The organism is Edaphobacter sp., assembly GCF_028283685.1.
In the GTDB taxonomy this organism is placed as follows: Bacteria; Acidobacteriota; Terriglobia; order Terriglobales; family Acidobacteriaceae; genus Edaphobacter.
This window is the reverse complement of the sequence record NZ_JAPWKF010000006.1, coordinates 402084-517426: the sequence shown is the minus strand read 5'-3', so window position 1 is coordinate 517426 and position 115343 is coordinate 402084. Positions and strand designations below refer to the sequence as shown.

92 protein-coding genes, 1 tRNA gene and 4 pseudogenes (1 of these 97 only partly in view) are annotated in these 115343 nt (G+C 62.2%); 40 read left to right on the top strand and 57 right to left on the bottom strand.

What is annotated here, in order from left to right; translation table 11 throughout:
• On the top strand, positions 1-1038 hold the 3' portion of the coding sequence (locus PW789_RS10760) for a metallopeptidase TldD-related protein (RefSeq protein WP_299375630.1). Its footprint begins 618 nt before the window's first position; 1038 of the gene's 1656 nt are visible here — the last part of the coding sequence; its start codon lies off the left edge, out of view; the stop codon is at positions 1036-1038.
• A 15-nt stretch (positions 1039-1053) separates the two neighbouring features.
• Entirely contained in the window at positions 1054-1551 is a 498-nt protein-coding gene (locus PW789_RS10755; protein WP_299375628.1) for a hypothetical protein, read from the top strand.
• 21 nt (positions 1552-1572) lie between these two features.
• On the opposite strand, the gene PW789_RS10750 is transcribed toward PW789_RS10755, so the two are convergent.
• Positions 1573-2358, bottom strand: a complete 786-nt coding sequence (locus tag PW789_RS10750; RefSeq protein WP_299375626.1) for a septal ring lytic transglycosylase RlpA family protein — start codon at positions 2356-2358, stop codon at positions 1573-1575.
• Positions 2355-2597, bottom strand: coding sequence for a hypothetical protein (locus PW789_RS10745; RefSeq protein WP_299375624.1), 243 nt, complete (start codon positions 2595-2597; stop codon positions 2355-2357). The genes PW789_RS10750 and PW789_RS10745 overlap by 4 nt, the downstream gene beginning before the upstream one ends.
• 356 nt (positions 2598-2953) lie before the next feature.
• On the opposite strand from PW789_RS10745, the gene PW789_RS10740 reads away from it, so the two are divergent.
• The 3 genes from PW789_RS10740 to PW789_RS10730 all read left to right on the top strand — a co-directional run bounded on the left by PW789_RS10740 (position 2954) and on the right by PW789_RS10730 (position 7153).
• On the top strand, positions 2954-3727 hold the full coding sequence (locus PW789_RS10740) for a hypothetical protein (protein WP_299375622.1): 774 nt from the start codon (positions 2954-2956) through the stop codon (positions 3725-3727).
• 39 nt (positions 3728-3766) lie between these two features.
• On the top strand, positions 3767-4735 hold the full coding sequence (locus tag PW789_RS10735) for a hypothetical protein (protein WP_299375620.1): 969 nt from the start codon (positions 3767-3769) through the stop codon (positions 4733-4735).
• 315 nt (positions 4736-5050) lie between these two features.
• Positions 5051-7153: a radical SAM protein gene (locus tag PW789_RS10730; protein WP_299375618.1), complete on the top strand. Its 2103-nt coding sequence runs from the start codon at positions 5051-5053 to the stop codon at positions 7151-7153.
• Positions 7154-7242: 89 nt separating this feature from the next.
• On the opposite strand, the gene PW789_RS10725 is transcribed toward PW789_RS10730, so the two are convergent.
• On the bottom strand, positions 7243-8028 hold the full coding sequence (locus PW789_RS10725; protein ID WP_299375616.1) for a hypothetical protein: 786 nt from the start codon (positions 8026-8028) through the stop codon (positions 7243-7245).
• A 313-nt stretch (positions 8029-8341) separates the two neighbouring features.
• Here PW789_RS10725 and PW789_RS10720 point away from each other — a divergent pair, with 313 nt between their 5' ends.
• Entirely contained in the window at positions 8342-8914 is a 573-nt protein-coding gene (locus PW789_RS10720) for a hypothetical protein (protein WP_299375612.1), read from the top strand.
• Here PW789_RS10720 and PW789_RS10715 read toward each other — a convergent pair.
• The 3 genes from PW789_RS10715 to PW789_RS10705 all read right to left on the bottom strand — a co-directional run bounded on the left by PW789_RS10715 (position 8911) and on the right by PW789_RS10705 (position 11333).
• Positions 8911-10167 (bottom strand): aminotransferase class V-fold PLP-dependent enzyme, encoded by a 1257-nt coding sequence (locus PW789_RS10715; RefSeq protein ID WP_299375610.1) that lies wholly within the window; start codon positions 10165-10167, stop codon positions 8911-8913. The genes PW789_RS10720 and PW789_RS10715 overlap by 4 nt on opposite strands.
• A gap of 27 nt (positions 10168-10194) precedes the next feature.
• Positions 10195-10566: a RidA family protein gene (locus PW789_RS10710; protein WP_299375608.1), complete on the bottom strand. Its 372-nt coding sequence runs from the start codon at positions 10564-10566 to the stop codon at positions 10195-10197.
• A 119-nt stretch (positions 10567-10685) separates the two neighbouring features.
• Entirely contained in the window at positions 10686-11333 is a 648-nt protein-coding gene (locus PW789_RS10705; RefSeq protein WP_299375606.1) for a DUF882 domain-containing protein, read from the bottom strand.
• Between the two features lie 196 nt (positions 11334-11529).
• On the opposite strand from PW789_RS10705, the gene PW789_RS10700 reads away from it, so the two are divergent.
• The gene (locus PW789_RS10700) at positions 11530-12228 is read left to right on the top strand and encodes a YceH family protein (protein WP_367182533.1); all 699 of its coding nucleotides are present in this window, start codon (positions 11530-11532) and stop codon (positions 12226-12228) included.
• 45 nt (positions 12229-12273) lie between these two features.
• Positions 12274-14985 carry a PAS domain-containing protein gene (locus PW789_RS10695; protein ID WP_299375604.1) on the top strand — a complete coding sequence of 904 codons (2712 nt, stop codon included), beginning with the start codon at positions 12274-12276 and terminating at the stop codon, positions 14983-14985.
• Between the two features lie 37 nt (positions 14986-15022).
• Here the strand turns inward: PW789_RS10695 and PW789_RS10690 are convergent, their stop codons facing one another.
• The 4 genes from PW789_RS10690 to PW789_RS10675 all read right to left on the bottom strand — a co-directional run bounded on the left by PW789_RS10690 (position 15023) and on the right by PW789_RS10675 (position 23049).
• Complete coding sequence (locus tag PW789_RS10690) at positions 15023-15703, bottom strand: Fe2+-dependent dioxygenase (protein ID WP_299375602.1); 681 nt, start codon at positions 15701-15703, stop codon at positions 15023-15025.
• 34 nt (positions 15704-15737) lie between these two features.
• Positions 15738-16475, bottom strand: coding sequence for a tetratricopeptide repeat protein (locus PW789_RS10685; protein ID WP_299375600.1), 738 nt, complete (start codon positions 16473-16475; stop codon positions 15738-15740).
• Positions 16476-16478: 3 nt separating this feature from the next.
• Complete coding sequence (locus PW789_RS10680; RefSeq protein ID WP_299375598.1) at positions 16479-19136, bottom strand: TonB-dependent siderophore receptor; 2658 nt, start codon at positions 19134-19136, stop codon at positions 16479-16481.
• 562 nt (positions 19137-19698) lie between these two features.
• The gene (locus tag PW789_RS10675; RefSeq protein WP_299375596.1) at positions 19699-23049 is read right to left on the bottom strand and encodes a carboxypeptidase regulatory-like domain-containing protein; all 3351 of its coding nucleotides are present in this window, start codon (positions 23047-23049) and stop codon (positions 19699-19701) included.
• A gap of 567 nt (positions 23050-23616) precedes the next feature.
• Here PW789_RS10675 and gyrA point away from each other — a divergent pair.
• From gyrA to PW789_RS10660, 3 genes and pseudogenes are all read left to right on the top strand, one after another.
• Positions 23617-26512: pseudogene (gene gyrA, locus PW789_RS10670) on the top strand (DNA gyrase subunit A).
• Positions 26513-27168: 656 nt separating this feature from the next.
• Complete coding sequence (locus PW789_RS10665) at positions 27169-27636, top strand: transposase (protein WP_299375594.1); 468 nt, start codon at positions 27169-27171, stop codon at positions 27634-27636.
• 88 nt (positions 27637-27724) lie between these two features.
• Entirely contained in the window at positions 27725-28261 is a 537-nt protein-coding gene (locus PW789_RS10660) for a hypothetical protein (protein ID WP_299375592.1), read from the top strand.
• A 385-nt stretch (positions 28262-28646) separates the two neighbouring features.
• Here PW789_RS10660 and PW789_RS10655 read toward each other — a convergent pair whose 3' ends face one another.
• Positions 28647-28970, bottom strand: a complete 324-nt coding sequence (locus PW789_RS10655) for a CsbD family protein (RefSeq protein WP_299375590.1) — start codon at positions 28968-28970, stop codon at positions 28647-28649.
• 197 nt (positions 28971-29167) lie between these two features.
• On the opposite strand from PW789_RS10655, the gene PW789_RS10650 reads away from it, so the two are divergent.
• Complete coding sequence (locus PW789_RS10650; protein WP_299375588.1) at positions 29168-29509, top strand: hypothetical protein; 342 nt, start codon at positions 29168-29170, stop codon at positions 29507-29509.
• A gap of 47 nt (positions 29510-29556) precedes the next feature.
• On the top strand, positions 29557-30054 hold the full coding sequence (locus PW789_RS10645) for a hypothetical protein (protein WP_299375586.1): 498 nt from the start codon (positions 29557-29559) through the stop codon (positions 30052-30054).
• Positions 30055-30078: 24 nt separating this feature from the next.
• Here the strand turns inward: PW789_RS10645 and PW789_RS10640 are convergent, their stop codons facing one another.
• From PW789_RS10640 to PW789_RS10630, 3 genes are read right to left on the bottom strand one after another with little or no spacing between them, the layout of a single operon-like run.
• Entirely contained in the window at positions 30079-30741 is a 663-nt protein-coding gene (locus PW789_RS10640; protein ID WP_299375584.1) for a hypothetical protein, read from the bottom strand.
• Positions 30742-30797: 56 nt separating this feature from the next.
• Entirely contained in the window at positions 30798-30923 is a 126-nt protein-coding gene (locus PW789_RS10635) for a hypothetical protein (RefSeq protein WP_299375582.1), read from the bottom strand.
• A gap of 19 nt (positions 30924-30942) precedes the next feature.
• Positions 30943-32784, bottom strand: coding sequence for an amidohydrolase family protein (locus PW789_RS10630; protein WP_299375580.1), 1842 nt, complete (start codon positions 32782-32784; stop codon positions 30943-30945).
• Positions 32785-33011: 227 nt separating this feature from the next.
• Here PW789_RS10630 and PW789_RS10625 point away from each other — a divergent pair, with 227 nt between their 5' ends.
• Together PW789_RS10625 and PW789_RS10620 are read left to right on the top strand one after the other, a co-directional pair.
• The gene (locus PW789_RS10625; protein ID WP_299375578.1) at positions 33012-33719 is read left to right on the top strand and encodes a PEP-CTERM sorting domain-containing protein; all 708 of its coding nucleotides are present in this window, start codon (positions 33012-33014) and stop codon (positions 33717-33719) included.
• A gap of 100 nt (positions 33720-33819) precedes the next feature.
• Positions 33820-34638 (top strand): CHAD domain-containing protein, encoded by an 819-nt coding sequence (locus tag PW789_RS10620; RefSeq protein WP_299375575.1) that lies wholly within the window; start codon positions 33820-33822, stop codon positions 34636-34638.
• Between the two features lie 19 nt (positions 34639-34657).
• On the opposite strand, the gene PW789_RS10615 is transcribed toward PW789_RS10620, so the two are convergent.
• A complete protein-coding gene (locus PW789_RS10615; protein WP_299375573.1) occupies positions 34658-34948 on the bottom strand; it encodes a PGPGW domain-containing protein in 291 nt (96 codons plus the stop codon).
• A gap of 90 nt (positions 34949-35038) precedes the next feature.
• The gene (locus tag PW789_RS10610) at positions 35039-35473 is read right to left on the bottom strand and encodes a c-type cytochrome domain-containing protein (protein WP_299375571.1); all 435 of its coding nucleotides are present in this window, start codon (positions 35471-35473) and stop codon (positions 35039-35041) included.
• A 118-nt stretch (positions 35474-35591) separates the two neighbouring features.
• Between PW789_RS10610 and PW789_RS10605 the strand changes: the two genes are divergently transcribed.
• Entirely contained in the window at positions 35592-36752 is a 1161-nt protein-coding gene (locus PW789_RS10605) for a DUF5715 family protein (RefSeq protein WP_299375569.1), read from the top strand.
• A gap of 57 nt (positions 36753-36809) precedes the next feature.
• Here the strand turns inward: PW789_RS10605 and PW789_RS10600 are convergent, their stop codons facing one another.
• The 4 genes from PW789_RS10600 to PW789_RS10585 form a co-directional block, all read right to left on the bottom strand.
• Positions 36810-37811, bottom strand: a complete 1002-nt coding sequence (locus PW789_RS10600; protein ID WP_299375567.1) for a Gfo/Idh/MocA family oxidoreductase — start codon at positions 37809-37811, stop codon at positions 36810-36812.
• A 126-nt stretch (positions 37812-37937) separates the two neighbouring features.
• Entirely contained in the window at positions 37938-39032 is a 1095-nt protein-coding gene (locus PW789_RS10595) for a SurA N-terminal domain-containing protein (RefSeq protein ID WP_299375564.1), read from the bottom strand.
• 21 nt (positions 39033-39053) lie between these two features.
• Positions 39054-40052 (bottom strand): thioredoxin domain-containing protein, encoded by a 999-nt coding sequence (locus tag PW789_RS10590; RefSeq protein ID WP_299375561.1) that lies wholly within the window; start codon positions 40050-40052, stop codon positions 39054-39056.
• A 49-nt stretch (positions 40053-40101) separates the two neighbouring features.
• A complete protein-coding gene (locus PW789_RS10585) occupies positions 40102-42561 on the bottom strand; it encodes an LPS assembly protein LptD (protein ID WP_299375558.1) in 2460 nt (819 codons plus the stop codon).
• Positions 42562-42743: 182 nt separating this feature from the next.
• On the opposite strand from PW789_RS10585, the gene PW789_RS10580 reads away from it, so the two are divergent.
• Positions 42744-44213, top strand: a complete 1470-nt coding sequence (locus tag PW789_RS10580; protein WP_299375555.1) for an RDD family protein — start codon at positions 42744-42746, stop codon at positions 44211-44213.
• A 57-nt stretch (positions 44214-44270) separates the two neighbouring features.
• Here PW789_RS10580 and PW789_RS10575 read toward each other — a convergent pair whose 3' ends face one another.
• The 4 genes and pseudogenes from PW789_RS10575 to PW789_RS10560 form a co-directional block, all read right to left on the bottom strand.
• On the bottom strand, positions 44271-44672 hold the full coding sequence (locus tag PW789_RS10575) for a VOC family protein (RefSeq protein ID WP_299375552.1): 402 nt from the start codon (positions 44670-44672) through the stop codon (positions 44271-44273).
• A 103-nt stretch (positions 44673-44775) separates the two neighbouring features.
• Positions 44776-47712 carry an outer membrane protein assembly factor BamA gene (gene bamA / locus PW789_RS10570; RefSeq protein ID WP_299375549.1) on the bottom strand — a complete coding sequence of 979 codons (2937 nt, stop codon included), beginning with the start codon at positions 47710-47712 and terminating at the stop codon, positions 44776-44778.
• A 189-nt stretch (positions 47713-47901) separates the two neighbouring features.
• Positions 47902-48809 (bottom strand): annotated as a pseudogene (locus PW789_RS10565) (threonine dehydratase).
• Between the two features lie 155 nt (positions 48810-48964).
• On the bottom strand, positions 48965-51094 hold the full coding sequence (locus PW789_RS10560; RefSeq protein ID WP_299375547.1) for a molybdopterin-dependent oxidoreductase: 2130 nt from the start codon (positions 51092-51094) through the stop codon (positions 48965-48967).
• A gap of 53 nt (positions 51095-51147) precedes the next feature.
• Between PW789_RS10560 and PW789_RS10555 the strand changes: the two genes are divergently transcribed.
• Positions 51148-51753 carry a TMEM175 family protein gene (locus tag PW789_RS10555; protein WP_299375544.1) on the top strand — a complete coding sequence of 202 codons (606 nt, stop codon included), beginning with the start codon at positions 51148-51150 and terminating at the stop codon, positions 51751-51753.
• A gap of 48 nt (positions 51754-51801) precedes the next feature.
• Entirely contained in the window at positions 51802-52272 is a 471-nt protein-coding gene (locus tag PW789_RS10550; protein WP_299375541.1) for a nuclear transport factor 2 family protein, read from the top strand.
• Positions 52273-52383: 111 nt separating this feature from the next.
• Here the strand turns inward: PW789_RS10550 and frr are convergent, their stop codons facing one another.
• The 4 genes from frr to PW789_RS10530 all read right to left on the bottom strand — a co-directional run bounded on the left by frr (position 52384) and on the right by PW789_RS10530 (position 59317).
• The gene (frr, locus tag PW789_RS10545) at positions 52384-52968 is read right to left on the bottom strand and encodes a ribosome recycling factor (protein ID WP_299375785.1); all 585 of its coding nucleotides are present in this window, start codon (positions 52966-52968) and stop codon (positions 52384-52386) included.
• A gap of 216 nt (positions 52969-53184) precedes the next feature.
• The gene (locus tag PW789_RS10540) at positions 53185-54246 is read right to left on the bottom strand and encodes a hypothetical protein (protein WP_299375538.1); all 1062 of its coding nucleotides are present in this window, start codon (positions 54244-54246) and stop codon (positions 53185-53187) included.
• Between the two features lie 56 nt (positions 54247-54302).
• A complete protein-coding gene (locus PW789_RS10535) occupies positions 54303-55940 on the bottom strand; it encodes a M20/M25/M40 family metallo-hydrolase (RefSeq protein ID WP_299375534.1) in 1638 nt (545 codons plus the stop codon).
• Between the two features lie 107 nt (positions 55941-56047).
• Positions 56048-59317, bottom strand: coding sequence for a TonB-dependent receptor (locus tag PW789_RS10530; protein ID WP_299375531.1), 3270 nt, complete (start codon positions 59315-59317; stop codon positions 56048-56050).
• Between the two features lie 434 nt (positions 59318-59751).
• Here PW789_RS10530 and PW789_RS10525 point away from each other — a divergent pair, with 434 nt between their 5' ends.
• Positions 59752-61011 (top strand): alpha-amylase family glycosyl hydrolase, encoded by a 1260-nt coding sequence (locus PW789_RS10525; RefSeq protein WP_299375528.1) that lies wholly within the window; start codon positions 59752-59754, stop codon positions 61009-61011.
• A gap of 42 nt (positions 61012-61053) precedes the next feature.
• Here PW789_RS10525 and PW789_RS10520 read toward each other — a convergent pair whose 3' ends face one another.
• The 5 genes from PW789_RS10520 to PW789_RS10500 form a co-directional block, all read right to left on the bottom strand.
• Positions 61054-64005, bottom strand: a complete 2952-nt coding sequence (locus PW789_RS10520; RefSeq protein WP_299375525.1) for an FAD-binding and (Fe-S)-binding domain-containing protein — start codon at positions 64003-64005, stop codon at positions 61054-61056.
• Positions 64006-64104: 99 nt separating this feature from the next.
• Positions 64105-65181 (bottom strand): DUF1338 domain-containing protein, encoded by a 1077-nt coding sequence (locus tag PW789_RS10515; protein ID WP_299375522.1) that lies wholly within the window; start codon positions 65179-65181, stop codon positions 64105-64107.
• Between the two features lie 105 nt (positions 65182-65286).
• Complete coding sequence (gene pabB / locus PW789_RS10510) at positions 65287-67254, bottom strand: aminodeoxychorismate synthase component I (RefSeq protein WP_299375520.1); 1968 nt, start codon at positions 67252-67254, stop codon at positions 65287-65289.
• A 65-nt stretch (positions 67255-67319) separates the two neighbouring features.
• Positions 67320-67982 carry an HNH endonuclease gene (locus tag PW789_RS10505; RefSeq protein WP_299375518.1) on the bottom strand — a complete coding sequence of 221 codons (663 nt, stop codon included), beginning with the start codon at positions 67980-67982 and terminating at the stop codon, positions 67320-67322.
• A gap of 73 nt (positions 67983-68055) precedes the next feature.
• Positions 68056-68781: a ComF family protein gene (locus PW789_RS10500; protein WP_299375515.1), complete on the bottom strand. Its 726-nt coding sequence runs from the start codon at positions 68779-68781 to the stop codon at positions 68056-68058.
• 380 nt (positions 68782-69161) lie between these two features.
• Here PW789_RS10500 and PW789_RS10495 point away from each other — a divergent pair, with 380 nt between their 5' ends.
• Both PW789_RS10495 and PW789_RS10490 read left to right on the top strand, forming a co-directional pair.
• Positions 69162-69731, top strand: coding sequence for a hypothetical protein (locus PW789_RS10495; RefSeq protein WP_299375512.1), 570 nt, complete (start codon positions 69162-69164; stop codon positions 69729-69731).
• An 84-nt stretch (positions 69732-69815) separates the two neighbouring features.
• A complete protein-coding gene (locus PW789_RS10490) occupies positions 69816-72140 on the top strand; it encodes an OPT family oligopeptide transporter (protein ID WP_299375781.1) in 2325 nt (774 codons plus the stop codon).
• Here PW789_RS10490 and PW789_RS10485 read toward each other — a convergent pair whose 3' ends face one another.
• On the bottom strand, positions 72141-72473 hold the full coding sequence (locus PW789_RS10485; RefSeq protein WP_299375509.1) for a TfoX/Sxy family protein: 333 nt from the start codon (positions 72471-72473) through the stop codon (positions 72141-72143).
• Positions 72474-72500: 27 nt separating this feature from the next.
• The gene (locus PW789_RS10480) at positions 72501-72902 is read right to left on the bottom strand and encodes a response regulator (protein ID WP_299375778.1); all 402 of its coding nucleotides are present in this window, start codon (positions 72900-72902) and stop codon (positions 72501-72503) included.
• 130 nt (positions 72903-73032) lie between these two features.
• Between PW789_RS10480 and PW789_RS10475 the strand changes: the two genes are divergently transcribed.
• Positions 73033-74787, top strand: coding sequence for a glycoside hydrolase family 28 protein (locus PW789_RS10475; RefSeq protein WP_299375505.1), 1755 nt, complete (start codon positions 73033-73035; stop codon positions 74785-74787).
• Positions 74788-74944: 157 nt separating this feature from the next.
• On the opposite strand, the gene PW789_RS10470 is transcribed toward PW789_RS10475, so the two are convergent.
• Positions 74945-77140 (bottom strand): glycosyl hydrolase, encoded by a 2196-nt coding sequence (locus PW789_RS10470; RefSeq protein ID WP_299375502.1) that lies wholly within the window; start codon positions 77138-77140, stop codon positions 74945-74947.
• A gap of 143 nt (positions 77141-77283) precedes the next feature.
• On the opposite strand from PW789_RS10470, the gene PW789_RS10465 reads away from it, so the two are divergent.
• Together PW789_RS10465 and PW789_RS10460 are read left to right on the top strand one after the other, a co-directional pair.
• The gene (locus PW789_RS10465) at positions 77284-77985 is read left to right on the top strand and encodes a DUF4339 domain-containing protein (RefSeq protein ID WP_299375499.1); all 702 of its coding nucleotides are present in this window, start codon (positions 77284-77286) and stop codon (positions 77983-77985) included.
• Between the two features lie 2 nt (positions 77986-77987).
• Complete coding sequence (locus PW789_RS10460; protein ID WP_299375496.1) at positions 77988-78380, top strand: DUF2752 domain-containing protein; 393 nt, start codon at positions 77988-77990, stop codon at positions 78378-78380.
• Positions 78381-78556: 176 nt separating this feature from the next.
• Here the strand turns inward: PW789_RS10460 and PW789_RS10455 are convergent, their stop codons facing one another.
• On the bottom strand, positions 78557-79066 hold the full coding sequence (locus PW789_RS10455; protein ID WP_299375493.1) for a polymer-forming cytoskeletal protein: 510 nt from the start codon (positions 79064-79066) through the stop codon (positions 78557-78559).
• A gap of 418 nt (positions 79067-79484) precedes the next feature.
• Here PW789_RS10455 and PW789_RS10450 point away from each other — a divergent pair, with 418 nt between their 5' ends.
• Positions 79485-80192 carry a hypothetical protein gene (locus tag PW789_RS10450; protein WP_299375490.1) on the top strand — a complete coding sequence of 236 codons (708 nt, stop codon included), beginning with the start codon at positions 79485-79487 and terminating at the stop codon, positions 80190-80192.
• 413 nt (positions 80193-80605) lie between these two features.
• On the top strand, positions 80606-81631 hold the full coding sequence (locus PW789_RS10445; protein WP_299375487.1) for an NADP-dependent oxidoreductase: 1026 nt from the start codon (positions 80606-80608) through the stop codon (positions 81629-81631).
• A gap of 24 nt (positions 81632-81655) precedes the next feature.
• Here PW789_RS10445 and PW789_RS10440 read toward each other — a convergent pair whose 3' ends face one another.
• On the bottom strand, positions 81656-81901 hold the full coding sequence (locus PW789_RS10440; RefSeq protein WP_299375775.1) for a MarC family protein: 246 nt from the start codon (positions 81899-81901) through the stop codon (positions 81656-81658).
• Positions 81902-82016: 115 nt separating this feature from the next.
• Positions 82017-82343, bottom strand: a pseudogene (locus tag PW789_RS10435) (MarC family protein); the annotation flags it as partial.
• Between PW789_RS10435 and PW789_RS10430 the strand changes: the two are divergent.
• Positions 82336-83118, top strand: a complete 783-nt coding sequence (locus PW789_RS10430; RefSeq protein ID WP_299375483.1) for an FmdE family protein — start codon at positions 82336-82338, stop codon at positions 83116-83118. The pseudogene PW789_RS10435 and the gene PW789_RS10430 sit on opposite strands and share 8 nt — an antisense overlap.
• 217 nt (positions 83119-83335) lie before the next feature.
• Here PW789_RS10430 and PW789_RS10425 read toward each other — a convergent pair whose 3' ends face one another.
• The gene (locus PW789_RS10425) at positions 83336-83707 is read right to left on the bottom strand and encodes a hypothetical protein (protein WP_299375480.1); all 372 of its coding nucleotides are present in this window, start codon (positions 83705-83707) and stop codon (positions 83336-83338) included.
• Positions 83708-83937: 230 nt separating this feature from the next.
• Here PW789_RS10425 and PW789_RS10420 point away from each other — a divergent pair, with 230 nt between their 5' ends.
• Positions 83938-85005, top strand: a complete 1068-nt coding sequence (locus tag PW789_RS10420) for a glycoside hydrolase family 43 protein (protein WP_299375477.1) — start codon at positions 83938-83940, stop codon at positions 85003-85005.
• Positions 85006-85104: 99 nt separating this feature from the next.
• Here the strand turns inward: PW789_RS10420 and PW789_RS10415 are convergent, their stop codons facing one another.
• Positions 85105-86214: a Gfo/Idh/MocA family oxidoreductase gene (locus tag PW789_RS10415; RefSeq protein WP_299375473.1), complete on the bottom strand. Its 1110-nt coding sequence runs from the start codon at positions 86212-86214 to the stop codon at positions 85105-85107.
• A gap of 169 nt (positions 86215-86383) precedes the next feature.
• Between PW789_RS10415 and PW789_RS10410 the strand changes: the two genes are divergently transcribed.
• Positions 86384-87097, top strand: coding sequence for a DUF899 family protein (locus PW789_RS10410; protein WP_299375470.1), 714 nt, complete (start codon positions 86384-86386; stop codon positions 87095-87097).
• Positions 87098-87431: 334 nt separating this feature from the next.
• Here the strand turns inward: PW789_RS10410 and PW789_RS10405 are convergent, their stop codons facing one another.
• Positions 87432-88646 carry an alpha/beta fold hydrolase gene (locus tag PW789_RS10405; protein WP_299375467.1) on the bottom strand — a complete coding sequence of 405 codons (1215 nt, stop codon included), beginning with the start codon at positions 88644-88646 and terminating at the stop codon, positions 87432-87434.
• 174 nt (positions 88647-88820) lie between these two features.
• On the opposite strand from PW789_RS10405, the gene PW789_RS10400 reads away from it, so the two are divergent.
• On the top strand, positions 88821-89468 hold the full coding sequence (locus PW789_RS10400; RefSeq protein ID WP_299375464.1) for a TetR/AcrR family transcriptional regulator: 648 nt from the start codon (positions 88821-88823) through the stop codon (positions 89466-89468).
• Between the two features lie 192 nt (positions 89469-89660).
• On the opposite strand, the gene PW789_RS10395 is transcribed toward PW789_RS10400, so the two are convergent.
• The gene (locus PW789_RS10395) at positions 89661-90008 is read right to left on the bottom strand and encodes a hypothetical protein (protein ID WP_299375461.1); all 348 of its coding nucleotides are present in this window, start codon (positions 90006-90008) and stop codon (positions 89661-89663) included.
• Positions 90009-90392: 384 nt separating this feature from the next.
• Between PW789_RS10395 and PW789_RS20095 the strand changes: the two are divergent.
• Positions 90393-91214 (top strand): annotated as a pseudogene (locus PW789_RS20095) (phosphatase PAP2 family protein); the annotation flags it as partial.
• A 775-nt stretch (positions 91215-91989) separates the two neighbouring features.
• Positions 91990-93006: a capsule assembly Wzi family protein gene (locus PW789_RS10385; RefSeq protein WP_299375459.1), complete on the top strand. Its 1017-nt coding sequence runs from the start codon at positions 91990-91992 to the stop codon at positions 93004-93006.
• A gap of 48 nt (positions 93007-93054) precedes the next feature.
• Here PW789_RS10385 and PW789_RS10380 read toward each other — a convergent pair whose 3' ends face one another.
• From PW789_RS10380 to PW789_RS10355, 6 genes are all read right to left on the bottom strand, one after another.
• Positions 93055-93960 carry a glycosyltransferase family 2 protein gene (locus PW789_RS10380; RefSeq protein ID WP_299375456.1) on the bottom strand — a complete coding sequence of 302 codons (906 nt, stop codon included), beginning with the start codon at positions 93958-93960 and terminating at the stop codon, positions 93055-93057.
• A 34-nt stretch (positions 93961-93994) separates the two neighbouring features.
• Positions 93995-96775: an SLBB domain-containing protein gene (locus PW789_RS10375; protein WP_299375453.1), complete on the bottom strand. Its 2781-nt coding sequence runs from the start codon at positions 96773-96775 to the stop codon at positions 93995-93997.
• A gap of 221 nt (positions 96776-96996) precedes the next feature.
• Positions 96997-98463: an Asp-tRNA(Asn)/Glu-tRNA(Gln) amidotransferase subunit GatA gene (gene gatA, locus PW789_RS10370; protein WP_299375450.1), complete on the bottom strand. Its 1467-nt coding sequence runs from the start codon at positions 98461-98463 to the stop codon at positions 96997-96999.
• A gap of 62 nt (positions 98464-98525) precedes the next feature.
• Complete coding sequence (gatC, locus tag PW789_RS10365; RefSeq protein ID WP_299375447.1) at positions 98526-98846, bottom strand: Asp-tRNA(Asn)/Glu-tRNA(Gln) amidotransferase subunit GatC; 321 nt, start codon at positions 98844-98846, stop codon at positions 98526-98528.
• A 12-nt stretch (positions 98847-98858) separates the two neighbouring features.
• Positions 98859-99137 carry a DciA family protein gene (locus PW789_RS10360; RefSeq protein WP_299375443.1) on the bottom strand — a complete coding sequence of 93 codons (279 nt, stop codon included), beginning with the start codon at positions 99135-99137 and terminating at the stop codon, positions 98859-98861.
• 66 nt (positions 99138-99203) lie between these two features.
• Entirely contained in the window at positions 99204-99806 is a 603-nt protein-coding gene (locus tag PW789_RS10355; RefSeq protein WP_299375440.1) for a sugar transferase, read from the bottom strand.
• Between the two features lie 497 nt (positions 99807-100303).
• Here PW789_RS10355 and rfbC point away from each other — a divergent pair, with 497 nt between their 5' ends.
• Positions 100304-100867, top strand: a complete 564-nt coding sequence (rfbC, locus tag PW789_RS10350) for a dTDP-4-dehydrorhamnose 3,5-epimerase (RefSeq protein WP_299375437.1) — start codon at positions 100304-100306, stop codon at positions 100865-100867.
• A gap of 5 nt (positions 100868-100872) precedes the next feature.
• Here rfbC and PW789_RS10345 read toward each other — a convergent pair whose 3' ends face one another.
• The 5 genes from PW789_RS10345 to rfbB are packed head-to-tail and all read right to left on the bottom strand — an operon-like array spanning position 100873 to position 104800.
• Positions 100873-101442, bottom strand: coding sequence for an HAD family hydrolase (locus tag PW789_RS10345; RefSeq protein ID WP_299375434.1), 570 nt, complete (start codon positions 101440-101442; stop codon positions 100873-100875).
• Positions 101442-101867 (bottom strand): VOC family protein, encoded by a 426-nt coding sequence (locus PW789_RS10340; protein ID WP_299375431.1) that lies wholly within the window; start codon positions 101865-101867, stop codon positions 101442-101444. Before PW789_RS10340 ends, PW789_RS10345 begins: the two co-directional genes overlap by 1 nt.
• A gap of 22 nt (positions 101868-101889) precedes the next feature.
• Positions 101890-102792 (bottom strand): dTDP-4-dehydrorhamnose reductase, encoded by a 903-nt coding sequence (gene rfbD, locus PW789_RS10335; protein ID WP_299375429.1) that lies wholly within the window; start codon positions 102790-102792, stop codon positions 101890-101892.
• Between the two features lie 2 nt (positions 102793-102794).
• On the bottom strand, positions 102795-103670 hold the full coding sequence (gene rfbA, locus PW789_RS10330) for a glucose-1-phosphate thymidylyltransferase RfbA (protein ID WP_299375427.1): 876 nt from the start codon (positions 103668-103670) through the stop codon (positions 102795-102797).
• Complete coding sequence (rfbB, locus tag PW789_RS10325; RefSeq protein WP_299375425.1) at positions 103667-104800, bottom strand: dTDP-glucose 4,6-dehydratase; 1134 nt, start codon at positions 104798-104800, stop codon at positions 103667-103669. The genes rfbA and rfbB overlap by 4 nt, the downstream gene beginning before the upstream one ends.
• Before the next feature lie 188 nt (positions 104801-104988).
• Between rfbB and PW789_RS10320 the strand changes: the two genes are divergently transcribed.
• From PW789_RS10320 to PW789_RS10310, 3 genes are all read left to right on the top strand, one after another.
• On the top strand, positions 104989-105210 hold the full coding sequence (locus PW789_RS10320; protein WP_299375422.1) for a hypothetical protein: 222 nt from the start codon (positions 104989-104991) through the stop codon (positions 105208-105210).
• Positions 105211-105321: 111 nt separating this feature from the next.
• The gene (locus tag PW789_RS10315) at positions 105322-106365 is read left to right on the top strand and encodes a galactitol-1-phosphate 5-dehydrogenase (RefSeq protein ID WP_299375419.1); all 1044 of its coding nucleotides are present in this window, start codon (positions 105322-105324) and stop codon (positions 106363-106365) included.
• A gap of 154 nt (positions 106366-106519) precedes the next feature.
• A complete protein-coding gene (locus tag PW789_RS10310) occupies positions 106520-107311 on the top strand; it encodes an SDR family oxidoreductase (RefSeq protein WP_299375416.1) in 792 nt (263 codons plus the stop codon).
• A 149-nt stretch (positions 107312-107460) separates the two neighbouring features.
• Here PW789_RS10310 and PW789_RS10305 read toward each other — a convergent pair whose 3' ends face one another.
• The 3 genes from PW789_RS10305 to PW789_RS10295 form a co-directional block, all read right to left on the bottom strand.
• Positions 107461-108789, bottom strand: a complete 1329-nt coding sequence (locus PW789_RS10305) for an MFS transporter (protein ID WP_299375413.1) — start codon at positions 108787-108789, stop codon at positions 107461-107463.
• A gap of 90 nt (positions 108790-108879) precedes the next feature.
• Positions 108880-109554, bottom strand: a complete 675-nt coding sequence (locus tag PW789_RS10300; RefSeq protein WP_299375410.1) for a response regulator transcription factor — start codon at positions 109552-109554, stop codon at positions 108880-108882.
• A gap of 77 nt (positions 109555-109631) precedes the next feature.
• Positions 109632-112676, bottom strand: a complete 3045-nt coding sequence (locus PW789_RS10295; RefSeq protein ID WP_299375407.1) for a sensor histidine kinase — start codon at positions 112674-112676, stop codon at positions 109632-109634.
• Positions 112677-112961: 285 nt separating this feature from the next.
• Here PW789_RS10295 and PW789_RS10290 point away from each other — a divergent pair.
• From PW789_RS10290 to PW789_RS10280, 3 genes are all read left to right on the top strand, one after another.
• Positions 112962-113037 (top strand) — tRNA-Ile (locus PW789_RS10290).
• Between the two features lie 294 nt (positions 113038-113331).
• Complete coding sequence (locus PW789_RS10285; RefSeq protein ID WP_299375404.1) at positions 113332-114522, top strand: oligosaccharide flippase family protein; 1191 nt, start codon at positions 113332-113334, stop codon at positions 114520-114522.
• 26 nt (positions 114523-114548) lie between these two features.
• Positions 114549-115310: a hypothetical protein gene (locus PW789_RS10280; protein ID WP_299375401.1), complete on the top strand. Its 762-nt coding sequence runs from the start codon at positions 114549-114551 to the stop codon at positions 115308-115310.
• Positions 115311-115343 lie beyond the last annotated feature (33 nt).

The following is a 115343-nucleotide window of genomic DNA, read 5'->3' as shown; positions in this document are numbered from 1 at the left end:
CTGGTGCAGTATTCCACCGCCAACATCCGTGCCATGGTGCTCAATCGTTACCTCGTCAACACCGAGGGCACCGCCGTGCGCTACAGCACCAGCGGCTATAACAACGCCATCAGCGTCGGCACGCAGGCCGGCGACGGCATGCGTCTGAGCCGCGACAACGGTTCGGTCGCCGTCAGCGCATCGGAACTCGAAAGCTGGCCGGCCTTCCGCAAGCGCGTCATCGACGACATCAAGACCCTCGAAGACCTGCGCAATGCCCCGCTCGTCGATTCCGAGGACTATCACGGCCCCGTGCTCTTCTCCGGTGACGCCGCCTCCGACGTCATGAACCGCCTCTTCGTCGATAACGTCGAGGCCGACCGGCCCGACATGGGCACCGCCGCGCGCACCACCGGCGCCTATGCCTCGAGCTATCGCGCACGCGTGCTGCCCGAGTTCATGAACGTCGTCGACAATCCCCTGGAGACGACGTTTGCCGGACGCTCCGTCATCGGTGCCTACACCATCGACGACGAGGGTGTCCCCGCCCAGTCGGTCGACGTGGTCACGGCAGGCAAGCTCCAGAACTATCTCATCGGCCGCACGCCGGTGCGTGACTTCCCCATTTCCAACGGCCACGGCCGCGCCGCGCCGGGTGCGGCAGCGCACTCCAGCTCCAGCGTGATGATCTTCACCGCCACCAATCCGCTGCCGCCCGCCGCGATGAACCAGAAGCTTCTATCGATGGCGAAAGACCAGAAGCGCGACGTCTACGCCGTGGAGACCATGGGCGGCGAGGCGCCGCGGCTGCTCTACCTCGTGCATCCCGACGGCAGCCGCCAGCTGGTGCGCGGCGCCAGCTTCGACGAGCTCGACAACCGCAGCCTGCGCTCCGAGATCATCGCCGCCGGCAATGATCCCTACGTCAACGACATGCTCGCCGCGCTGCCGCAGACCACCATCGTGCCCAGCCTGCTCTTCGGCGACATCGGCGTCAAGCGTGCCAACGAGGAGCAGCAGAAGCTGCCCTACTATCCTCCACCGCCGCCTGAAAAGTAAGATCGGGAGATCGATATGGTCACCTTCAAGACACTTCAATTCGCGACACTGGCTGCGCTCTTCGTACTGCTCTACGCCGGACGCATGATCAAGGGCAAGCCGCGCGAGACCACCGAAGGCCTCGCCTTCCCGCTCAAGCCCATCGTCATCTGGGGACGCGCTCTGGTGCTCCCGCTCTACTTCATCTTCTTCGCGCTGCCGGTCTGGAAGGCGACGCACCATCTGCCCATGTGGCTGCCGTTATTGATCGTCGCCATCGCCCTTTTGGTGCTCTCGCAGATGCCCGGCACCATCGTGATGACGCCCTCCGCGCTGGTACAGCACTTCTGGCTGCGCGGCGATAAGCGCATCAGTTATCACGAGGTCATGAGCGCCCAGGCGATCGGCGGAGGACGCATGACCCGCATCATGGGCGACAACCGCGTCACCATCACCCACACCTGGAACCACAGCGGCGCAGCAGAGTTTGCCAGAGAGATCGAACGCCGCACCAACCGCCGCGTCATCCGCTAAATCACCCCGCAGGGATTCCCTCTAGTCGGTGCGAATCAGGTAAGGCTCAGCCCCGCCCCCGACGCGGATGCTGTCTGCTGCCTCCGTCGCGGAGTCCTTATCCGGCCGTGAAGGATTGATGCGAACCCAGTAGCCCGTAGGGCCGGGGAACTCGATCACCTTGGCCTTCGAGTAGCGCCGCAGCAGCTGCTCCTTCAGCTTGATCGCATCCTTCTCATTCTGGAAGGCACCCACCTGCACGCACCAGCGTCCGCCGGGAATCGCACTGGCGCTGGTGCTCGGCGCCGGCGTCCACGCCTCGACGCGTACCTTCGCGATGCCCGCGCGATACACTCCCGTCGCCTTGGCCGCAGCCAGCGAGAGATCGATGATGCGCCCATGCACAAACGGCCCGCGGTCGGTGATCTTCACCACCGCCGACTGGTTGGTCGTCAGATTGGTCACCCGCACGATCGATCCCATCGGCAGCGTCAGATGCGCCGCCGTCATCGCGTTCTGGTCGTAGACCGTACCGTCGGCCCCTTTGCGACCGGCATACGGCGGGCCATACCAGCTTGCCAGTCCCGTCTCTACCACAGAGGGCCGCTGGCTCAGGTTCGGCGGTAGCGACGCAGGCGGCGACAGTGGAACACTCGCGCTCGGCGGCGCAGTCGTGCGATTCCTCGCTGTCGTGCTTCCGCCGTGGCTGCTCGAGCGAATCGGAGGAGGCGGCGGATGGTAGGCGTGCTTATGCTTCTTGTGGCAACCGCTCACCGCCAGCATCAACACCAGTGCGGGAACGGCAACAGCGATGCGAGAGCGATTCACGGCCGGGGTGTTCCCTCAGGGCGGCGTGGCGGTGTGCGGCCCGCTCGCTCATCCATGCGCTCCGCGATGGAATTCAGATGCTTCGCCGCCGCGCGCAGAGCTTCGGAGCCGCTCTTACGGACCTCGGGCACCACTTCGTCGTTGAAGTAGCGAACCAGCTCACGCAGATCGTCCTCCACGCGCGCACCGGTCTCGTGCAACCGTTGCTCCCAGGCAGACTTCCCCGACTCGGTCGACATATAGAGCTCTCCACTATTGATTATCAGAATGAGGAAAAAGCAGGGTCAACCACTACGGAAGGGTATTCCGCCCGCAGTGCCGAGGTGGTAACGTCAACGCTTTAGCGCCAACTGCAGCCGCAGATACAACGTAGCGCGATGCGGATGCGTCCTTTCAAGCAGGGCGTGCACATCTGTTACCGCGTAAAACGCCATAATTAATGTTCAAAGCACGTCGGTCCTGTTCCAGACTGGAGCAACGAGATCGTCAGTATCGTAAGTGAGGGTTTTTGTTGCCAGCAAAAAACGTATGCTCTATCCGTCACTGGAGAACAAGTCCGGGCCCTGTTGGATTTGGACTTCTCGCGTTCGCTCTTGTGACAGCTCCATGCTTAGCCGCTAATCCAGCGAATCCATCCGATCCCGCCCCCAGGGCGACGTCCACAGCCACAGAGACAGCCACGTCCGATCTGCCCGACGCGCCCAGCGCCACCCTCGCCGGCGAGAGCAGCTCCCTGCACGACGGCACCTCCGGCAACTGGTACGGCGGACAGATCACCGGAACAAACACCCAGCCCGTGGCCCTGGCTCGCGTGAAATTTATCTCCGCCGGACAGTCGGTCCGGAAGCAGCGCCCCAAAGACAAGATACTGCTGGGTCTGCGCGAGTCCGTGACGCCCTACGCCATGGCGGGATGGCTCCTCTCCGCAGGCTGGTCGCAGCTCCTCGATCTCAGTCCCAACTATGGCGTCAACAGTGAAGCCTTCGGACAACGCCTCGGAGCCGCCGCCGCGCTGAACTCCTCCAAAGAGGTCTTCTCCGACTCCGTGCTGGCCACGGCCTTTCACCAGGATCCCCGCTACTATCAGCTGGGTCCCGACCACAAGTTCTTCAATCGCGCCCTCTATGCGGTGACGCGGCCCGTCATCGGCCGTACCGACAGCGGAAAGACCATTCCCAACTACGCCTTTATCCTCGGCACCGGCGCCGCGGTCTCACTGGCCCAAACGTACTATCCTGAACGCAACATGGGCGTAACACCGGTGATGCGAGGCTGGGGAACCTCCCTCGCAGGCACCGCAGGCGGTTATCTCGTCTCCGAGTTCGCAGACGATTTCATCAACTGGCTGCACATCAGAAAGCATGAGTAGACGCGCACCGAACCCGTTACACAGCAAGGACGCAACACGATGATGGTCCGCGCATGGGTGCTCAGCGTGTTGATTCTCGCAGCAAGTGCCGCCGCACAGACGGCGCCGCCCCCCGCTCCCCCGCCGCAGGAGACGCCGGCCCCGGCGGCGCAGGAGTCCACCCCGATCGCGCCCCTGGCTCCCCTCAAGCCGAGGATCACGCCCAGCGACTCCCCCCAGGAACAACTGCCCGACGCCCCCAGCGCCTCCCTCCAGGAAGATGCCGTCCTCGTCGCCCGCCGGTCCCAGCATGCCAGCGGCAAAGATCAGGAGCCCTGCAACTTTATCAGCGCCCTCGGCATGATCTACTTCGACCCCAAAAAGGTCGATGCCCCACGCCCGCGCTGCAGCGAGCTGGTCTATCCCTACCAGCGCTTCCTCAGCACCAACATCGCGATCCCGCTCACCTGGCAGGAGAAGGGCTACCTCGCCGCGCACTACACCACCGATCCCTCCAGCCTGGGCACCATCGTCGGCATCTCGGCCATCAACATCGCGATCGACTCGCACACCGCCTACGGCCCCGGCTTCGCGGGCTTCGGCAAGCTCGCAGGCATCAGCGTGCTGCAGAACGCCACCGCCGAGTTCTTCGGTACCTTCGCCGTACCCGCGATCGCCCACCAGGACCCGCGCTACTACCGCCGCCCGGACAAGCCCTTCGGCAAGCGCATCCTCTACTCCGTCTCCCGCACCTTCGTCTCGCGCAGCGACGACGGCCACGCCATCCCCAACTACGGCACGCTCGCCGCCTACCCCATCGTCGCCGAGCTCAGCAATCTCTACGTCCCCGGCATCCAGAGCGACGGCGCCTCCACCGCCGAACGCATCCTCACCGGCTACGCCCTCGACCCCGTCAACAACCTGGTCAACGAGTTCCTCCCCGACCTCGCCAGCCACGTCCACGTGCGCATCATCTTCGTGCAGCAGATTCTCAACAACATCGCCTACACCAACCCCGGAAGCATGTAGAACGGGCCTCCACCAGCCATCCGCCACGGCCTTTAATTTTCTGCACCCTTTTCAGGGCTCCCATTCGCTGCTCCCCAATTACCGTTTAATGCAGAAAACAGCTGTTCGCTTGGTTAAACTTCAATCAGCACCCCGCGGTGGCTACGCTTAAGGAGGTTCAAACCCTTGTCCCTCATTCATTTAACCGAATGAGCCTCATGAGGGGTTGAATCAGGGTGCGTACTACCGCAGGCGCCCTTGGCCGAATACGCTCAAGGAGTAGCTGTTCAGGCTTCACCGATTTTTGAAGGAACTCATCAGGAGACAGAAACACTTATGGCAAAGTCCGCGAAGTTAGCCGAAAAGGCTCTTACGTACGGTGCAAAGGCCGCATGGGCCGTGTTCGACAAGCTGAACTCGATCTCGCCCAACCCCAGCTTTACCCCCAAGTGGAGCGACAAGCCGCTTCTGAAGAGCTATCAGAAAGAGAAGCCCCCGCTTGGCTGGCCGCGTACCACCGACTCGCTCTGCCCCCGCTGCATCCCTGAGATCCGCCAGCAGATCGTCGACGGCAAGCTGCCCCACGAGATCCTGCTCAACGAGAAGGTCGGCGAGATCAAGGCCCAGATCATCGAGCGCGATGGCCAGATCCTGATGGTGAAGGACTGTCCCATCCACGGCCACTTCGAGGACGTCATGTCCATCGATCCGCCGATGATGAAGCACCTCGAAGACGTCTTCCCCGGCCGCGACATCCGCGCCCACAACGACGAGAAGCTCCACAACCACGGCACCTCCACCGTGACGCACGGCCGCGGTTCGGTTCTGACCATCGACCTGACCAACCGTTGCAACATGATGTGCGATCCCTGCTTCATGGACGCCAACCAGGTCGGCTTCGTGCACGAACTCACCTGGGACGAGATCAAGACCATGCTCGACAACGCGATCACCATCAAGCCGCGTCGTCAGATGTCGGTCCAGTTCTCCGGTGGCGAGCCCACGCTGAGCCCCTACTTCCTCGACGCCGTCGCCTATGCCCGCAAGGTTGGTTACAACTCCGTGCAGGCCGCGACCAACGGCATCGAGTTCGCGAAGTCCAAGGAGTTCGCCAAGGCTGCCGCTGAGGCCGGTCTGCGCTACGCCTACCTGCAGTTCGACGGTATCGGCAACGCTGCCAACTCGCACCGCAAGGTCGGTAACTCGTTCGACGTCAAGCTCCAGGCCATCCACAACCTGCACGCAGCCGGCGTGGACATCGTCCCCGTCACCTGCATCATCAACGGCATCAACAACGAGCAGGTTGGCCGCATCATCGAGTTCGCCCTCGATAACCCGAAGAAGATCAACTTCCTCTCCTTCCAGCCTGTGTCCTTCACCGGCCGCGACGAGGAAGTCTCGGACGAGCGCCGCATGGCGCAGCGTTACACGCTGTCGCACCTCGCGCACGACGTCCGCAATCAGACCGGACTCGGCGAATCGACCCGCGACTGGTTCCCCATCTCCTTCATGTCCACCTTCTCCGACTGGGCCGACCTGGTTCACGGACCGGATCATGACTGGGGCCAGCTCTCCTGCGGTTGCCACCCGAACTGCGGTATCGGCATGGCGCTGATGATCGACAAGGAGACCAAGGAAGCTGTTCCGGTCACCGCGTTCCTCGATGCCGTGCAGCTCGCCAAGGACGTCGCCCGCATCAACGACGCCGCCCGCGGCAAGTTCCTCTCCATCGTCGGTGTGTCGCTCGCGCTGCTGCGCAACTACAACCCCTCGAACGCTCCGACCCACTTCAAGATCGTTGACCTTCTCCAGAAGTTCGACAAGTGCTTCGGCGCCACCGGCCGCAACTACGGCAAGGTGACCGGCGACCGCACCATGGCCGACATCGAGAAGCGCCGCGCCGATCGCTGGAACTTCCTCTTCATCGCCGGCATGTGGTTCCAGGACCTGTTCAACTACGACTTCCGCCGTACCGAGCAGTGCATCATCCCCTACGCCACGCAGGAAGGCGAGATCAGCTTCTGCGCCTACAACACAGGCGTTGGCTGGAGAAACATCATCGAGAAGATGCACATGACCGCGACCCTCACCAAGTGGTACGAGGAGCACGGCCGTCATGAGATCTTCGCCGGCGGCAAGAAGGTCGGCCTCGAGAAGCAGGAGAAGTACGACCTGGTTCTCAACGATGCTCACGTCAACTCGGCCGCCAACGACACGTTCGAGAAGTCCGGTATCGCCAAGAACGCCCGCGAAGAGAAGATCCGGGCGCGCGACGCGAAGATCAAGCAGGACGCTGAGAACGCCAAGATGGCCAAGCTCTACCGCAAGGAGATCCTCAAGGAGCAGGAGCAGCCCGGCTTCATCTCCCTCGGCGAGATCAAGGCAGCTCCCACGGCTCCCGCCAAGACCGAGGACAAGGACCTCGTCGCAGGCGACTAACCATTGCATGGAGCAGACGCGCTCCGCGCAAAAACAAACTACAAAGGCCGCCAGCAATGGCGGCCTTTCTTTTTGCCTCGACGACATCCCTAGGGAAGAGGCGTTTCTCTCTCTTGCAGCGCAGCAAGCATAAACGCCATCCCACTGAACGCCAGCGCCTCAAACACGCTTGCCCACTCGTTGCCGACATGGGTGTATGGATCGGCGATTGCCCTTGGGATATGCAGCATCAGCACCCACAGCAAGAGCATCGCTCCCACCAGCAGCGATGCGAGGCTTGCGACGCGTCTCACCAGCATCCCTGCCCCTCCTGCGATCAGCGCGACGCCTGCAAAGTATGTCCAGAAGATCTGGTTTCCGATCCAGGCAGGCACCAGCGACGCGACGAATCCCGGGTAAAGGAAGTGCTCGACGCCGAAGAGGATCAGCAGGGCCGCGAAGAAGTAGCGGCCCAGCGGAAGCGATCTCTCCAGCCAGCCGGGAATGTCGCCCCTCCCTCTTCCCAGCGACAGCGCGCAGATCCACGCTCCTCCCGCGAGTGCCAGCTCCTTGATGGCATTCGTCCACGCGCCCAGGACGGCGACGTAGGCTCCCGTAAGCTGGTAGGGCAGGTGCACGATGACGACAAGCGCCAGCAGGCCAAGTCCCGTCCATGCCGCGACCTTCCTGCCCCTGCGGTTGAACAGGATCGCCGCTCCCGCAGCGGTCAGCGCGGCTCCCAGCACGAAGATCCATAGCAACCGCAGGGGAATCCACGCCGGGAACTCCGGAACCACCACCCAGGGAAAGTTCATGAAGAAGAAGTGCATCAGGCCGAGAGAGGCGAGCCCGACGGCATACAACGCGCGACCCAATGGGAGGAGCCACTTTGGCATGGCGGAAGTCTAGACCATGCCTCGCGCCAAGGAGAACGCCTTTCGTCCCGAAACCTCTGTTTCTTCGAACTTCAACCGCCACGGCTTCAACGAAGCCTTCCCTGGCAACAGAGTCTGCGGCCCGGGGCTCTTTACCCTCCCGCCAGGTCAGGACCACAAGCCACTATGCAAAATATTGCGCGCTAAGTCATGTAAAAAGAACCACATATGGCAACAACAGACTTTTACGCTAACGATAGAATCGTCCTAAGTTCCCCCATTCCTTTTGCACGAGAAAATGATGAGACCCTCTGCGCGGTTTCGCAGGCAAGCCTTGTTCGTATTGGCCTCCGGATTCTGGGCCTGTGTCTTCCCCGGCAGCGCTCTTCTGGCTGCGCAAAGCTACGAGCACACGCCGCTCTACCAGAAGGTCGCCTCGCCGGCCACTGATGCCGTCATGATCCGCCACGCCTCCGCCAACGGCGTCACCATGGACATCTCCGTCGCCAGCGACGAGGCCGGATGGAGCGAAGGCCTGCGCACCGACGGCTCGCCGCAGCACCAGACACTTCATCTCTACATCGAGGCCACCGAAAGCGACGCCACCTTCGCCTACGACCTTGACGTCGAGCCGGTCGAGGGAACCCGCAAGATCCGCTGCACCTTCAAGCGGCAGAACGCCGACCAGTTCTCCGAGTTCAAGCACGCCTCGCAGACCGTTCCACTCAACGGCGATCTCGCGCCCGTCCTCGTCGACGACGGCAGCACCCTCGCCATCAGCATGTTCGCCGACCGCGACAAGAAACAAAAGATTGTGCAGTACCTGCACATCCGCCTCTCGTCCGCGAAGGAGACTGCCTGGACCACGGTCCCCGTCATGGGCCAGAGCTGCGTCCGCGTCCGTTAGCTCAGCGCACGCAGCAAGGCGTCGACGTCGTCCATCGTGTTGTAGATCGACGGTGAGATCCGCATCCGCCCCGGGTTCAGTCCCGCGTCCACCTTCTTCGCCTTCAGCTTCGCGGCTGTCGCTGCATTGTCCTTCACGGCGAAGGCGATGATGGTTCCCTTCGCCTCCTCCGGCGTAATGCAGGCGTAGCCCAGCTTCGGCATCTCGCGGCGCAGCTTTCCGTTCAGCTCCAGCGCGTGCGCCTGGATCTTCTCCACGCCGATCCGCTGAATCCACGGCAGCGAGTAACTGAGCGCGGCCAGAACGCTGTTGGCGTAGGTTCCCAGCTCGAAGTATCCCGCCGCCGTCTGCAACTGCTCGTAGCTTGCCGGATACTGCCCCACGGGATCGCCGGGAAAGGCGTGATAGTCGTAGCTCGCCGTCTGGCGGAAGCTCCACTGCGTCCGCTCGAGCCTCGGCAGCACATCCTTGCGCACGTACAGGAAGCCAAGGCCGAAGTCGCCCTGCAGCCACTTGTAGCTGGCCGATCCCAGAAAATCGACGCCGCTCTCGCGCACGTCGACCGGGATACATCCCGCCGCCTGCACCGCATCGGCGTACACCAGCGCGCCACGCGCATGCGCGACGTCGCAGATGGACTTCAGGTCGTGCTCAAAGCCGTTGATAAACGAGATCTTTGAGATGGCCACCAGCTTCGTCTTCCCGTCGATAGCCTGCTCCAGGTCCTTCGGCTCAATCTGCCATCCGCGCGGCTTCACGATGCGCACATCGACGCCGCGCTTCATCAGCTCCTGGTAGAGATAGAGCGATCCCTCAAAGTGCAGCGCATCCGTAACGATGTTTCCGTTGCCCGGCTGGTGCAGTCCAAGCGCGGCGACCACCATGTTCTCGCCTGCCGTCGTGCTGTTGACGAACGCGATCTCGTCCGGCTTCGCGCCAATCAACTCAGCGAAGCCCTCCCGCACCGCGATCGACGCCGGAGAGGTCAGCCCCTGCTGCATCACCACGCCGTGCGCCTTGTAGTCGAGATAGTCGATCACCGCCTGCCGTGCGCCGCGGCTCATCGGGTGCCAGCGCGCATTGTTCAGGCACACCTCGTAGTCGCGGACGACAAACTCTTCCTTGACGGGAAGAGCCGTGGAGACAGGCTTCAACGGCGGCACAGCGACCTGCGCCTCGCCCAGCGAGTGCATCGCCTCCAACATCACCGACGCCATACCACCCACCAGCAGAGACCTCCGCGGAAGCTTCAATGATGACTCCTTCTTTTGTAAGAAGAACTACCCCTTGACGGCGACGCCCTGCAGCTCGAACCGTGCGCCAAACAGCAGCGTGCCCGAACCAAGAAACGCCCGCGCCGGAAGCCTGCCGGTGAAGTACGTGCGGTAGACCGCATTGAAGCGCTCCCACAGCGACACATCGCTGCAGAAGATCTGCAGCTGCACAATGTCGTCCATCGTCATCCCGGCCAGCGCCAGCACCCGCTGAATCTCCTTCAGCACCAGGTGTGCCTCTTCTTCAGCGGTCTCCGGCACCGTCGTCGTGCCCTCAATCAGGCCAATGCGGCCAGAGAGATACAGTGTCTTGCCGTCGATCAGCACAGCATCGGCAAACGGCATATCGGGATTACTCGACAGGTATTCGCGGCTCATGGTTCCAGCGCCTCAGTTCGTGGGAATTTTCTCTGAGTGTATCGCGTAGCCCCCAAAGCCCCGGAGCAAAAGAAAACCCCGGCACGCAGCCGGGGCTCTCTTTGAAAACGATCTGCGGCTTACAGGCCAGCCGCCGTCGCCGCAGCGCGATGCGGACGGCGATGGGTCGCCCTGGCGATGGTGCGGGTATGCGCCCGCGAGCCGCCATACTGCCACTGCCGCTCCGGGCCCACGTCGACGTGGACAAACTGGTTGATCGGGTAGTAGCCCACGCCGCCAGCGTGCAGACTGAGCGCGGCATCACGCAAATGTGCCGTCGAAACCCCGGGAACGCGAATGTCGATCGCCTTGGCCAGCATGTGCTGGCTATGCTCCGCCACGCCCGAGTTCGACGAACGCGAACGCAGCAGGCCATTGCTCCACGGCGTGCGATAGCCGCAGACGATGTCGATCACGCCGTTCGGCTTGCCCAGCTTCGCCATCAGGGCGTGCAGCGTGTCGAACTCCTTGGGGTCGTACTCGCTCACGTCCTGCGTACGATGGTCGCGGAGAAAATGGTTCAGCTGCGCGAGGCCGTCCGGAACGTAGGTGTCTCCCACGCGATAGACGACGTCGATGCTCTCCCCCGTGTGAGTGTGAAACATGTGAAGCCGATAGACCTGCTCCGTACTCCCATCCGCATCCTTCGCCCTCGCGACGCCGCTGATACCGAAGATGACAGCTGCCGCCAGAACAACTGCTAGACCAAGCTTGATGGATGAACGCATGAAAGACTTCCCCAGGGAGATTGAACCACTAATATGCAGATCGCAAAATGCGATTTAGAAAACTGCATTTACCTTGACACTATCCAGTCTACCGAATCACCTGCAGGAGTCAGCCCATGAGCCCGCTTTCTCTGTAACTTTTGTGTAATAGCCCCCCTTTCGCCCTGTCATCGCCATCGATGCACGGGATCTGCAAGTGACCGAGGATAAACTGGTAATCATGGTGCTCGACCCGGTCCAGACGCGCGTCCTCGGCTCTCTGATTGAAAAAGAGATCACGACACCGGAGAACTATCCTCTGTCGCTCAACACCCTGGTCAATGCGTGTAACCAGAAGTCGAGCCGCGACCCGGTGATGGAGTTGAGCGAAGACGAGGTTCGCCGGGCGTTGCGTACGCTCGAAGACGACGAATTGGTCTCCACCCTGCACGATGCCCGGGTTCCCAAGTTCGAGCACCGTATCCGCACCGTGCTGAATCTGCGCCGCGACGAGACGGCGGTGCTCTGCCTGCTGATGCTGCGCGGCCCCCAGACGGCCGGCGAACTGCGCGGCCGCTCCGAACGCCTCCATACCTTCGATGACATCGCCGGCGTCCAGACTACGCTCGAACGACTGGCGGGCCGGGAGGCAGCCAGCGAATCGGCTCCCGGCGCAACCGGCCCGCTCACCGTACTGCTGCCGCGCCTGCCAGGTTCCCGCGAGGCGCGTTACGCTCACCTGCTGTCGGGAGCGCCCGAGGTTTCCATCCCTTCCACGCCACCGGTAACCGCACGCACCTCGGCCGATGCCGAGCGTATCGCACTGCTGGAGCAGAAGATTGAGACGCTCTCCTCTGCTCTCGAAGCACTGCAGGCACGCGTCGAAGACCTGGAGACTTCCGGCAACGCTGGCTGAACGGCAGCATGACGGCTGTAAGATGATCGGAGTTCCACTCCCCTGATGCCCCATCCTGAGTCCAATCCGCCCGCCGGATCGCCGACGGATTCATCCACCCACCCGAGATCCGGGCGGCGAGTAGACGATCTGCGCAACGAGCGCCTGGTGGGGGTCCTTGCGCTCATCCCCGATGGGGTAATCTGCCTGGACCGTGAGTGGCGGCTGACCTACGCCAACGCCGCAGGCCGCAGGCTCTCCCAGATTGAGTCTCATCACCTGGAGGGCCTCCCCATCTGGGATATCTTCCCGGAGAACGTAGGCACGCCGCTCCATCGCGCCTACTGCGAGGTTATGGAGACGCGCGTCCTCACGCGGCTCGAGCACTACAGCAAGCGCTTCGACATCTGGCTGGACATCCAGGTGATGCCCGTCGAAGACGGCATCTGCGTCGTCTACCGCGATATCACCGACCGCAAGGGAGCAGAGCTGCTGCGCGACGCTGCCACCTGGCAGCTCCGGCAGGTGCTCGACACCACCACCGATGCCGTCGTCAGCCTCAACCGCGAGTACCGCTTTACCTACCTGAATCGCCGCGCCCGTGAGCTGCTCTCCATCAAGGGCGACCTCATCGGAAAGAACCTCTGGGACGAGTTTCCCTTTGCGCGCGAGCATGGCCTCTACCGCTATCACTATGCACGCGCCATGGACGAGGGCATCCCCGGGGAGTTCGAAGACTTCTACCCCGAGCCGCTGAACATCTACCTCTCCATCCAGGTGCTCCCCTTCGAAGAGGGCGTCGTCATCTTCTTCCGCGATATCACCGCACGCCGCCAGTCCGACCATGTCCTTCACCTGCAGCAGCAGGTGTTGTCGGCAGTGCAGCAGCTGGCCCACGTGGCCACCTGGGAGGCCGACCTCGCCACCCGGCAGATCATCTTCGGTGCCGACTCCTATCCCGTCTTCGGCCATCCCTTCAAAGAGCTCAGGACCATCGACGATCTGCGTCGGTACACTCCCGCGGAGTATCTTCCCGCCATCATCGAACGTATCCGCTCCAGCAAAGATACCGGGGAGATGGTCGTCGTCGACGCCCCCATCCTCGCCGCCGATGGTGGCCTGATCTGGATCGAATCCCGCATCCAGGTCACCTACGCCGAAGGAATTCCCCGCCGGCTGCGCGGACTCTCCATCGACGTCACCGATCGCAAGCGGCAGGAGCAGGCTCTCTCCGCCAGCGAGGCACGCTATCGCACCCTGGCCGAACTCAATCCGCAGGCCATCTGGTCCTCCGACGCCGACGGCCAGCCCACCTACGCCAACCAGGGCCTGCTCGACTATCTCGGCATCACCGAAGACGAGCTGCTCCGCGCCGACTGGTCGCAGATGTTCCACGCCGAAGACCGCGACCGCGTCCGCGAGGCCTGGTCGCGCAGCGTCTCCATGGGCCAGGATCTCGACATCGAAGCCCGCATGATCCGCGCCACCGACGGCAGGAGCCGCTGGTGGTGGATTCGCGCCCAGCCCGTCCTCGATGACAACGGCACCATCCTGAGCTGGCTCGGCGTCAACACCGACATCAACGACCGAAAGACCTTCGCCGAGATGCTCCAGCAGCGCCAGGAAGAGACCGAGCAGCAGAGAGCCGAGCTGGAGACCATCTATCGCACCGCGCCCATCGGCCTCGCGCTCTTCGATCCCGTCGAGTTCCGCTACCTCCGCGTCAACGATCGCCAGGTCGAGATCATCGGCCTGCCGCGGGAGCAGATCCTCGGACGGCGCATCACCGAGATCGCTCCGCTCAAAGACATCGAAGAGCTCTTCCGTCAGGTCGCCCACGGCAACACCATCCGCAACCATATCTTTGAAGGCGAGCTGACCACGCGCCCCGGCGACCGACGTTACTGGAACACCAACTACTCTCCGCTGCACGGCAGCGACGGCCAGGTCGAGGCCATCGCCGCCGTCATCCAGGAGATCACGCATCAGAAGAAGGCCGAGCAGGCTCTCGTGCAGAGCGAGAAGCTCGCCGCCGTCGGACGGCTTGCCAGCTCCATCTCACACGAGATTAATAACCCTCTCGAAGCGATCACCAACCTGCTGTATCTCATCAAGGGATCCGCCGAGCTGCCGCCCAGCCTTGCCGACTACGTCAACACCGCGCAGAGCGAACTGGCGCGTGTCTGCCAGATCGCCACGCAGACCCTGCGCTTCCATCGTCAGGCCGTCAACCCGACCTACGTCACGGCATTCGATCTCGTCGAAGCCGTGCTGAATCTCTACCAGGGACGACTCGCCAACTCCGGCATCCGCGTCGAATCCGGCTACTTCACCTCGACACCCATCCTCTGCCTCGAAAACGATATCCGCCAGGTCCTCAACAACCTCATCGCCAACGCCATCGACGCCATGCGGCACAGCGGCCGGCTCGTGGTCCGCGCTCACGACTCCACCGACATGGTCCCCGGAGGCACCGGCGCGCGCAAGGGGATACGCATCACCATCGCCGACACCGGCCACGGCATGTCCTCCGATGTGCGCGAGCGCGTCTTCGAGCCGTTCTACACCACCAAAGAACTCAATGGAAACGGTCTCGGCCTATGGATCTCGCATGGCATCGTCGAACGCCATCACGGCCACCTGAGCGTGCGCAGCAGCCAGCATGCCATCCACCACGGCACCGTCTTCTCGCTGTTCCTGCCCTGCCTGGAGGCCGTCGCCGTCGAACAGGAAGAGCAACATCTCGAAGTCTGCAACAACGAAGCGGCCCAGGACTGATACACCCCGGGCCGCTTCGTTTGCTTTTTTCTCTCTCTTAAACCTCTGCCCAGAGCCTGAGCAGGTTGTGATACACGCCCGTCAGCTCCACCAGCGACGGATGATCCGGCACATCGCCGCCCAGTCGCTGAATCGACACATCGAGATTCAGCAGCAGGCTGCGGTGCGCATCGCTCCGGATCATGCTCTGCAGCCAGAAGAACGAGCACACGCGGCTGCCGCTCGTCACCGGGCGCACATGATGCAGGCTCGTCGACGGATACAGCACCAGGTGCCCCGCAGGCAGCTTCACCGAATGCATGCCATAGGTGTCTTCCACCATCAGCTCGCCGCCCTCATACTCTTCGGGACTGCTCAGAAACAGCGTCACCGACAGGTCGGTGCGAACATACTCGCCCGTCGCCTGAACCCGGCGGATGGAGTTGTCGACATGACTGCCGAACGACTGCCCGCCCTCGTAGCGGTTGAACAGCGGAGGAAAGATCTTCGCAGGCAGCGCAGCTGCAATAAACAGCGGGCTCCTCTCCAGAGCCTGCAGCACCTTCTGCCCCAGCTCGATCGCTACGGGATTACTCTCCGGCAGCTGCAGGTTGTCCTTCACACGAGCCGACTGGTAGCCAGCCGTTACCTTGCCGTCGACCCAGTCCGTATTGTCCAGCTTGTTGCGAAACTGAACCACCTCGTCCTGGCTCAGCACATCGGGAACTTGAATCAGCATGTCGTCCTCAAATCTTCTCTCTGAATTGGCTGCGTCAAAACGCAGCGCCTGCCGCAGTGGGTTCGCTTACAACCGACATCACCGTCTCTTCACTGCTCTCAGCGATGGTTGCGGCATAGTCGCGCAGTGCTTGCATCGGCGAGTCCATCAGGAACCGCCGCATCTTGCTCATGAACGCCGGCGTCGCTGTCTCCGGCACCTTCTTCAGCCAGAAGAGCGCGCCAACCACATCGCCCCCGTCTGCCAGCATGCGGGCATAGTTGAACTGCCCGCGAAAATCCCCTCCACGTGCAGCTTTCTGGTAAAGCTCACGCGCCTGGCCGAGATCTTTTTCAACGACCCAGCCGTCCTCATAAAACCCGCCGACAATATTCATCGACTTCACATGCCCAAGCTCAATCGCCTTGCGCAGCCAGTACAGCGCCAGCACACGGTCTTCCGGAACGTCGCCTTCACCCAGCACCAGCAGCGTGGCCAGGTTGTACATCCCCCAGTCGAGCCCCATCTCCGCCGCCTTGCGAAACCACTTCATCGCCATGCGCGGACTGCGCGCCACGCCCCACCCCTGGTCGAGACAGCGCCCCACCATGTTGATGGCCATCACATTGCCGCCCTTGGCCGCCCGCTCAAACCAGTGCAGAGCGTCAGAGGGCGCACGCTGCACCAGCCGTCCCTCCAGCAGCATCTGCCCATAAAGCAGCTGAGCCTCGGCAACACCGCGTTCAGCTGCGGCGCGCACGAGGCTCAGCGAGTTTGTATCTGTTTCGTTCATTGGTTAGAAGCTGAAGTTGAGAGCCGCCGTCCCTGCACGTCCCGGTGCCAGCGTCGCAAAGTGCGTCGTGTACGCCTGGCTGTAGTACGTCACATTGCCGGCGTTCTGCAGGTTCGCCTGCAGGTTCAGATGCTTATTGATCTTGTAGGCGCCGACGAGATCAACGCGGCCATAACCAGGAACCCACTTGTTGGTCGACTGGTTGCCCCAGACCTTCGACATCGCATACACTCCGCCACCCACCATAAACCTCGAGGTAATGCTGTAGTACATGGTGACCGCTACGCTGTTCTTTGGCGTATTGGGGAAGGAAGTGCCGTTCTGCAGACCTGCCGCCGCACCCGCGCCACCGACGCTGACGAGGACCGCATTCATGTACGTGTAGCCGGCGAAGGCCTGCAACTTCCGCGTGACCTGGCCAGTCACTGAGAACTGGACGCCACGGACACGCTTCTCACCGGCCGATGCGACGGAGCCATCCGTCAGCGTGATGCGGGCATTGTCCACATTGCTCTGGAACCACGCCGCTTCAAACAGCGCCTTGGTATGCGGCACATCCATCTTTGTACCGACCTGAATCGTGCGATTCTTCTCAGGTGCCAGATTGGCGTTGACCGTGCTGCTGAGCGCGCTGGAATCAACACCCTGCGCCAGTGCGTTTCCGGTCGGCGTCGCCGACGTGCTGATCGAGCCGTAGAGGCTGCTCCACAACGTCGGCTTATAGACAAGCCCCGCCTGATAGTTCAGCAGATTATCCGTACGCGAGTATGGAGTGCGGACATTCGTTCCGGCCGCTCGCGTCGAGATGAACGTCGAGTTGTAGTTGTCGTACCGTACGCCAATCGTCGTCTGCAGGTGCGGAATCAGTTGAATCGTATCGAAGCCATAGACCGACTTGGACGTGATCTTCGAGTTCGACGGGTTGTAGCTGCGCACAATGGAACCATTCCACGGATCGTGCGCATTCGGGTTGAAGATACTGGTGCAGTTGTAGTTTGATACCGCGCCAGCGCCAAGCGTACAGTTCTCCGATGCGGTCGCACTACCCGGCGTGGCATTCGTATTGATCGTGTAGTTGTCGTTGTTGCCGCGCTCGCTGGAGAACTCCATGCCCGTGGCATACGTGTGGCTCATCGAGCCCGTCTTGAACTGACCGGACAGATCCGTCTGATTGATCGCCGCATGAACACCCGTAACGCGATTGTTCTGACGACGGAAGATCATGCCGTAATAAAGGTTGCCCTTGCTGTCATCAGGCATCGACGTAATGTAGTTCTGCCCGTTGATGCTGTAGCGGAAGGTATTGCGGATAACGTGCCGCTCGCCCCACAGGTCGCGCTCGATACGGCCCGTCGCCGCCTTCGCCGATTCCTGCCGATAGTCGCGGCCCAGCAGGCCGTAGAAGGTCGACCGGCTCATGATATTCAGCGGCTGGCCGTCACCCGGCTGCAGGACCTGCGGTACGTTGTATTGGACCGTGGGCAGAGCTGGATTGTTGTATGGCATTCCAGGGTCCGGCATGCCGTTCGAGATCATGTGGTAGTAGTTCAGGTAAAGACGCGTCGGACCACCCAGTCCGATCGTCACCGACGGCGCCACGCCCCAGCGGCCATAATTCACATAGTTACGGCCATTGACGTTGTAGTTGGTCCACATGCCGTTCAAACGGCCATCCAGCCAGTTATTGACCTTCGTGTTGCCGTCCACCGTGCCACGCAGCATCTGCGCGCTGCCAGGCATAAACGTGCCCGCAATAAAGTTCTTGCGCTGGGCCATCTTGCTGTCCATGTTGATGCTGCCGCCCGCCGTGCCGCGACCGCCGTTCACACCGCTGGCGCCCTGCGACACCGCGATCGATTCCACATCGAAGACCTCTCGCGACTGCGCCGCCACATCGCGCATGCCGTCGATATAAGTGCTCGACTGTGTATCCACACCACGAATGAACGGGCGATCGCCCAGCGGATTGCCGCCCTCACCCGCTCCAAACGTAATGCCGGGAACCGTACGCAGCGCATCCGCCAGCGTGGTCGATGCCGAGTACTGAACCACGTCCTGCGGAATGATGGTCAGCGTCTGCGGAAGGTCCAGCAGAGGAGCCGTGTACTTGGGCGAGGGCAGAACATCCGTCGTGACCGTCATGTTCTCTTCGTTGCCGCGAAGATCCAGCACCACGCGATCGCTGGCGACGAATTTGGCGGCGATGCCCGTGTTCTTCAATGCCACCTGAAGCGCATCTTCCAGGGTCATCACACCCTTGACCCCCGGCGACGGCACGCTGCCCACCGTGTCCGCCGGAGCAACGATGACGACGCCCGTCTCCTTCTGCAGCGCCGCGGCGATATCGCCAAGCGATCCCGCAGGAATGTTGAAGTTGTGCACCGTCTGGCTGGATGCCTGCTGACCGGGCTCCGGAGCCGCCTCGCGGGTGTTCGGCGTACCAGCGTCCTTCGGCGTCTCCAGCGCGTGCGCCGACTCGGAACCACCCGAGACCAGAGCAGCAACCGCAACCGCAGTCGTTGCGAACCAGGGCGTCAGCTTACGCGAGACCGAAGCGGAGGTAAGACCGAAACGGCTCCTCATCCCCATCACCGGCGTCGGCGACCCCACCGTCACAACCGCTGTCTTTCCAGGAACCTTACTGCGCGCATCTCCACTCATCGTCTATCTCCATTCCCAAAGCGCTGACTGCCTACCGCAGACGCAACCAGCGGAAACCCATGCGCCATCTTTCTCAGTGCTGCGCAGGGGACACCAATCTCAATCAATCGAAATGGAGGAGGTAAGAGAGGAGCGCCGGTTGAAGATGGTCAACCGCGCTCCTATAATCACAACAATCTACGGCCTTCGAATCGATTCGAATAACCTGTAGACCCCGATCCTCGCGGTCTCCGCCAAGAGATAACCCGCGAGGATCTTTCTTTCCGCTCCACTTCACAACACAGCCCGCACAATGGTCTAAACCCGTTTGCCAGCTGAAAAAATAACGATAAATCGAATATAAGACAATGTTGGTCCTACATCAATAAAAATATGCGACACAATCAGTCGCACATTCGATACCCGCACAGATTCTCATCCCCACACCCACCCTCTTGCAAACCAATCTGCCCAAGCACCGCACAGCCGCGGGCGGAAAGAACCCTGATTTCCCGTCTCCCACAAAAAACAAAACGGCGGAGAGCATAAGCTCTCCGCCGTCCCTCATAACGAGGAGGTTGAGTTAGAAGTTGATCTTTCCAACCAGCTGAATCAGACGGGGCGAAGCATCGCCACCCAGGAACGATCCAAGGATCGAGGTAGGCGTGCTCACCGTGCTCTGAATCAGACCCGTCGTTCCGGCTCCGGCGGCAACGTCGTTCGAAGGAATCGCGAAGTTGGGGTGGTTGAGGATGTTGAAGAACTGAGCTCCAACCTTCAGCTTCGCCTCGTGCAGAGGAATATCGAAGCTCTTGGTCAGGGTCAGGTCGGTATCGGTGTAGCCCGGGCCAACAAGCGTATTACGCCCCTGCGTGCCAAAGCTCGTTGCATTATCGAAGCTCGCAAAACCGGCGCTGCTGCTTCCTGCAGCACCGAAGTCACAGGGTGTACCGTTGGCTCCTGCGTGCGTCGATCCTCCGCAGTTATGCGAGAAGTTGTTGTTCAGCTGGTCTGCGAACAGCGTGCCACTATAACCCGACGGCACCGTGTTCCCATCAACCACTGAGAATGGAAGACCGGAGCTGTGGAAGACTGTTCCGGCAACCTGCCAGCCCTTCACCAGCACCCTCGGTCCACGCGAAGCGGGGATGTCGATGATGTAGTTCGCGCTGATGTAATTCTTCACGTTGTAATCCGCATTGCCGTAGTTCTGGCTCAGGTTGTACGGGTTCAGCTGCCCGATGGGGTTGTTACCAAAGGCGTTGAAGCCACCGTTCGAGACCAGGTCAAGCGCATGGCTCCAGGTATAGTTGAAGCCCAGCGTCAGCCAGTTCTGATGACGGTTCGCCGTAATAACAACACCGTTATAGTTCGCCTGGTTCGCGCTGTTGTAGATTGAAACAACGTTCAACGAACTGTTCGGTCGGGAAGTCGGCAGACCGCTGACGTCGCCGAAGGCATTGAGACCGGCATTCAAGACTGCACCGTGGTAGGTGTGGTTTCCAACATACGTCGCAGAGACCACCGTCTTCGAATCAAGCTGACGCTCTACCGCAAGGCTCCAGATCTCCGTTGTGGGCATGAAGACCTTGGGCTGTGTCGCAATGAACGAAGGACGGGCAAACTTGCCTCCGGTCGCGTTATAGATCGAGGTGTAGCTTCCACCAGCAGCATACGCACTCTGGAAGGCTGTTGCCGAGTTCGCAGCAACGACTCCCGCACTGCTGTCGAGTGCTGGATCAAGAGCGTAGTTATTACCATAAGCAGCGCCCTGAATGCTGAAGCGTGCAACGTTCGGAGCATTCGAATCCAGATCGCTGGCGATCTGAGCCGGGAAGGTATCCGTGAAAAGACCGAAGCCGCCACGGATCGTCGTCTTGGAGTTCGGCAGGTAAGCGAACCCGATACGCGGGTTGATACCCACCGCCTGCTGATTCAGGAACGCTTGTTTGCGTCCACTGGAGAACAGCTGGTTGTAAGGCGTCGTGCTTGTGGTCGGCAAGCCCGAGAACTGTCCCGACAGATTTGAGAAGCAGGACTTGGCGCAGGTGGGGTTCGCATTGTGTTCGAAACGGATACCTGCAGTCAACGTCAGGTTCGGGGCAACCTTCCACTGATCCTGGAAGTAGGCGCCCATGTTGTAGACAGCAAGCGGCTCCGTCAGGCTGGTCGGAAAGCGCTGCACCCACAAATCAGAGTAACCGGCAGCAAAATCAGAGCTGTCCAGAGACTCTTCACGAGGCGTGGTGTACTCCGACAGGCCGTAGTCCGTAACCAAGTTGCGACGAAGACTGTAACCCATCGTAAAGGTATGCTTGCCCTTGTTGATGGTCAGGTCATCCACCGCCTGATAGCCCGTGACAAGACGACCTTGGGGGAAGGCGTAATTTGCGCCGCCGATGTTCGATGTGCCAAGCACATTATTGGCCCAATCGCCATCGTAGTTGGTTAGCACGAACGGAACGCTCGCATTTGCCTCGGCAGCATTGGTGTTGCTGAAGATTGCACGGTAGTAGCTGCCCGTAAGCACGAACTGGTTCGTAATGTTCGGCGAGATGCTGCGCGTCCAGTTCAGCTGGCCCTCGTAGCTGGGCTGTGGGCTGTTTGCGTTGAACAGCGGGCTCAGCACGTTGGTCTGCGTCGGCTGAATACCTTTGTCCTGCTTATAGTGGACGAACAACTTGTCCTTGCTCGACAGGTTGATGTCGAAGCGGCCCGTGATGATCCATTCCTGGGCAAAGTTCGTCGTCTGTGCGTTGTACTGCACGAAGCGAGGATCACCCGACGTTGACGGAATCTGATTCTGCGCGCCCGGAGCATTGTTGTAGTAGTCGAACATGGTCTGATAAAGCGGAGCCTCAGCTGAGTTTCCGTTCGCAGCCAAGTTACCGTAGGGCACTAGGGCGGTCGTTTTTGCTGTCGGATACAAGATGTCGCTCTGCCAAGCAGAACTCGGAGCATAAACCGTTGTACGAACCGGAATCACAACGCGCAGGCCTTCGGTGTTGATAAAGAAGAACGCCTTGTCCTTCTTGATCGGTCCACCGATAGCAGCCGCCCACTGGTTGGAGTTGCTGCGGCCCTTGGGATCGCCTGCGTTGTTGTTGAACCAGCTGTTCGCATTCAGCGCGCTGCCGTTCCACTGGTAGGTCAGGTTTCCGTGGACGGAGTTCGCGCCGGAGCGCGAAATCTCGGAGATCTGAGCGCCTGCGAGGCCGCCGTACGCCGCGCCGTATGCCGGCGAAACCACGGTGACCGTATCAATATCGTTGTTGCCCAGCAGCAGATTGGTCGCGCCGGAGTTCGTCAGGTTCAGGAACGGGTCGTTGTCATAGCCACCGTTCGTCGTCACCGTGTTCGAGGTCGCCGGAAGACCGAAGCTGGAGAAGTTACCGTAACCGCCCTGCGTGTTCATCACCGAACCAGGAGCCGTCTGAGCGATAAAGGTCAGGTCGTTGCCGGGGTTCGGGAGGCTCTGCACCTGCGCATAGGAGTAGGTGGTCGAGATCTGAGCGTCGTCGGTGTGCAGAAGCTGCGCATCCGAGCTGACCTCGATGGTCGTCGACTGGCTGCCGATCGAAAGCTTGAAGTTCTTCGACGTGATCACGCCCTGCGAGATCGTGAGCTTCTCTTCGGACGAGCTGAAGTTCGGAGACGTGACGCTCATCGTATAAGCGCCCGGCGTCAGCAGCGGAATGCGGTACTGACCGGAGGAGTTTGTCTTGGTGGTCTTCGTCGTGCCCTGGGCGACGTTCTTTACCTCGACGTCTGCTCCAGAGATCACTGCACCCGAGGTATCCGTAACGGTTCCCGTCACGTCACCAGAAATATTCGTCTGCGCCCAGACCGGAGTAGTCGCCACAAACGTGGTCGCCCCGGCAAGCAGGCTCAGTGAAAGAATAGCTCGCGAAAGTTGTTGAAGCCCTTTGTTCACAAAATCTCCCTTTACAGAATTGGCAGAACTGTTCCTTCGAATCGGTATTCGCCAACTGCCACGAACCTGTCCCCAACAGCAGGGAAACAAGCTTTGAATATTTCCGTGGCTTTCATCACTAGATAAGGCAATTCACGTGCCAAAAACTGCAGGTTGTCACTTTTTAGGGAGTCCTTCATTCCGTTATGGTTACGCCCCGGCATCAAAGTAGCCTCGTGCCGAGGTTATGTTTTTTTATATTTATTCGCGTTTTTATATTCCATAAATATGAGAGGGGTCCATAAGCCGATATATAGCAACAATTAGGCGGCCTTAGACACAGTGAGTGGAAATTAGTTGCGGACGAGCAACGTCATCTTTTCTGGCCCCATGAAATTCTGGAAAGAGCTATGGTCTTTTAGAGATTCGGTTTTTTGTAGCGCCCGTTAGCCGGCTGCCCGTCGTGCGGAACCGGGCCATCGCACTTTTCCCGGTTTTCCGCGGAGAAGGAGACTCAAACGAAGCACTCGCCGCCCCCGTCAAGCCGGACATCGTCTCCTGCGGCCATCTATAATAAGAGAGACAATCATGGCAGACGATCAGAATCCCCAGCTCCCCCTTGGCGGGAATCCCGACAACCCCGACAGCACGATTAAAGGTCCCGGCGCAGCGCTCCTGCTCCCCATCAACATTGAAGACGAGATGCGCCGGTCGTATCTCGACTACTCCATGTCGGTCATCATCGGGCGCGCTCTACCCGACGTCCGCGACGGCCTCAAGCCCGTACATCGCCGCATCCTCTACGGCATGCAGGAGATGGGTCTCCAGCACAATAAGAAGTACACCAAGTCGGCCAAGGTCGTTGGCCACGTCATGGGCAACTATCACCCCCACGGCGACTCTGCCATCTACGACACCATGGTCCGCCTGGCCCAGCCCTTCTCCCTGCGCTATCCGCTGGTCGACGGCCAGGGTAACTTCGGCTCCATCGACGGCGACCCTCCGGCCGCCATGCGTTATACCGAGTCCCGCCTCACCCGTATCGCGGGTGAGATGCTCGCCGACATCGACTCCGACACCGTCGACTTCGCCTTCAACTACGACGAGTCCACGCAGGAGCCCACCGTTCTCCCGGCGCGCATCCCCAACCTTATTGTTAATGGTGGCGGCGGTATCGCCGTCGGCATGGCGACCAACATCCCGCCACACAACCTCACCGAGGTCGTGAACGCCTGCATCGCTCTGATTAGTAAAGAGAAGACCGACATCCGCCCCGACATCCAGATCGTTCTGGAGCACGTCAAGGGACCCGACTTCCCCACTGGCGGCTATCTTTACGGCCGCGCCGGCATCGCCCAGACCTACAACACCGGCCGCGGACGCTTCATCATGCGCGCCAAGGTCGGCACCGAGAACATCTCCGGCGGAACGCCAGTCCATCGTCGTCACCGAGATCCCCTACCAGGTCAACAAGTCCAACCTCATCAAGCGGATCGCCGAGCTCGCCAACGAGAAGATCATCGACGACATCTCCGACGTCCGCGACGAGTCCGACCGCGACGGCATGCGCATCGTCATCGAGCTCAAGCGCGGCGCCGAGCACCAGATCGTCCTCAATCAGCTCTTCAAGCACACCCCCATGCAGGAGAGCTTCTCCATGATCTTCCTCGCCGTGCACAACGGCCAGCCGAAGGTCCTCCCGCTCGATCACGCCATCCGCGCCTTCATCGATCACCGCATCGAAGTCGTCCGCCGGCGCACCGCCTTCCTCCTCGGCAAGGCCCGCGACCGCGAGCACCTCCTGCTCGGCTACCAGATCGCGCTCGACCACCTCGACAACGTCATCAAGATCATCCGTCAGTCGAGCTCCCGCGCCGATGCCCGCGAGAACCTCTTCAGCTACTTCTCCAGCAAGCGCATCAACCTGCGCGGCACGGAGCTGGCCGGCGTCACCCTCGATCCGACCAAGTACAACGTCGACATGACCTTCTCGCAGACCGGCACGCTGATCCTCAGCTACCGTCAGGTCGACGCCATCCTCGAACTGCAGCTCTATCGCCTCACCCAGCTCTCGATCGACGAGCTGCTGAAGGAACTCTCCGAGGTCCGCAACACCATCGCCGAGCTCGAATCCATCCTCGCCAGCGAGAAAAAGCTTCGCCGCGTCATCGTCAAGGAGCTCGAAGAAGTCCGCGACCGGTACGGCGATGAGCGCCGCACCCAGATCGTCGACGAGACCAGCGAGATCCAGCTCGAAGACCTCATCGCCGACGAGCAGGTCGCCGTCACCATCTCCAACACCGGCTATCTCAAGCGCACGCCCATCTCCACCTACCGCCAGCAGCGCCGCGGCGGCACCGGACGTCTGGGCATGAAGACCCGCGAAGAAGACTTCGTCGCGCAGCTCATCGTCGAGTCGACGCACGCCTTCCTGCTCTGCTTCACCAACACCGGCCGCGTCTACTGGCTCAAGGTGTACGAGATCCCCGACATCAGCGCCGCAGGCAAGGGCAAGGCCATGGCCTCGCTCATCGCCCTGCAGCCCGGCGAAAAAGTCGTCACCATCCTCGGCATCCGCGACCTCAATGAAGAGGGCAAGTACATCCTCTTCGGCACGCGCAACGGTACGGTCAAGAAGACCCCGCTCCCCGACTTCTCCAACGTCATGGCGCGCGGCATCATCGCGATCAACATCGACAAGGAAGATGAGCTCATCGCCTGCCGCGTCACCGGCGGCTCCGACGTCGTCTTCCTCGCCACCCACGACGGCATGGCCCTCCGCTTCTCCGAGTTCTACGACAAGGACTCCGAAAAGTCCGGCGGTCTCCGCCCCATGGGCCGCAACGCCGCCGGGAACAAGGGCATCACCCTCCGCAAGGGCGACTACGTGATCGGCCTCGCCGTCACACCGTCCTCCGAGCAGCGTGCCACCCGACGCGACGAGCTTGCCATCGAGACGAACCTCGTCAAGGAGCTCACCGCCATCCGCGCCAGCATCGATTCCGCCAGCGACGCCCTGCAGAAGGCGCGCGAGGCCGCAGGCGGCACCGAGGACGACAAGGTCAAGGCAGCCAAGAAGGCCCGCGACAACGCCTACGCCAGGCGCGACGATCTCGACGAAAAGCTCGGGCTCAGCCCCTGCCTCATGCTCTCCGTCACCGAGAACGGCTTCGGCAAGCGCACCAACGTCGAGGAGTACCGCCTCACCAACCGCGGCGGCTCTGGCGTCATCAACATGAAGGCCACCGCCAAGACCGGCAAGGTCTCCTCCGTCCAGCTGGTCAACGACGCCAGCGAGCTGATGGCGATCTCGCAGTTCGGCAAGATCATCCGCATCGACACCAGCTCCATCCGCGCCGCCGGACGCTCCACCCAGGGCGTCAAGCTCCTCAACCTCGAATCCGACGACAAGGTGGCCGCAGCCGTGGTCATCCCACCCGAGGAAGCAAAGACCGAGCCGGAGACAGGAACGCTGCTCCAGTAACCGCATCACTACAAGAACAAAGGCGCGAGCAATCAGCTCGCGCCTTTTGTTCTGCAGTGACATCTACCCACCTCTGACCGAACCACCACAAACCCCATCTGACCAAACCACCACAACTCGGGTGCCCCATCTTCGACGCGAAGCGGCTAAGGTGGGCAATTTTCGCGGAAGCGAAAATCCGATACTCTCCACACCCTTTAAATAAGATGGCGCACCGGCGTCACTTCTTCTCTATAGCTTCTTTCAAATGCTTGGCGCAAGCCTCCGCAGTGCTCTGATTTGCTCGCGCTGCGTTTGATTTATCGACGTTATATGCGAAAACCAGATTGCCGCTGCGAGCATCCTTGATAGCGACACTCGCCTCCACATGAGGAAGCGGAGAGACAAATATCGTCTTCCCCCATCCAGCCTTGTCAACACGGGAGACGGCGGCTGACCACCTCTGACCGAACCACCACAATCGGGTGCCCCATCTTCGACGCGAAGCGGCTAAGGTGGGCAAATTTTCGCGGAAGCGAAAATCACGACACTCTCCACACCCTCAAACACGGATCGCATAATATCCCCACCTTTAGTCGCGATAAAGCCGCTCAGAACATGGCGCACCCGGCCTTAACCAAATATTCCGACCCCTCCGGCACAGTAAAATCCTTCCCATGCCGCTGGGTCTCAAGCGATATCAGGATGAAGGCGACGACCACTTCATCACCTTCAGTTGTTACAACCGGGAACCCTATCTCAAAACACCCTCCGCAAGAGACACCTTCCTGCACTCGCTCGAACTCACCCGCACTCGTTACAACTTCGAGGTCCTCGGTTACGTCGTCATGCCCGAACACGTCCACCTGCTGATCGGCGAACCGCCCGATGTCCCACTCTCAAAGGCCCTGCAGGCTCTCAAACTCTCCGCGTCAAAGCGTCTCACCCAACGTCCCTTCTGGCAGACCCGTTACTACGACTTCAACGTCTTCACCCGCGACAAACGAGTCGAAAAGCTCAAGTACATGCACCACAACCCGGTCGCCCGCAAACTCGTCGTAAAGCCCGAAGACTGGCCGTGGTCCACCTGCCGGCACTATCACCTGAACGAACCAGCTTCTGTGAAAGTCACCAAACCCGTATAGGTCAATCCTGCCGTAGAATCATCCCCGCACCGGGCCTCGCACCTTGCACAGCGACGGCGCTCCTCGTCGTCGAGAAGGAAGGCCTCCCATGACGACGGACCTGAACCCGGCTTCCCCCAATCCGCCAGCCGCGCCCGGCTTCAAACAGCGGGCCGCGCGTGAACTGAAGAACTACGCCGCCGTCTCCGCCTACCTCGCCATCCTCTTCTGCGCCGTCACCACCTACACCGCGCTGCTGCTGCGCCGATACGACGAGTCCGACACCCTCACCTACACCTTCGCTCTCCTCAACGCGCTCGTCATCGGCAAGGTCATCCTCCTCGGGGAGATGCTGCACCTCGGCCGCCGCGTCGAATCCAGACCGCTCTACCAGTCTGTCCTGCTGAAGTCCCTGCTCTTCGCCCTGCTCGTCTTCCTCTTTCACCTGCTGGAGGAGTTCATCAAGCGCCTCGTCCACGGCAAGCCCGCCGGAACCGTCCTCGAAGAGCTGGAGCTGGAACGCCTCATCGCCCGCTCCATCATCATCTTCTGCGCCTTCGTCCCGCTCTTCGCCTTCCGCGAGCTCCATCGCGTCCTCGGCGAAGAAAAGCTCCACTCCATCTTCTTCCTCGCAAGAAACCCCTGAAAGAAAGACGACAAACGGCCCGCCCGGCAACGAATCGCCCGGCAAAGCTGTCAAGCCCACAACCGCTGCAAACTTCATAAGATCAGCAAGATAAAGGCTGCCGATTCACCCTGGCCACGCCGCTACAATGGAAATGGGACTCCACACGCCAGAAAACCGGCGGGCCCGAACGCCGCCACCCCGCGCCGCAGACAGTGCGTAGGCCGTCCCGTAAACCATTTATTTTGAATATTTTGCATGTAAGTCGTTTCGATGGAAGAATTTACGCCTTACCACCGGAATAAGCCACGCAAAATGAATATTTTGCGCAAAAACCGGTGGGGGGAGGGGACCTGTCGATCCCGCTCCCCACACAACGTTGACGCACCTCAGCAACGTTGACGCATCAACGATTCAGATCATGAATCGTCTGCGCCGCAGCCGTGCCCACTTCACCTGCAATATCCTTGACCTTGCCCGCGACGCGATCCACGGTGCCTTCTGCCTCAAGATCCTCATCGCCCGTAGCGCGACCGAACCCTTCCTTCACCGCTCCCACAACGCCGCCAACCTTGCCCGCGGCGCGTTGCTTCACACCCCAGCCAAAGGTCTTCCTCGCCGCGCGATCCACGCTGTCATAGCCGCCCGCGTACTCCGGCTCACTCTCGCTGTTCAAGACCAGCACAGTAACCGCCGCTCCAATCGCTCCACCTGCCAGCAACCAAGCCAATCCACCTCGCATGCTGCACCTCCAGCACCATAGGATGCAATCGCACGAAAAGTGTCATCCGCCCATGCAAAGCGATCTTTACCGGCATAGGAATACAACGCTTTGCCGGGAATTTTCATCCGCACCTGATCCAAAATCAGCACAGAGATTTCGCCTGGCACTGCATCTAATTCCGTATGAAGATCATACGAAACAGCTTGCTCCTCATCCCAATGCTGTTTGCAACCATGCTGCCACTACAGGCCCAGCGCAACGGCAACAACTTCAATCGCGGCGTGCGCGATGGCGGCCGCGGCGGCAACTACTACTATGACGATCACCGCGACTATTACCACGACGATCATCGCCATGACAGTGGCGGCATCGGTCCAGGCAAGGGCGCAGCCATCGGCGGCGCAGGCGGGGCCGCTCTCGGAGCGGTCTTCGGCGGCGGCCTGAAGGGCGCACTCATCGGTGGCGCGGCCGGTGCCGGTATCGGAGCCATTGCAGGGCAGGCCAACCAGAACAGCAAGCGGAACAATTACCGTCACCACCGCTAATGGAAACAATGCAAACCAGATCTCTCCTCTCTTCGAAAGGGACACCCATGACTCTTGCCTCTATTTCTTCGCGAACGCTTCTGCTCACTCTCGCTGCAGGCTCCCTGCTCGCCACCGGCTGCAACCAGGCGCAGACGCCTGAGACGAAACCGGCCGCAGCCACCGCCCAGCCCGCAACGCCCAAACCCGACTCCTCGGTCTCGCTGACGCCAACCGGCAACGAGGAACACCACAAGTGGAGCAAGGAGCAGATCCTCACCTGCACCTTCCATCAGTGCTGGGAGCTGGCGGGCAAGAATGAGGATGCATTCTTCGATATCGTCCAGGAGCTGGCCGTCGTATCGGCGAAGGACCGCGGCATACAACTGCCGACGACCGAAGAAGCGGGCCGCACGGCGGGTGAATACATCCGCTCGCAGGCCAGGGCCGACAACCAGCAGCTCCTGTACGCCGTCGTCGACGCCGCCGTCCGCAAGGTCGGCGTGGCATCAGACGCTACCGGTACCGCAGCTACCGATACCACTGCAGCAAAGCCCGCAAAATAACCGAAGCCGGCGAGCGGTCCGCGATCAGCGCGGGCCGTTCCTGACCGCCTGCAGATCCTGATCGAGCATACCGGCCAGATCGCGGGCGAGGTCTGCTCCCTTGGGATCGGTGTAGGTGCCGAGCTGGCCTTTGATCTCGGCATCGGCCTTGCGCGTGTCATCGTGGCAGGGCGTCGAGGTCGTGTACGACGCGGTATAGCCGATGATGCGCTTGCCCAGCGTCTGCTCCTGTATGACGATGTGCAGCGCACGGTCGGCGTTGGCGGCAGCATCGACGACGTCCACGCCGCTCAGTCCGCGAATCGCCTGGCGAATCTCCGCCAGCCGCAGGCCCTGCGCATCGTCACCCGAGACCGTCACCCACACGCGCACCACACCGGGCTGGCTGGGTGTCGTGGGGCCGCAGGTCAGCAGATGCTTCTTCGGATCGCCCGCAGTGGCGTTCTTCGCAGTGCTGATCAGCGCTTCGAGCTGCGCCTTCGACAGCCTGTTAAGGCCCACCATCGTAAAGCTGCCCTGCGAGACGCCGAGATACTGCTGCACATCAGGCGTCCACGCCGACGCAGCGGTAGGCGTCCTGGCGGACGACTTCTTCTTCGCCGTGGCAGGGGCCGTCTGCGCCAGGGTGAGATGCGATGACAGAACGATGCTGGTAAGTACCGTGACAAGCAAACCGCGATTGATCAAACTTCCGACTCCGGGTGTGGTTTTCAGGACTCCTCGGGCAGTGAAAACAGGAGATCTCAGGGCTTGAAGCCGACAGACTCCCAAAGCGGTGCCGGGTCGTAGACCGCACCGGACGATATCGTCTTCACGATCCGCCGCGTGTTGTGGATGTCCGCCAGGGGGTCGGCTTCCAGCAACACCATATCGGCTCTCTTACCACGCTCAATCGTTCCCACCGGACTTGTCAAGGCCCATCACCCGGGCCGGAACGCTGGTCGCGGCCTGGAGCGCCTCCATCGGCGTGAACCCCGCCTCGATATACAGCTCCAGCTCGCGGTGCAACGAATAGCCTGGGATGTTCTGGTCGGTGCCGGCCACGATCGCCAGGCCATCCTTGTGCAGCTCGCGCACCGTGGCCATCATGTCGTGAAACATCGCCATCGACATGACCGCGCGGTCGGCGGGAACGCCGGGAGAGGCCAGGGCCTCGGCCAGCTGCGGCGCCACCTTCAGCACGCCCGGCTCCAGCGTGGCGTAGGCAACGCTGGAAGGGTGGTAGAAGTTTTCGTACAGCGAGATGGTGTCATCGAAGACGGTGTGGTGCTGCTTATACAGCGCGATCTGCCGCTGCGCATCGGGCGTCGAGAAGTCCGCCGGAGGAATCTCCTTGCCGCGCTCAAGATGCAGCAGGTCACGCACCGGGTACTGGATGTGGTTGATCTGATCGTAGCCGCCCATCACGGCCTGCTCGGTGGTCATGCCATTGGGCACGTGGCCCGTGACCGTCATACCCAGCTTGTGCGCCTCCTCGGCGATCACCGGCACCAGGTCCGGCTTCAGGCTGGAGTAGATCTTGATCTGCATCGCGCCAGCCGCCTTGTAGCGCCGCACCACCTCGCGCGCCTGCTCCGGCGTATCGGCCGTTACTGCGCCCAGCGACATGGGGCCGTTGCCGTCGACCACCCCGGCGATGAGGATCTCCGGACCGATGCCCTTGCCCGCAGCCAGCGTGTTGCGCACCGTGGTGATGAAGTCGAACTCGTTGCCGCAGTCGCGCGCCGTGGTCACGCCAGCGGCAAGATAGATCGGTCCCCACTCCACCTGCTCGTAGTGCGCGTGCATATCCCAAAGGCCGGGGATCAGATACTTGCCGGTGCCATCGATCACCGTCGCACCTGCCGGAATCTCGGGCTTCGGCGCGGTGACGATCGAGGCGATCTTGCCGTCTTCCACGAAGACCGTCGCATCCTTCACCGGCGCCGCGCCCGTGCCGTCGATCAGCGTGACATTCTGGATGACGAGATTGCGCGCCACCGGCTGCTTCGCGCTGGCAGCGAGCTTCGCCAGTGCGGCGAGATTGTCGTTGGCCGCGTTCTGGATGAAGGTGCCCAGAGCCCCTTCGTACTCATCGCGAATCGCCTCGAAGTGATCGAACTCCGCATCGGTCGAGATCAGCGCCACCAGATCCTGGCGCTCATCCATCCACAACGTCTCACCGCCCCAGATGAGGCCGTTGATGACGTATCCCTGCAGCGCATGCTGCTGCCCGTTCGCCGCAACGCTCAGTGTTCCCGCAGGTGTGATGGTGACGCTGCCCGCGGGCGTGGGAATCGATGCAGGCTTACCGTGGCGCAGCCAGTAGCGCATCAACATCTGCTGCATCGTGACAGGCGAGTAGCCGTCGATCAGAAACGTACCCTTTGGTGCGGGAAGCTGCTGTGTCTTACCGTCGCGCACCAGCGTGATGCTCTGTGCGTCGGCGTGATACTCCATCGAATCCTTGAGCCCCGACATGCGCGAGGACTGGCCGTCGAGCGACAACGTCAGCGGCTCCAGCTCGCCCGTCGCGGTGAAGACCGTCTTGAGCGGCACCTTGGTTCCACGATCGGTGAAGAGGAAGTCGGAGGTCAGCTTGAAGCCATTGCCGCTGCGTGTGATCGAGTAGGTCTCTTCACCATTGGTGCGTGCAAACTTGTGCAGGATGAACCTTCCCTGCTCCGACGTCTGGGCAGATGCGCCTGCGACAGCGCACGAAACTGCAAGCATGGCCAAGGATGCGCGCAAGACACTTTTATTCATAGAGCAACAGTATGCCAGCCTGTTAGCTGGCTTCGATAGGACGATTCCCTTATCCCAGCGCTGCAAAATCATGCACATTTTCTGTTTTAGTCAGTGATGGCTTGCTTCTAAATGCAACGCCTGACTATTCCCACCATTTGGAACGCAACGTGCTTACCAGTCATCACACTAGGCCTAATTTAAAAATTTTGTTTCTTTCCGGGAGCACATCTATGCGTCTTCACCATTCTCTTCTTGGACTCTCTCTTCTTGTGGGTTCCGCGCTCTCCGCTTCGGCCGATACCGTAGTGCTGAAGTTTGAGAACATCCTTACCGCCGGTCAGCAATCCGCTCCCATCGGCGACTATTACAACGGAACTGGTGGTCCCTCCAACAACTATGGCATCTCGTTTTCAGACAATGCCCTGGCGCTCTGCCTGAATACGCCCGGCAACTCCTGCTCCAACACCTCACGCGGCGGTCTCGGCGATCCCACCTCCCAGGGAGGCGGACTCTTCTTCCTCTCTGGCAGCGAGACCTACATGAATAACGAAGCTGGCTTCACGGATGGCTTTTCTCTGTTCTACTCGGCCATCAACCAGCCGGGCAGCCTGAGCGTCTACTCCGGCCTGAATGGAACCGGAACTCTGCTGGCGACGCTCGACCTGTCGCTCACGTCGAGCGGATGCTCAGGAATCTACGACGCAGGCTTCTGCCCCTTCGTTCCTGTAGGCGTCAGCTTCTCCGGAACGGCAGAGTCGATCTCGTTCGCCGGCGCGGCAAACCAGATCGTCTTCGACGATGTGACCTTCGGCAGCGCCATTCCGAATCCTCCCGATACCTCTGCGGTTCCCGAGCCTTCGACGCTGCTGATGATGTTCACCGGTGCAGGCGCTGCAATCGGCGGCGTGCGTCGGCGCATCGCCATGGCACGTAGCTAACGCAGGACAATTCTCTGGCTGTCGACGGCATCCAGTGGCGCTCACGTTCCTCGTGAGCGCCGTTTGTCTTAAGCACGACGCTCTGCCATGCTGTTTGGGCATGAGACCGACTTCCTCCGCGGCCTGGCCGATACGCACGCTTGACGAACACATCGCCGTAATCACGCAGGCCATCGAGGAGTGCCGCAAAGACCCCACAGAGCACGCCGTGCATCGCCTGCGCACCACGAGCCGCAGGATCGAGGCGCAGCTCGCCCTGCTGAGGCTGTGCGCCGAGGTCCCCCGTCTTCGCCACACGGGACGGCTGCGGCGACTGCTTAAGCTGCTGCGTCAGAGAGCTGGTAAAGTACGTGACTTCGACGTGCAGATGGAGAGCCTGGAATCACTCCGCCCACCGCGTCGAGGCGCGCAGTGGAAGCACGACCAGCAGCTGCTGATCGACCGCTTGAAGACGAAGCGGAAGAAGGCTGTGGTCAGGCTGACCCGCGACCTGCATCAGCATGACGATGACCTCACGACGCGGCTCGCGGAGCTGACCGCGCAGCTCAAGTCGCAGGAGGCCTTCTCACTCGAACCGCAACTCCTGATGCGGTCGGCGACGACATGGTTTCAGGATCAGGCTTTCATCCGGCAAGGCGGCTTCGACGATCCCGCTCGCCTGCACGCCATTCGCAAGGCGGCCAAGCTGGCCCGCTACATGGGAGAGAACGCGGCGAAGACTCGCAACGCCGCACGCCGGTTCGCCGAGGACATGGAGACGCTGCAGGAGGCAGGCGGCGCATGGCACGACTGCCTGGCGCTGGCCGGCGTCGCTGCGAAGTACGCCGGAACCAAATCCTCTCTCACACTGAATCTTCAATCCCGCTGCACGCGCCTGCTGAAGGCCTACCAGCGCCTGTTGCGCCAGGCAGCGGCCTAAATATCTGGTCTGGATGTCTCTAGACCTCTTCGGCCTTGTCCCTGCCGGCTACTCTTCTCTGCGAGACAGCGTTATTGCTGCGCCGGGAGCGTGCCTTGCGGCGTAGCCTGACTGCCCAGCGCTTCACACGGCCCACCGCCCGCTGCGCCCACACATAGTCACGCGAAAGAATCAGCAGGCCAGCGAGGATCAGCGGCACACCCGGAAGAATCGGCAGGATGCAGCCCGCGATCCCCGCAGCGAGAAGGCCCCACCCCGCGACCTCGCGCAACCATCGGCTGCTCTCACGGCGTGGCTGCTGCTGCGTCATAGCGCATTAGACGCGGACTCAGGACAGAACAGAGCAGAAATAAATCCAGCCGCCACCGATCCATTACGGATGCAGAGAGATACGAGAGATCTAGGGCCGCGGCGGATCGCCCGGCATTAGCGCACCGGCGCGAATCCACCGCTCCACCGTCGCGATGTCGGCATCGGCCAGCTTCGCCGACTTCGACGGCATGTTCTCCGGGTCATGCGCCGTGCCCTCATGGCGGATCAGCTTCATCATCATGCTGGATTCAGGATGGCCGGGAACAATATCGATGCCGCTTTTGCCGCCCTTCCTCATGCTGGCGCTTGTGGCCATGCTGAGGCCGCCGCGGTGATTCATGCCCGCGTGACAGCGAAAGCAGTACTTCTCGAAGATGGGACGGACGTGGCCGGTGTAGAACTCCGGGCTAGCGGCATCGCTGGTGCTTCCGGGAACCGGGGGCGTCGGCTGGTTGACCGTATTGCAGCCTGTGATCGTCATGGCCAGGATGGCAAGCCCGAGGCCGCCCCAAAGACTTCGCATTGCTTTCCATATTAACGGATCAGTACACGGAATCCGATTCGTCACTTACTCACTCAAGGCAACGGGTTTAGGGTAGAAAGTGCTCTGGCGGTTCCCGCGCCCTCTTTGTTTTACAAGGATGCGTCGGAACGCCTTCATCACGGCCGTATTGGCTCTTGCACTGCTGTCCCCAGGACATGTGTCGCTGGCAGCCTCGCACAAAACGCACCGCTCTGCGGCGCGCAAGGCGACTGTTGCTCCAGCAAAACACGAAGCGGCAAAGACCACCCCGACAAAACGCGTCTCGACGCGCAAGGCCAAGTCTGCGCCCGCAACCGCTCCCGCCAAGGCCGTTCCGGTCAGCGCCCGTTCACCCCACTCCAGGCAGAAAACAGCCGCGGCTCCCGCGGTCGAACGCACCTCGACGCGCTCCGGCAGACGTCGCAAGGCGACCCGCTCCGACTTCCTGCAGGCAGCCGGCGTCTCCGATAGAAGCGAAAAACTCCACCAAGCCACGCAGCATGGGACGAAGCTCGCAGCAGCCCGCGCCTCGGATCTCGCCGGAGCCGCAAAGCCGGGCATCACCGCACCGGCCAGCGTGACGCAGGCCGCCAATGTCACTCCCAGGCTGGGTACGATCGAGGACGAGGCATCGATGCCGGTGATCCTGCCGACGCTGTACAACAAGCGCGGCCGCCTGATCGTGCCGCCGCCGATGCGCGGATCGCACGAGATCCTGGTTCGCCAGAACGTCGTCGCCGACCGTGACGGCCTCGACCGCATCCAGGACGACAACGACCTCGAGCGCATGCGCACGGCGCGCCTTCTGGTCGGCATCCCCGTCTCAAGTGCTCTCACCGTCGACGATCGCCTGCCGGTCAATCGCCGTTACGCCCGTCCGTGGACGGCTCAGTTCCTGGTCACGCTCTCACGCGCGCACTACGCCCGCTTCCACACACCGCTGCAGGTCAACTCCGCAGTGCGTACGGTCGAGTTTCAGCAGCACCTGCAGCACATCAACGGCAATGCCGCTCCCGCCGAGGGCGAGACCGCCTCGCCGCATCTGACCGGGCAGGCCGTCGACCTGGCCAAGCACGGCCTCTCCATCACAGAGATCGCCTGGCTGCGCGGCTACCTGCTGCCGCTCTCGCAGGAGGGCCGCATCGACGTGGAGGAGGAGTTCCAGCAGAGCTGCTTCCACATCAGCGTCTACAAGAAGTACATGCACAACGGCACCAAGCGCGAGATCGCCGCAGGCCGCCACGGCGGCGCCTCCGCACTGGCCACCGGCCTCAACTAAATCTGACTGCCTGCGTGGTGCGCGGCTGACAGCTTTGCGCGGGACGCGAGTGACGGCCTAAACCGTCTTCTCGCGTGCTCCCGTCTTCCAGCTGCGGAAGGCTGCATCCAGCGCTGCCATATTGTGAACGGCGTCATCGCCGGTTGCGGCAAACGACTCGCCGCCCGTGAACGCCCGTGCGAAGGCATCCAGCATCCGCACATAGCCGTCGCTGTTGTCGATGGTGACCGTCTCCAGCGTCTCCCCCGCCTTGCGCACCGCGACCTCCACCGGCCGGTCGACCGAGAAGCCGCTCTCCGCCACCAGCACGCCGTCGCTGCCGGTAAACGAGAGCAGCGTGCGATACGGCGCGCGCGCATTGCAGTTCACGTTGGCCAGCACACCGCCGGACATCTCCATCTGCAGCGAGGCGATGGCCTCAACGCGATCCTCTGGCTTCGTCTTGATGGCGACCGTGCTCACGCTGGCGACCTCTTCGCCCAGAATGTAGCGCAGGGCGTCGATGCAATGAACGCCTACATCGGCGATGGGACCGCCCGCGGCCAGCGTCGGGTCCATGATCCACTTACGCGGTGCGCGGTCGGCGGGATAAGCGTACTCGGCCTGCGCCAGCTGAGGCGTGCCGATACGTCCTGCGGCGATCTGCTCGCGCATCCAGTCGATGCTCCGGTTGTAGCGGAAGTTCTGCGCCACTCCGTAGAGCACGCCCTTCGCCTTCGCCGCGGCAGCCATCTCGCTGGCCTCGGCGGCGTTCATCGAGACCGGCTTCTCGCACAACACAGCCTTACCCGCGTTGATCGCCATCAACGTATCGTCGCGGTGCATGGCGTCGGGCGAGGTGATGAAGACGACATCGACCTCGGGCGAGTTGACCAGTTCCTCCGGCGTAGCGAAGCAGTGCGCGATGCCGTGCTCGGCGCAGTTCTTCTTCGCGGCCTCCTGGTCGCGGCGCCACATGCCGGTGAGGGCCACTTTTTCACTGCGCGAGAAGGCAGGCAGCAGGCGGCGGACAGCATGGTTGCCGAAGCCAAGGATTGCAAAGCGTACAGGCGCAGTCATCAGACAGTTCTCCTGAGATCGTGTGGCGTAAATAGAATCGGCGGCCATTGCAGGCCGCCGATCCATCTTATCCGTTTCCGTTAACAGCCCGTCGCGGAGCTGCAGGTGCTTAGTGCTTCGTTCTCTTTAGTGTGCTTCGTTCTTGAAGACCTGCTCGGCGAAGAAGTTCTCCACCTTCGACTGGTCACGCAGCATCTCGAAGTAGGCGCTGCGCAGCAGCTGCGAGCGGCCGTTCTGCAGCTGCTGGCGGATCGCCTGCTGCACGCTGGGGTCGCTCAGCTCGCGCTGACCGGCAGGCTCACGCGAGATCACCTTGTAGATGGCATAGCCCGCGGGCTTCTTGGTCTGCCCATCCAGCAGCGGCAGAATCTCCGTGATCTGGCCGTTCTTCAGCTTGGTGACCGCATTGTAGACAGAAGGATCAGCCTTCATCTGCGACTCCGGCACAAAGCCGAGATCGCCGCCGCTCGAAGCCGTCTCCGGCTGCTCGGAGAAGTTCATCGCCAGCGCCGCGAAGTCCTCGCCGCTATCGAGACGGTTCTTCAGAGCCTGGATCTTCTTCTTGGCCTCGGTGTCGTTGGTCGCCTTGCTGTTCTGCAGGTTGCCGGGCTGGTTCGAGGGCACGCTGGTCACGCGAATCACCGCGAGGTGATACTGCGTCTCCACCAGGTTGTACTCCGACTTGTGCGCGTTGTAGTACTTGGACACATCCGCATCCGTCACATTGATCTTGGAGTCGATCTCCTTGGACAGCAGCTTGTTCATCGTCAGGCTGCGGCGGATGTCGTGCTTCAGATCGTCCAGCGTGCGGTTGCTGGCCTTGAGCTTCTCGTCGAACTGCTCCTGGCTGTAAGGAGCCTTCATCTCGTTGACCTTGGCATCCACCTCTTCATTCGAGGCCGTGAGATTCATCTTGGCAGCACGCTGCTCGACGATCTCCTCGTTGATGAGGGAGTTCAGCACGTTCAGCTTCAGCGATTCGGCCTGCTCCTGCGTCAGCTGCTGCTGTTGCTGCTGGGCCTCGCCGAGCTGGTTCTGGTACTGCTTGTCCATCTCGGTCTTCATGATGGGCTTGCCGTTCACCGTCGCAACCACATCGGCGTTATGCGCATGATTGCAGCCGGCCAGCGCCGTTACCACCAGCAGCAGGGCCGGGCGAGAGGCGCGGCCAAAGCGGCGCACCGAAGACGAACTCATTCTCGCAGTCAATACATTGGTCACTTGTTGCTCTCCTCGATGCTTTTACTTCTGGCTGCCTGCATGGTTCGCAGGCTGAGTCGCATTTCCTGCAGCAGGCGCACTCGGCGCTGCAACCGGGGCGGGCGGGGGAGGAGGAGGCGTCTTGCCCTCGGCGATCAGCGCTTTATCGATCATACGGTAGACGTACTCGATGGGAAACGCCCCCTCGAGCTTCTCGCCGTTGATATACAACACCGGAGTCGCCTCGAGGCCAAGATCCATGCCTTCCTTCACCGACGCCTTGATCGCCGTATCTTCCTGCTTCTCGATACAGGCGTTCAGCGTCACCTCGTTGACCTTCTGACGCTTGCCCTCGTCTTTGGCGAGCGTATCCAGATTCTCGTTCGCCTTGGCCAGCGTCTTCTCTGTCCCGCCGATCTCGCCCACGTGTCCGTGCACGTAGTCCACGTAGTTCCAGTAACCGGTAGCGCTCTGCGCTGCCAGGCAGTTGGCGTCGATCGCCCCGCGCACCGCCCAGGGATGGATCTGCTCGAGCGGAAAGTCCTTGTAGACGATGCGAACCTGGTCTTTGTAGCGCTCCTGCAGCGCAGGGAACAACGCGCTGTGCATCTTGGCGCAGAACGGGCATTCCAGATCGTCGAAGCCAACGATGGTCACCGGCGCGCTGGCCGGGCCGCCGCGCGAAGGACGTCCGCTGTCCGTCACCAGCGCCTTGGGATCCTTGCTGATGTCGAACTTCGAGAACTGGGCCACGGTCTTGCCGTCGGTCGACAGCAGGAAGGTCATCGGCTTGGTCGTCTTGCCCTCGGAGGTAAAGATCACCGAGATCTCGTCGTAGCCGGGAACATCACTATGGGTGCGCGGGCCGATCATGACGTCGTAGGTCGGCGGCAGATTGGTCTTGGCACGCAGCAGGATCTCCACACGCCGTTCGAGCTCGGGAGACAGCTTGCCTCCGGTGGGACTCTGGGCGTGGCAGCCGGCAGGAACCAGCATCAGCGCAAGAAGGGAAAGATGAGACAGCCGGGCCACGTTCAACACAATACTCCATTATCTCACGCTGGCGTGGAGGCCGCGACCGGGCGAGCCACTAGAACAGGCGCTGGGCGCGGCTCAGATTGCCCGCCGACCCGATGTTGGCCAGCGTCAGGTTGAAGCGGTACGAGTTCTCGTTACGCACCGACCCCAGCTCGTACTTGCGGTACTCCACGGAAAAGCCGCAGCAATCCCAGTTGTACTGCACCTGCAGCGCACCATACTGCAGCTCGGAGAGATGGAGATCGTAGCCGGCGTTGGCCGCCATTCCGAAGCCCTTGTGCGTGGGGCCGCCATAACCCAGCAGCAGGCGCAGTTGCGTAAAGTCCGAGATCGCCGACGAGAAACCGGCGACGTTGAACCGGCCCGGGGCGTTCAGGCGGGCATAACCGAGACCGGAGAAGATGTTCCCCTCGTGGATATTGACCAGCACGTTGTTCGAGGTGAACTTCTTCGCCCCCGTATCCACGTCGAAGTCCCACTCGACATCCACGTTGTCCGAGGTCCTCACCCGCAGCCGCGAGATCAACGGCGAGATGGCGCGCGGCTCCGTGAGGAAGGCGACGCCCGAGATCGCCAGCGTGGAATCGAAGATATTTCTGCGGCCGGTCACGACCGCACCACCGAAGTTCTGGTCGAAGAAATGCACCTGCGCCAGCTTCCAGCTGATCAGCTCGCGATTGCCGCAGCTCTCCGGCGAGGCCGTATAACCAGGGTCGGAGGTCGTCGCCCCCGGGGTCGATCCCGAGTTGTTCGGGGAGGCCGTGGACATCCATGTCTGCCCGGCATAGGGGATAACCACCGCGGGACATGGCTTGTTGCTCTTGCGATGCACGAAGATCCGCTGCGTCAGGCCGTACTGAAACTGGTTGGTATTGCTGACGACGTCGGTATCGTCGAAACGCAGGACACGATGGAAGTTGTCGACACCGCGCACCAGCCGGTAGTCGACCTCCGGCTCGATCGTGTGACGGATGTCGTCGCCAAACAGCTTGTGTACGAACGGCGAGGAGAAGGTCCTCTCCAGCACCGGCAGCCGTCCCTCGACATCGAACTCCACGTCGGCGCGGTTGATGCCCTCGCCGCTCTCCACCGGAGGCACCGTTGTGCGGTTCTCCTTGCTGCGGGTGTACAGCGTGTCCCGTACCCCGACCGAGGGCCGCACGCTCCACCCACCCGCCTTCAGCGGAAAGGCGATCTGTGGATGCAGGTCGAAGCGATGCGTCAGGCCAGTGGTGGAGAAGTTCGGCTGCACCCGCTTGAGCGACGTCGCCTCGCTCTCCACGCTCCACTCCAGCCCGGTCTGCCCCAGCCGGTGCTCCGTTGAGAAGAGATCGAAGGCCGGGGTATGGAAGATGCGGATCTGCTGCTCGGTCTGCGTCGCCGTCGCCGTCTGCTTAAGACCCTGGTAGCGGTCGGCGCGGATCGACCAGCTATAGCCGTCAGCCTGGTGCGTCAGGTAACCGACGGAGAGGATGTCGCTCGAAACCGCCTGATTGAAGTTATCGTCGAACGCCGTGCGATACGCGTAGGAGCTGAGATACTCGGCATTGCCCACCATGCGCGTATGCGCGCTGAGGTCGTAGCGGCCGGAGAAGAGGATGTCCTCGCCTCCCTGGTTGATGTACTGGCCGTCCGAGATATAGCCGCGGTCCAGCAGGCCGCTGTAGTGCGCCATCACGAAGTTGTTGCCCAGCCCGCGATAGCGGAAGGTGCCCGTCTGCGACCAGCCGCGCTTGGAGTAGTACTCCAGGCCCACCGTCAGGTCGGCGCTGCGGCTGAGCACCAGGTAAAACTGCTCGCCCAGCACAAAACCGCGCGTCGACGACTGCCCGATGACCGGAATCATGAAGCCGCTCTGCCGCTGCTCTCCCTCCGAGGGATGCGTGATATAGGGCAGAAATACCAGGGGCATGCCCATCACGCGGAAGGTGCTGTTGTGTGCCGAGGCCTTGCCGTCCTTGACGCTGAACCGGCCGGCGAAGAGCTGCCAGTCCGGGTGCGGCAGCTCGCACGAGGTCACCGACCCGTCGTAGATGTCGTAGTTCTTCGGCCCCGTCTTGACGACGACCTTCCCCTCAAAGAGAAACGGGTGACCGTTGCTGTAGATATTCTTGCTGGTCTTGCTCCCATGCAGCCCGACCGAGCCGTTCACGTCGAAGAACCGACCCGTCTGGGTCTTCAGATTCATCGATCCGCGGCTGGCGTTGATGACTTCGTCGTTCTCTCCGCCGGTGACCTTCAGGTGTCCGGCGGCATTCATCTCGCCGGTGTCGCTGTCATAGTCGATATGGTCGGCCTCGACCTTGCGATCCTTGTACGTAATCACCACATCGCGATCCAGCGTATAGCGGCTGCCGGTCTTGGTCTGCGGCCCTGCACTCTCGATCGTTACCGTCGATCCATCGTCGGGCAGAGGCACGATGACGGCCTCGGGGTAGCCCTTCTCCCGGCCATCGTCCGGTGCATCCGGAAGCGTCTCCGCCGCAACGGGCCGAGGTGCCTCACTCGACACCTCTTGCGCACGTAACTGTGGATGAATTACCGGCGCCAGCGTGATAGTTATCAAGAGATAAATACCGCGCAGCAACCGTCTACGGGCCCTGTCGGCTAAATCGAATCGTGTCAGACAAACTACCACTCTTTGAGGCTAACCGAATTTCTCCTCAAACGGGTTCGAGGTTTTAGACAGAAGCCATGAGCGCAGAGAGAAAACTACAATCCGGCATCGATCTGGCGAGCCCCGACGAAGCGCAGGAGACCTTCGCCCTGAAGGAGCAGGTCGCCGCACGCCTGGCCGCGCACCGCAGCCGCCGCGGAACCACCTCCGCCGAGACATCGCAGCCTCGGCCCGCAGCTCCCCCCCGCGACCGCGCCTCACGCATCGCTGCCGCCGTCGCCGAGCGTTACGCACACTCCCAGAGCTATCGCGCCTTCCTCGCCGAAGAGGCCGAGCGAGCCATCCGCCAGGCAGAGGCCGCCGCCGAGATCGCGCGTCTGAATGCTGCCGCCGTCGCGCAGGCGCAATACGACCTGCTGGAGAAGCTGGACGAGTACGCCGCCGAACCGGCAGCGCCGCAGCTCGTCATTCCTCCCGGCGCCGAATCCTCCTTCCCTGCTGTCATCGAGCGGGAACCGCTGCCGCACGCGCCGGAGCTGGACCTCTTCACCCCTCCTGCTCCACAGGTTCCATTGACCGTCCGGCTTCCCGAAGATCTTCGCCTGCGCAATGAAGCTGCGCGGCACCAGCAGATCCGCGAGCAGATCGAAGCGCTCAATGCAGGATTCGATCCCGAAGAGACCTACTCGCTGGACGAAGAGATCGCCTTCCGCCAGGCCCCCGTCTTCGAGCCGGTCGAGCCGACGATCGACATTCCCGCCAACCTGATCGAGTTTCCGCGCCAGCTGGTAGCCCCGCGTCGCGCACGGCCCCGCCTGGCCGAGGGTCCGCTGATCGATGACATGGAGACCGGGGCGCACCAGATGCGCATCTTCGAGGTGGAGAGCGAGCAGATCTCGTCCTCCCCCGACTTCGACGCCACTGCACCGGAGTGGAGCTCGATCCTGCTCGACGCCCAGCCGCGCGGCTCGATGGCCGCCACCGTCAACGGCGCCGTGCACGCCTCCTACGCCGCGTACGACTATTCGCCGAACCTGCCGGTGGAGTATGCAACCGCGGGCGACCGCCCGGCCCAGCACCTGGAGCCGACGGCCGAGACCCGACATCTCTACGCCATGCCCTTTCAGGCAGCGCCGCTGAGCCTGCGCGTGATGTCCGCCACGGTCGATCTCTCGATGGTGCTGATGGGCTTTCTGCTCTTCATCGCCGCAGCATCGCTCACCATCACCCACTTCACCCCCGGCGGTCTGCAGCTCTCGGTGCAGCAGACGGTCCTGTCGGGTCTGTTTGCCCTGTTGGCGCTCAGCTTCGGCTACCAGTACCTCTTCTTTACCTTCTCCGACGCGACGCCCGGCATGCGCTACGCGCGCATCGGCCTGTGCAGCTTCTCCGACGACAACCCCAGCCGCGCCGCGATACGCCGCCGGATCCTCGCCACCGCGCTCGCCACGGCTCCGCTTGGACTTGGACTGCTGTGGGCGCTGCTCGACGAAGACCGTCTCGGCTGGCACGACCGCATCTCGCGCATGTATCAGCGCAGCTACTAGCTGCCTTACCCCGTCCGGACGGCCTTCAGCCCGGATGGGGCCTCACTCCCGCCAGACTCAATCGAGATTCAGCTGCCAGCTCACACCGAAGCGGTCGCTCACCCAGGCAAAGCTGCGGCTGAAGCCGTAGTTGCCCAGAGGCATCAGCACGCTGCCACCCTCGCTCAATGAACTGGCCAGCCGCTGAATCTGCTGCTCGTCGCTGCAGGGAACGAACAGCGAGATCGCCGGCGTAAAGCTGAAGCCGTGCTCGATCGGGCTGTCGATACACATCAGCCGCATCCCGGCGACGGAGAAGGCCGCGCGCTTGATCGTACCCTCCCTGCCCGGCTCGCCTGCGCCGTAGCGCAGCACCTCCAGGACCTCGCCATCTTCGAAGAGCGAGACGTACAGCGTCATCGCCTCTTCGGCCTGCCCCTGGAACATCAAAAACGGACTTGCGCTCAATACGGTGGCCATCGGCCTCCTCCCGGGTTCGTCCCCGTCAGATGTCTTCTCTAAGAGCAACGGCCCGGGCGACAGAAGCCGACCGGGCCGTTGCAAGGTGTTTCGAGTATGCAGACTAGAACGTTGTCGAAACCGTCAGACGAAGCGTCTTACGCGGCTCGCGCAGCGTATAGTCCGATCCGTAGAGCTGGAGCGCCTGCTGGTAGGTGTACTCGCCTGCGCCGGAGTTCGGGAAGAAGCCGCGGTAGGTTGCAGCATCCGTCGCCAGCCTCTGCGGAACGTCCTTGTAGAGGCGGAGCGAGTTGTACGCGTAGAAGATACGGAACGGAGCGTTGACGATCGGCAGAATAACCTGGATCTCGGCGCCGTTCGACATGCGCGGAACCCAGTTGGTGGAGCCGACGGTCTGCAGCGGGTTCGGGAAGGCAACCTGCTGGCCGCCGTAGCAGGCGCCGTTGATGATCGTGGGGCAGCCGTACAGCGGGCTGGAGATCTCCTGTTGACCGGAGACGCTCTGGCGCAGCTGGCTCTTGTACACGTCGAAGGTCATGTTGAAGTCGGTGAAGAACGCGAACGTGACCTGGTTGATGATCGGGATACGGTACTCGAGGTTACCCGTGAAGCTGGTATCGCCGCCGATGGAGACGAGGCGATAGATCGGCAGAGGAATCTGCACGTTACCCAGCGTCGGGTTGGTCGGATCGCGCGGTACCACCGTTCCATCCGGATTGGTCAGGTTGAACATCGTCCGGACCGGGATGAAGGTGTAGGGCGATGCCGAACGCACGTCGAAGCCGCGGATTTCGGATTCGCCACCGGAGTAGATACGGTTGGTCGGCGGTGCCACCTCGCCGTCGAATCCGGTGATGTGGGCCAGCTGCATACGGTAGGCCAGCACGTTATGGCCTTCCTTATTAAGCTTCAGTCCCTTGATCGGATGGTACTGGCGGTACGTGACCACCGGCTGGACATACTTAATGTTGCCGCCCACACCCGCGACCTGCAGCGCAATGTTCAAATCGCGGCCAGAGTGCGGTCCGACCGAACGATCGAGGCTGGAGTAACTGAAGCTCGGCGTAATCGTCGAGGAGATGATGCCGGTCAGCTGGTTCTGACCCTGCACACCGGAGCGGAAGGCCAGCGTCTGGAAGACGTTACGCGTATTGTCGTTGAACGTCGTCACCGACGAGCGCGACAGGGCGTACGAGACACCGACGCGGGTCACGCCGCTGTGCGCGAACAGGTGACGCAGCGGCGAGCTGACCGAAAGCGTGAAGCCGCTCGATGACTGGTTGTAGTTCGTCAGCTGCGACTGCTGTGCCGTGGTCAGGTTCTGGCTGGCGCTAGCGGAGGCGGCGTAGCTCTTACCCGGGTTGAAGTCGTACTTGCTGGTCGAAACCTGCAGGCCCAGCGAGATCGGCTTGTTGCGGAAGTAAGGCTCGGTGAAGCCGAAGGTCAGGTTACGCGACAGGTTGCCGATGTTCGCCTGTACCGAGAGGGTCTCTCCCAGGCCGAGGAAGTTATTGGTCTCGTAGTTCAGGCCGACAAACGATCCTGACAGGCCGCTGATACCGCCGTTGAGGCCGATCGAGTTCTTGCCCTTCTCCTTCAGCTTCAGCAACAGGTCGACGGTATGGTCTTCTGCGTTCTGGCGGCTCTCGGAGTCCTGCTCCGCCTTCAGCGGCTCGAAGTAGTTCAGCTGGTTCAGGCGCATGATCGACAGATCCCAGAGCTGGGAGTTGTAGACCTGGCCTTCGTCGAGCATCAGTTCGCGGCGGATGACCTTATCGCGCGTAATGCTGTTGCCCGAGAACTCGATCCGCGATACGTAGAAGGCCTCGCCCTCATCGATATCGATATCGAGATAGATCAGCTTCTTCGCCTCGTCGACACGCGGGTTCGGCGATCCGACGAAGTTGATGTAACCGCCCTGGCCGTAGGCCTTGCGCAGAGCTTCAAGTCCCTTGCCGAAGAGCGTGGCGTTGAAGTACTCGCCGTCCTTCTGCGCGAACTGGGCACGCAGCGCCTTGGTGTTGGGGTAATGCTTGTTGCCCGTAAAGGTGATGCCGCCCAGGCGATAGCGCTCGCCCTCTTCGACCGGCATCAGGATGTCGATACGCTTGCCCTTGGAGGGACGCAGCGTGAAGGGGTTCAGGCCGCCGGCATCGCGGATGTGCGTGGCCGGTTCGCTGGTGATCGCCTTGAAGTAGCCGCGGTCGCGGTACGCCTGGCGCACGCGCTCGGTGTCCTCATCCAGCTTGGAGGCGTCGAAGGTACGCGCCAGCAGGTTCTCGAGGATGATGGAGTGCGGGACGCCGATGGGCCGCAGGTTCTTCATCGCGTAGCGCAGCGTGCGGTCCGGGACAGTCTTGTTGCCGTCGAACTGGATCTTGCCCACCTTAACCGTCGGGCCTTCCTTCACCGTGAAGGTCAGCGCGACCGCAGCGGGAGGAATGGTCTTCACTTCGGTCTTAATGGTGGCGAACTGGTGGCCGTGCATCGAAAGCAGCTCGCGCAACACATTCTCGGCGCGCTTGATCTTGGTCGGGTCGTACTGGCTCTCGACCGAGAGGCCCACCTTGGCCTTCTTCAGCGCATCCATAATGTCGGACTGCGAGACGGCATTGACGCCCTTGTAGTTGATCTCGCGGATGGTCGGCTTCTCACGGACGTAGATCACCAGCTGGACGCACTTGTCGCTGTCGACCCGCTCAATGCGGACATCGTCGAAGTAGCCGGTGTTCCAAAGCGAGTTGAAATCGCGCTCGACCACCTGCTCGTCGTAAACATCGCCCTGATGCGAGAACAGGCGCGCCAGCACCGATTCCTTGGGGATGCGGCGATTGCCGACAACCTGCGGCTGGCAAAGGGTCTGCGCTGTGTTCGATGTCGTGGGGGCAACCTGGGCGCTCAGCGACGGAACGATCGCGAGGGCAACTCCCAGAAAGGACGCGGCATAAGCAATGCGGGAGCTGCTGGAGCGAGTGCACACAGGCCTGGTCTTGCTCTTCAGGGAGCTTCCGCTCTCTCGATCTACGGTAAAGATACGCACACCCTCACTGCTTGAAAAATCACGCCCCGCCGGTTCCTGTTGGGGAGTCTTGATTATATGGGAGCGCAAGGGCGGTTAGCGAATCCGGTCGCCCCGGAACTTGCACAAAAAAACCGGTTACCGAGAAAGAAACCGGGTGAAACTTTTCGCCAATCGGCGCACTGCCTCGTTCTAAGTGCACTTTTCCCCTCAATCCGGCGTCGCCGCCAGCACACGGGCGAAGACCGAGCTATCCACATTGCCTCCGCTGATGACCGTTCCTACCCGGGTTCCCCCCTGCGGCCGGTCCCTCAGAAGTCCCGCCAGCCCGATGGCCCCGGCTCCCTCGGCGACGTTGTGGGTATCGGCAAACAAGGCACGCATCGCTGCCTCCACCTCATCATCGTCAATCTCCAGGAGACGATCACAGCTCTCCCGCACGATCGCAACGGAGTCGTTGCTGGGCAGGCGGCAGGCGACGCCATCGGCGATCCGGGTCGCAGCGGCATGCTCCACCGGATGCCCGGCCGCATACGAAAGCGCAAACGCCGGGGCTGCACTCGAGACCACCCCACGATGCGGGTCCGCAGCCCCAGGGCATCGCGGACTGCAACCATCGCGCTGATCCCCGACCCCATGCCGATCGGCACATACACCGTATCCAGCTCCGGGACAGCTGACAGAAACTCCAGGGCTCCCGTCGCGACACCCGCAACCAGCAGCGGATGATAGCTCGGGACCCGGTGCCAGCCGTTCTCCCGCTCAAGCGATGCGGCATATTCGCTCGCCGCCTGAAAATCATCCCCTGCCTCGATCAGTTCGGCGCCCAGCTCACGCATGGCACGGTTCTTCTCGGAGCTGTTGCCGAAGGGCACCACGATCACGGCGCGAATGCCGTTGCGTGCCGCAGCCAGCGCAATCGATTGACCATGATTGCCCCGCGTCGCCGAGACCACCGTCGTGATCTCGGGATGCTCACGCCGCAGCCAGTCCATGTACACCACGCCGCCGCGAATCTTGAAAGCGCCTACAGGCGAGTGGTTCTCATGCTTCAACCACACCTCCGCACCGGCGCGTCGATTCAGCAGAGGCCAGCTGAACTGCGGCGTCGCAGGCATGGTGCCGTAGACCAGCTCCGCTGCGCTGCGAATCACATCAAGGCTCGGCAGCCGCTCGTTCATGCCCACTCCAATATCCTGTCTGCTGGTTGGTAAAGAGTCGAAGTGATGCCGCAATCGGATCGCCTCAAAGGGATCGCCGCGGCAGGACAAGTCTATGCCTTCCGCACCTCGACCAGCGTGGAATAAAACGTTGCGCCGCCGCCGATATCGGTCAGACGCTCGCTGGTCAGCGCATTGATGTTGAGGCCGCCGCCGGAGAGCTTGTTCCACTCCAGCCGAGCCGCCACCACACCTTCGCCGACCTGGCCGTCGATGTGCGCCCGCAGCTTAATCGATCCACGCGCGTTGAAGATCTCGACCTCGTCGCCATCCATGATCCCGCGCGGCACCGCATCCGATCGATGCATCTCCAGGTACCCCGCCGTCCTTGCCTCCATCCGCTGGTGCACAGGGATGTTGGCAAAGGTGGAGTTCATAAAGTTGTCCGCCTTGCGCGGCAGAAACTCCAGCGGATACTCCCCTGCATTGGCACGCGACTCGACCGGAGCCTTGAAGACCGGCACCGGCACCAGCTCGCCCTTGCCGCTGGGGCTGCGAAACCACTCTGCCGTCGAAAAGGGCAGCGTATCGCCGTGCTCGTTCTTCGGCATCGCCAGGCGGATGTGCCCTTCACGCTCGAGAGACTCCCGCGTCACGCCTTCGAACCAGGGATGGTCCGCGGGCAGCGCCTGCTCGATCAGCTCGTCCTCACGGTCGTCGAAGCACGCCTCGGTGAAACCCATGCGCCGCGCCAGCTCACCAAAGAGCCGCACATTGTTTCGCGCCTCGCCCAGCGGCGCAATCGCCTGCTGCGAGACCTGCACATACTGATGCCCGTACGCGCCCTGCACATCCTTGGTCTCCAGAAAGGTAGGCGCGGGCAGAATGTAGTCGGCATAGTCCACCGTGTCGGTGAAAAACTGCTCGTGCACCACAGTGAACAAGTCCTCGCGCTTCATGCCGCTCAGCACATCGTTGGAGTTCGGGGCGACCGCCGCGGGGTTCGAGTTATAGACCAACATCGCCTTCACCGGCGGTCCGCCCACACCGGCATCCGGCGCCGTCAGCGCCTCGCCCAGCTGGCTCATGTTGATGGTGCGCGCTGTTCTGCCCAGCGGGCTGGCCTGCATCAGCTCCGGCATCTGCAACGCAGCAGAGCGGAACGGGAACGAGCCCGAGGTCGAAAGCTGCAGCCCGCCTCCCTTGTACTGCCACGCTCCGGTCAGCAGCGGCAACATCGCCACCGCACGCGCCGCCGTGCCCCCGTTCTCCGAGCGCTGAATGCCATAGTTCAGCCGGATCGCCGCCGGGCGGCTCCCGTTGCGGCCAGCCGTCGCATACGCGCGTGCCAGCCGCTCAATCGTCGCCGCGTCGATCCCGGTGGCCTTCGCCACCGCCTCGGGAGCATGCTTCGGCTTGAGAGCGTGCGCCTTCAACTCATCGAAGCCGTGCGTGCAGCTGGCGACGTACTCTGCGTCTTCAAGGCCATCGCGCAGGATGACGTGCATCATGCCCAGCGCCAGCGCGGCATCGGTGCCGGGGTTGATGACGAGATGCTCATCCGCCAAGGCCGCTGTGCGTGTCCTGTAAGGATCGATTACGACAAGACGCGCACCGTGACGGCGAGCCTCTTCGATGAACGGCCACAGGTGAATATTGTTGCCATGGATGTTCGCCCCCCACGCGATGATGAAGCCCGCATGCGCGAAGTCCTCCGGCGAAACACCCAGCCGGATGCCATACACGCTGGTCAGCGCCGCGCCACCCGCAGACGAGCAGATCGTTCGATCGAGCTGCGAAGCCCCCAGGCGATAAAAAAACCGGCGGTCCATCGAGCCGAACCCCAGTTGCCCGATGGTTCCGGCATAGCTGTATGGCAGGATGCTCTCCGGCCCGTGCTCTGCTGCAATGCCTTTGAGCCGCGCCGCGATCTCGTCCAGCGCCTCGTCCCAGCCGATGCGCTCGAAGGCCTCGGCCTCCCGTCCCTGCGGCAGCGGTCCCTTCGGCACTCCCGCCCTGCGGCGCATGGGGTAGAGCAGACGGTCCGGCGAATAAACGCGATCCAGATACTTCGCCACCTTGCCGCAGAGGAAGCCTCGCGTCACCGGATGCGAGGGATCGCCCTGGATCTTCGTCGCGCGTCCGCTCAGTGCATCGACCGTGACCAGCACGCCGCAGGAGTCCGGGCAGTCGTGCGAACAGACCGCATGCACCGTGCGCGTATTGGCCACGCTCTGGCTCATGCCTTCATTCTAAGCCACTAGGAATTCCCCTTAGCCTGCGATATCGTCTGCACATGCCGGAAAAACACTTTCCCACCACAAGGCTCGAGGCCTTCACCGACGGTGTCCTGGCGATCGTGCTGACCATCATGGTGCTCGAGCTCAAGGTGCCGCACGAGAACGGTATGGCCGGATTGCTGAGCATCGCTCCCATGCTGTTCATCTACCTGCTCAGCTTCTGCTTCGGCGGCATCTACTGGGTCAATCATCATTACCTCATCCGCCGCATCGAACGCTGCGACCACCGCGTCCTCTACGCCAACCTGCTCTTTCTCTTCGCGGCGTCGCTGCTTCCCTTCCTCACCGCCTACGTCATCGAAAAAGAGTCGGACTCTTTCTCCGTCTCTATCTATGCCGCATCCATGATCTTCACCGCGCTGACCTTCTTCCTGCTCCGGCTCGCCGTCGAGCGATTGCTCCGCAGCGAAGGCCGCCTGATCCCCTCCGATGTGGCCACCCAGCGCAAGCACATGGCCAGCCTCGCGCTCTACGGCGCAGCGGTTCCGCTGGCGCACTTCCACTCCTACATCGCACTCGGCCTCATCACCCTCGTGACCATCATCTGGATCATGCCGACCGCCAGCACAGAACACTGCCCGCCCGACGTTCTTCACGAGTAACCAGAAGGCGCTTTGTTACAGTGGGGGCAAATCACCCAGAGGTGTTCTGTGCGACGTTTCGCTTCACTCCTGCCTGCCGTCCTCATCATCGCGCTTGCCCTGCCCGCATTGCAGGCTCAGCAAAAAGAGCAGCAGCTCGGCACCGTTCCGCAGCAGCAGCTCGACGTCATCAAGGTACTGCTCGCACAGGAGGCAGCCTGGAATCGCGGCGATCTCGGAGCCTTCTCCGAGGCTTACAAGAATGCTCCGGACACTCTCTTCATCACCAACACCGTCAACCGCGGCTTCGATGGCCTGCTTGAGAGCTATCGCCGCGACTATCCCAACAGGGCTGCGATGGGCACGCTCGGCTTCTCAGAGCTGGAGGTCAAGCCGCTCGACGAACGCTTCGCCGTCGTCATCGGCCGCTACACCCTGGAGCGAGGAAAGAAAGACGGAGGCAACGCCACCGGCCTCTTCTCGCTGGTACTCGAGAAGACCGACAAGGGCTGGAAGATCGTCATCGACCACACCACCTAACCGATTTCGCTTTTAGAAATAGCAAAGGCCTCCGCGGATGATCCCGGAGGCCTTTGCTGTTTTAACAGCCGATACTGGCGCCAAAGGCGCGTCCCGCCATCCGCGCAGGATTTAGAAGGTCATGACTTCCTTTTCCTTCGACTTGAAGAGATCCTCGACGCGCTTGATCTCACCATCCGTCAGCTGCTGAATCTCTTCGCCTGCGCGCTTCTCGTCGTCGGCGGAGATCAGCTTGTCCTTGGCTGTCTTCTTCACCTGGTCGTTGCCGTCGCGGCGGATATTGCGGATCGCCGTCTTGTGATCTTCCAGCGTCTTCTGCAGCTGCTTGACGACGTCCTTGCGGCGCTCCTCCGTCATCGGGGGAACCGGAACGCGAACCACAGTGCCGTCCGACATAGGGTTAAGGCCCGTGCCCGAGGTACGGATCGCCTTTTCGATCGCCGCGACCATGCCCTTGTCATAGGGCTGCACCAGGATCAGCGTCGGCTCCGGCGTGCTCACCTGTCCCAGCTGTGCTACCGGCGTTTCCGTGCCGTAGTAGTCCACCTTGATCTGGTCGAGCATGTGTACATTGGCGCGGCCGGTACGTGCAGCGGCCAGATGTCCGCGAAAGTCTTCCACCGACTTCTCCATCTTCGACTTGATCTCCTGGTGGATGCCCTTCAACGAAGGATTGCCGTCCATAAACGATGCCATAATGCTGCCGCCCTCACGCGCTGTTGCGCCAACGGTGATTTTATCGAAAATCGCCGCCACCCGTAGACCTCACGCCCCGTAACTGACGATTTTCGTGACGCACCGTCTCCTTCTTTTCCGGGCGGGACACCATCGTCTGCATCGACCCTGGAGGCGCACTACGCGGGCAAAAACCATGACCATCCACCAGCGACTCACACCTCTTGCTAGCACGCACTAATTTTTCTGCGACGTGGTCGCTGGCGGCGTTCCCGCCAGCCGCAGGTTCACGGCCTTCTGCAGCAGGTCGAACCAGAACGGCGCACCCTGCGAGATCGCCAGCGCCGTCGCCAGCAGGCCGAGGATCTTCCAGATCCACCACGTGCCGTCGCCCAGGTCGACCAGCCGCGGGTCCGTGCCCGCAAGCGAAACCTCCACCACCCCCGTCGTCGGATGAATCAGGTCGGGCCAGCACGATGCCTTGTGTTCGCCGACCCGAACATCAAGCGAAGCCGACGCATCCTGCTCACGATGCAGGAAGCACCATCCCAGCGGAACCCCGGGAAGATGCTCACGCAACAGGTTCATCCGGCGAATCGACTCCTGAAGCTCCTCGGTGTCGCCATCCTTCTGCGCATCCTGCTGTAACGCATGTGCGCCTGCTGGAGCGGCCAAAGCCTCTTCTGTCTTCGGGGAGGCTTTGACATAATCGGTCGCCTCGGCGACGACCGCATCGCGCAGTGCCTGGTCGTTCCAGAATCTCTTGCTCAGCGTGATGGCATCCGCGTTCAACAGCAGCGACAGCACAATGCCGAAGACCCAGATCCAGGCATGCGATTTGCGCTTGTACCAGCCGGAGACGCGATCCATCGAGTCGTTGAACCACTTCTCAATACGCTCCCGCTGGCGGGCAGGCTCCGGGCAATCATGCAGCAGCGAGCTCAGCAGCTTCTCCGTCTCGCGAAACTCCGCCGTCCCTCCTGCCCCATCCAGCTTCAATCCCTTGTCGCGCGCCACCTGAAGAATGGCAAGCGCAAGCGTCGTCGAGGGGATATACGCAGGAGGCTGAAGCTCCTTGCGAAATTTGGCCGGAGCATAAAGCCCCTTGATCAACGGCGTCTCATAGACCGCCTTGCGAAACCCTTCATTCAGCAGCAGGCCGTCGAGGCCCTTCTCCAGCGTCCGTGCCCGCCAGCGCAGCAGGTTGGCCACGATCTCCTGAATCGCCGAGCACGCCGCGCTCAGCATCAAAAACAGAAAGGCCATGCTGATCGCAAAGCCCACGATGGTTGTGATCACCCACCACCTCCACGGCTGCCAAAGTCTTTCAGAGGCCCACAGTCGGTCGAACCAGATCACTCTACGCGATTGTTCTCTGGAACACATAAAAAGCGGCTGCCCCAAAGGACAGCCGCCGTTCCTGCATCGCCGATCCCACCTACTCGTGCGCGCTCGACTTCTCCCCCGCGAGGCGCCCATCCATGTCGGCCAGCACATACGACAGCACCGTACAGCAGCGCCGTGTTCTTCTTGAAGGCATCCTCATCCACCTTGTCGAAGGTATCGGCCTCGGTGTGATGCCAGTCGAAGTAGTGCTCCCCCACCGTGCGCGGAGCCAGCGCAGGCACGCCATCCGCCGTCGTCGGCCCGATGTCCGAACCGCCGCCGCCGGGCAAAACCGTATCCGCGCCGATCGGCACCAGCAGCGAGGCAATATCCTGCAGCGTGGCAAACGACTGCTGCGCGTCCTGCGGGAGCGACTTCACATCGAAGTCCTCCGCTGTAGGCAGTGCAGGCGCCGCAGCCGCTCCGGAGGCCGGCGACTTAGCCCGGCGAGGCCCGGCGAAGAAGAATCCGCCATAGCCGATGCCCAGCGGCTTCTCCACACCCATATCGCTCTCGATCGCCGCCACCTGGTCTCCGATCCTGTCGCCGATCCACTTGCGATAGGCAATACCGCCCGCATCGCCGTTCTCCTCGTTCACCCAGAACACCACGCGAATCGTGCGCTTCGGCTTCAGGCCGAGCTTGTGCAGCAGCGAGACCGCCTCAAACGCCGAGATGATGCCGCCACCGTCGTCCTGCGCTCCCTGGCCCACGTCCCACGAGTCGATGTGGCCGCCCAGCACCACCACCTGCTCCGGATGCTCGGAGCCGACGATCTCGCCCATCACGTTGCCCGCCTTCACATCAGGCTCCATGTGCGCCTCCATCGCAAGGTGCACCGTCACCGGGCCCTCCTTGGCGAGACGCTCGATCAGCATCGCGTCTTCCACGCTGATCGCCGCCGCCGGAATCTTCGCCTGCTTCTCGTCATAACGCAGCGTGCCGGTGTGCGGCGTCTGCATCGCCAGCCCCGTCGCTGAACGCACCAGCACCGCCGCCGCTCCGCGAGCCGCCGCGCGCGAAGGCCCGCCCACCCGATACATCGACCCCACGCCATAGCCGTGCCAGCCGGGGTTGAAGACGACGATCCTGCCCTTCACCTCGCTGTCCGGCAGCTTGTCCAGCTCGGCGAAGTCGTGCACAAACACCGCGGGAGCCGTGATGCCCTTCTTCGGCGTTCCCACACTCATACCCAGCCCCAGCATGTGCAGCGGCTTCACGATCGTGCCCGCCTCGCCCTTGTAGGTGATCGTGGCCGACTCCTCGCCACGCACCCAGCGCGGCACCATCACCGGCTGGACCTGCACGTTCTCGAGACCGGCCTTCTTCATCAGCTCCGCGCCCCAGGCCACCGCCGTGTTCAGCTGCGTCGATCCGCTGAGTCGCTTGCCGACGTGATCGGTCAGATACGCCAGCGCGGCATAGCCATCGTTGTCCGACATCGCCGCAGCAATGATCTTGTCGGCATCGGACTTATACTTCGCAGCCAGCGGCCCGGACGACGCAGGCAGCGACGCCTGTCGCTCCCCCGGAGCTCCCATCTGGGCCATCCCGGCCTGCCCCGCCAGCAGAGAAACACCTGTCACAAACGCAGCAAAACGCTTCATCGAAACTCTCCTTGATCTGCTTCGCCGCGGCAACGCGGCAACAAAAAGTACAGGCTGAGAACAGTTGTTCTCAGCCTGTAACGGTTTAGCCGTTGCGGACATCTTCCTTAGAAGAGAATCTTGGCAGCAAACTGCACGTTGAACGGCTCGCCCGAACCAAGTCCGGGAGCACCGTTGTAATCGCCGACCGTATCCGTCGACTGACCGAAGTTGCTCGAACCGAAGGAGCCGCTTAGCGGCGCCAGGTTCAGGCGGTTGGTGATATTGAACATCTCCGCACGCAGCTGGAGCTTCAGGTTTTCGTGCAGCGTCGTGTTCTTGATCAGCGAGGCGTCGACCGTGCCGAAGCCAGGACCGTAGACCGAGTTGCGAGGTGTCGCGCTGAAGGTTCCGGCCGTCGGAAGAGCATAAGCCGCCGGCGAGAACCACTGCACGTAACCGGTTCCGCTCGAATTGCGCTGGAAGGCACGGCTGACCGTATTCGGGTTAGCGACCATCGTCACACGATCCTTGAACTCACCTACGCCGGAGTTGTTATTGCCGGTCCTCGGCGTGACCGGGCTGCCGGTATAGAAGGTCAGGAAGCTGTTGACCTCCCATCCCTGCGTCAGGACACGGGGACCACCGAACTTCGGCAGCTCATAGACGAGGTAGCCGTTGAAGGTGTGGCGCACATCGAAGTCGGCGTTGCCATACTCAGCCGCCAGGTTCAGCGAGTTCTGCGGAGCATAGCCACGGGTTCCGGACACCTGATCGAGAGCGTGGCCAAAGGTGTACGAGCCCTGCGCACTCAAACCGTGAAAGTTCGAGGTGCGGAGCATCGCCTGGAACGAGCTGTAATTGCCGCTTCCGGAAGACTCATACTGGTTGATTGCGCCAAAGGACGGGAACTTCGAATAGTACGGACGGCTGGTCTGGTCGGTGCTGCCCGTCGTATTCTGGGCGGCCTGGTTGATGTCACGCAGGTTGAACAGGTGACGCGAGACCGAACCGACGTAGCTCACCTGAGCCACGGTGTTGCGGCCAAGCTGGTACTCGGCGTTCAGGTTGAAGTTCTGCAGATAGGCGTTCTTGAAGTCCTGCGACACCGTCGAGACGCCGAAGATCGCGCCGGAACCCGGCGTCGAGGGCAGCGGATCGACATTGGTGACGATCTGATACGGAGCAGACTTCGACACCGCAAAGACCGGGTTCGGACCTGCGTTATTCGCCTGAACACCAGCCGAAGCGCCGTTGCCGGGACGGTTGTCAAAGAAGCCGTTCAGGTTCGGCAGATCGAAGAACAGGCCGTAGGTTCCGCGAACCACCAGCTTGTCCGTAACCTTCTCGCTGAAGCCGAAGCGCGGCGAGAAGTTGGTGTAGCGGCGCGGATAGAGCGTGCTGATGTCCGTGCCCACAATCGAGTAGCCGGTCGAGGAGTTCGGGTTGAAGTTCGAGAGCGTACCGTCGGTCGAATAGACCGGACCGGAGAAGTCCCAGCGAATGCCATAGTTCAGGGTCAGCTTGTCGGTAACCTGGTACTGATCCTGTGCGAAGACATCCCACTGGTTGACGTAAAGATCGCGCTGCAGCTGACCGCGTGCGATGCTGCCTGTAGCTGCGTATCCTGCCAGGAAGTCAGCCAGGGCACGCACCGAGTAGTTGCTGGCGCAGGCATCGCTGGTCGGTGTCGCGGAGCAGCTTACGCCACCGCCCGGCAGCTCGAACGACGAGTCGTTGACGTAGGAGTTGGCTCCGGCCAGCGACGATGACTGACCGTTGAAACCGAAGGTTCCGCGGATATTGCGCTGGTAGAGCAGGTTCATGTAGTTCCGGCGGAACTCGCCGCCGAAACGGATCTGGTGCTTGCCGTAGACGTAGGTCGCCGTATCGGTCAGGTGACCGGTGTAGTCCTGGCGGCCCAGCGGAGGCGTGACGCCGACCTGGTCGAAGTTCGTGATCGTGATCGACGGCGCACCGTACAGCGTCGGGTCCGTCACCTCGGTGTTCAGACCCAGAGCCGGAATGTTCTGGTTGTGAACGTTGTCATTGAACGTCTGACCGAAGTAGTTCACACCGGCCAGCAGCTGGTTCGACAGATGGTTGTTGATCATCCAGTTGTGCGTCACGGCGTAGTTGTTCACATGCGTCGGAGCCAGCTGGTAGTACTCGTAGACGTTGACGCCGGCGTTGCCCAGCTGGCGGCCGGAGCCGATGAAGGCACGCACCGAGAGCGTCTGCTTCGAGTTGATGTTCCAGTCGATCTTGCCCACGACGTTGTCGCTGTAGCCGTTCTGCGGACGAGGATCGAGAATGTTATTGGTCGTTGCCGCACCAGCCTTGTTGCCGTAGGGCCACAGGGCCGTCAGCAGGTTCATCGAGGTCTGGCTCACCGGAATATTGTGTGCCGCCAGCAGGCTCTGTGCCTGGCTGACCCAGGCATCTGTCGGCTCGGTCGCCGCCGACTGGGCGCCGATGATGTACTTCTGGCGCTCATAGTTGATAAAGAAGAACAGCTTGTCCTTGATCACCGGGCCACCCACCGAGGCGCCCCACTGATTGTTGCGGATCTCCGGCTTGCGGTCCGTGGGAGCGAGGAAAGCGCTCTTGGACGCGAAGAACTCGTTGCGCAGATAGTAGTACGCGCTTCCGTGGAACTGGTTGGTGCCGCTCTTGACCACCATGTTGATCAGGCCGCCACCGTTGCGGCCCACCTCGGCATTGCCCTGCGACTGCACCGAGAACTGATCGATCGCCTCGATCGGCAACGTCACACCGGCCACGCCGGAGACGCCGCCCTGGTTCGCGCCCTGCGCGTTATGAAAGATGTCGTTGTTATCGACGCCGTCGATCTGCCAGTTGTTCTGGTTCGTACGCGAGCCGTTCATCGAACCCGCGCCGTTCATGCCGGGCGTAATCTTGATCAGCTGCGTAAAGTCGCGGCCATTCAGCGGAATGTCCGAGACGGCCTGACCGGGAACCACCGAGGTATTTGTCGTGGAGAGCGTATCGACAGCCACCGCATCGGCATTGACGTCCACCAGCTCGTTGGTCGAAGCGATTCCCAGCTTCACGTCAAGCGCGTAGACCTGACCGGCGCCGACCACAATCTTGTCGACCTTCTTCGCCGCAAAGCCCTCCGACGAAACCTCGATGGAGTAGCTTCCCAGCGGAATGTCCTGAAAGCTGAAGCCGCCCGAGCTGGTCGTAACCATCTCGCGCTTGAAGCCGGTCTCTGTGCCGGTCAACAACACCTTCGCTCCAGGAACCGCGGCGCCACTGGAATCCTGAACCGTTCCGGCGATACCGCCACGGAAGGTCTGTGCTTTAAGGGATGGTGTCATCGCAGACACCACGACCAAAAGCACGAGATACAGATACCTCGAAAACGACTTCATGATAAGGCTCTCCTGTTAAACGTTTCAGCAAAACGAACGGGGCTTAAAGATATGGACGGGAAGGCGCTCAGTTGAGAAAAGCGCAGGTGCACATCGTCATGGATGTACCTTCGGGTCTTTTGTATACGGTGATGTTTTAACCTAGCTTTAAAACTTGCCTCTGACAAGCTGTGATTGATGCGGTTTATCAAGGAAAATGATGGGTTCTTAGCCCCGGAACCAGACGTTCCGACCCACTGAAATCATCTAAACCATTGCATAAATTCAGTTAGCGGACTCGCCTTCGGCTCCGGCAGGATGACGCACTTATTTCTTTGTTTTATTTAGCTGGTTCCCCTTATCTTTTTGGCCCCGGGAGGCCTGGGCGTTAGCATCGAAGGGACCCGTCGCGCCTCCATAAGGCGACGCGGCGCGGAGAAGCGTCAGACCAACCAATGAATATGCGGAAACTCTCCTCCCTCCTCCTGTTCCGGTCCGCCGGGGCCGCCCTCCTCGTTGCCCTCGCCTCCTCGACTGGCGCTCAGACCCTGGCCCGCCCCGGCTGGGTCGGCTCCGGCATGACCGCCGCCCCCTGGTGGAAGCGGCCCGTCATCTATCGCGCCGACCCTCGCGGCTTCGGCGGCCTGCACGGTCTCGCCGGACACATGGACTACGTCCACTCCCTCGGCGTCGATGCCCTGCTGCTGACCTCGCTGAGCACAGCCGACGCCAAACAGCCCATCGACCCCGCGCTTGGCACCATGGATGACTTCGAGGAGATCATCCGCAACGCCAGCCAGTTCAATATCCGCGTCCTCACCGAGATCGACGCCCGCACCACCGATCTCAACTCCGCCGCGCGCCTCTGGCTCGTCCACGGAGCCGCCGGCTTCTACGCCCCCGGGGCCTCCGCGCAGCAGCTCGCCGACCTCAAGCGCGCCAGCGGCGGCTTCGCGGGGCAGCGCATCGTCATCGGCGACCTTACGAATCTCTCCTCGCCCGACCAGCACAGCGCCGACCTGCCCATGCTCGTCACCGACGCCGCGGCCACGCAGGAGAAGCTCTCCGCCTCAACCATCCGTCCCGCCCTCGAGTCCGCGCAGCAGCTCGCCGACCAGGGCCGCACCACCCCGCTGCTCTTCTCCGACGGCCCCGGCCTCAAGCGCAGCCTCGGCCGTCTGGGCAGTGGCTCCGCCAGCGAGGCCGCCGCTAAGACCATCGCCGCCATGCTGCTAACCACCCGCGCCGCGTCGATCCTCTACTGGGGGCAGGAGCTCGGCCTCGCCGACAGCACCGCAGCCATCACCTTCGGCGAGCCGAAGAAGGGCGAGCAGCCCGCGCCCGGCACCGAGGCCGAAGGCAACGCCTCCAGCTCGTCACTCCTGAACTGGTACCGCCAGCTCATCGCGCTCAGCCACAGCAATCGCACCATCTCCTCCGGCGCCATCACCGTGCTCAACCACGACGACCAGAACGTGCTGGCCTGGGTACGTCGGCCTCAGTCGGCCTCGTCCGCGACGCCACCCATCGTGGTCGTCGAAAACCTCTCCGACAAGCCGGTCACGCTCTCTCTTAAAGAAGACGTCCAGAAGCTGCACCTGCGCGGCAGCTTCCTGCGCACCGTGCTGCGCACCGACGACGCCATGGGCGCAATGCACCTCGACGGCATGACGCTCCAGCCCTACCAGGTCTTCATCGGCGAGCTGCGCTACTAAACCCGTCTCTCCAGATCGCGCTGGTCGAAGCCGGGCCTCGCATCAGCCGCGCTCCGCCTCCGCCAGCACCTCAGCCAGGTGCTTCGGACGCGCGGTAGTGTTCTGCGTAATCTGCTCGCAACAGCTGAAGCCGTCGGAGACCACAATCGCCTGCGGATTGCTGCGCACCGCGGGCAGCAGCACACGCTCGCCCAGCGTCTGCGAGACCTCGTACTTGTCGTCTTCAAATCCAAACGGCCCCGCCATGCCGCAGCAGCCCGAATCCAGCAGCTGCACGTCGGCCCCCGTCGCCTTCAGGATCGCGACCTCGTCCTTCATCCCCGGCCCCGCCTTGTGATGGCAGTGGCCGTGCAGCACGATCTTGCCGTCGATCTTCGGCACCTCGTACCCCGGCGCAAACTCCACCAGGAACTCGCTCAGCAGCCTGATCTGCGAACGCAGCTTCTTCGCGCGCGGATCGTTGGGGAAGAGGTTCACCATCTCATCGCGAAAGACCGACGCGCAGCTCGGCTCCAGCACCACCACCGGCGTGCCCGCTTCGATCTGCGGTGTCAGCGCGTCGAGAATCTTCGCCAGATACTGCTTCGCCGTATCCAGCAGTCCGAAGTCGTACAGCGGACGACCGCAGCATAGATGACGATTCGGCAGCGTGACCTCGAAGCCAGCAGAGGTCAGCACCTGGTGCGCCGCGCTCATCGTCGCCGGATGGAAGTAGTTGTTGAACGTGTCGGCCCACAGAAAGACCTTCGGCGCATCCTCAGATAACGCCTCGCGCCGGTTGCCACGCAGCCTCCGCGCATCCTTCGCCATCCTGCGGTCCGGCGTAAACGGGCGCGCGAACTTCGGGAACGTGCGGCTTGGATGAATATGCAGCACCTTCCGCATCAGCTGCGAGATCCCCGGCGCGGCGTTGATCGCATTCACGATGCCCGGCGCAATCGACGCCAGCTTCGCCAGCCGGTCGATGCGCCCGAAGGCATAATGCGCAACCGGCCGCGAGTGCTTCTCATAGTGATGCGAGAGAAACTCCGCCTTGTACGTCGCCATGTCCACCGAGACCGGACACTCGCTCTTGCACGCCTTGCACGACAGGCACAGGTCCAGCGACTCGCGCACCTGTTCGTTCGCCCAGTCGTCCGGCAGCACCTCGCGCTGCATCAGCTCCCACAGCAGGTGAGCGCGGCCACGCGTGGAGTGCTGCTCCTCGCCCGTCGCCATGTAGCTGGGACACATCGTTCCCGCATCGGCCTTGCGGCAGGCGCCCACACCCACGCAACGCAACGTCGCGCGCGCAAACGAGCCCTCATCCTCGGCGAAGGCGAAGTGCGTCTCCGGCTGCCAGGGCTTGTAATCCACGCCAAGCCGCAGATCCTCGTGCATCTCGTGCGGATCGATCAGCTTGTACGGATTCATCTTCAACTGCGGATCGAACAGCCGCTTGAACTCGCGCAGGCCTTCCATCAGCTCCGGCCCAAACATCTTCGGCAGCAGAGCTCCACGCGCCTGCCCATCGCCGTGCTCACCCGAGAGCGAACCGCCGTGCGCCAGCGCAATGTCCGCTGCCTTATCCATGAACTCGCGGAAGTCGAGGATGCCCTTCTCACTCTCCAGGTCGAAGCTCAGGCGCATATGCACGCAGCCCTGCCCAAAGTGCCCATACATCGGGCTCCAGTAGCCGAACTGCTGCATCAGCGCATAGATCGCACGCAGGTACGAGCCCAGCTGCTCCGGCCCGACCGCCGCATCCTCCCAGCCCTCCCAGCCCGTGCGCTTGCCCGGCACAAACGCCGTCGCTCCCAGCCCCGACTCGCGGATCGCCCACACGCGATGCGCCTCATCGTGGTCGTAGACCCGCGCGTGCGTGATGCCCTTCAGCGCTTCGACCAGACGGTGTGCCAACTCATCCGCCTCGGCCTGCGTCGCTCCGCCAAACTCCGCCAGCAGAAACCCGCGCCCCTCCGGCAGCAGGGGAATATCGTTCAGCGCCTTCTGCTTCGATCGCAGCGAATCCAGCAGCAGCCCATCCATGCCTTCAAGGCCGATCGGCTTGTGCGTCAGCACCAGCGGCACATGATCTGCGGCAATAAAAACATCCTCGAACCCGATGCCCACCAGCGTGCGGAACTGCGGACTCTCCACCAGGTTCAGCGTCGCGCCCAGGATCATCGCGCACGTACCTTCGCTGCCCACCAGCGCACGCGCCACGTTGAAGTGATTCTCCGGCAACAGCTCGTCGAGGTTATAGCCGGAGACGCGCCGTGGGATGTTGGGAAACTTCTCCCGCACCAGATCCGAGTAACGATCACGGATACTCTTCAGCCCCGCATACAACTCGCCCTCGCGGCCACCGGCGGCGATCTTCGCGGCCAGCTCCTCATCGCTCGTCGCACCCACCGTCATCCGCGTGCCGTCGTACAGCAGGATGTCGAGCGACTGAATATTGTCCACCGTCTTACCGCCCATCAGCGCATGCACGCCGCAGGAGTTGTTGCCGATCATGCCGCCGATAGTGCAGCGGCTGTGCGTCGCCGGGTCCGGCGCATACGTCAGCGCAAACGTCTCCGCCGCCTCGCGCACGCGATCCAGCACGATGCCCGGCTGCACATGCACCGTCCGCGTCGCCGGATCCACCGTGCCCATCTTGTTCATGTACTTCGAAAAGTCGAGGATCACCGCCGCATTGGTGCCCTGCCCCGCCAGCGACGTGCCGCCGCCGCGCGAGAGCACCGGCGCTCCAAAGCTGCGGCACACCGCCATCGTCGCAATGCAGTCCTCTTCATCCAGAGGAATCACCAGCCCGATGGGGATGTGGCGATAGTTCGAGGCATCCGTGGCATAAAGCGCACGCGATCCCGCATCGAAGCGGACCTCGCCGCGCACCGCATGCTTCAGCGCATGCTCAAGCTCGTGCGCCTGGGGAAAGCTATCGCCAGACCGCGCATGCGAACTGGGAAGGAGGACGAAGGGCGAGGCAGTGGTAGTTGTAGTCGACAACGGATCGGTCTCTCTTCAGAAAGTATGTCCCATGCTACTGCCACCATGGGTGAGTTGGCACGAACCCGCTGCGCCGGGGACGCAGACTCTGCAACCGCCCTACTTCTTCCCCACAGCCGGCTTCGCATCAGCCGTACTCGCATGCGCAGACTTCGTGTTGGCCGTCATCTTAAAGATCGCCTGCGCATTCGAGCTGTCGAAGCTCAGGTCCAGCGGGCTGTTCTCATCCCTCTCCTGCAACCGCAGCCGCGTGATGAACTCGTAGAACGATCCCGGCACCTCGCGCTCGATCACGCTGCCATCCGCTCCGCGAAAGCTGCGCTTCACCCTCGCCGCCTGAAAGGCCGTCTGCCGCACGCGGCCCGACTGCGACTTCTCCACCACCTCTTTAATCGGCTGCTTCAACGCCTTCAGCTCGTCCGAGAGCCGGTCGACGTCCGGCACGCGGTCCGTCGCATGGTTGAACGCATTGCCCTCGGTCGAGATCCACGCCATCTCCGGCGACTCCGCCAGCAGCGCCTCATAATCCGCCATCGCCGGCTCGCCATGCTGGCGATCGAAGACCTTCACCAGCACCGGCAGCAATCTCTCCGCCTCCGCCAGCGACAGCTCGCACGCCTTCTCCAGCTTGTTCAGCAGCAGCGCTGCATCCGGCGTCACCGGGTCCTCCGACGTCGCCGTCACACGCTTCACCGCCTGCTGAAACTGCGGAGAAAACCTCTCCGGGTGCAGCTCGCTGATAAAAAACTGCGCGATCTCCTCCGGATAATCTTCCTGCGCATGCGAGCGGCCCGTCATGCGCAGTCGCTCCAGCGGATACACTCCGTTCACCTTGTAGCCCAGCGGACGCAGCACGCGCGCGATCCCCTCCTGCCCGGCCGGAAGCGCACCCATTCCTTCCAGCGCCACCGTACGCACCGCTCCATGATCGTGCAGCACCGTCCGTCCCTGCGCCAGGCTGCGATCCACGTAAGCCGCCGCGGCAGGCACACGCTGCAACAGGTCTTCGAAGAGCAGCATGTTCAACGCCTGCGCCACCACCGCACGCGAGACATGCGGCCCCGGATCGGCTGCAAGATCGGGATGGATCACCAGCACGCGAAACAGGCGGGCGCCTCGAGCATGTCCCACAAGGTCTTCCAGCAGCTGCCACAAAACACCCGTACCGGATCTCATCGCTGACGCCCTCCCTCACGCTGCCCACTGAAAGCTGCACTCAGGACACTCATCATCCACAAACGGCGGCCACTCTGTAAATGGCTCCGCTCCGCTGCCGGCCCGCTAACGAACCGAACTCACGTCAAGCGAGTCACATACAACTTCGCCAGCAGCGTTCACCAGGCGCGACACCCTTCGCAATCCGCGCACGCCATTGCCCAGATAGACGGCATCCGCCTCCTCCAGATCGCGCAGGGTCAACACACGCTCCTCCGCTGCACCACCGTCGAGAAGGCTTCGCCGCTGCACTCCCGGCAACACGCCAGAGTCCAGCGGCGGTGTCCACAGCGTTCCCTCACGCTGCACAAACACCGTGCTGATCGCTCCCTCCGCCACCTCGCCGCGCTCGTTGCAGAAGAGCACCTCGTCGAACCCTGCCTCCCGCGCCGCGGCAAACTCGCGGTCGTACAGCCCCCGCCGCGTCGTCTTGTGCCGCAGAAAGACATCCCGCGAATCAACCCGATGCCGCGACAGGCAAACCTCTATCTCGCCGCCGCTCTCCGCCAGCACCGCATGCGTAAAGGTCACCGCACCGGAACGATTCAGCAGCAGCCGCAAACGAAAACGCCCGCCGCCCAACTCACTCAGCCGCGCTTGAATCGCTCGCTCCACAACATCCCGATCATGCGCAAAGCCGAAGTACTCCGCGGAGGCGCACAGCCGGTCCAGATGCAGCGGCAACAGCTTCACCACGCCGTCCTCCGCCAGCATCGTCTCGATCAGCTCGAACTCCGTTCGCTCCGCCGCCAGAAAACTCGCCTTCAACTGGCACTCGCGATACTCCGCCTCAGCCTGCGAGTCCGCAACGATGCCGCCGCCCACTCCCATCCGCGCCGCTCCATCCTTCACCACCAGCGTACGGATCGCCACATTGAACTGCGCCGCGCCGTCCGGTGCAAAGTAGCCGATCGCGCCGGTGTAGACGCCGCGCGGCCCATGCTCCAGCTCCTCGATAATCTCCATCGTGCGCACCTTCGGCGCTCCCGTAATCGACCCCGAAGGAAACAGTGCGCGAAACACCTCGTACCATCCAACCCCGCCGCGCAGCCTGCCCGCCACCGTCGAAGTCATCTGCAGCAGCGTGCGGTAGCGCTCCACCGTAAACAGGTCCTCCACCGCCACCGAACCCATCTCGCAGATGCGGCCAAGATCGTTGCGCAGCAGGTCGACGATCATCACATGCTCGCTGCGATTCTTCTCATCGCTCGCCAGCAGCGCTGCCTGCACCGCATCCTCATCGAGATCCAGCCCGCGCCGCATCGTGCCCTTCATCGGCCGCGTCACGATGCGCCGCGCACCATCTCCCGCATCTCGCGCGTCCACATGAAAGAACAGCTCCGGCGACAGCGACAGAATCTCATGCCCCTCCACGCGCAGCAGCGCCGCATAACTCACCGGCTGCGCCTCCAGCAAAGCACCAAACGAGGCAGCCACTCCATGATCGAGTTGCAGCGAAACAGCATCGGTAAAGTTCACCTGGTACGTATCGCCCGCTGCGATGTACTGTTGAATCTTCTCGATCGCCGCCACATACTCGCCTTCTCCGATCGCCAGCCGCAGTCCCTCCGCAGGCACATCGGCAACCCGCTGTGGCAGCGGTTCATCCGGCGTCACCTCCTCCGGCATCAGCGGAGGCGCATCCCCAACAAACTTTCCCGCAACATGATCGAAGACAAGCGGACGCGCATACACACCAAACCACGCCAGCGGCAGATCCCCGCTGCCACGCCGCACACTCCGCCCCTGCCGCATCGCAAAGTGCGCGCCGCACTCGTAGCCGGCATAGCCTGCAACAAACTGTCCTTGCTTTAAAGCCTCTTCGATGCGCTCGAACAACGCGGGCAACTCATTCAGCTCGCCTGCCGCAAGCGTCTCCATCGGATCGAGAAAGAGGTAGCTGTACCGGCTCTCCGCATCGCATCGCGCCGTCTCCAGCAGAACGGCGTCACGCGATTGCGCAGCCAGCGCGCGGACGTATCCCGGAAGCTTATAAAAATGTGACCGACTCGCGGAATGAAGACCGGCAGCCAAAGCGCGTACTCCGTACAGAGATCATTCTTTCACGGAAGCCACCCGCTCATCTCTGTCCACGAGCCTTACGCCGCCGGCAGTTCGTTATGTTCGAAGTACAGATACTTGCGCCACGCCGCGTCCGCGCTGCCGATCATCCGCATAATGTGCCGCGACGTATGCAGCGAAAACGGCCTCGGCTCGCGCTTCAGCTTCATGTCCGTCAGTTCGTGCAGCATCTGGTTGCCCTTCCTGCGATTGCAGTTGTGACAACAAGCCACCAGGTTCTCCCACGTCGAAAGACCACCCCGCGAGCGCGGAATTACATGGTCCAGCGTCAGCTCCGCCGCCGTCAGAATCACCTCGCAGTACTGGCAGCAGTTGCGGTCGCGCAGCAGGATGTTCTTCCGCGAAAGCGCCCGCGTCTGGTGCGGAATCCGGCGGTACTCCAGCAGACGGATCACGCTCGGCATCGCCACCTGCAGGCGCGCCGCGTGCAGCTGCTGTCCCTGCTCCTCCTCGGTACGCGCCACGCCTTTCAGCACCAGCACCAGCGCCCGGCGAGCACCGCAGATGTTGATCGGCTCATACGATGCGTTCAGCACCAGCACCGGCGTCTGCATCACCGGCTGTCGAAAGACCCCGGCCCGCGGATCTTCCAGCGCCGCCACTCTCATCGCGTGACCCGGCAGGTGCCCCGCATGCCGCTTCCCACTCAATCCCTGCTTCCGCATCTTGCCCGATTGCATCTCGACCGCCCTCCGTCCAAACACGTTCAGCACTACGTCCAGGTATCTACATCCAGGTGGTTACCGCTCTACCTCATCCCGCATTCCAGGCCGCGACCGCTGTGGCCTGCCCATCCCAACTCACAACCATCTCGCGCTGCGCCCGCGCTACCGTCGCCACCCAAACCCGTGCCGCACCGGCCTCGCGCAGCACCCGCGCGCACTCTCGCGCCGTCGCACCTGTGGTGTAAATGTCATCGATCAGCAAAATCTCTTTGCCGGCAATCGCTGCCGGATCAACCACGACAAACGCACCCTTCAGGTTCCGCCGCCGGCCGGTGGGCGTCAGCTCGAACTGGCTCTCCGTATCGCGCACCCGCCGCAGCGCATCGTGCCGTGGCTGCAGGCGCCACGTCGCGCCGCCGCGCCGCAGAGAAATCAATGCCTCGTCCGCCAGCAGCACCGACTGGTTATACCCGCGCTGCCTCTGCTTCGTTCCGAACAGCGGCACCGCGATCATCACTGCCTCACGCGGCATACCCTCGCCCGCCATGCCCTCCATCACCTTTGCCAGCAGACGGCCCAGCGGCTGCGCCGCGCCGCGTACGCGCTCATACTTCAGCAGGTGGATCAGCTCGCGCATGCGGTCTTCATAAAGGCCCCACGCCGCGGCCCGCTCAAACATCGGAGGCGTCATCCTGCACGGAGCGCAACGCAGCGCCTCCGCGCCAAGCTGGCGACGATAGTGCAGACCGTCCAGGTCCAGCGCCTCGCCGCAACAGACGCACAGCGTCCCCGGCTGCTCGCGCAACCCATCCACACATTTCTCACATACAGGGGAGTTCCCGGCTTTGAGCAACGGCCCCCCACAGGCCCTGCAATCACCAGGAAAGAAAGTTGTTACCAGATCATCGAAGACCGCACGAGCCACGCAGCCCGGACTCTTCAGCACGCGCGAAACAGCGCGCCATTCCTCCACCCCGCCGGGCGGGCCGCCAGGGGGACCGAGCGGTCTCCCGACGCTGCTTTCGAGCGAATTGTCCATCCAGCGGTTGCTGAAGACTCACCTCACTCGTATACCGTTGCCCGCAGTATAGTCCTCCGCACCATCTGCCCGTCAAGATTGCAGGCAGCCGCCAGCCGCATTGCAGGTACCCGCCGGGGTGCGCCCAGCCTGCCGCCTGTGCTACACCTGAGACCATGTTTCGTATCGCAACCTGGTGCGCCAAGTGCCTCTTTCTCTATATCGTCGTGGCCATCCTCGCCTACAAACTGGCGTGGATCTTCGTTCTCCCGGTATGGGCCGCGGGGACCAAGGCGCACCTGACGACGCAGTCGCGCTTCGTCTTCATGCTGAACTACTTCCTGCCCATCTTTGCCGCCTCCGGCTTCCTCCTCGGCCTCGTGCCCTTCCACCGCCTCGGCAAGGGCGTCACCGAGATCGCACCCGGCCTCGCGCCCATGGTCGAGCCCGATACCGTCCCCGCCATCTACTTCGCCTGGGTCCCCGTCGCCTTCGCCTTCCTCATCCGCTTCTTCACCTGGCACTCGCGTAACTCCAGCGTCTTCGGCGGCAACAACACCATCGGCCGCACCGCGCGCTTCTTCGGCAGCCTCAATGTGCAAACCGGCGCTCTGCTCGACAGCAGGTGGGCGCTCGATCGTTTCCTCTTCACCGGCCCCATGCTCTTCCTCATGGCCGCCGCCATCGCCGTGCTGCTGCGACGCAGTATTCTCGGCAAGCCGAAATCTGCCGAACGCATCGGCTAGCCGACACCAGAAGTTCTTCTCCCCGCCGCACTTGTTACACTCATGCAGCCACGGCGCTACCAGCGCGCGGGAGAGATTCAACCGATGGCCACCGTCACCAAGCCCACCTTCCAGCCCTTCGTTCCCGCCAGCGAATCGCGCCCCGAACTCACCGCCCGCGCCCTCATCCTCGGAGCCCTCTTCGGCGTCCTCTTCGGCGCCGTCACGGTCTACGTCGGCCTGCGCGCCGGACTCACCGTCGCCGCCTCCATCCCCATCTCCGTCCTCTCCATCTCCATCCTCCGCGCCTTCGGCCGCGCGTCCATCCTCGAAAACAACATCGTCCAGACCACCGGCAACGCCGGTCAGTCCATCGCCTCGGGCGTCATCTTCACCCTGCCTGCGCTCATCTTCCTCGGCTTCGACCTCGAATCCACCCGCATCTTCGCCCTCGCCCTCTTCGGCGGATGGCTCGGCGTCCTCTTCATGATCCCGCTGCGCCGCCAGCTCATCGTCGAAGAGCACGGCTCGCTCACCTACCCCGAAGGCACCGCCTGCGCCGACGTGCTCATGGCAGGCGAGCGCGGCGGCAGCTTCGCCTCCCGGGTCTTCTTAGGCCTCGGGCTCGGCGGCCTTTACACCCTCTTTCAGAACGAGAACCTCTTCGGCCTCTTCCCCTCCACGCCCAACTACCAGCCCGACCTCGGCTCGCAACACCTGCTGCGCGGAGGCGCCATCCGCGCCGACGTCACGCCGGAGTACCTCGGCGTCGGCTACATCATCGGCATGCGCGTCGCCGCCGTCATGCTCGCCGGAGGCGTCTTCTCCTGGCTCGTGCTGATGCCCGCCATCTACTTCTTCGGCTCGCACCTCGCCACGCCGCTCTACCCCGGCACCACGCTCATCAAAGACATGTCGCCCTCCGACCTGTGGCGCACCTACGTTCGCCCCATGGGAGCAGGAGCCGTCGCCTGCAGCGGACTCATCACCCTCCTCCGCACCGCGCCCACCATCCTCGCCGCACTCGCAGAGGGCTTCCGCTCCATCGGCAGGAACAACGCCAGCAAGAAAGCTGTGTCACTCCGAGCGGAACACAGCGGAGCCGAGGAAACCCCGCACCTGTCTTCCGGTGAAGCCTCAGGCCACCCACCCCGGACAGAACACGACCTCCCCTGGTCCGCCGTCATCGGAGGCTCTGTCCTCCTCGTCGTCCTCCTCTGGGTCTTCCTCGAGTTCAAGCCCGTCCCCGGCGCGCAGGTAGGAGCCTTCGCCAACCTCGCCGCAGCCTTCCTCGTCGTGCTCTTCGGCTTCCTCTTCGTTACCGTCTCGGCCCGCATCGTGGGCATCGTCGGCTCATCGGCATCGCCCGTCTCCGGCATGACCATCGCCACACTCATGGCCACCGCCGCCATCTTCCTGGTCAAGGGTTGGACCGCCCCCGCCTTCGGCGCTCTCGCCATCACCATCGGCGGCATCGTCTGCATCGCCGCCTCCAACGCAGGCGACACCGCGCAGGACCTCAAGACCGGCTACCTCATCGGCGCGACACCGTGGAAGCAGCAGCTCGCCATCATGATCGGCGTCATCGTCTCCGTGCTCTCCATCGGCACCACCCTCAACGCGATGAACAAGGGCCTCGAGAGCTTCCAGCGCCTGCCCAAGCCCATGGCACTCTCGCTCTCCGCGCTGCCCGACGGCGTACAGAACCAGGGCAACTTCACCCGCGACCGCATATCGCTGGCCCACATCGACAACGCGGGTGCCCCATCTTCGACGCCGGAGGCGGCTAAGGTGGGTTCGCAGGATGCGCATGAACTCACCAACGCCCGCAGCTACATCCTGCTCAACGCCATCGGCTCCTCCACCCTCGCCGACGGCAAGTACCTCTACAACCCCGCCACGCAGCAGATCGAAGTCCAGTGGACGCAGGGCATCGGCAGCGAAAAAGCCGCCGCTCCGCAGGGCCGCCTGATGGCCACCGTCATCAACGGCATCCTCAGCCGTAAGCTGCCGTGGTCGCTGGTGCTGCTCGGCGTCGCCCTCGTCATCATGGTCGAGTTGCTGGGAGTTCGCTCGCTCACCCTCGCCGTCGGAGCTTACCTCTCCATCGGCACCACGCTCGCCATCTTCGTCGGCGGCGTCATGCGCTGGATGGTCGACCGCGCCGCCGAAAAAGCAGGCACCGGCAGCGACGAAAATGAAGAGATCTCCTCCGGCTCGCTCTTCGCTTCGGGACTCATCGCAGCAGGCGGCATCGTCGGCCTGCTGGGAGTCGCCATGAAGCTCTACGAAGCCGCCACCGACCGCACCATCCCCCGCTTCAGCGAGACCAACCCGCTCCACCACGACTGGGTCTCCGTCCTCATGTTCGGCCTGCTCGCCTACTCGCTCTACTACTTCGCCCGCAAGCCACTCGACGCAGAGAAGTAGCTACGGCTTCGGCGGCAACGACTGCACAAACTCCAGCGCTGCCCGCAGAAGTCTCTGCCGCATCTCATCGTTCGCATAGACCTCAGGCGAAGCGCGGACCCAGCCGGTCATAGGTCTGCTACCCGAGACCATGGGTGTTACACCATCCAGCGCAAGCGCCCAGGCATCGTTGCCCTCACCCAGCCGCACCAGCATCAAGCCGGCTCGCGCTCCGCAGACAAGCTTGCCGTTCCACAGCCAGGTCAATCCGCCAAACATCGCCTTCTGCGTGATCCCGGGCCGGCCTTCCAGCTCGTCGTTCACCAGCGCCTCAAGGGCCTTGTCTCTCGCCATCAATCCCTCTCACGCGAAACCAGGAAACTAGTTCAGCCGCTCCGTGCTGATGTCCTCGTCGTGCTTCTCGATCTGCTCCGCCTCGCGCGGCTTCAGCTTGCGCAACGCCTCCAGCAGCTTCTGCGGCTGAAACGACTCCAGCTGCACATCCGCGCTCGGGCAACCCTCATACCCCGGCGCGCAGATCACGAGCACCGGCAGCGTCGCATCTATCTTCTTCAGCTCCGTGGTCAGGTACTCCGCCGGAATATCGTCCAGCTCACCATCCATCACCACGCCATCGATCGCGGGAAAGCGCCCCAGCATCTCCAGCGCCTCCTGCCCGCTATAGGCCGTAATCACGTTGAACTTCGCCGTCTCGATCACCAGCTTCCGTGTCGAAATACTCCCCGGAAATTCACGGTCCACCACAAGAAAACAAGGTCTCACGATTCGCAACGATCTAATCTCCTGCCCGTAAGATGCGCTGAGAATACTCCTCCGGCAGGTGACGGTAGAAATCCCTGCCCCAATACCGTCCTTTCTGGTCCTACCAATTCTCTGCTAGCATGACCAGCCTATGGACAAGCTCAACCCCGCCCGTCGCGACCTGCTCAAGCTCGGCAGCATGGGACTCGCCGCCGCAGCCGTCACCTCCGCTCCCACCCTGCTTGCGCAGGCCGCAGGCAAACACGCCGCTGCCGGCGCCTTCCCCGCCGGAACCATCTTCGACATCCGCACCTTCGGCGCTATCGGCGACGGCAAAACCGTCTGCTCCCCCGCCATCAACAAGGCCATCGAAGCAGCCGCAGCCGCTGGCGGCGGAACCGTCTTCTTCCCCGCCGGAACCTGGCTCAGCTTCTCCATCCGCCTCAAGAGCCACGTCTCGCTCTACCTCTCGCAGGGCTGCGTCCTCGAAGCCGCCGCCTCTCCGCTCCCCGGCGAGACCACCGGCTACAACGGCGGCACCTACGACGCCGCCGAGCCCAACACCGCCTGGGACGCCTTCCAGGACTACGGCCACAACCACTGGAAGAACTCGCTGATCTGGGGCATCGACATCGAGGACGTCTCCATCATCGGCCCCGGCCTCATCTACGGCAAAGGTCTCAGCTTCGGAGCCGGCCCCGGACGCCCCGTCAACCAGGCGCAGAACGGCCGCGGCTTCGGCCCCGAGCGCACCGGCAGCAACAAGAGCCCCATCGAAGGCGAGCGCCGCCGTCCCCCGCGCGGCGAGTACCCCATGTACCAGGCCGAGCAGCCCGGCGTCGGCAACAAGGCCATCGCCATGAAGAACTGCCGCAACGTCCTCTTCCGCGACTTCTCCCTCCTCAAAGGAGGACACTTCGGCCTCCTCCTCACCGGCGTCGACAACATGACCCTCGACAACCTCACCATCGACACCGACCGCGACGGCATGGACATCGACTGCTGCCGCAACGTCCGCGTCTCCAACTGCTTCGTCAACTCGCCCTGGGACGACGGCATCTGCCCCAAGTCCAGCTACGCCCTCGGCTATGCCCGCGCCACCGAAAACGTCGTCATCACCAACTGCTACGTCGCCGGGTCATGGGAGCTCGGCACCATGCTCGACGGAACCTACAAGCGCATGCCCGCCGACAAGCCCTTCACCGCGCGCAACGGACGCATCAAGTGCGGCACCGAATCCAACGGCGGCTTCAAGAACATCACCATCTCCAACTGCGTCTTCGAGGCCTGCGAAGGACTCGCCCTCGAGAGCGAGGACGGCGCCCTCTGCGAGGACATCGCCATCTCCAACATCACCATGCGCGACGTCGTGAACGCACCGCTCTTCTTCCGTCTCGGCTCACGCCTGCGCGGCCCCAAAGACACCACCAAGGTCGGCACCCTGCAGCGCATCGTCGTCGACAACCTCGTCAGCTACAACACGGCGCCGCACATCTCCTCCATCCTCAGCGGCATCCCCGGCCACGCCATTCAGGACATCAAACTCTCCAACATCTTCATCCAGCATCAAGGCGGCGGCACCGCCGAAGACGCGAAGATCGTCATGCCCGAAAAAGAAGACAGCTACCCCGACCCCGGCATGTTCGGCAAGATCACACCATCGCAGGGCTTCCTCCTCCGCCACGTCAACCGCATCGAGATGAGCCACGTCGAGATCGCACCCGCCACCGCCGACGCCCGCCCCAGCTTTTATCTCGAAGCAGTCGACCGCGCCGACTTCATCGCCGTCACCGCACCCACCGCGCAGCCCGCCTTCGCGCTCAACAAGGTCTCCGACCTGCGCATCGCCATCAGCCGCGCCGCCAAGGACACGCAACTGGCCACCGCCGACAACCAGACGCTCTAGATAAATCGCAACCGCAAAAGAAATGGCTTCGCCTCCACATCGAAGGCGAAGCCATTCTCTTTTCGCATCTTTGGCATTGTCATTCCGTAGCGCATTTGCTGTTTGTCATCCCGTAGCGCAGCGAAGAAAGCTGCTTGTCACGAAGCTCACAGCAGCACTACTTCACCACCAGCACCACCGCCTCATACCCCTTCAGCGCCACCTTCGTCGTCACGCCGTCCTTCCTTCGCGACGCGCCCACGCCAAACGTCTTGCCCGTCTGCGCATCCCACTCCTCCACGCGCCTGCCCGCGCCATGCAGAATCACCTTCTGCTCAAACGCATCCGGCCCCTCGTTGAAGAGCAGAAACACATCCGCATCGCCCAGCCTCCGCCGCATCACCCGTAAAGAACGCGAGGGCCTCTCCAGCGCCACATCTCCGCGTTCGATCACGCTACGCATCGCCGTTTCAAGCGAAGCCGAAACCACCTGCGGCCCGGGCGCACTTGCAGGCGGCTGCGCAGGAGGCGTCGGCGTCTCCTCCAGCTCCGACCCGCTCACCACCTTCGCCCACGCAAAGTCCGCAGGTGTCGCTGCACGCGCATGCAGATAGTCCTTATCCGAGATCAGCGATGGCAGATGCCCCAGCATCATCACCTCGCCGCCGCCCTTCGCAAAGGCATGCAGTCTCTCTGCCGCGGCCTCTGACAACACCATCTCGCCCGGCAGAATCACCGTGCCATAGCTGTTGCCGCTCTCCGTCGTGAAGACGCCCTTACCTGCCTTCAGATCCCGCGCCAGCGCATCCTCGCTCACAATGTCGAAGTCGATCTGCCGCTCCGACAACAAGCGCTCCGTCGACACAAACTGCCGGTCCGCCGCCTCATCGCCCATCCACATCGCAGACGAAGGCAGATACAGCGCCACCCGCGCCGCAGGCCGTCCCATCGACAGCAGATAGCTCATCCGCCGCACATACTCCAGCAGCGCCGGATATCCCGGCTCGCTCATGTACGGCGACCCCATGCGACCCGCCGTGCTCGCCGGCATATACATCGTCTCCACCAGGTTCACGCCGCGCACAAACTGCTCGTTCAGCACATACCGCGCCATCTCCACATCCGGCTCCGGACGATACGCCGCGAAGCTCTCCGTAAACGCACGCGGCCTGCCGTACACATGCGACACCGACGACGCCAGCCGCGGGAAGTCCGACACCGTGTCCTTCCAGATCTGGTGCCAGATCGAATCGATCCCCGGCACCTGCACAGTCTGCATCGCGCGGAAGAACTCACCCTCGCTCTGCACCAGGTGCATCTCCATCTCTTCGTGATTCAGATGCACCTGGTACTCCAGCCCATTGGCCGCGCACCACTCCGCCTGCGGCTTGAAGAAGCCATCGCGAAACATCTGCGAGAAGACATCGAGATAGTCCGCCCTCACCCGCTTCGAACTCTCCGTCATCTGCTCCGGCTTCACCAGCAGCCCCGCCAGATACGGCCGCACATCGTAGCCCTTCAGCTCGGTAAATCGAGCGAAGAACTTCGGCGTCCACGGCAGGCCGCGAATCGAGTAGTCCGGCTCATCGCCGCGAAACCCCATGATCGTCTTCCCGAACTCGTCCCCCATGGCCTTCTTGTATTGCTCGTGCGTAAACGCAAGGTACTGCGCCGTCGCCTCCGGGTTCATGTAATCCTCCAGCGACTGCGACCCATCCTTCACCCGCTTCGGATTCGTGTCGCTGCGCGTAGGCGATGTGCTGAAGCGATGCTCCACCACCGTCACCGTCCACTTCCCGGCAGGCGCCGCCCACGCGACCGCACCATCGGCAAACGGAATCTGCTCAGCCTTCCCATCGGCGTTCACCGCCGTAACCGCCACCGTATCCGGCTTCACCGTGCGCTCGAACCTCTCGCCGCCATTCACCGTCGCGGTCTCCGCCACCTGCAGTGCCTGCATGCGCAGCTCCGGCCTCTCGCTGGTGAACCTGCCCCCGGCAAAGCCGCTGGGATACCCGGCATCGTCGACGATCCATACCCGCATATCGCGCTTCTTCGCCTCTTCCACAAACCTCCTGAAGAACGCAAAGTACTCCGGCGACAGATACGCGAACGGCGATCCCGCGCCGTACTGCGCCGTCACCGCCCTGTAACCCAGCAGGTGCATGCGGTCCAGATCGCGGCGCACCACCGTCATATCGATCGCGCCATTCATCCCGTAGTAAGGCTCCGGCCCATACTCCGACGGAGGATTCTGCCACGCCTTCGCCACCTCCGCCGCCTGCGGCATCTGCATCTTCTGCCACGGCTGCTCGGCCACGCACTGCACCGCTGCCACCACGGCCAGCACCGCTCCGCCAAGTTGTCTGATCACATGCTCTCCAAAGAGTGTCCCTTCCCGGGCTCACCTGTTATACATTTCCCAAAAGGAAATAGTTTCAGCGGCAGACAGCCCAGAGAGGCTGCGCCGACGAGGGCAGTCCCCCGACGACCCCGTCGGCACAAAGGAGAGCACGCATGCCTTACCACGTCTCACGCGACGGCCAGAACTACGGTCCCTACACCCTCGAAGATCTGCAGCGCTACGTCGCCAGCGGCAACGTCCTCCTCAGCGATCTCGCCCGGGAAGATGAATCCGCCAGCTGGGTTCCCGTCGCCGAGATCCTCGGCGCAGGCTCGGCCGCAGCGCCTCCCGCACCCGGCTACGTTCCCGTGCCCGTGGCCCCCGCGCCCTACGGCGCACCCGCCTATGGCGCTCCCCTCGGCGCCTACCCCGATCCGCCCAATCTCCACTGGGCGCTCGTGCTCATCTTCACCATCTGCACCTGCGGCCTCTTCGGCGTCGCCTGGGACCTCGTCCAGATCCTCTGGCTGCGCAAGATCGAGCCCGCCACCAAGGCGCTCAACTACTTCATCGGCTACGTCATCCTCTCCTTCATCGGAGGCGCAGTCTCCACCGGCGTCAGCGCCGCGATGATGCACACCGGCCACTATCACCGCTCGCCGGTCTCGAGCCTCATCAGCATCGCCGCCTTCGTCCTCGTCATCCTCTACCGCTTCTCCATGAAGAACTCCCTCGAGCAGCACTTCAACGGACCAGAGCCCGTCGGCCTGCGCCTCGGCCCCATCATGACCTTCTTCTTCGGCGGCCTCTACTTCCAGTACCACTTCAATCGCATCAACGAGATCAAACGCGCCGCGCGCTACCGCGGATTCTAACCATGCACTCCACGCAGCGCAGCCGCCCGGTCTCTCTTGCACTGGCGGCTGCGCCTGCGCTCCTCGCACTCTGCATCGCAGCGCTGCTTCTACGCTTCCCGCCCGATCGATACAGCTTCTATCCGCGCTGCCCCATCCACGATCTCTTCGGCATCCTCTGCCCCGGCTGCGGCACCACCCGCGCCCTCGCCGCTCTGCTGCACGGCCACCTTCACGAAGCACTGCAGCTCAACGCGCTCACCACGCTGCTGATGCCTCTCGCGATCGCCTATGCCCTCACAGCCTGCCTGCGCCTGCTTCAGCGCAAGCCGATCTCTCTGCCGCAGCCTCCCGCACCAGCCATCTACGCCACCCTCACAGCCGCAGCCCTCTTCACTGTCGCCCGCAATCTGTAACCCACTACCTCATCATTCCCGCAAGCCACTGTGTCATGCCTGATCATCACGGTTGTCCCTCCGACCGAAGGCGCGCAGCGCCCCAGTGGAGGAACCTGTTGCTCTCCCGCCAATACCCCAGACGCAAAACGGCCCCGGCAAAAAGCCGAGGCCGCTCTGATGACCCTGCTAACTGTTTACGCTTCGACCGCAACCGGCTCAGCAGGTGCAGCGGCCTTTGCATCGGCGCTGCCCGGCTTGCGGATGTCGATACCACCCTTGAAGAACGCGCCGTCCTCGATCGAGATGCGCGCTGCAATCACATCGCCCGTCAGCGAACCTTCGCTGCGGATGTCCACGCGATCGCTCGCCTGGCAGTTGCCGCGAACCTTACCCAGCACCACCACCTCGCGGGCAACGATGTTGGCGGCCACCTGGCCATTACGGCCAACCGTCACGCGGTTGCCCGGCAGGTTGATCGCGCCTTCGACCTTGCCGTCGATGTACAACGACTCCGATCCCGTGACCTCGCCCTTCACCACCAGCGACTTGCCGATCGTGGCCTGCTCGCCGGTTGAGACTGCGGCTCCCGCACCGGTCGACCCTGCCCCGCGCGGAGCCTCAAAGCTCGGCGTCGACGGGGGAGTCGGCCGCGACGGTTCAGGAGTTGTGGGGGTGCTGCTTCCCGGCTGATTCGGTTTCCACATAGCTGTAAATGTCCTTTCCTCACTGGATGGAGATAATCCCTTTGACGGGCTCCACTCGCGACGCACGGCCAGTCAGCCTGAACGCCTGTTTTCAAGATACTACTCCGCGAGAGCTTGCAGGATGGGCCGGACACACAAGGAAATCCACAGTTTTTGTAACTAAATCAGCACTCCCCGGGAATCTCTTCCCGCCCCCGCGAACTTATTTCCCCCCGTAACGCCTTTTGTTCCATTCCCCGAAAGTGATATGCCCGTTCTCTCGCCACACTGCACTCGGACAGCTAGCATGGCTCCACGCCTTGTTCTCTCTGGAACGCGGAACCCTCCTCGCGATTCCCATCACCCACCGCCGGCTCAGGGATGCACCACACAACTCCCGTACCGGCCCACTCACTTGCACCCGCAGAGCCTTTCTCAAGTGACTCGCACATCCGTTCTACTGCAGAGCATCACTCTGTCCCTTGCAGCCCTCATGGGGCTGCCTTCCGCCGCTGCTCCGCGGGCGCCCAGGGTCCACACGGTCGTCCTCGGAGCACCGCGGCGCGTCTCCTTCACCCAACCCGACGCCACCCTCGAAGCCAGGACCGACGAGACCTCCACCATCCGCGTCCGGCCCCTCATCGTCGACGACCGCGTCCGCGACTGGACCACCGGCGACTCCCACGACATCACCGACCGCACCTTCGCCATCCGGCGCGCCCTGCGCATCAACGACGCTCTCCCCGCCGATACCGCGCCGCGCTGGATCTGGCAGCCCGGCCCCTGGATCACCGTCGACCGCGCCACCGGCCACATCACACCGCTCCACCTGCCCGACTTCGACCCCCTCGTCTCCGACGCCGTCTGGTTCCGCGACTACGCCGCCTACTGCGGCACCTCCTTCACCAGCAAGGGAGGCAGCCTCAACGTCATCGTCGCCCAGCTCGGCGCACGCCGCCCCGTCGTGCAGAAGACCATCGGCCGCTGGCCCGAGCCCAACCACTTCCTCCCCGTCTGCCAGCCCGCCCACTGGCAGCGCCAGCCGCTCACCGTCACCATCCAGCCCACCGGAGGCCAGCCCGCCACCTACGACGTCATCGGCACCACCTCGCTCCTCGAAGAGGGCGACAACGACGACGGCAACTGAAACTGGCTCCAGCGACATCAGGAATCGAGCCGCCGCACGAAACCATACAGAAACGTCGAGGAGCAGCCGCCGTGAATGCGTAGGAATTGCCTCCGTGAACATTGCATGACACGGATCGTCGAAACTCAGGAAGACATCGACGACTCAGGAAGGCATCGAAGGCTCAGAAAGGCATCGAAGGCTCAGGAGACATCGAAGGCTGAACCATCGCCCCCAAAAAGTTGTCATTCCGACCGCAGCGCGCAGCGCGAAGTGGAGGAACCTGCTTTTCGACCACGGCGCCATCCCTTCTCCGCACGAGCACCCACAACACCCCACGACACCCCACGCACCACGCACCTGTACCCCGCATCACATCCTCTGCAACCATGTCGGTGTAGCATCGACACAACTTACCTCGGAGACGATGCGCCATGAAGGTTATGCGTCTGGCAGACACGCAGCTGGTCGAAGCCACAGTCCCGCAACCCCAGCCCGGCCCCGGTCAGTTCCTGATCCGCGTCTCCGCTGCCGGAGTCATCCGCACTGAACTCGAGTGGTATCCCACCACCCGCACCAAATCCGGCGCTACCCGCACCGGCGCCATCCCCGCGCACGAGTTCTCCGGCGTCATCGCCGCACTCGGCGAAGGCGCCTCCGGCCTCGTCGTCGGTCAGCCCGTCTTCGGCATGAACGACTGGTTCGAAGACGGAGCTCTGGCCGAGTACATCCTCGCCCGCGGCACCGCCATCGCTCCCGCACCGCTCACGCTCTCGCCCACCGAGGCGGCCACCGTACCCATCTCCGCGCTCACCGCCTGGCAGGGCCTCTTCGATCGCGGCCATCTCCACCCCGGCGACCGCGTCCTCATCCACGGCGCCGCCGGCGGCGTCGGCCTCTTCGCCGTACAGATCGCGCACATGCACGGCGCCCACGTCATCGCCACCGCCGCTCCGCGCAACTTCGACTTCCTGCGCAGGCTCGGCGCCGCAGAACTCATCGACTCGCGCGGCGAGACTCCCTTCGAGGAGCTCGTCACCAGCCCCGTCGACATCGTCTTCGACACCATCGGCGGCGACAACCTCGTCCGCTCGCTTCCCCTCATCAAGCCCGGACGCTTCGCCATCACCATCACCTCCGACCACGAGGACTCCACCGACCCGCGCATCAAGGAATCCTTCTTCATCGTCGAGCCCAACCACCGCCAGCTGATGGAGATCGCCGCCATGATCGACACAGCCAAACTCAAGACCTACGTCGACGCCGTCGTTCCGCTCGCCGACGTCCAACGAGGCCTACACCGGATCGCCCGCCAACCGCCTCGGCCACGGCAAGCTCGTCGTCGCCGTCGATCCCAACCTGCGCTGAACAGGCACACGAAAGCAGTCACGCAAAAAAGAAGAGGAGGCTGCGTGGGCAGCCTCCTCTTTCTATTCATCCCGCCTAACATTTCTACTTAACCCGCTTCGCAGCGCTGACGCACATCATCCATGCGTCTGCAGCACCGTCTTCAGCAGAGCCTCCAGCCCGTTCCACGCAATCTGCACGCCGATGCACAGCAGGATGAACGCAATCACGCGCAGAATCCCATGCACGGTCGTGGGAGAGATCCTCGCCGCAATCTGCGGCGCATAGCCGTAGCACAGGTACACCAGCGCACTCAGCACCAGCACCGCGATCATCAGCCCCACGCGCGCCAGCAGCGTATCCGTCAGGCTCGTGCCCTCCATCGTGTGCGCGCTCAGCGTCAGCATGACGACCAGGCTTCCCGGCCCCGCCGTAATCAGGAAACATCAGCGGATAAAACGTGCTCGACTCGAAGCTCTTGGTCGACATCGCCTGCGAGCCCGCCTCCGCAACCGCGCTCTTCGACGAGTCGTTATCGCCGGTCTGGTTCAGCACCCCCCAGCCAATCGCCGCCACCACAATGCCGCCCGCCAGCTGCACAATCGGCAGCGAAATCCCGAAGAACGACAGCAGATACGACCCGATCAGCTCAATCACCGCCAGGAACAGCACCATGTTGATAGCGATCTGCCGCGCCAGCGACTTGTACACCTCCTTGGGCTGAATCCCCACCAGCCCAAGAAACACCAGCGCCGACCCCAGCGGATTGATCAGCGGCAGCAGCGCACTGAATCCCAGCGCAAAGTGCCTCCAGACAATGCCCACAACAACCTCCACGACAACCGCTTCAACGCGCGCGGCTCCTCAACAATATCGCACCACGCCCTGCAAAAACTTCGAACTCATCGCCCATGCCGTTGCCACCATGTATCTTCTTGCGCTGCCACTCCCAACCCGAGCCATCTATCATCGACACATGGAGCCCTTCGACGACCTCCTTCACCAGGCAGAGATCGCCCACGGCCATCTCTGCGCCGGGCAGATCCTCGGCGTACGCCTCGCCATGCTCGGCTGCAGCCGCCTCAACATCGCCGAGCCGCGCACCACCGACCGCAAGCGTCTCGTCACCTTCATCGAGATCGATCGCTGCGCCACCGACGCCATCGCCGTCGTCACCGGATGCCGTCTCGGCAAGCGCGCCATCAAGTTTCGTGACTGGGGCAAGATGGCCGCCACCTTCGTCGACCTCAAAGAGCAGATCGCCACCGAAGGCGACACCCCCATCTACAAAGGCATCCGCATCGCCGCCCTCGAAAGCTCCAAGCAGCGCGCCCGCGAGCTCTACCCCCACATCGATAACAAGAACCAGCAGCAGATGCTCGCCTACCGCGAGATGCCCGACGCCGACCTCTTCAGCGAACAGTGGGTGCAGGTCCCGCTACACCCGCGCGAGATGCCCGGCTACAAGTCCCAGCGCATCACCTGCGCCCAATGCGGCGAGGGCATCAACTACGACCGCCACATCACCGCCACCGGCGGCACCATCCTCTGCCAGTCCTGCGCCGCTCCCGAGCAGAGCTACTACCGCCCGCTCGACTAACAACACCCCTGTCATTCACTCGACCAGCAACACCCCTGCTCATTCACTCGACCAGCAACACCCTGTCATTCCGAGAGAGCGCAGCGAACCGAGGAACCCCCGCATTTCGCCCGCAGCGCCACAACAGATCGGGTGCCCCATTCATGACGCAGCCTCATCGCGGCATGAGTGGGAATGAACCAAACCCGAATCGTCTCTCAACGCACAGCGAAGATCGCTACTGCGCCCGCTCAGCCTTCCACGGCGCGTGACGCCCATTGATGCCATATAACCCCGACATCAGGCCGCCCTCAATCTGACCGCGAAACGTCAGCACCTCACGCGTGTCCGTGCTGAACTCCACATGATTGCCGTTCACCCAGCCCTGCAGCTTGCCCGACTGGTGCGGCCCCTTGAACTTCCCGCTCAGGATGTTTCCGTTCTGCGTAATCTGCACCGTCTTCAGCGAGCTGCCCTGCTTCTCAATATTGTCCGCATAGATCGTCCACGTACCCGCAATGTTCGCCGGTGGCTGATTCTCCTGCGCCTTCACCCGCATGCCCGGCAGCATCATCGCTCCCATGCACAGCACCAAAGCCAATTGCTTCATTCGTGCCTCCACTCGTCGCCCGGGGCATCGTCTCGATAGCCTCCAGCGGCGTCTCCATTGTTTTCATGCAGCCAGCTTAGGCGAATCCTCTCCCCGAAGCCATACACATCTCCGCATAGCCGCCTCGCGTCCACATATGGCGGCAACCCTACGCCAGCGTCGCCCTCAGGCCCATACAATCCCAGCAGGCGGCCTCCACGCTGCCCACTCCTCAAACGACTGGACGCGCCGTGACCCGAACCCTCCGCACTGCCGCACTTGCCCTCACTGCCTCGCTCGCCTTCGCCGCCACCGGCTACTCCCAGGCCACCGCCAATCTCTCGAAAGAAGGCTGGTACGCCGACCCCGAGATCCGCATCTTCGACCACCAGTACTGGATCTACCCCACCTCCTCCAGCCCCGACTCCGACAACGCCGGCAAATCATTCAACCCGCTGCAGACCAAACTCCGCGAAGGCCACGTCATCCACCCCGTCTACCTTCTGCACACCTCCATGGACGCTTTCTCCTCGCCCGACCTCGTCCACTGGACCAGGCACAAGGATGTCCTCGACGTGAAGAACGTCAGCTGGGCCGCCTACGCCATCTGGGCGCCCACCGCGATCCATCTCAACGGCAAGTACTATCTCCTCTTCGCCGCCAACGACATTCAGAAGAAGGACACCTTCCCCGGCGGCATCGGCGTCGCCGTCAGCGACTCGCCCGGCGGCCCCTTCGTCGACGCCATCGGCAAGCCCCTCATCGGCCAGTTCCACGAGGGCGCCCAGCCCATCGACCCCTTCATCATGCAGGACACCGACGGCAGCATCTACCTCTACTACGGCGGCCAGGGCCACTGCGTCGTCGCCCGCCTCGCCCCCGATCTCAAGTCCGTCATCCCCATGAAGGACGGCAGCATGTACAGGGAGATCACCCCCGAGCACTACGTCGAAGGCCCCTTCGTCATCAAGCGCAACGGCGTCTACTACTTCATGTGGTCCGAGGGCAGCTGGGAGAACGAGACCTACGGCGTCGCCTACGCGAAGAGCACCAGCCCCACCGGCCCCTTCACCCGCATCGGCAAGATCCTCTCCACCGACCCCGCACTCGCCAAGGGCCCCGGCCACCACTCCGTCGTGCAGATCCCCAACACCGACGACTGGTACATCGTCTATCACTACCACCCCATCGGCACCACCGGAGCCAACCAGCGCGTCATGGCCATCGACCGCATGACCTTCGACAAGGACGGCAACATCAACCCCATCAAAATCACCAAGGATGGCCCCGGCCCCAGGCCGCTGCCGAAAAAGCCGTAGACCTTCCCTCGCCCTGAAATGAAACCGCCTTTAAGCTGAAGGCTTTCCATAGCAATCGCAGCACCGCCGCAATCCTCAATTCATGCCGCGCTGAAGTCTCTACTGCGGCAAAGCCTTCAGCATCACGGTGCGTCCCGTCGCCGCGGACGTACGCGCGGCATCCAGAATCTGCATCACCACAACATTCGTATCCAGCGCCGAGAGATCGCCCGCGTCCTTCGCCTCGCCATGCAGCACCGCCGCAAGATATCCCAACGAACTCGCCTCGCTCGCCGGCAGCGCGGGGGCCTCGGACGTCTGTTCCGTCTTCTCTCCCTTGAAACGCGTACGCATCCCCGCCGGTCCTACCGTGATGGCAAGTCCGCCAGTCCCATACAGCTCCATGTCCTTGCGCGCGAAGCTCCAGTTCCACGACGGCATCAGCACCGCCTGCATCTTCGGATAGTGCAGGATGATCGTCGCATCGTCTTCGACATGCGGATAGAGCTGAGGCTTGTCCGTCTGCGAAACAGCCGTCACACTGATCGGGGCTTCGCCATGCATCAGCACCGTCGCCAGGTCCGCTCCATAGCAACCGAAGTCGAACAGCGCACCCGCACCGTTCCGCACCGGGTCCGTAAGCCACGGCAGCCACTCCGGCCCAACACCAATCTCGGCCGGCCCTTCATGCCCGTCATGCACCACCACCTTGCGGACGTCGCCCAGCTTCTTGTCTTCCGCCAGCTTCAACGCCTCGGCATTCGACGCATACCACGTCGTCTCGTAGTTCACCAGCACATGCACCTTGTACTTGCGTGCAGCGGAGCGAATCGCAAGCGCATCTTCCATCGTCGTGGACAGCGGCTTTTCCACCATCGACGAGACGCCACGCTTCGCCGCCGCCTCGATGACGCGCCGGTGATCCAGAATCGTCGTATACACCAGCACAGCATCGGGATGAGTGGCCACAAGCGTCTCATCCAGATCCGTATGGAAGAGCGAGTGGTCCAGCGAATACTCCTTCTCATACTTCGCCGCAAGAGCCTTGTCCGGCTCCACGATGGCAACCAGCTTGGCATCGCTGCTCTTCGGCAGTTCGTGCAGAAAACCCTTCACATGGCCATGGACCAGTCCCACGATCACGACGCGAACCGGCTTCGACTCCGCATGCAGACTCACTGACGCAGCAGCCACAAAAAACAGCAAGGCAATCTGGCGTATCAATTTCAAGGGAATTCCTCTCGGTTGAGATCATAGACCAACGAGCCCGTCTCTCTCGCCCGTCCGCTCGTCACAATCCCTCGCCAAAGGGACAACCCCCGCCATCCGCACTCATCCAAAAATCTGGGCTGCCTGAAAAATCGCGAACGCCGAAATCTGAAATCTGAAGGAGCCACGAATGCCCCTCACCCCCGCAACCGAACTCGCCGCAAAGAACACCACCCACCAGCCCAACGAATCCCCCGAGTACCGCGCCGCGCGCAACGCCCTCCTCACCGAAGAGATCGAGCTGCGCCGCAAAGCCGAACGTGTCGCCGAGCTGCGCCGCGCCCTTCCGCCCGGCGGCGGCATCCCCGAGGACTTCGCCTTCGAAGGCGCCAACGGCGCCACACGCCTCTCCCAGCTCTTCGGCGACAAAGACACCCTCATCGTCTACAGCATGATGTTCGGCCCCCAGCGCGATCGCCCCTGCCCCATGTGTACCGCCCTGGTCGACACCTGGGACACCGCCGCCCGCAACGCTCTCCAGCAGGTCGCCATGGCCGTCACCGCGCGCTCATCGCTCCAACGCCTCAAGGACTTCCAGAAGGAACGCGGCTGGCGCTTCCTCCCCCTCCTCTCCGACCCCAGCGGCAACTACACCCGCACCTACGTCTCCGCCGAAGACGCCGACATGCCCGCCATGCACGTCTTCACCCGCCGCGACGGCACCATCCGCCACTTCTGGGCCGCCGAGATGAGTTTCGACATGGCCGACCCCGGTCAGGACCCGCGCGGCCACCTCGACCCCGACCCCCTCTGGCACATCCTCGACCTCACCCCGCGCGGCCGACCTGCCGACTGGTACCCAAAACTCGACTACACCGCCCCTCCACTCACCACCATCCGCTGAAAACAGACAGGCGCAAGATGTGGCGAAGCTGCTACAAAACCCGTCTCGGGTAAGAGTTCAGTGTCACTTCCAACAAGCGACTTCCCGTTACTAATCTCCTCGATGAGTGCATCGACGATTTGGCATCGACGATTTGGCATCAACCCAGAACCATCGAGCCTGTCCGGATTGGCCCTGGGGCATACTGTAGATTCCTGGACCGCTATGCTCTCGGCTTCTGGCGGCACGTACCTTCACTGAGCCCCGGCTTAAGAAATTTTCCATGCAGTCTAGATTGCCGACTGCATGGAAAATTCCCGGCATCGCATCCGTCAAGATGCAAATGGGCCATCCGTTATGCCTTATGGCCGTCGCGCAGCTTCAGAGTTTCATCGATCCAGTTGAAGACCACTTCGTCTTTGTAGGCCAGAGCGCCGGATTGACAATGGTTCTCGGCGCCATCTTCGCTGGTAAATTCGAACAGCTTCTTGGGCGATCGTAAGGCGTCATAAACTACCTGTGGTTGGCCTTTGAAGAACATGTCGCCTTCAGCTTCTACTACCAGACACGGGCACTTGATCTGGCCGATAACATCTTTGATCGTGTATTTCTTTGTTTTTGAGATGAAATCGCTGATGCTCGCAGCGCCGAACGACCAGACACCCTGTGTGATGGCCCAGCGGAGGCCCGTATTGTTCTCCATGGCTGCACGGATGATCGTCTCGCCGTCTTCAGTATCCCCGGCCTCGAGAGCGGCCCATGCTTCTTTCGGCATCATGTGTTGAATGGTTTCGTGCAAGTCGTACACGCCGCCAAAGAAAATGGCTGCCCGGAACCGATGCTCAAACGCTACGGCACGGGCCGCGAGATAGCCCCCCAAGCTCATTCCCATCAAGACCAGGTTGTCGCCATCGACATCCGGCCTGCTCAGGGCATAATCCACTGCTGGCGTCACAACGGCTTCCCAGTCATACCGGAACGTAAGCCTCTGCTCGCGCATGGGCATGCCCTGTCCTGGCCCGTCCCACGTCAGGCAGTTGTATCCACGGCGGACGGCAGCGGCGGCTCCGAAATAGAAAAGCTCTTCAAGGCTAGAGTCATAGCCACCGTGAAAAATGAGTGTGGGACGCGGCTCGCCGGAATCATCCACCTTGTAGAAGTATCCCGGAAGCGTGGTTCCTTCATAGGGAATCTCGACCGGCTCCCAGGTTGGCCCAGTAAGCTTGGCTGCCTCGGAATATGCCTTCTGCGAAGCCCTCGCCATCGATAGGATGCGCGGGTCTTCCGGATCGCCATGCAGATAAAACTCGCCCGTCCTGAAGTAGGTGGAGGCGCGGAGATATGCTTCGCGGGCACTTTTCAAATGCCCTGCAGCCAGGCTGGTGTCAGCCCGCGACAAGATACGTTGGGCCAGCGTGCTCCATTCCTTAGACCAACTCTCGAAGTCACCCTCCTCAATACGTCCCGCAGCTGCCATCATCTCGCCGATGTCCGCGCCTCCGTAGTACGTGAAGCCGAGGTTGCGTATGAATTCGAATGCAAACGATTCATCTTTAAATGCGACTTTCATTTTTTCCTCCAGTGCCGGAGCACCGTTCAATCAGCTAGCCTGTCCCAATAAACGAAGTAGCCTGGCATTAAACTGTACTGTACAGTACAGTCTTATAGATGCTGCGGACTCGATGCAGGGTGCAACGATCCGCACGCAGATAGAAATACCGGCGACAATAGGCGGAGGAGCACCATGCCTACATCGGCCCAGCGGAAACCAACGCTTGAAACAGAAGCTTCGACGAAGCGACAACAGATCCTGAAAGCCGCCGCTCGCACCTTCCTCGCGCAGGGCTATCGAGGCACGAGCATGGAGATAGTCGCGAAGGAGTCTGGCGCAGGCCGGCAGACCGTTTACAACCAATTTGCAAGCAAGAAGGCTCTTTTCGACGCCACCCTGACCCTGCTCTGGGAAAAGATGCCGATCGATCACATCGTCAGCCGGACGGCACCGGAGCGAACTCCAGAGGAGGCGCTGCTCGAAATCGGGAATGCGATTGCAGAGTTCTGGGTCCCTGAAGAAACAGTCGCTTTCCTCCGGATGGTCATCGCCGAAAGCATCCACTTTCCAGAGCTGGCCGAAAGCTTCTTCACCTTCGGTCGGGGTTCGGCTCGACGCTCCGTGATCGAGTACTTCGGCGTGCTCCGCGATACCAAGGCCCTGGAGCTCTCCGATCCGGAGTTAGCGGCAGCTCAATTCATCGGTCTTATCAACGAACCGTTGCTCTCCTCGCGCATCATTGGTGCGGGCAAGTCTCCCTCAAAAGATCGCCGCAAACAAGTCGTCCATGAAGCGATTCAAACGTTTCTTGCACGTTACCGAGCCGTAAGAGACATTTAGTCACGCACTGACATCGATGGAGACGTCAATGTCCTTAGTGCCAACTGTCGACAACAGGGCGATGCACTCATCGAACAATATTGAGCTGACGTCGGCACATGAATCCTCATAAACGCCGTTCTCGTAGCTAAAAAAACAAACGCCGGGCCACGGATTCCCGTGGCCCGGCTCATTCAACCTCGTTCAAGACTCTTACCGGCGATAGTAGCTACCCCGATAGCCGCCTCGATAACCGGGGTGCACCCACACCTGCCGTCCCCGCTGGGGGCCATAATAGCCGCGATAGTACGGTGCTCCATAGTAGCCGCGGTAAACCGGGCCGTAGTAGCCACCCCCGTAGTAGCCTGCGGGATAGCCGTAACCGTAGCCTCGATACGCAGGATAGCGATAGGCAGGATAGCCGCGATACACCGGGTGTCCGATCACCACACCCACGCTCACCTGCGCCTCGGCCTTCTTCGGAGCAGCCAGCAGCAGCGCAGCGCCAAGCATTCCAGCCGTCATCACCTTCGCAACCATCGACGTCAAAGTGGCCCTCATCACAACCTCCGTGCAGTCCCTGCAGGCACCGCACTCACAATGAACCCCCATTCATCCCAAAGGTTTCTGCCGACAAGATCTGTCAAGCGCCGTAATGCACTAACTTATTCATAAACAATCAGATACACTCTGCCGAACAGTTCCCTTTCGCTTGCTATTCTGGTTGTGGGACGAAAGATCGGCACGTTACCCAGACACCCTCTACCTCCGTAACCATTGAAATATCTCCTTCCTTTTGAATACTTTGCGTAAATCCAGCGGGGAGGGCCGTACTAACCCTTGTCCATCGCGAAAGGCAGCCTCAAACCACACCTTCTTCCTGTGTTAGCCTCCGAGAAGAGGGTCAGTTTCGCTCCCCAAAAGCCTGCTACCTCGTAACCTCTTATGGATGCATCGACGAAAAGGGCCAGCCTACCGCTGTTGCTCGCGGCCCTCACCCTGCTGCCCTCTTATTACGGCTTCGCGCAAACCGGCTCCTCCAGCTCACTTCCCGACGCTCCACAGCCGCAGCAAAGCGCCGCGCATCCGAATCCGCTCGATAGCACCGCTGCGGCAAACCATACCTCCGAGTCCAGAGACATCACCCTCACAGGCATGCCCAAGCGCCTGCTCCGCGACCAGGAGGTCATCTGGACCAGCCCGGCAAGGATCCGTCCCAAGGACGCCATCTGGCTCGTTCCCTTCGCCACCGCGACCGGCCTGCTGATCGGCAGCGATCATCACACGATGACGCAGGCGATCGACCTCAACGACGACTCCCGCAAGAAGGCCGACAACTTATCGACCGGAGTTCTCGCCGGCATCGTCGCCATCCCCGCCGCCACCTACTCCTGGAGCCTCATCAACAACGCGCCGCAGGCCCGCGAAACCGGCCTGCTCGCCGCCGAGGCGCTGGCCAACAGCTATGCCGTCAACATCGCCCTCAAGGCCGTCTTCCAGCGCGAACGTCCGCTGACCGACAACGCGCAGGGTAAGTTCTTCAAGGCCGGTTGGAACGATGGCTCCTTCCCCTCCAATCACGCCATCATGGCCTGGTCCACCGCCGCCGTCATCGCCTCCGAGTATCCCGGCTGGCTCAGCAAGACCGCGGTCTACAGCATGGCCAGCGCTGTCAGCGTCAGCCGCGTCCTCGCCGAACAGCACTTCCCCTCCGACGTCCTCGTCGCCAGCGTCTCCGGCTGGCTGATCGGCCGCTACGTCTATAACGCGCACCACAACTATTCGCTGAACCCCTACGACTCGCCGCCGGTACCCGACAACTACGTCGCGCGCAGCACCTCGTCCTCCGCGCTTGGCCCGATGCCGACGCCTCCGCCGCCAGCGCAGTTCGCCCTTCCGCCCGATCCCATCGCGCACCGCCCGCCGCGCCTCTTTGACGGCGATCCCGACACCATCGGCTCGACCAATGTGCCCATGGACAGCTGGATCTATCCCGCGCTCGAACGTCTTGGCTCCCTCGGCCTGATCCCCACGCAGAACGTCTCCATCCGCCCCTGGACGCGGCAGGAGTGCAAGCGTCAGCTCGAACAGGCCGAAGAGCTCGCCGACCGCCTCGTGAACAGCGATCCCGGCCTGGTCGCCGAGGCGCAGCGCCTCATCGCCGACCTCGACCGCGAGCTCTCCAGCGAATCCACCACGACGCAGGAGCTGGCCCTTGAGAGCTCCTACGCCCGCGTCGGCACCATCGCCGGCCCCGCGCTCTACGACGGCTTCAACTTCGGCCAGACCTGGTGGAACGACTTTGGCCGTCCGCTCGGCCGCGGCACCAGCGCCATCGCCGGCTTCTCCGCCCGCGCTCACTATGGCCGTCTCTTCTTCTACGCCCGCGAAGAGATGCAGCAGAGCCCTGGACGTCCCAACGAGACGCCTGCGATTAACCAGCTCATCAACCAGATAGGCATCGGCCGCATCCAGACGACCGACCCCACCATCGCGCCCGTGCCCGGCTATCGCGGCCTACACGCGCCAGCGACCGCTCGAGATGTACGCGGGCATCGCCTTCGGCGGCAACGCCCTCACCTTCGGCAAGCAGCAGATCTACTGGGGTCCGACGACGATGGGCCCGCTCTCCTTCTCCAGCAACGCCGAGCCGACCTACAACGCCCGCCTTGTCTCCACGCGCCCGCACCCGCTTCCACTTGTGCCGTCGTGGGGCACCTATCGCTTCGACATCGTCCTCGGCAAGCTCTCCGGCCACTCCTACCCGGCGCGGCCCTGGTTCAACGGGCAGAAGGTCAGCTTCAACTTCGGCAATGCGCTCGAGCTGAGCTTCACTCGCTGGTCGGTCTTCTGGGGTGTCGGCCACCCGATCACCTTCCACTCCTTCAAGGACAATCTCTTCAGCTTCAACTCCACCGGCAGCTACGTCGGCAACGGTGCCGCTCCCTACGGTGATCGCCTCGATCCCGGTGACCGCAAGAGCAACTTCGACTTCCGCTACCGTCTGCCCTTCTTCAAGCACGCGGTCACCCTCTACGCCGACAGCTACTCCGACGACGATCCCAGCCCGATCTCCGCACCACGCCGTGCCGCCTGGAACCCCGGCATCTACTTCGCGCGCCTGCCCGGACTGCCGCACATGGACCTGCGCGTCGAAGCAGTCAGCAGCCAGGGCCTCGTTTATGACTTTGGCGGGACACACTTCTTCATGAACAACCAGTATCTCGACTCGAATACCAACAAAGGATTTCTGCTGGGAAATGCCGTCGGTCGCGACGGGCGCGCCATTGAAGCGCGCAGCGGCTACTGGTTCTCCTCAAGGACACGCGTCGAGGGCGGCTACCGCCAGGACAAGATCGCCAACGGCTTCCTGCCCAACGGGGGGACTATCACCGACGGTTTCGTCAACGGCAGCTTTGCCATCAACCGGCACTGGTCCGCGCAGGTCTTCACGCAGTACGAGCGCTTCCTGATTCCGTCCTACATGCAAAATTCGCAGCACAACACCAGCGGCTGGTTCCAGATCACCTGGAATCCCGAGCTCGCATTACGGAAGTAAAGAAGTCTGCAGGTGAGGATTCATCCTTCACCTGCACCACGGACTCACTTACGTCCAGTAACCCCGATTCATACTCAGCCTGCGCTTCAGTCCATTGGGGAAATGACTCTCAAGCTTGCCCAGCCGATATCCCACAAGCTTGAGCGCGGTACGAATCAGCGCTGAGGGAATCAGCCACCAGTGCTTCGGCCAGAGTGAATGCAACTCGGAACGAACGAACCGCGCTCCTTCGCCGCTTGCGCCACCAAACTCATCGATCAGCCAGCTCTCACGCGAGTGCAGCACTCCGATATCAAAGTAGCGGCGAAACTCCTGGCGCCATGTGTAGCTGTGCGAGTGATAAACCTGAGCATCGGACACATACGCGATCTTCCATCCGGACTTGACCAGTCTGGCCGCAGTGATCGTGTCTTCTCCGAAGACTGTATCCCGAGGGAAACCTCCGACAGCCTTCAGCGCAGACACACGGTAGGCGGCAAAAGAATTTGAGATGAAGATCGTTTTGAAGCCAAGATCTTTGCGAGAGGAATAGTCGCGGAGTACAGAGACAGCAGGATAGTTGAAGAGCCTTGCGTGCGCTTCGATTGGTCGGCTATCGAAGCGCGGCAGCTGACGTCCATACGCCGCTCCGACCTCTGGATCCTCAAAGGACCGCAAAAGATTCCTGATACTGTCCGAACCTGCGATCACAGCATCCTGGGTCAGGAAGACAAGGATGTCTACATCGGGAACCAGATCAACGGCCAACTGCCGTGTCGCGCCGTGATCAAACTCCCTTCGAAGGATGCCATGAACACGGATGCCAGAGGCACGCGCAAGGGCGACCGACGTGTCCGTCGACTCCGAGTCGATGACGAGGACGGTCTCGCAAGGCGTATTTTCCAGCAAGGAGTGGCTGAAATCCCGCCACTCCTTTGCCGCGTTCAGTGTTGGAACGATGACCGCGTATTTCATAACTATGATCGACGCGGAATGGCGTCACCCGTCTTCAGTTCCCTAAGACCGTATTCATCGCGGCCACAGCGATACCGAACTGCCCTACGATCTGCGCGAGATCGACGACCATCCGCATCGTTTTGCCCTTGTCGAGGTTGAGTGGGATCACGACCGTGTCGCCGGGATAAAGCCGCACGGAATCGAAGCCATGTCCGCGCAGCGACGAGCTATACTGCCTGCTGACCACATCGCCACCCGCGCGGAGCACGAAGGCACGATTCCTGTCGGCGTCACGATTCGCTCCGCCCGCCATGTGGACATAGTCGCCCAAACGACGATGCGGGTCATACAGGAACGAGTTCTGGTTATAGACCGCCCCGTCGACGCTGACGGTCGAAGGCACCTTCGGAATGATCAACTTGTCGCCATCCTCCAGCGTCAGGTCGGGGAGCGTATCGAGGCTGGTCGCGCCAGGAGCGAGCTCCAGCACGATGCGTCCCGTTGCGCGCACACGGCGCAGGCTGGAGATGATGTTTTGTGTCGTCTGCTGCTGCGCCGCCAGCGCCGTGGCGTCGGTGGAGCTGATGGCACGGCTCGCCGAGTTCTGTGCGTTGGTGCTGACCTGCAGCGAGATCTGATCCACATACTCGTTGAACCGCTGCTGCTGGACACGCCGCGTCGATTCACGCGTGAACTCAGCACCGTACAGATACGCGTCCTGGGTCAGGCCGCCGGCGCGCTGCACCAGCTGACGCAGCGTCTCTCCCGGCCGTACGCTGTAGATGCCCGACGAGACGACCTCGCCCTCAAGCCGCACAAAGCGTGTCTGCTGCGTCTGCGGAACCTTGATGTCCGCCTTCGAGAAGATCGTCACGACGTCGCCCGGCATCAGGTCAAGATTCTGCGAGGCATCGCCTTCCAGCACCGCTTTGCCCAGGTTGAAGGGAAAGAGCGCGGTCGAGAGATTTTCCTTGTTCTGGCGCTCGATCACCGCATAGGCCCAGTCGATGTCGGGCTCGCTCATCCTCACATCATTCTTCGGCAGGAACAGCGCTGCCGCTGAGTTATTGGTGTTCGTCGAACCCACGCTTGCGTTGGCGAGCCCAGCATTATTGTTCTGCTGCGACGACTGCGAGTTCTGCTGACTGCCCTGCTGCTGATTAGCCGCGCCCTGCGGGTTGCCGCCGATCGTGTTCGCCGGGATATAGCTCTGCATATCCTGCAGCCGGGAGCAGTCCAGTCCGCCGTCAGTGGGCTGCGAATCTCCGCCATTCATCAATTGGTTGAACGGCGTCATCTGCGGGTAGGTGTACATGCCGTCGCCGGTCAGTACCTGTCCCTGCCAGGGGCCACCGTTGATAACCGGCATTCCAACGAGGCCACCAAGACCGGAGCTGCGCATCGACGAATACTTCCAGTAGGGATCGTCACTCTCTTCGCCTACCGGGATGCCGTAGCGAAGGCTGGGAATACCGTAGGGAGTCGTGGGCAGACAGGTGGGCACGTAGCTCATCGTCGGCTGACCCATCTGGCTGCGCTTCAGCCAGTAGTCGCGCGTAATCAGGGCTTCCTTGTTCGGCAGCAGATCCAGAACATGCATCCCCGGCTTCCAGGTATAACGTCCGGGGTTGGCCACATTGCCGCGCAGCGTCACGGCATCCTTGAACTGGCTCGGGATCGCCACCAGCTCCAGCAGGTCGCCATCCTGCAGTGCAACCGACTTGCCCTGCGCATCGAGCGAGACCTCGATGATGCTGCGCAGGTGGCGCTGATCGACGCGCTCCAGACGAAGCTTGTCGCCGGAGGCGACGTTCGTCATGCCGGCGGCCAGATCGAGAGCCTCGCCAACAGTGGTGCTCGCGCCATGCTTCAGTTCATAGATGGCGGGCATCTTCACGCTTCCCGCCATCGCGACCTGCGGGCCGACGGGGGGAATATAGATCACGTCGCCGGGAAGAAGCGCAACGTCCTTCGACTTGTCCCCGTACAGGATCAGATCGTACAGGTCGAACTCGGTGATCAGCTTGCCGCCGCGGCGCAGCTGGATGTCACGCATGCTGCCTGCAGGCGAAGGGCCGCCGGTGGCGAAGACCGCCGTCACCAGCGTGCTCAGGGAGCTCAGCGTCCAGTTGCCCGGCTTGCGCGCCTGCCCCGTGATGTAGACCTCGATCGACCGCAGATGCCCCATGTTCACATTGAGATCGAAGTTGCGGAAGTTCTTCCCCATCTGCGACTTCAGGAACGGCTGCAGCTGGTCGAAGCGCATCCCGGCCACATGCACGGTGCCCAGCTGAGGAATATAGATAGCACCGGAGCGATCCACCACGAAGCGGCTGTTCAGGGTGACCTGGCCCCAGGTCTGGATCAGAAGCTCATCGTTGGGTCCGACGACGTAGTCCGGCGTGACCGGAATCTGGTTGACCGGGGCGAAGGTCGAGGGCAGCGTGCGGAACATCTGCGATCCGTAGATCGGCAACATCTTGCCGGTCGAGTTGGCGACCAGCTGCTGGAACTCGGTGGGAGGATCGAGTGGAAGCGGGTTCTGCTGGTTCCCCTGCGCCTGCTGCTGCAGGTTCAGCTGCTGCTGATTGTTCTGCTGGCCCATCTGCTGGGTGTCCAGAACGATTCCGCGTGCAGTGTTGGCGGCATTGGCGCCCTGCTGCATCCCCTGCTGCATCATCATCTGGTTGTTGCCGGTGCCGCAGCTGGGATCAGAGGGGCTGCAATCAGAGCTCGACGATTGCGAGCCGCTGGATTGCGTCGAACCACCAATGCCCAAGCTGTAAACGGGAAGCTGCTGCTGGGCCTCGGCAAGGATTGCCCCGAAACACATGACAGCCGCCAGACCGACGACAGGACCTCTCAACCAACCAAACCGCATCCGTTCAAAACCTCGCAAACTACGTTGCCGCCAGCCTCCACGTGACCACAGCCTGGGGGAGTCAAATTCTTTTAAAATAGCTGGCTCCAGCATACTCGAACGTATTCGCATGGTCAGCGAAAAGACCTTCCCGGAGCAGCACTGATCAACTTTATGCAGAGAAGCCAAACCGGCTACTTCGCCGACGCCTGCCCGTCCTCAACAGCCTTCGCCACGCGCAGCATGGTCGCCTCGTCGAAGTGACGGGCGAGGACCTGCACGCCGATGGGCAGCTTCTCGCCGGTCTCGCCGCAGGGAACGCTGACGCCGCAGATCCCCGCCAGACTGGCCGCAACCGAATAGATATCCTCGAGATACATCTTGATGGGATCGTCCGTCTTCTCCCCCAGCTTGAAGGCCGGAGTCGGCGTCACCGGCGCCACCAGGACGTCGACATCGTGGAAAGCCGCAAGAAAGTCGCGGGTGAGCAGCGTACGTACCTGCTGCGCCTTCTTGTAATACGCGTCGTAGTATCCCGCGCTCAGGGCGTAGGTCCCCAGCAGAATCCGGCGCTTGACCTCGGAGCCGAAGCCCGCGTCCCGCGTCTTACGGTAGAGCGCCGACAGCGATTTTGCCTCAGCGTCGCGCAGGCCAAAGCGTATGCCGTCGAAGCGCGAAAGGTTCGAAGAAGCTTCAGCCGTGGCAATCACGTAGTAGGTCGGCACCGCGTACTTGGTATGCGGCAGGCTCACCTTCTTGATCACGCAGCCAGCTGCCTTCAGACCGTCGAGCACCTTCTCAATTGCCGCACGAATCTCCGGGTCCAGTCCCTCGCCGAAGTACTCCTCCGGCACGCCGATGCGCAGACCCTCTACCGGCTTCTCCAGAGCAGCCACGTAGCTGCCGACCGGCTGCGCCGAAGATGTCGCGTCCATGGCGTCTTGTCCTGCGAGAACCTCCAGCATGGTTGCCGCATCCTTCACATTCTTCGTGAACGGGCCAACGCGATCCAGCGAGGATGCAAAGGCGATCAGGCCATAGCGGCTGACGCGTCCGTAGGTCGGCAACACACCCACCACGCCGCAGAAGGCCGCAGGCTGGCGGATCGAACCGCCGGTATCGGTGCCCAGCGAAGCCACTGCAAAATCAGCCGCAACCGCCGCAGCCGAGCCACCGCTAGAACCTCCAGGAACGCGATCGAGCGCCCTCGGGTTCCGCACCGGGCCATAGGCCGAGTTCTCATTCGAGCTGCCCATGGCGAACTCGTCGCAGTTCAGCTTGCCCAGCAGCACGGCGCCAGCCGCCTCCAGCCGCGCCACCGAGGTGGCATCATACGGAGGCTGGTAGCCCTTCAGGATCATCGATCCGGCCGTCGCCGGCGTCCCCTGCATGGTCAACACATCCTTGATGCCCAGCGGCACACCTGCCAGAGGAGGCAACGCCTCGCCGCGTGCAGCCATGCCGTCGATCTTCGCCGCCTGCGCAAGCGCCCGGTCGCGGCTCAGAGAGAGATAGCTGTTGATCTGTTCGTCACCGGTGGAGATCCGGGAATAATGCTGCTCGGCCAGCGCCACGGCCGTCGTCTCCCCGGAGGCTACCGCCGCCCGCGCGGCATCGATCGTCAAACCCTGCGTCAATCCTGTCAACTCTTCACTAGCCAAGCTCGTATCCTGCAAATCCCTGTTTTGTGTCTGAAACTGTTCTGCCGAAGATGCGGCCGGTGCTACCGCTCGATCACCTTGGGAACCTTGAAGAAGCGGCCATCCGTCTCCGGCGCTGCGGCCATGACCTTTGCGCGGTCCACCGAAGGACGCACGGCGTCGGCGCGCAACGTCTCGCCATGCAGGAAGGCCTCAACGCCCTCCAGCACCTCGCCGACCTGCGCCATGGGGGGCACATCGCTGGTGTTGAGCTCGTTGAGCTCGGCGATATGACCCAGGATGGAGTTCAGGTCGCGCTGCATACGCGGCTCTTCGTCCGCAGTCAGCTCCAGGTTAGCCAGTTCGGCCACACGTCTCACGTCGTCGATGGTTACGCCACTCATCTGCCTGTTCGATTACCTCTTCTTTATAAAGTGTATCCCGGTTACAGGCAGGGCGGCGATCCGGCCCAGGGCCGACGAGAGTTCGGAGCGCATACTGCGAAGCTGCTCCAGCCACGCATCGCCATCCACCTCAATCTCGACCAGGCCGTCCGCGTAACCAGCCACCACGCCGTGCTCGGCGAGCGCAGGCCCACAGGCGACCAGCCAGGCTGCTTCCAGCCGGTCCTGGGCCTGGAGCGCACGCAGGCTGCGCCCAAGATTCGACTTTAGAAGATCGCGAATACCATCCATTGGGAAAACGAAGCTCAAACTCGCGCCGAGAAGATCAAACACCTCTGCACAACGGCCCCTTCTTTTCTAGAAGGCTCCGTCCTGGGTGACGACCACATTGAAGGTCTTCAACAGGATCTTAAGATCTCGCCGCAGGGACCAGTGGCTGACGTACTCACAATCGAGGGCAACACGCTCGTCGTAGGTCAGCTCGCTTCGACCGGAGACCTGCCAGAGGCCGGTCAGTCCCGGCTTCACCTTGCAATAGCACTCGAAGGAGTCGGCGTACTTCTCGACCTCGGCGGCAACGATCGGCCTGGGGCCGACGAGGCTCATGTGCCCGGTCAGTACATTCCAGAACTGCGGCAGCTCGTCCAGGCTGTAACGGCGAAGGAACGATCCGATCGGCGTAATGCGGGGATCGTGGCGCAGCTTGTGAGTGCGGTTCCACTCCGACCGGGCCTCAGGATGCTTCGTGAGGTAGTCCTCGAGCACCTCGGAGGAGTTCACGCACATGGTGCGGAACTTCCACATCGAGAAGAACGCACCATTCTTGCGGATGCGGCGGTGCGAATAGAAGATGGGGCCCGGCGAGCTGAGCATAACCAGCAGCCCAACGACGCCAAGCGCAAGAATCAGAACGGGCACAGTCAGAATGATCAGCGCGATGTCGAAAATACGCTTCACCACACGGTAGCGGAAAAGACTGGCAGGAAGTGGCTCCCGTCGCCGAGACCGTGAGGCTGAGCCAGCCAAAACATCTAGGTACGAATAAGAATCTTCAATGATCGCAGCATCACGCGATTCAGGAGATTGGTATTCAGCCTGCATTGATTTCCCGTGTCTGTACAACGCATCCCTCTATGGTTCCACTTGCGAGGGGGTTATACGGGTTACTCGTGCGTGTTTTCCGTTGCGGCAGGTGACCTCAATTGCAACTACAACAAAAATCCTGCTCACTCCATCGACTACTTACTTAGACCCGTTCTTATCTACTCTGACTGTCAGCGCAGTGTGACACACCAAACTCAGTTTGGAAAACTATGATCCGGCTTTACAGAACAAAGCTAATAACTGGCTTACTTTTATCACACTTACTCAGCCCCACGCGTTAACCCATTCTGCTGAACTCCAGGCTTTTCGGTATACCCTCTGTGTACAAATCGGACTTCAGCTAAACTCTTCTGATGCAGGTTATTGAGACGCCGCTGTCCGACGTTAAATTGATTCAACCTAAAACTTTTGGAGATAGCCGCGGATGGTTCGCGGAGACCTACAACTCCCATTCCTTCAATCAATTAGGGCTTCCCAACGGATTCGTTCAGGACAACCAGTCCTTCTCCGCCAAGGGGGTTCTCCGCGGACTGCACTACCAGTTGGGCAAGCCTCAGGGAAAGCTGGTTCGGGTACTCTCGGGACATATCTGGGATGTGGCCGTCGATCTGCGTCGTGAGTCGGCCGACTTTGGCAAATGGGCGGGTTTCCACCTGAAACCCCGTAATGAAGCCGGCGAACTCGAGATGCTCTGGATCCCGGAGGGCTTCGCCCACGGGTTCCTCGTACTCTCAGAGACGGCAGAGGTGCTCTACAAGACTACAGACCTCTACTATCCTGCCGGCGAGCGCTCAATCCTGTGGGACGATCCGACCCTGAAGATCGACTGGCCCCTCGACGCGCTGGACGGCCTCCAGCCGTCGGTCAGCGGCAAGGATGCCCAGGGTTCGCCGTTCCTCTCAGCCGATCTGCCTTAGGCTGTTCATCCCTGCTGGGCGATCCAGGCTTCGATCTCGCCCAGCTCCTGCACGGCGAGATAGTCACCGCCGCAGCCTGCCTCCTCGGTACCGGCGATCAGAAACGCCTGTCGCAGTCCGGCGGCATTGGCTGCCTCGATGTCGGTGCAGCGGTCGCCGATCATAATGCTGTCTGCGAGCGAGACACCCAGCTCGTGGACAGCACGGACCAGCATGCCGGTTCCGGGCTTGCGGTCCTCGTGCTCGCGCTGGTACTCGCCGATACCGTGCCTGGGGTGGTAGGGGCAGTGGTAGACAGCGTCGAACTCCACGCCTTCGCGGCGCAGCTCCTGCCGCATCCACGTCATCAGCGACTCGTAGTCATCCTCGCTGTAGTAGCCGCGCGCGATCCCCGCCTGATTAGTGACCACCACCAGGCGGTAGCCCAGCCGCATCGCGGTGCGGCACAGCGAGGTGATACCCGGCATGAACGCTACGTCCTCCTTGCGATGCAGGTAGCCGATCTCGACGTTCACGACGCCGTCGCGGTCGAGGAAGAGGGCGCGCGGCTTCGTCTCAGCGACAGGCGCGCTCATCACTGCGCCTCGTAGCTGTGCTGATGCCCCGGGGCCTCGATCAGCTCCACCATGAAGCGCTGCGGCGTGATCCAGAACTGCACCCTCGCTCCACCATAGGCCACGGCGGGCTTGGCCGGACCAGCCATCAGTGATCCCAGCGCCTCCAGCCGCTTCGCCTCGGCGTCGAGGTCAGCCGTCAGGTAAGCAACATGATTCAGAATATTGATGCCGCGTTTCAGGGCGGTCTGCACCGGACTGGCCTCGCCCAGCGGAGCGATCAGCTCGTAGCAGGGGCCCTCTTCCGTGCGGCCAAACTGCACATACACCCCGATGCCGGGGTCTTCGAAGACCTGCGTCCAGCGGTCGATGCCAAAGAGAGCGGTCAGCGCCTGCCTGCCCTCCGCCATATCGCCCACGACCAGGCCGATGTGATCAAACGTCATGCTGTAAGGATATCCCGTGCGGTCAGAGCGCCTTGACGACTTCGGCGACAGACTCTTTCCAGCCCATCATCGTCCAGCCGAAGCGGGCAGCCAGCTTCTCACCGCTCATGCGGGAGTTGGCCGGGCGCTTCGCCGGTGTCGGATACGCCGTGGTGGGAATGCCTGCGAGCGAGGCGAACTTCACCCCGGGCTCGCGCTCCGCTGCCAGGCGTACACCTTCCGAGGCGAAGCCGAACCACGTCGTCTCACCCGACCCGGCGGCGTGATAGACGCCGTTCCACTGCGGCAACGCGTCCTTCAGCTCGGTATCTCGCGCGGAGGCCTCCACCCAGTCGATGACGCGCTGCGTCATCTTCGCCAGGTCGCAGCTCCACGTGGGAGCGCCGTGCTGGTCGTCGACGATGCTCATCGTCTCGCGCTCGCGGGCCAGCCTGAGGATAGTCAGCAGAAAGTTCTTGCCCGTCGCGCCGTAGACCCAGCTGGTGCGGAAGATCATGTGGCCCGCGCCGGTTGCGGCGAGTGCCTTCTCCCCCGCCAGCTTGCTGGCTCCGTAGACCGAGACCGGCCCCGTGGGATCGGTTTCGCGGTAGGGCTTATCGCCCGAGCCGTCGAAGACGTAGTCGGTCGAGAAGTGGATGACGCCAGCGCCAAGCCTCTCAGCCTCTTCGCCGAAGACACGGACGGCGTGCTCATTGACCGCATAGGCCAGCTCCGGCTCGCTCTCCGCCTTATCGACAGCGGTGTAGGCGGCGGGGTTCACGATCCAGCGTGGCGCCACCTCGCGAATAAACTCGCGCATCGACTCCGGATTGCCGAGGTCCATCTCCGCACGGCCCGGAGCGATGATCTCGCCCAGCGGCGCGAGCGCCGTCTTCAGCGCTGCACCAACCTGTCCCGATGTCCCAGTCAGCAGAATCTTCGCCATCGCTAGTAGACCGTCTCCTCCAGCATGCGCAGCAGGTACTGCCCGTAGGTGCTCTTGGCGATCTTGTCCGCCAGAGACTTCAGCTGGCCAGCATCGATATAGCCCAGTCGGTAGACGATCTCCTCGGGGCAGGCCACCTTCAACCCCTGGCGCTTCTCGATGGTGGCGATAAACGTCGCCGCCTCCAGCAGGGAGTCGTGCGTGCCGGTGTCGAGCCACGCCATACCGCGGCCAAGCACCTCGGTCTTCAGCTGACCGCGCTCCAGATACCAGCGATTGACGTCTGTAATCTCAAGCTCACCGCGCGGCGAAGGCTTGATCTGCTCAGCAATCGAGACCACCTGCGCGTCATAAAAGTAGATACCGGTAACGGCGTACTTCGACTTGGGCTTCAGCGGCTTCTCTTCGATGGAGATGGCCTTGCGGTTCTCGTCGAACTCCACCACGCCGTAGCGCTCGGGGTCGTGAACCGGATACGCGAAGACGGTGGCTCCGTCTTTGTTCGCAGCGGCGGAGCGCAGCGTCTTGACCATGTCGTGGCCGTAGAAGATGTTGTCGCCCAGCACGAGGCAGCAGGAATCGCCGCCAAGGAACTCCTTGCCGATCAGGAAAGCCTGGGCCAGTCCGTCGGGCGAGGGCTGCACGGCGTATATCAGCGTGATGCCCCACTGCGAGCCGTCGCCCAGCAGCTGCCGGAAGCGCGGCGTGTCCTCTGGCGTGGAGATGATGAGGATCTCGCGGATGCCCGCCAGCAGCAGAACGCTCAGCGGGTAGTAGATCATCGGCTTGTCATACACCGGGAGCAGCTGCTTGGAGACCGCCTGCGTCACCGGGTGAAGCCGCGTACCGGAGCCTCCGGCCAGAATGATGCCCTTCATCGCGTCCCCTCCGCCACCGCTTCGCGGCTGCCGTAGTTCTTGTCCATCCACTGCTGGTAGGCGCCGCTGGTCACGTGCTCCACCCACTCCTTGTTCGCGAGATACCATTCGACCGTCTTGCGCAGACCGGTCTCGAAGCTCTCCTGCGCGCGCCAGCCCAGCTCGCCTTCCAGCTTGCGGGCGTCGATGGCGTAGCGGCGGTCGTGACCGGGGCGGTCGGCGACGTAGGTAATCAGCTGCGCGTGCGGCTTGTACGGCGAATCCGGCACCAGCTCGTCGAGCAGGGCGCAGAGCGTGTTGACCACGTCGAGATTCGTCCGCTGGTTACCGCCGCCCACGTTGTAGGTCTCGCCCGGCTTGCCCTTTTCCAGCACCGTCATGATCGCCTTGCAGTGATCGACGACGTACAGCCAGTCGCGTACCTGCTGGCCGTCCCCGTAGACCGGCAAAGGCTTGCCCTTCTGCGCGTTCGAGATCATCAGCGGGATCAGCTTTTCGGGGAAGTGGTGCGGGCCGTAGTTGTTCGAACAGTTGGTGATCATCGCCGGAAGGCCGTAGGTGTGCACCCAGGCCCGGACCAGGTGATCGCTCGCCGCCTTCGAGGCCGCGTAAGGCGAGTTCGGCGCATAGGGCGTGTTCTCGTGGAAGGCAGGATCTTCGGGCTCGAGCGTGCCGTACACCTCGTCGGTGGAGACGTGCAGGAAGCGGAAGCGCTCCTTCTCCTCGCCCGCGAGCGTGTCGTAGTAGGCGCGTGCCGCCTTCAGCAGAGCAAAGGTGCCGTCGATGTTGGTCTTCAGGAAGGCTTCGGGGCCGAGGATGGAGCGGTCGACGTGGCTCTCCGCCGCGAAGTGCAGAATCGCGCGGGGCTTATGGTCGGCGAAGATCTTCGCCACCAGCTCACCGTCGCAGATATCGCCGTGGACGAAGGTGTAGTTGGGGTCGTTGGCGACCGAAGCCAGGTTCTCGGGATTGCCCGCGTAGGTCAGCTTGTCGAGGTTGATCACTGGCCCCTTGCCTGCTGCCAGCCACTCCAGGACAAAGTTGGAGCCGATAAAACCTGCGCCGCCGGTCACGATTACGGGAGCTGCCGTTGCTGCTGTTTGGCTTATGCCTGCCTTCACTGCGTCCATGCTTCCTGAAAGTCCTCCCGCCCGGCGTGTTCAGCTCTCTCGCACATCCCGCGAGGGACCACCGCCTGGCATCCCCTATTCGGAGTATCAACAGATTACCTTAGGGTCGCCTCGTCACCCCAACAAGATTCAGGCAACGCCCGCCGGATATCGCGTCTCCAACCAGACTACGAAAGGAGATCGCCGATATGGCCGTCCGCACCCAAGCCGCAGAAAATACAGTGGAACCGGGAACGCACGAGGACCGGAAGGCCGGCGTCACCCCGTCCGGCCCAAAGGGAGATAACCCTGCCACCGCCGGTCCCGGCCCCACCAAGGTCAAGTCCGGAACCCCGGAGAACGCCAGGGGGCACATCAATCCTTCGCCCGAAGACGCCAACGTAACGCCGGAGACCGCGCCGGAGAAATGACCTCCGATTCACCCGCAACGATCGCCGGGAGCCCACAAACATCAGCGCCCGCTCCATAATGTCTTGTGCCCGCTTTCAGTCTCCGATGCGGCGCAGAAAGTCGAGACCTTCGTGAAGGCGCTTCTGCTCTCAAGCTATAACCACCTTGAACTCACCGAGATGGATCGGCCCACGCCCGGTTCCGGCGAGCTTCTCATCGAAGTCGCCGCCTGCGGCATCTGCGGCTCCGACGTTCACGGCTTCGATGGCTCCACCGGCCGCCGCATCCCGCCGATCGTCATGGGGCATGAGGCCGCGGGCCTCGTCACCGCCGTCGGCGCAGGTGTCACCGACTACAAGCAGGGCGACCGCATCACCTTCGACTCCACCGTCTACTGCGGCCAGTGCGAGTTCTGCCAGCGCGGTGAGGTCAACCTCTGCAACAACCGCCAGGTCATCGGTGTCTCCTGCGGTGAGTACCGCCGCCACGGCGCCTTCGCCGAGTACCTCGTCATCCCCGAGCGCATCGCCTACCCGCTGCCCGACAACTTTTCCTTCCCCGACGCCGCCATGCTCGAGGCCGTCTCCGTCGCACTGCACGGCGTCGCCGTCGCCGACCTCAAAGGCGGCGAGACCGCGCTGGTCATCGGCGCCGGAATGATCGGGCTTCTGCTGCTGCAGGCTGCACGCGCCGCAGGATGCTCGAAGGTCTATATCTCCGACCTCGACGAGACGCGGCTCAAGCTCGCGGCCTCGCTCGGAGCCGACGAGACCTTCCTCGCCTCCGGCGAAGCCCTCAGCGCGAAGATCCTCGAACTCACCGGCGGCACAGGCGTCGACGTCGTCCTCGAAGCCGTCGGAGCCACCGAGACCATCGCCACCGGCATCGACTCCGTGCGCAAGGGCGGCACCGTCACGCTGGTCGGCAACATCACGCCGCAGGTCACGATTCCGCTGCAGAAGGTCGTCTCGCGCCAGATCCGGTTGCAGGGCTCCTGCGCGTCGGCAGGCGAGTACCCCGAAGCCATCGAGCTGATCGCCAGCGGAAAGATCAAGGTCGCACCGCTGATCACCGCCGTCGCCTCGCTCGAAGAAGGCCCCTCGTGGTTCGAGCGGCTGCACTCCCGCGAGCCCAACCTGATGAAGATCGTGCTCGACCCGCGCTCTTCACGCTGACAGATCTTCGGGCGCATCGCGCGAAGCAAATTGATTGTCATGCCGCAAATTGATTGTCATTCCATAAATTGGTTGTCATTCCCAGCGCAGCGGAGGAATCTGCCTCTTCCACGCTGCCACACTGTCCCAACACGCAACGGAGAACACGCCGATCATGAATCCCCTCTTCGATCTCACCGGCCAGGTAGCCCTCGTCACCGGCGCCAGCCGCGGCCTCGGCCAGTACCTCGGACGCGCACTCGCCAAATCCGGCGCAGACCTCATCGTGACCTCGCGCAAAAAAGAAGACTGCGCCGCCTTCATCGACGAGATCGAGGCCCTCGGCCGCAAGTGCGTCGCGCTCTCGCTCGACGTCCGTAGCCAGGACAGCATCGAGGCCATGGCCGCCGCGGCTGCCAGCGTCGCCCCGCAGATCCACATCCTCGTCAACAACGCCGGCTGCAACGTGCGCAAGCCAGCGCTCGAAGTGACATGGGACGACTGGAACCTCATCCTCGACACCAACCTGCGCGGCGCCTTCTTCACCGCACAGCACATCGCCAAGCAGATGATCCCGCACGGCTACGGACGCATCATCAACATCGGCTCCGTCACCAGCGTCTTCGGCTACGCCGGTCTCGCGCCCTACACGGCCAGCCGCGGCGGCATCAAGCAGCTGACCATGAGCCTTGCGGACGACTGGGGCCGCCACGGCGTTACGGTCAACTGCCTTGCGCCGGGCTGGTTCAAGACGTCGCAGAACGCCGTGATGTACGAGGACGCAGGCTGGGTCGAGTACCTCACCGACCGCATCCCGGTAAAGCGCCCGGGCCAACCCAACGATCTCGACGGCGCCGTGGTCTTCCTCGCATCCGAGTCAAGCCGCTACGTCACCGGACAGACGCTGCTGGTCGACGGCGGCATCACCACCGGCTCCACGCGGGCAACCGTGCAGAAACGCACCTGACGATCCGCGAGCATTGCTCATTCCGAATTGGTTTGTCACTCCGAGCGCACGCAGTCCCCGACGGCCTTGCTCGTTGGGGACTGCAGCAAGGGGCAGGCAGCAAAGAATCTGCTTCCTCCACTTCGCCACACAGCCGCTACATCTGCCTTTCAACCCTGTGGCGCATCCACCTGCTCGATCCGTCCCAGCAGAAAGACATATCCCGCGATGCCGATCAGCAGGTACGCCGCCGCAATCCAGAACGCCCACGCATACGAGTGTGTGAACGCCACCACGTATCCCGTGACGACCGGCGCGACGATGCCTGAAAGCTGATTCGAGAAGTTGATGATGCCTCCCACCGACCCCACGCTGCCGCGCGGCGCGATGATCGAAGGCACCGACCACCCCACCGGCGCTGCCGCCGACAAACCACCCAGCGAGATGCTGATCCACACCAACGCCTGCGTCGCCGTATGCGAGTACGCCGCGCCGATGATGCCCAGGCCGCAGGCCAGCCCCACGACGAGGTAAGCCTTCCGCACATTGCTCGCATCGTATCCGCGCCGAATCAACTGGTCCGCCGACCACCCGCCCAGCAGATCCGTGAACGTCGCAAACAGCCACGGCACGCCGGTGTAGAGAAACGAGTGCAGCAGGTCGATGCCAAGCTCGCTCGCAAGGTAGCTCGGCAGCCACGTCAGCAGAAGATAGAAGACGTAGTTGTACGATCCGAAGCCCAGCGCCAGCCCAAGCACCTTGCGCTGCCGCAGAAGATATCCCAGCCCGGCGCGCTGCTCGGCCTCGGTCACCAGCGGCGTCCACTCCGCCGAGACCGGCCCGGCGATGTGCCGCTTCTCGGTTCCGCTCAGCTCCGCATCCTCACCCGGATCGCGGTACAGCTTATAGAACGCGATGAAGTAGACAAAGCTGATGAGCCCCGTGATGACGAAGCTCCAGCGCCAGCCCGCCTTGATGAGGATGACGCCCAGCAGAGGCACGCCCAGCGCCGAGGCGAACTTCGCAGCCGCATCGAAGACCGCCGTCGCCGTGCCGCGCTCCTCCGGCGGAAACCAGTAGCCCGTCGCCTTCGCATTTGCGGGAAAGGTTGGGGCTTCACCAACTCCCAGCAGCAGACGCGCTCCAAACAGCGCGCCGATGTTGGGCGAGATCGCGGCCAGCAGCGACGCCACGCTCCACAAAAACGCGCTCACCCTGCCCACCTTCCGCACCCCAAAGCGATCGAGCAGTACGCCCACCGGCAGCTGGCACATCGCGTAGGTCCAGTTGTACGCCGTCGAGAGATAGCCGAAGGTGATGTTCGAGATGCCGAAGGCCGCGACCAGCGACGCGTGCGAGACCGAAAGGTTCACGCGGTCGAGGTAGTTGACCAGCACGCCGATGCCCAGCAGACACGCGATCCGCCAGCGGCGGCTCGGCACTCCCGAAGCGGGGTCTCGGTGCGAAGAAGCGTAGACGTCGGGGCCGGCCGGTGGCATGGAGAAGCAGAGAACCTCGCGCTATCGGTGTCAGCGAAAGCATATCTGCCGAAGACGGCTTATGGGAAATCGCGCCTGCGAGACGCCCGTTTATTCCGGCTTCAGATAGCCGCGCTTCATGCCGATCAGCACAGCGTGCGTGCGATCGTTCGCCTTCAGCTTGGCGAGGATGTTCTTCATGTGGCCCTTCACCGTGTCCTCGGAGATGTGCAGCTTCACGCCGATCTGCTTGTTCGAGCTTCCCGTCGCTACCTGCGTCAGCACATCCACCTCGCGCTCGCTCAGCCTGTCGGCATCGATGTGCGATGCAATCTCGGATGCAATCTCGGGCTGAATCCTGCGCTGCCCCATGTGCACGCGGCGAATGGTATCGACCAGCTCCGTGCTCAGCATGCTCTTCAGCAGGTAGCCAGAGGCTCCCGCTTTCAACGCACGCGCAGCCTGGATGTCGCCGGAGTACGTGGTCAGCACGATGATGCGCGCCTGCGGAAAATCCTGCCGGATACGATCGATCGCATCGATGCCGCCGAGGTCGGGCATCACCAGGTCCATCAGCATCACATCGGGCCGATGCAGCTGGAACAACGCGACCGCCTCGTGCCCTCCCGTCGCCGCACCCACCAGCACCATGTCGGGCTGCGAGTGAATCGCCATCGCCAGGCCATCGCGGATCATGGGGTGATCGTCAGCGATCAAGACACGAATTTGCTTTCCCTGACTCACCACAAACCATCCATCGCGGAAAGCACCTGCACTTCCGGTCATGCCGATGATACGTCTCCAACCGCCTGCCCGCCTCTACCCGAAAGGGTGGGGAGAGAACCCCCTGCAACACCTGTGCCTCATCGTCCGCGCAACCTCGCCCACAGCTTACGCAGAGCGCTGCGTCTTCCCGCATAGGCGATCGCTCCCGGAACGCGAAGCGTCGCCCGCGTCCCACTTTCAGAGAGACGAACAATCTCGAAACGCGCCTGGATCTTCGACGCACGTTCGCGCATGCCGCGTAGCCCCCAGTGGCCATCGCGGCCACCGGCACGCAGCACCGCCTCGTCGATGCCGCGGCCGTCATCCTCCACCTCGAGCAGCAGATGCGAACGGAAGTGGATGAGCATGCCGATCGACTGCGCATGAGAATGCAGAAACGCATTCGTCAGAGCCTCGCGGCCGATAAGCAGGATCTCCTCCTGGACCTCCGGCTTGAGCGCCCGTGCCCTTCCGCGTACCTCCAGGTGGAAGCCCGCCGGACGCAGCGCCTGCAGCTGGTTCCCCGTCGTCAAGAGCGAATCGATCAGCGAGCCCGACTCCGTCTCCGTGGCGCGAAGGCTGCGCACGCGTTCCCGCCCCTCCTGCATCACCGAATCGGCGCGCGTCAGCGTCTCCGACAGGATCTGCTTGGTAGGATCATGCGGCGAGAGCCGATCGGCGATGGCATGAAACTGCAGCATCACGCCGAAGAGGCTCTGCAGCAGCGTGTCGTGCAGCTCGCGCGCAATACGCTCGCGCTCATCGGATCGCGCAGCCAGCCGCGCCCGCATCTGCCCGGTCACCGCGGCGATGCGCATCTGCACAATCGTCCACAGCAGCAGCAGCAGTGCCAGCGCGACAAGAACGCGGAAGAGCCACGTCTGGTAGAAGGCAGGCGCAATGGTGAAGTCGATCGAGGTGCCCTGCTCGTTCCACACACCGTCGTTGTTGCACGCGATCACGTCGAAGCGGTACCGGCCCGGCCCCAGGTTGGTATAGAACGCCGCGCGCCGCGTGCTTGCACTCTGCCAGCTGCGGTCCACGCCCTCCAGCCGATAACGGAAGCGGACACGCTCCGCGATCGCCAGGCTGAGGCCGGTATAGTCGAACTCCACGCTGGTCGTGTGCGCGGGAATCGTGATCTTCTTCTGCGGCCCGTCGAGATAGTTTTTCTCATGCGCAATGATCGCCTCGATCCGTACCGGGGGAGGCAGCAGGTTGCGCTGCCGCTCCAGCATCTGCGGGTCGAGCCACGCAACTCCGCGCACCGTCGCAAACCACAGCTTTCCATCCGGCGCCTGCACCACCGAAGGATCAGGAAAGCGCTCGCCGGAGAGACCCGGCAGTCCATCGAGTGCGTCGAACGACTCCCCGTTCACCGCATAGCCTGGGTCACGCAGCCAGTGCGACAGCTCATCCGCCGGCACATGCACGACGCCCGAGTAGCTGTTGACCCACAGGTCGCCCGTGGCCGTCTCCACCACCCCCGAGACGCGGCCCGGCATCTCCTCATGCTGAAAACGCATCTTGCGGAAGACGCCATCGCGCATCAGCGCAATACCTCCGCCGCCCCCCATCCACAGCCTTCCATCGCGAACAGCGAGCGTCGTCACCGAGATATTCAGATCTCCGTCAGGAAACGAGAATCGCCGAAAGCCGCTCCCATCCCACTCCACCACCTTGTTCGAGAAGGCGAACCAGATGTTCCCTTCCCTGTCGCCAGCCATCGCTCCCAGAACCCCAGGCTTGCGGCCCAGCATCGGGGTCTCGTTCTTCCAGACGCCTCCGACACGATGAAGGATATCCAGCCCATAGGTCGAGAGCCAGAGCTCCCCATTGCGATCGATCGCAATCGCGGCGCAGACATTGACCCTGCCGCTGGGATACGGAACCGCAACGATACCCGCCCCCTCCGTCCTCCACAAGCTGGCATCGCCCGTGCCCCTGCCGGAGGACCAGACCTCGCCGAGCCTGTCGCTGCGCAGTCCCAGTGCGTTCGAGGTCTCCGCAAAGGTGCGCGTCGCTCCGGAGGGCTTGATCTCCGTCAACGGCAGGCTGCGGCCTCCCACCCACACGCGGCCATCTCTTCCGGCAGCGACGCCCAGCTGATAGTCCTTGCTCGGCGGAATAGGCACCACGGAGAAGGTGGTGCGTCGGAAGCGATCGAGCCCCGAGCTGGTCGACGCCCACACCGTCCCCTCACGGTCCACCATCAGCGAACGCACGTTATCCGAGCTCAGCCCGTCCACCGCACCGTAGTGCTCCCCGGCGATCTGCTTCAGACCAACTCCCAGAGGCTGCTGGCCCACGCCGGTGAAACGAGCCAGGCCCTGCAGGGTCGCCGCCCACAGGTTGCCGTCATGGTCGAAGACGAAGTTGCCGAAGCTGTCCCCGCGGCCTGTCTCGGAATGTGCCGGATCGAAGGGATGCGGCACGCTGTCGCCGCGGTTGCCGACCTTGCGCAGCCCGCGCCCGTCGGAGAGCCAGATGGCTCCATCCGGAGCCTCATGCAGATAAGCCCCCGCGTGCACATCTCCATCCCCCGGGCCACTGCGACGGAACTCCGCCTCGCCCTTGCGGCGGACCAGCAAGTCACCGTTCAGCGTCTTCACCCACAACGCCCCCGCGCTGTCCGCCAGCAGGGCACCGGCATAGCCTCCGGGATAGCCATTGCCCTTCACCAGCTCGCAGATGCCCTGGTGCAGATGCGCCAGCCCCGCCGACGACGCGATCCACAACGACCCGTCCGGAGCCTCGCTCATGCCGTCCGGCCGCCGCCCCTGCGTACAGCGGCGATTGTGAAAGTCGTAGAGCTTCGCATCCTTCCACAGCAGCAGGCCGCCCGTCCGCGTCGTCAGCCACACACCGCCATGCGTCGAGGTCATCGCGGCATCGACCTCGCCATCGCGAAGGACGCCATTGGTCGCCGCGTTCAGGCTCTGAAAGCGCACCCCGTCAAAACGATAGACGCCCTTCGACGTGGAGAGCCACAGGTATCCCACCTGCGACTGCGACGTCTCATAGACCAGCCCAATCCCGCTCTCCGAACCCCAGCCCGTATGGTGGTAGTTCTGCAGACGCCGTTCCACAGGCTGCGCCGACCCGCTGACGGCAGACATCGCCGCCAGCGCGCACAGGCCCAAGAGCCCTCGAAGTCTCCAGGAAGGGGAACGCACCATAAAGGAACACAATCGTATTCAGGATTCGCGGATCGAGTACACAGACTAACGCACAGCAGGGCTTCGGGCATTCCTCTCGCCTGCGCATTCCTATCGCCTGCGCATCTCTGTCGCTCGGGGCTTCCGCCTCTTCGCGGCTTGGAGCTGCCACAACGAAGCCATACAATAGCCACTGGGCCGGAGACATCGCACGCGATGCGCCCCGCGCCTCCCGGAGATTTCACCGGCACGTAAAGACCACCCGAGAAAGGGCCTATAGCTCAACGGTTAGAGCAGGGGACTCATAATCCCTTGGTTGGGGGTTCAAATCCCTCTGGGCCCACCATTCATTCTTGTGCTTCCCCCAACCCAAGAGGCGAGACGTCTCTGCACCAGCCCCAACGGTATACTTATTAGTCTTGTGTCCAAATTGAAGCACTCTAGTCAACGTCTTCTAACTCTCGTCCGTGTAGGCAGTTCGGATATCTCTACAGAGAGTGGCCGCACCCAGGATCGCCATCGCAGAATTGCGATCACTTCGATCTCCGCGGTCGGAGCAAAGCTGATCTCTGTAGCTGTATCGTTTCTCGCCATTCGCCTCTCCATCAAGTACCTAGGCTCCGAACGATATTCCGTATGGTTGACGATCAACTCGCTGATCGCGATGCTCACCTTTGCTGACTTTGGCATTGGGAACGGCCTGATGAACGCCATCTCGCACTGTGCCGGAAAAGATGATCGCGAAGGAGCACGACGATACGTTTCAAGCGCTTTCTTTGTGCTATTGGCAATTGCATGTGTCTTTACCGCAATCTTCTTCGCATCCTATCCATTTATCTCCTGGACTAGAATATTCAACGTCCACTCAGCCCTGGCAGCGCGAGAGTCCGGCCCCTCTGTTGCTGTGTTTATCGCATCCTTTCTTATCAGTCTGCCGCTAGGAATTGTGCAACGAATCCAGTTCGGCTACCAGGAAGGGTTTATCAATAATTTCTGGACCATTGGAGCCTCGATCGCAGGTCTTGCAGGATTGATTCTCGCGATTCATCTCCATGGAAGTCTTCCGTGGCTCATCGGAGCCATTGTTGGCACGCCCGTCCTGGCCCTAGCTGCAAACAATATCAGCCTCTTCAAAGAACGCCCCTGGCTTCGACCCCGCTGGATGAGCTTCTCTCGAGAAGCATCCAGGGAGGTCCTTGGGGCAGGCCTGATGTTTTTCGTATTGCAGCTTGCCATGGCCATCGGTTACCAATCGGACAATCTCGTCATCGCACAGGTGCTAGGAGTCGATAGCGTCACCCAATACGCCATACCACTCAAGCTGTTTCAACTCATTCCCACCGTCTCCGGCTTGTTCATGTTCTCTCTCTGGCCGGCATATGGTGAAGCCATGGCCCGCGGAGATGTTTCATGGATCAAGCGAACCTACCTTCGATCCCTTCGACTCCTTGCGATATCCGTCATTCCCGGCGCCCTCATCCTGACAGTAATTGCGACGCCCCTCATCCACCTGTGGGTTGGCCGCTCCATCACACCAACCGCGCTCTTGCTTGTTGGCCTTACGCTTGGTTCAATCACTAACAGCTTTGTCGGGCCAATCTCAGCGTTTATGAATGGAACGAGACTGCTGATGTTCCAGGTGGTCAGCTGGTCACTCATGGCAGCGACCAATCTGGGTATCTCGATCTTCCTCACGAAAAAGATTGGGCTGTCCGGGGTCGTCTACGGTTCCGTCATCTCTCAAACGGTTTTCATCCTCATCCCAAGCTTTTGGTATATCTCCCGCTTTATCAAAAAACTTGAAGCCCAGACAAGAAACGCAAGTGCATGATGCCGCGCAGAAGATAGAATTTTTCGATGGCACACGCAGAGCAACCTGGTAATCCGTGCGTGCTTTTGACAGCAACCGTCATCGTCAAAGACACGAGCTTTACCATTCGGACCGACCCAAAGATACGCCTCAATGACTACAAGCAGGCGTTTTCTCGCTGGATTAGCAATCCCGGCGTTCAGTCGATTGTGCTTGTAGAAAACTCCGGCTTCGACCTCACGGAGTTTCAGAAGATTGCCGACACCGTTCCAGATAAAAAAATTGAGCTGCTGTCCTTCACCTGTCCCACCTTCGATGGCCGGCTCGGAAAAGGGTATGGTGAAACCTTCTGCCTCGAGTACGCGCTGCAGAACTCGCGACTCCTAACAGAGTCTCCACTGTTTCTTAAAGCAACTGGTCGTTACTATTTGCGAAATGCTCACTCCTTCCTCAAATTTATCGCCCAGAATCCCGACGTCGACATAGTCTGCAATCTAACGAAGAATCTCTCCTGGGCAGACAGCCGTGCATTTGGAGGCAGGATAAAATTTTTGGAAAACTACTTCTTTCCGCTGAAGGATTTCATGAACGATTCGGCTGGCGTCTACTTCGAGCACATCCTTGCTAAGGCGATCCATCGACAGATAAGCGAGTGGGGGCGATGGGAGCTCCCTCCGGATCTACCCGAGATCGAGGGTATCTCCGGAACTCTAGATGCCGCTTACCAGATCAACCCGATCAAGGCCTTTGCCCGGAAAAAGCTATATCAATTCAAGCGGAGGCTTTTTGCGGCGCACAGTTATCTTTAGCGCAAAGAAAACCCTTTCCGGCTCAGGTACTCT

Bases quoted from the DNA above. Each gene is read 5' to 3' on its own strand.
- PW789_RS10490 (WP_299375781.1), top strand. From the start codon at position 69,816: ATGGCCACCGTCACCAAGCCCACCTTCCAGCCCTTCGTTCCCGCCAGC.
- PW789_RS10465 (WP_299375499.1), top strand. From the start codon at position 77,284: ATGCCTTACCACGTCTCACGCGACGGCCAGAACTACGGTCCCTACACC.
- PW789_RS10755 (WP_299375628.1), top strand. From the start codon at position 1,054: ATGGTCACCTTCAAGACACTTCAATTCGCGACACTGGCTGCGCTCTTC.
- PW789_RS10380 (WP_299375456.1), bottom strand. From the start codon at position 93,960: ATGAAATACGCGGTCATCGTTCCAACACTGAACGCGGCAAAGGAGTGG.
- PW789_RS10725 (WP_299375616.1), bottom strand. From the start codon at position 8,028: ATGCCAAAGTGGCTCCTCCCATTGGGTCGCGCGTTGTATGCCGTCGGG.
- PW789_RS10505 (WP_299375518.1), bottom strand. From the start codon at position 67,982: ATGCAATCGGGCAAGATGCGGAAGCAGGGATTGAGTGGGAAGCGGCAT.
- PW789_RS10460 (WP_299375496.1), top strand. From the start codon at position 77,988: ATGCACTCCACGCAGCGCAGCCGCCCGGTCTCTCTTGCACTGGCGGCT.
- PW789_RS10680 (WP_299375598.1), bottom strand. From the start codon at position 19,136: ATGAGTGGAGATGCGCGCAGTAAGGTTCCTGGAAAGACAGCGGTTGTG.
- frr (WP_299375785.1), bottom strand. From the start codon at position 52,968: ATGGCATCGTTTATGGACGGCAATCCTTCGTTGAAGGGCATCCACCAG.
- PW789_RS10705 (WP_299375606.1), bottom strand. From the start codon at position 11,333: ATGCGTTCATCCATCAAGCTTGGTCTAGCAGTTGTTCTGGCGGCAGCT.
- PW789_RS10385 (WP_299375459.1), top strand. From the start codon at position 91,990: ATGTACGCGGGCATCGCCTTCGGCGGCAACGCCCTCACCTTCGGCAAG.
- PW789_RS10665 (WP_299375594.1), top strand. From the start codon at position 27,169: ATGCCGCTGGGTCTCAAGCGATATCAGGATGAAGGCGACGACCACTTC.
- PW789_RS10515 (WP_299375522.1), bottom strand. From the start codon at position 65,181: ATGAGATCCGGTACGGGTGTTTTGTGGCAGCTGCTGGAAGACCTTGTG.
- PW789_RS10580 (WP_299375555.1), top strand. From the start codon at position 42,744: ATGAGCGCAGAGAGAAAACTACAATCCGGCATCGATCTGGCGAGCCCC.
- PW789_RS10345 (WP_299375434.1), bottom strand. From the start codon at position 101,442: ATGAGCGCGCCTGTCGCTGAGACGAAGCCGCGCGCCCTCTTCCTCGAC.
- rfbB (WP_299375425.1), bottom strand. From the start codon at position 104,800: ATGGACGCAGTGAAGGCAGGCATAAGCCAAACAGCAGCAACGGCAGCT.
- PW789_RS10455 (WP_299375493.1), bottom strand. From the start codon at position 79,066: ATGTGGAAACCGAATCAGCCGGGAAGCAGCACCCCCACAACTCCTGAA.
- PW789_RS10410 (WP_299375470.1), top strand. From the start codon at position 86,384: ATGCCCCTCACCCCCGCAACCGAACTCGCCGCAAAGAACACCACCCAC.
- PW789_RS10625 (WP_299375578.1), top strand. From the start codon at position 33,012: ATGCGTCTTCACCATTCTCTTCTTGGACTCTCTCTTCTTGTGGGTTCC.
- PW789_RS10305 (WP_299375413.1), bottom strand. From the start codon at position 108,789: ATGCCACCGGCCGGCCCCGACGTCTACGCTTCTTCGCACCGAGACCCC.
- PW789_RS10535 (WP_299375534.1), bottom strand. From the start codon at position 55,940: ATGAAGCGTTTTGCTGCGTTTGTGACAGGTGTTTCTCTGCTGGCGGGG.
- PW789_RS10745 (WP_299375624.1), bottom strand. From the start codon at position 2,597: ATGTCGACCGAGTCGGGGAAGTCTGCCTGGGAGCAACGGTTGCACGAG.
- PW789_RS10445 (WP_299375487.1), top strand. From the start codon at position 80,606: ATGAAGGTTATGCGTCTGGCAGACACGCAGCTGGTCGAAGCCACAGTC.
- PW789_RS10375 (WP_299375453.1), bottom strand. From the start codon at position 96,775: ATGTGTTTCGGGGCAATCCTTGCCGAGGCCCAGCAGCAGCTTCCCGTT.
- gatC (WP_299375447.1), bottom strand. From the start codon at position 98,846: ATGAGTGGCGTAACCATCGACGACGTGAGACGTGTGGCCGAACTGGCT.
- PW789_RS10735 (WP_299375620.1), top strand. From the start codon at position 3,767: ATGATGGTCCGCGCATGGGTGCTCAGCGTGTTGATTCTCGCAGCAAGT.
- PW789_RS10575 (WP_299375552.1), bottom strand. From the start codon at position 44,672: ATGGCCACCGTATTGAGCGCAAGTCCGTTTTTGATGTTCCAGGGGCAG.
- PW789_RS10280 (WP_299375401.1), top strand. From the start codon at position 114,549: ATGGCACACGCAGAGCAACCTGGTAATCCGTGCGTGCTTTTGACAGCA.
- PW789_RS10615 (WP_299375573.1), bottom strand. From the start codon at position 34,948: ATGACGCAGCAGCAGCCACGCCGTGAGAGCAGCCGATGGTTGCGCGAG.
- rfbA (WP_299375427.1), bottom strand. From the start codon at position 103,670: ATGAAGGGCATCATTCTGGCCGGAGGCTCCGGTACGCGGCTTCACCCG.
- PW789_RS10320 (WP_299375422.1), top strand. From the start codon at position 104,989: ATGGCCGTCCGCACCCAAGCCGCAGAAAATACAGTGGAACCGGGAACG.
- PW789_RS10475 (WP_299375505.1), top strand. From the start codon at position 73,033: ATGGACAAGCTCAACCCCGCCCGTCGCGACCTGCTCAAGCTCGGCAGC.
- PW789_RS10620 (WP_299375575.1), top strand. From the start codon at position 33,820: ATGAGACCGACTTCCTCCGCGGCCTGGCCGATACGCACGCTTGACGAA.
- PW789_RS10530 (WP_299375531.1), bottom strand. From the start codon at position 59,317: ATGAAGTCGTTTTCGAGGTATCTGTATCTCGTGCTTTTGGTCGTGGTG.
- PW789_RS10400 (WP_299375464.1), top strand. From the start codon at position 88,821: ATGCCTACATCGGCCCAGCGGAAACCAACGCTTGAAACAGAAGCTTCG.
- PW789_RS10710 (WP_299375608.1), bottom strand. From the start codon at position 10,566: ATGAGCCGCGAATACCTGTCGAGTAATCCCGATATGCCGTTTGCCGAT.
- PW789_RS10495 (WP_299375512.1), top strand. From the start codon at position 69,162: ATGTTTCGTATCGCAACCTGGTGCGCCAAGTGCCTCTTTCTCTATATC.
- rfbC (WP_299375437.1), top strand. From the start codon at position 100,304: ATGCAGGTTATTGAGACGCCGCTGTCCGACGTTAAATTGATTCAACCT.
- PW789_RS10440 (WP_299375775.1), bottom strand. From the start codon at position 81,901: ATGGAGGGCACGAGCCTGACGGATACGCTGCTGGCGCGCGTGGGGCTG.
- PW789_RS10395 (WP_299375461.1), bottom strand. From the start codon at position 90,008: ATGAGGGCCACTTTGACGTCGATGGTTGCGAAGGTGATGACGGCTGGA.
- PW789_RS10600 (WP_299375567.1), bottom strand. From the start codon at position 37,811: ATGACTGCGCCTGTACGCTTTGCAATCCTTGGCTTCGGCAACCATGCT.
- PW789_RS10560 (WP_299375547.1), bottom strand. From the start codon at position 51,094: ATGAGCCAGAGCGTGGCCAATACGCGCACGGTGCATGCGGTCTGTTCG.
- PW789_RS10605 (WP_299375569.1), top strand. From the start codon at position 35,592: ATGCGTCGGAACGCCTTCATCACGGCCGTATTGGCTCTTGCACTGCTG.
- PW789_RS10430 (WP_299375483.1), top strand. From the start codon at position 82,336: ATGCCCACAACAACCTCCACGACAACCGCTTCAACGCGCGCGGCTCCT.
- PW789_RS10340 (WP_299375431.1), bottom strand. From the start codon at position 101,867: ATGACGTTTGATCACATCGGCCTGGTCGTGGGCGATATGGCGGAGGGC.
- PW789_RS10610 (WP_299375571.1), bottom strand. From the start codon at position 35,473: ATGCGAAGTCTTTGGGGCGGCCTCGGGCTTGCCATCCTGGCCATGACG.
- PW789_RS10660 (WP_299375592.1), top strand. From the start codon at position 27,725: ATGACGACGGACCTGAACCCGGCTTCCCCCAATCCGCCAGCCGCGCCC.
- PW789_RS10425 (WP_299375480.1), bottom strand. From the start codon at position 83,707: ATGAAGCAATTGGCTTTGGTGCTGTGCATGGGAGCGATGATGCTGCCG.
- PW789_RS10555 (WP_299375544.1), top strand. From the start codon at position 51,148: ATGCCGGAAAAACACTTTCCCACCACAAGGCTCGAGGCCTTCACCGAC.
- PW789_RS10405 (WP_299375467.1), bottom strand. From the start codon at position 88,646: ATGAAAGTCGCATTTAAAGATGAATCGTTTGCATTCGAATTCATACGC.
- PW789_RS10645 (WP_299375586.1), top strand. From the start codon at position 29,557: ATGACTCTTGCCTCTATTTCTTCGCGAACGCTTCTGCTCACTCTCGCT.
- PW789_RS10690 (WP_299375602.1), bottom strand. From the start codon at position 15,703: ATGCTGATTCAAGTTCCCGATGTGCTGAGCCAGGACGAGGTGGTTCAG.
- PW789_RS10685 (WP_299375600.1), bottom strand. From the start codon at position 16,475: ATGAACGAAACAGATACAAACTCGCTGAGCCTCGTGCGCGCCGCAGCT.
- PW789_RS10525 (WP_299375528.1), top strand. From the start codon at position 59,752: ATGAATATGCGGAAACTCTCCTCCCTCCTCCTGTTCCGGTCCGCCGGG.
- PW789_RS10635 (WP_299375582.1), bottom strand. From the start codon at position 30,923: ATGGTGTTGCTGGAAGCCGACCCCCTGGCGGACATCCACAACACGCGG.
- PW789_RS10360 (WP_299375443.1), bottom strand. From the start codon at position 99,137: ATGGATGGTATTCGCGATCTTCTAAAGTCGAATCTTGGGCGCAGCCTG.
- PW789_RS10730 (WP_299375618.1), top strand. From the start codon at position 5,051: ATGGCAAAGTCCGCGAAGTTAGCCGAAAAGGCTCTTACGTACGGTGCA.
- PW789_RS10485 (WP_299375509.1), bottom strand. From the start codon at position 72,473: ATGGCGAGAGACAAGGCCCTTGAGGCGCTGGTGAACGACGAGCTGGAA.
- PW789_RS10310 (WP_299375416.1), top strand. From the start codon at position 106,520: ATGAATCCCCTCTTCGATCTCACCGGCCAGGTAGCCCTCGTCACCGGC.
- PW789_RS10695 (WP_299375604.1), top strand. From the start codon at position 12,274: ATGCCCCATCCTGAGTCCAATCCGCCCGCCGGATCGCCGACGGATTCA.
- rfbD (WP_299375429.1), bottom strand. From the start codon at position 102,792: ATGGCGAAGATTCTGCTGACTGGGACATCGGGACAGGTTGGTGCAGCG.
- PW789_RS10300 (WP_299375410.1), bottom strand. From the start codon at position 109,554: ATGACCGGAAGTGCAGGTGCTTTCCGCGATGGATGGTTTGTGGTGAGT.